This is a genomic window from Luoshenia tenuis, assembly GCF_014384745.1.
Classification (GTDB): Bacteria; Bacillota; Clostridia; order Christensenellales.
This window is the reverse complement of the sequence record NZ_JACRSO010000001.1, coordinates 287,316-402,658: the sequence shown is the minus strand read 5'-3', so window position 1 is coordinate 402,658 and position 115,343 is coordinate 287,316. Positions and strand designations below refer to the sequence as shown.

The following is a 115,343-nucleotide window of genomic DNA, read 5'->3' as shown; positions in this document are numbered from 1 at the left end:
GCAAAAGGTACGCGCCCAGGTGGAGCAGGCGCTTGGACAGGTGGGCTGCCCCCAGGCGATCGACCGGCGGATGGGGGAACTGTCCGGCGGTGAGCTGCAGCGGGTGCTGCTGGCCATGGCGCTCAACCCCCTTCCGGATCTGCTGGCGCTGGACGAGCCCTTCTCCGGCATCGACCAGAGAGGGTTAAAGGATTTTTATGCCCTGGTGGCACATCTGCGGGACAGCTACCACATGTCCATCGTGCTGGTATCCCACGATCTGCAATGGGTGCGGGAGCAGGCGGATCAGGTGGTATTGCTGGAGGGCGGCCGGGTAGCGGCGGCGGGCGCGCCGGAGGCGGTATTTGGCACGCCGGCCTTCCGCCAGGCCTTTGGAGAGGGGGAGTAGGGATGGAATGGATCGCGCAGCTCTTCCCGGCGCTTCGGTATGACTTTATGCAAAACGCCCTGCTGGCGGTGGTGATGATCGCTCCGGTAATGGGGCTGCTGGGGACCATGGCGGTCAACAGCCGCATGGCCTTTTTCTCGGATGCGCTGGGCCACAGCGCGCTGACCGGCATCGCCCTGGGCGTGGCGCTGGGCATCGATCAGCCGGTGATCTGCATGCTGGCCTTTGGGCTGTTTTTAGCGCTGGTGATCACGCGCATCAAAAACGCCAATACCCAAAGCGCCGATACCATTATCGCCGTGTGCTCAGCCGGGGCCATGGCGCTGGGGTTAGCTATCCTCTCTCGGGGCGGGGGCTTTGCCAAATACTCGCAGATCCTGGTAGGAGATATCCTCAGCGTTTCCCCCAGCGATTTGCTTTCGCTGCTGGTGGTGCTGGTGGCGGTGGTGGGGCTGTGGTTCTATCTCTCCAATGCGCTGATGCTGATCTCGGTAAACCGGCCGCTGGCCGCCAGCCGGGGGATCCCTGCGGCGGTGTACGAATACGTGTTTGTAGGCGTGGTGGCGGTGGCGGTGATGCTGGCCATCCAGTGGATCGGCATTTTGCTGATCAACGCGTTGCTTATTTTGCCCGCGGCGGCGGCGCGCAATATCGCCCGCAATATGCGCCAGTACCACCTGCTCTCGGTAGGTATTGCGCTGGTGTGCTGCGTTGGCGGGTTGTTTTTAGCTTTCGAAATGGATATCGCGGCGGGCGCCGCCATCGTGATGCTCTGCGCCCTGGCTTTTGCGGCCACCTACCTTGTGCGCGGCCGGTTGGGCGGCCGGTAAGGAGGGGTATATGGCAAACTGTAACCTTTGCCCGCGCAACTGCAATGCGCCGCGTGGAGAGAAAGAAGGAACGGGCTTTTGCGGCATGGGCACATTACCGGTGCTGGCCCGCGCTGCCCTGCATTTTTGGGAGGAGCCCTTTATCTCCGGCGCCCGAGGGTCGGGCACGGTGTTTTTCTCCGGGTGCGCGCTGGGCTGTGTCTTTTGCCAAAACGATGTGATCAGCCGCCAGCGCTTTGGGCAGGTGTTGACGGTGGAGCAGCTGGCCGGCGTTTTCCAGTCGTTGGAGCGGCAGGGCGCGCACAACATCAACCTGGTCAACCCCACCCACTTTGTGCCGGCCATCGTCCAGGCGCTAAAATGCTACCGGCCGCGTATCCCCATCGTGTACAACAGCGGGGGATACGAAAAACCCTCTACCCTGCGGGCACTGCGGGGCTTGGTGGATATCTACCTGCCGGATTTTAAGTATATCTCGCCCGAAACCGCCGCTCGCTACGCCGGCGCGCCGGATTATTTTGCAGTAGCCGCAGAGGCGATAGAGGAGATGGCCCTGCAGACCGGGCCGCTGCAGCTGGACGAGGACGGGCTGCTGCAAAGGGGCCTGGTGGTGCGCCACCTGGTGCTGCCCGGCCATGTGAAGGAGAGCCGCGCGATCCTGCGCTATTTAAAGGAAGCCCTGCCGCCCGGGTGCGCCGTATCCCTGATGGGGCAGTACGTGCCCTGCGGCCGGGCCAGCCAGTTCCCGGAGATCGACCGGCCCCTGACCGCGCGGGAGTACGACCGGGCGGTGCAGACCTTTATGGAGCTGGATTTTGACCATGGCTTTGTACAGGAAAGGGGCGCGGCCAGCAAGGCCTTTATTCCGGACTTTTCCTTGCAGGGCCTGCCGGAGCAAGGATAAAACAACCGCCTGCCGGTCTAACCGGCAGGCGGTTTTGCTTATGCAATCCATATACTAAAGAGGTAAGAGATACTGGCAAAACGGTATTTCATCCGCGTTTGGGGCAACCCGCTACCATTGCGGATGGGGGAACTCTCTTGGCAACTGTCGGGCTGTGCCTGCGCAGGATAGAACCGGGCAAAGTGGCCGCCATGAGATTCCTCGCTGACGCTTCGGAATGACCGCATCGGAAATTCTAACCCGCGCGTTTAAGTATAGGTTTTCGTTCAGTAGAGAGCCAAAGCTTAATGCGAAACAGGGAGAAAAGTTAAGGAACGCATTTTATTCGTTAAGGGGGAAGGGGGATTCCGATTTCCCCCTTTACCCCCTTAACAATCCCTAATCCCCCCAAACGGCCACTCCGTGGTGGGGACGGAGGTTTTTCAAACTCTCCGATGCTAATGAACCAATTAATTCTCCGGCCGTTTCGCTTGTGCTCCGCTGCTTGTTTTCCATTTCTCTTGCCTCCCTCTGACGAGGGAGGTGGCGCACCTTTAGGTGCGCCGGAGGGAGAGAATCCGCTGAATAAAAACTCATGCTTTATTGAGCGCCCCATTGCTCCTGTCATTCAGAGCGCAGGCGAAGCCGGCGCGAAGAATCCGGTGGTGTTGCACGCTTGCCCTACCTGCCCCAGGCTGCATTGAGATCGGCTAAGCCCGGCGGTCAAAAAAAGCCCGCTCTTGTTGGGCGCGCAATGGCAGGCGCTGCGAAAGGATGCGCATAAAAATAGGCCTTCTTGCATAAACCCTCTCCGCCCATCAGCCCCGGGGCCGCCATGTTGCGCACGCTTATTCACCTTCAAACAGATCCCGCTGCAGGCTGGCCATAAAATCCGCCACCAGCGCGTTTTTCTCCTGCCAAAAACGCTGGCCACTCCGGGTGCGCATGGGGTTTTGGCTGTGCAAAGGCAGGGTGTATTTTTGCAGATGGCGCCAGGTGGCCTCAAAGCTCTGCGCCTCCCGGGGCCGGGCGCCTTCGGCCATACAATCCCATAGGATGGACAGCGCCCCGGTCTCATCCAGCGCGTCCGCATCCATCAGCACCTGCTGGTCCAGGGTAAGGGCATTTGGCGGCAGCTTTTTATCGGAATGCCGTGCGATTAAAAAACAGACCTTGGCGGTAAAGCCTGGGTCAAACCCCGCCGCATCCAGATATGCCCGGCAGATGCGGGCGCTGTGGATGGGATGGGTATGGACCGGATCGGGAAAGGCATAGCCCGCATCGTGGAAAATGACGGCGCAGCGCACCGCCTCCCCGTCGGCCTTTTCCTCCCGCAGCAGCCGCTGCGCCCAGTGAAAGACCCGCTGGGTGTGCGCATACCGGTCGCGAAAGGCGAAATCTACCCGGCCGCCGCCTAAGGGGATGGCCTTGTGTCCTTCCAGAATGCGGCGCACGTGCTCCCACATGCGCGCCATCTCCGCCTCGCTCAGCGCCATGGCACCGCCTCCTTATCCTCCGGGCGCGCAGGGAACGGGCCCGGCTTTGCCCTGATTTTACGGCGAAAGCGGGAGGATTGCAAGCCCTATTGCCGGTACCCCTGCAAAAAGTCTCCGATTTTTTCAACCCCTTGGCGCAGCACATCGCACTCGGGCAGGTAGACGATGCGGAAGTGATCGGCATCCGGCCAGTTAAAGCCGCTACCCGCCACGATCAGCACCTGTTTTTCCCGCAGCAGGTCCAGGGCAAAGCGCTCGTCATCCTGAATATTAAAGCGGCCGTCCAGCCGGGGGAAAATGTAAAAGGCCGCCTGGGGCTGCACCACGCTTACCCCGGGGATGGCGCGCAGCGCCTGGACCACGCAGGCCCGCTGCTCATAAATACGGCCGCCGGGCAGCAGGTCGGGGTCGGGCTGGTCGGGGTTGGAGAGGGCCTTTTCCACCATGTATTGGGCGGGTACTCCCGCGCACAGCCGCATGGAGGAGAGCAGGTTCAGCCCATCGATATAGCCGCCCATCCCCGAACGGTCCCCGCTCAAGCACATCCATCCACAGCGGAAGCCCGCCACCCGGTGGGATTTGCTAAGCCCGCCAAAGGTGACGCAAAAAACTTCCGGCGCCAGCGCCGCGATGGAGGTGTGCTTAAGGCCGTCCATCACCAAACGGTCGTATATCTCGTCGCTAAAGAGGATCAGCCCCTTCTCCCGGGCGATGGCGGCGATATCCTGCAGCAACCCGGAAGGGTAGAGCGCGCCGGTAGGGTTGTTGGGGTTGATCAGCACGATGCCCTTGGTGCGCGGGGTGATCTTGCGGCGGATATCCTGGGTATCCGGCAGCCAACCGGAAGCCTCATCGCAAAGATAGTGCACCGCGCGGCCCCCGGCCAGGGTAGCCGCGGCCGTCCACAGGGGGTAGTCCGGCGCGGGGATGAGGATCTCGTCCCCGCTGTCCAGAAGCGCCTGCATACTCATCAGGATCAACTCGCTGACGCCATTGCCGATATACACGTCCTCCATCGTCACGCCTGCGATGCCCTTGTGCTTGCAGTAACCGGCCACGGCCGCGCGGGCGGCGGGCAGGCCCTTAGAATCGGTATAGCCCTGGCCCAGGCGCAGCCCCTCCTGCATAGCCTGCAGGATATCGGGCGGACAGCTAAAGCCAAAGGGGGCGGGGTTGCCGATGTTGAGCTTGAGCACCTGCTGGCCCGCCTGCTCCATACGGGCGGCCTCCTGGGTCACGGGCCCCCTTATCTCATAACACACGTTGTTCAGTTTTTGGGATTTATCGTAGGTTCGCATGTGGCATAGCCTCCTTTTTCCATTAAAAAAGCCCTAAACCGGAAAACTCCGGCTTAGGGCGAATGCGCTTATAGCGCCATCCGTGTTACCACCTAAATTCGGGGGGAAGGGTACCTCTCCCCGCGCTCTGCTGCGGTACCAACATACCGCACCCCTTGTAACGGCGGGGCCCCGGCAGGGCTTTAGGGCTTTTGAACCCGTTGGGCCTTGCAGCTCCGGAATGGCTTCCATGCGCCGCGGGGAAGATTTTCACCAAGTCTCTTCTCTCTTTTACCTGCGCGGGGAACATGTACTTTTTTCCTTCATCGCTTTATTTCGTCCATTCTAGCATTTGGAATGCCGTTTGTCAAACCCGGCGGCGCAAAAGGCAGGCTTATAGCCCCAACCGCTGGAATTGCTCAGCCGGCGCGTCGTGCTCGCGCAGCTGGGCCCGCAGCGCGCGGATGAACTTTTCTTCCAGCGCGTCATCCCGCAGGGGGTGGCGCTGGCCCGGGTCGTCATGGATGCTGAAAAGCAGGCTGCGAAACAGGGAATCCTCCCGGCGCACGTTCTCTCGCAGGGGCTCTCCGCATTGGTTCATGTCCACGCAATATACCGGCATATCCGTCCAAGAGAGGTAACGGCCTACGTCCAGCGCGCCCTCGGGGATATCCCGCCACCAATACTTGTAGTAGGAGGTCATCATAGACATGTAGGCGTACAGCGGCGCGTTTTCCTTACTTTTAGGCGCGCGGAAATAGGTATAGTATCCATCGGTCAGGTTCACCGGCATCCCAAACCAGCCGTAAAGCGCATAATCTCGTACCCGCTTTTGTGCCCCGTGCAGCAGCGGCCAAAGCGTGCGGCCGTGGATGGGCCCCTGCGCCGTACAGCTGAAATGCTCCAGAATAGTGGGCATCAGGTCTATGGTCTGGGTCAGCGCGGCGCAGCGCTGGCCCGCCCGCTCATCCCCAGGCAGGTGGATGAAAAGGGGGATGCGGCACATCTCGTTCCAGGCGTGGAAACAGTTTTTGCCCGTAACCCCGTGCTCGCCCAGCATGTGCCCGTGATCCGAGGTAAAGATCACCAGCGTATCCTCCCAAAGGTTTTGCCGGTCCATCTCATTGAGCAGCTTGCCCAGCCATTTATCCGCCATGGAGAGGGTGGCGCAGTATAGGTTGCGCAGGTGGTCTACCGCCTCGGGCCCCTCATCGGCGTTTAACGCGTCGTACCGGGGCCACTCGTAGAGCGGGCCCTGATAATGATCGGGATACAGGGCCTTGAACGCCTCCGTACAGTCGAAGGGCTCGTGGGGGTCGAACACCTCCACCTGTAAAAAGTAGTTATCCGCGCCCTCGTTATCCCGCAGCCATTGGGTGGCGGCCGCAAAGGTACGGGGGGTAGGATGGTCTGCATCGGTTTTAAAATGCTGGCGGTTGCACTGGTACTGCCGCTGAGCCTGGCCCAGGTAGGCGCGGGGCATCTGCGGGTCCCGCACTTGGGAGGCCCATACATCGGTCTCCTGCCCGCGGATCAGGTCCCAGGTATCGTACTGCTGCATATAGCCCTCGCCGCCCAATTCAGCGTAATGGCAATGGTCGGTGGCGATGTGGGTAAACACGCCCTTTTCCCGCAAAAGGGTAGGAAAGGTGACGTCAAAAGGCTCGATAGGGCCCCAGCCCCGCTCTAAAAAGTTGATGCGCCCAGTCATCAGGTCCCGCCGGGCGGGCATGCAGGGGGCCGAGCCGATAAAGTGGCTGTCAAACACCAGGCTGCGCCGGGCCAGCCGGTCGATATTCGGGGTGATGGCGCGCCCGGCCGCATCGTAGACCTTTAGCATATGGCGGTTGAGCGTATCCATCATGATCATGATCGCTTTCAAAATCCAATCCCTCCTTGTCCACTCGTTTTATAACCTACCCTTATCATACCACAAAACGGCGCGCAAAAATGGATAAGGTCAATTCTGCCGGTGCCGATGGGAACGAATTCATATGGGTAGCAAAAGCCGGTACAGCTACAAGCTGTACCGGCTTTTAAGATCGGCTTAAGCAGCGTTTACCCTAAAAGGAACCGGGCGATCAATTCATGCCCGATGGAGGGGTCAGGGCACAGGGCGGCGGCCTGCGCCTCGGTATAGCGCCGGTCCGCGTGCCGCTGGGGATGGCTGCTGTCGTAGAGCAGGTAGGGGATGGGGTCGTGCACATGGGTGCGCAGCGTCAGCGGGGTGGCATGGTCGGGCAGCAAGAGCAGCCGGTAATCCTCGCCTATATCCGCCAATCCGCCCAGCAGAGGCTTTAATACCCGCTGATCCAGCCGGTGGATGGCCTCTACCTTATCGGCGGCAATGCCGCTGTGCCCGCACTCATCCGGCGCTTCCAGGTGCAAGAACACAAAGTCGTCCCCTTCCTTTAGACAATGAAGGGCGGCCTGTACCTTGCCTTCGTAGTTGGTCTCCAGCTCTCCGGTGGCCCCCTCTACATGGATGGGGCGCAGCCCCGCGCAGATGCCGATGCCGTGCAGCAGCGGCACGGCGGATACCACGCTGCCCTTTAAGTGGAATTTTTCATAAAAGGGCGTCAGGCTGGGCTTGCGCCCCTCGCCCCACAGCCAGATGCTATTGGCGGTCTCAAGCCCTTTGGCCTTGCGCGCCAGGTTGACCGGGTGGTTCTCCAAAAACGCCGCGCTCTTTTTCATAAAATGCAGCAACTGTTCGCTCAGCGGCCCCTGGGGCAGGTGCGCGGCGATCTTTTCGCCCAAAATGTCATGGGGCGGGGTGGTCTTTAGCCCTTCGATCTTATAGGGCATCTCGCCTGTATCCATCACCAGCACGTGGCGGTAAGTGGCGCCCACCGCCATGCGCACGGGCTCGTCGGCAAAATGGGCCATCAGATCCTTCATGATCGCTTCGGCTTCTTGCTGGGAGATCATCCCCGCGCTGTGGGAGACCATGGTGCGCGCCTCATACGCCGGCTCATCGGTAACATGCACCAGGTTGCAGCGGAATACCAGGTCCTTATCGCCCATCTCAACGCCCATGCTGACCGCTTCAAGGGGCGAGCGGCCGGTGTAATGGGCCGCCGGGTCATAGCCCATCAGCGAAAGGTTGGCCGTATCGCTGCCGGCGGGCAGGGAGCCTGGGATAGTGCGGGTCTGCCCCATCTCCGCGCGCAGGCACAGCGCGTCCATCTCGGGCTTTTCGGCCACCTCCAGCGGAGTTTTTCCGTCCAGGTCGGGGCAGGGGCGGTCGCTCATCCCATCGCCCACCAAGATAATATATTTCATCAAGGCGTCCTCCTTTGTTTTGACTCATCTTCCCCTATTTTAGCCCCGGCAGGGGCCGTTGGCAAGGGTAAACCGCGCACGGATTGGCAAGGGACTTTCCTGCGTGGTATGATGAGGGGGCGAAAGGGTGAATGTGAGATATGGAAAAGACCTGGCAGCTGGCGCTGCTCAAATGGTACCGGGAAAATAAGCGGGACTTGCCCTGGCGCAGGAGCCGGGACCCCTACGCTATCTGGGTCTCGGAGATCATGCTCCAGCAGACGCGGGTGGATACGGTCATCCCGTATTACCAGCGGTTTTTGGCCCTGTTTCCCGACATGAAGGCGTTGGCCGGCGCGCCGATTGAGAAAGTGTATAAGGCCTGGGAAGGGCTGGGCTATTATTCCCGCGCGCGCAACCTGCAAAGGGGCGCGCAAACCGTGCTGGAGCGGTTTGACGGCGCTATGCCCAGGGAGGCCGCGCTTTTGCAAAAGATCCCTGGCATTGGCGAATACACCGCCGGGGCCATCAGCTCCATCGCCTTTGACCAGCCCGCCTGCGCGGTGGATGGCAACGTGATGCGGGTGGGGGCGCGGCTGTATGGCGATGGGCAGGATATCGCCCTGCCCGCCACTAAGAAATACTGGCAGAAAGAAGCGCTTGGCTGGATACCGCAAGGGCAGGCGGGGGACTTTAACCAGGCCCTGATGGAGCTGGGCGCGCTGATCTGCCTGCCCCGGGGGGCCAAGTGCGCCGCCTGCCCGGTAAAGGAGTGGTGCCGGGCCTTTGAGAATGGTCAGGTTGAGGCGCTGCCGGTGAAATCCGCCAAGGCCAAGCCCAAGGTGGAACGCTACCGAGTGCTGGCGCTGGTGGATGAAAAGGAACGGGTGCTGTTTTGCCGCCGCCCTGAGGGCGGGCTGCTGGGCGGGCTTTGGCTGCTGCCCATGCTGGCGCAGGGGGAGGATGTGGAAAGCTACATCGCAAAATTGGGCCTTACAGCGGTAGAGCGGCTGCCCCTGGGCAAGGCGCGGCACGTATTTACCCACCTGGTTTGGGAGATGGAAGGGGAACTGATCCGCGTGTGCGGAGGCGGCAGCCTGCCCCAGGGCGGGGCCTGGGTGGAAAAGGGAGGCTGGCAGGCGCTGGCCCTGCCCGGCGCCCAGGCCAAGCTGGTGCGCGCGCTGGAGGAGGAGCTATGCTGAAGGAGAAAAAACTGGTTTTGGTGGCGCTCAATGCCAAGTACGTGCATACCAGCTTGGCGGTGCGCGCTCTGCGCGCCGCCTGCAAGGATACCCGCTGGCAGGTGGAGATCATAGAGCGCAGCATAGGCGATCCCTTAGACGCGGTAGCCGAGCAGATCGTGCGCGCCGGCGCGCAGATCGTTGGCTTTTCCTGTACGATTTGGAACGTCACGCTCGTCGCCCGGCTGTGTGCCCTGCTGCGGGCCGCGGGCTGTTCGGCCTTTTTCCTGCTGGGCGGGCCGGAGGTCTCCTTTGAGGGGGATGCGGTCTTTACGCGCATCCCGGAGGCGGACGCGGTGATCTGCGGGGAGGGGGAGGCGGCGCTGCGCGCCCTGCTGCAAAGCTACCCGGCCCTGCCGCGGGAGATACCGGGGCTGTGCCTGCCGGGCTGGAGCAATGTGAGGCCCACGCAGGTGGATGAGCTGGACCAGCTGCCCTTCCCCTACGAGGGCGGGGAGGGGATAGAGCCGGGGCGGATCTTATACTATGAGGCCTCCCGGGGCTGCCCCTTCCACTGCGGCTATTGCCTTTCGGGGGAAACGCAGCTGCGCCAGCTGCCGCTGCCCCGGGTCAAGGCAGAGCTGCGCACGTTGATGGCGGCGGGGGTACGGCAGGTAAAGTTTGTGGACCGCACCTTTAACGCGGACCCGGCGCGGGCGCGGGAATTGTTCGGTTATTTGATGGCGCTGGACCGCGAACTTGAGGGCAGCACTAACTTCCACTTTGAGATCGGCGGCCAGCTGCTGGATGAGGAAACGCTGGACCTGCTGGAGGAGGCGCGCAAAGGGCTTTTCCAGTTCGAGATCGGCGTGCAGTCCACCGACCGTGCGGCGCTGGATGCGGTGGGCCGTAAGGACGATTTTCAAAAGATCACCCGGGCGGTGCAAAGGCTGCGCCGCGCAGGGCGCATCCACCTGCACCTGGACCTGATCGCTGGGCTGCCGGGGGAAGGATACGCGCGCTTTGCGGCCTCCTTTAACGACGTATACGCCCTGACGCCGGACATGCTCCAGCTGGGCTTTTTAAAGCTGCTGCGGGGCAGCCGCCTGCGCCGGGAAGAAAAACTGCATGGCTATGCTTACGACCCGTACCCGCCTTACGAGATCACCGCCAGCCGGGATATTACTTATCTTGAACTGCGGCGCCTGAAAGCCGCGGAGGAGGCGCTGGAGCGCTATTATAACGCCCACCTGTGCGACAGGACGCTGCGCTACCTGATCTCGGTGCTGGAGGGGGACGCCTTTCGCCTGTTTCAGGGTTTGGGAGAGTATGCCGGGGAGATCGGCCTGCCCTGGCAGGGGCGCACGCCCCTGCAGCGCATGGAGATTTTATATGCCTATGCAAAGGCGCATATTCCCGGGGTAGATCTTGCTGCCCTTTCAGAGCTGCTGCGCTTTGACCTGCTGGAAAAGGAAAAGCGGCGCGGCCTGCCCTTGGCCCTGGCGCCGCTGGATACCCCGGAAACACGCAAAAAAATCCGCGCCCTGTATGGGGGCGCGGTACATTCCATCTATCCAGCAGCGGGGGAGATGGAGCCCTATGCTTTGCGGCGCGCTACCCATATCGAGCCCTTTCGGCTGGATATAGCGGCCTTTGAGGCCGTAGGGGCGCTGCAATGGCGGGCATGTTACTGGCTGTTTCGTTACGATGGGGCGGCACCGGTGGAATTGCCGGGTTGATGGATCACTCGTTTTCCGGGTCCTCATCCCGGCAGCGGGTGCAGCGCCAGTTACACTTGGGGTTTTTGCATACGCAGGTCTGATCCACGTTGTACAGGTCGGCCCCGCAGAGCGGGCAAAACGCCGGACAGTCTTGATTGTTTGGTTTGCTCATGTCCTTTCCCTCCTTAAAAATGGCCGGATGGGGTTGCCCCCTCTGGCCTTAAATTATATCTTTTTCGGGCGCAACGGCGCTTATTTGGCGCCGATAAAGCGCAGGATCTCGCGCTGCATCCGTTCCCGCTCGCTGGCGACATAGTAAGCGTGCCAGGAATCGTTCAGGGTTACGCGCCGTGTATGCGACTGGGAAAGCCGCCGGTCGATAATCGCGCCGCTTTTAAAGCGCACCGCCTCGTCGTTTTTAGAGTGGATCACCAGCGTGGGGATCGTGATGGCCGGCAGGATTTTTTTACTTTTGGCGATCAACCGCTCGATATCCATTACCCGGGGCAGATAGGCAAGATAACCCGGCAGGCTGGGCGGGGTCACGCTGTTGGAGCGGTGGTAAGCCATGGCTATGGCATTTTGCGCCGCATCCTTTTGTGAGGCGGATTTAAGGCCGTTGACCGCGCCGCGCGGGCTGAGTTTGATGCGCATGGGCGGGGCGATGGCCACTACCCCGGCGACCTGTTCCTGCCGGGTGGCGGCGGCTTCCAAGGCCAACAGGCCGCCGATGGAGTGGCCTACCAGATAAACGTTTTTATAGCACCGGCATATCTTTTCTACCTGCGCATCCGTATAGGCTTCCCAGGCGTCCAGCCGCGTGCGGGCAAACTGGGCGCTGCTCCCGCCATGCCCAGGCAGCAGCAGCGCGTAGGCGGCATAACCCCTTTGATATACGGCCTGGCATAAATCCTCAAACTGCAATGGGCTCCCCAGAAATCCGTGGATAAACAATACCGCCGCCTCGGCATCCCGCCGGGGCAGAAGGATCTCCCGGTGCTGGAAAGCCCCGATTTTTTCTGTTTCCATATTGGGTCCCTCTGTTATTTCCATTTAAGCCTATTTTACCACAGACGGGCCGCGCTATCCAGCCGCCGGGGAAAAGGAAGGGAGGTAAAGCAAGAAAGTAAGGCGAAGCTGAAGAAGGCGAACGTAATTTTTGAAGAATACAAAACGGGTTTTGCCATTTGGAAGTGGCGGCGCTGCCACAACTGCTTGCCTTTGACAATAGAGATGCTTCTTACGGGAATAAAAAAACATCGCAATCCACAAACGCGGGTTGCGATAGCCGACGCAGCCGTTGCTACGGCTTGCACCTAACGAATATGAACTGACATAATGGTTCAACCGCAAAAGTTGGTCGCGAAAGCGAACCGTTGCGAAGGCGTTTACAACCGAGCAGGTGAGATGAGCGTGACTTTTTGTGGAAAAAGAGCGATGACGGGGCAGCAAAAATCCCACCCGATTGATCGAGTGGGATTTTTGCCGCGAAGTCCATCGCGACGTGGTAGCGGCAGTTGGACTTGAACCAACGACCTATCGGGTATGAACCGATTGCTCTAGCCAGCTGAGCCATGCCGCCATATGGGAAACGCGAATCCATCGATCCGCGTTTCAAATTGGTTGCGGGGGTGGGATTTGAACCTCACGACCTCCGGGTTATGAGCCCGACGAGCTACCAGACTGCTCCACCCCGCGACGTCAACGCCGGCTCTCACCGGTGCAGAAATTAGTATATCCAATCTTGTCCTAAAAGTCAACTACTTTTTACGATTTTTAGTTTCAACCTGCCGGAACCGGGCAAAATGTTTGGAAAATTTGACGAAAGCGCCCGCCCGCGCAGGAGAAAGGGCGAACGGTATGGAAATGCATAGTGCAGATATATGTGGCTTAAAGGGGGATAAGACGATGGAAGTTTCCTTGCGCGAGGATTATTTGGACGAGGTGCAGGGCCGGGGACGGCGCTATTTCCGCGGATGGGTGCCGGAGGGCGCGCCTCGCGCCGTTTTGCAGATCGCCCACGGCATGGCGGAGCATAGCGGGCGCTATGACGATTTTATGCGCTTTCTGGCAGGGCGCGGCATTGCGGCCTTTTGTATGGACCATGCGGGGCACGGCCGCTCGGCTCGGACGCAAGCGGAGTATGGCTTTTTTGGCGATGAGGGCGGCATGGCGGCCGCCATTGGCGATATGCGCCGCTTCACGCAATGGCTGTCCGGCGCTTATCCTCATATCCCGCTGATTTTGATGGGGCATTCCATGGGCTCGTTTATGGTGCGCCAGTACCTGGCACAGGATGCCTCGGCGCTGAACGGAGCGATCCTTATGGGAACGGGGGGCGTAAACAAGCAGGTGGGCATGGGGATCATGCTGGCTAAGCTGGAGCGGCTGCGCATCGGCCGGATGGGGAGGAGCAAGCTGATCGACAAGCTGGCTTTTGGCGGCTTTAACAAGCCCTTTGCCCCGGCGCGCACGCCTTACGACTGGCTGAGCCGGGACGAGGCGATGGTAGACGCCTATATTGCCGACCCGGCCTGCGGCTTTGCCTTTACCGCCCAGGGGTATTTGGACTTATTCGAGCTGAACCGCGCCGTCAATTCTATCGAATGGGCGCGCAAGCTGCCGCCCAGGCTGCCGCTGCTGCTGGTCAGCGGAGATCAGGACCCGGTAGGCGGCATGGGGGAAGGCGTGCGACAGGTGGCGGATTGGCTAAAAGCTACCGGCCATGGCCGGGTCGCGCTGAAGCTATTCCCGGGCGCCCGGCATGAGGTGTTAAACGAGACCAACCGCCAGGAAGTTTACGAGGCCATCGCCTGCTGGTTAGAACGGGTGCTGGAGCGGTAAAAACAGGGAAAAGCGCTGCAATAGATTGCTGTAGCAGCCGCTGCAAAACGGCGGGCTACGATGCACGCGGGTCAAATGGCAGGTTTTATCCCCTCTCTGGCGTTAATTTTTTGGGCCGCGCGCGATAACAGGGTAGATTGTGGTTGGCCTCTACGCGGCTTGCCTGAAATGCAGAAAAGGATCGTGACCGTGAAAAAGAAAAAGATACAAAGCCCTACGCTTCCGATCGTGATCATGTTCGGCCTGTTTATCCTCATCGGGGCCGTCATGATCTTTTTCGGCCTGCGGGGCACCTGGCAGCTGGAGCAGACTACCCGGAGTTATGCTAAGACCACGGGCTATTTGACCGGGTACATCCTGCAAGCGGAGGAACAATACGATGCGGTGAAAAAGGAACACACCGCGGCGACCTATTATCTGGTCTACAGCTATGCGGCCGGCCAAGGGGAGTACCAAGTGGTCACGGATTACGCCACCAGCATCCTCCCTGCGATGGGGACCAGCGCACAGATCCGTTACGCGCCCGATGACCCGGAGCGGGCGGTGATCGTCGGCCCCAATAAAAACGCCGGGCTGCTGTTTATCGGCGGGATGTTCGCGGTCATCCCCTCGGTTTTGCTATGGATCATTTTAAAACCAGCCCCCAAAAAAGGGCGGCTGGATACGACGGGCCTGGCATTTGGCCTGATCTTTGTCGTGTTTGGCTATGGGGCGCTTTATATGACCACGGGAGAATATTCGCTAAGCGGCATCATACGGTTTTATCAAACCTCGTTTATCCTTCCGCTGGTGATCCCGCCGCTGCTGATCTGCGCGGGCCTTTTTGCCAGCGTCAGGAGCCTGCTGGGCTTTGCCGCCTTGAAAAAGCGCGGCAAGGCCAGGCGCGGGCAGAAAGCGCAAACGCCCCATCGGTAAAGATGGGGCGTTTTATAATGGATATAAGGCTGCTTACAGCTCCACCAGCGTGGCTTCGTGCCCGGTATGGGGCAAAAACTTTTCCAGAATATCGGTTGTGCGTATTTTAAGGCTGGCGGTATTTACGCATGGGTGGCAGCCGATATACGCGTGGGAGACCACCTCCCGGTCGATCAGCAGGCGCACGCGGCGCTGGGTATCGTTCATCAACCCCAGGATGCTGACCGCGCCGGGGGTGATGTTGAGAAACTGCTGCATATACTCCGGCGCGGCAAAGGAAAGACGGGACGAGCCGATTTGCTTGGACAGATCCTTGGTCTTAAAGGGCTTGCTGCCCGGCATCATCAAAAGATAAAACTGGGTCTTTTGCGCGTTGCACAAAAAGAGATTTTTACAGATCTCGATGCCCAGCAGCGTGTCGATCTCCCGGCAGGCCTCGATGGAGGGCGTAGGGCCGTGATCCAGCCGGACGAAGGGAATGTTCAGCGCCTCCAGCAGGGCGTAAACGGCCATCTCCTTTGGCAGACGGCCCTCCGGCGCGGGGGCGGTGTTATAAAGCGTAGGGTCGCTCACATACGGGTTCATAGCGGGGTCACTCCATTTCTAGAATAAGTTAAACGACTTGGCCGCAAATACGAAAAGGAATACCGTAACGGTGGATAGCGCAGAGGAGAATACCACCTGCTGGCCGGCCAGCTCCTCATCCCCGCCCATCTGCTGGGCCATGGTAAAGGAGTTGACCGCCGTAGGCGCGCCAAATACCACCATCAGGCTGGCCAGTTCCGGCCCGCGGAAGCCCAGCCAAACCGCCAGGGATAAAAAGATGAGCGGGCTTATTACCAGCTTACCGATTACGCAGATGGTCAGCTGCCGGGCATTGCGCCCCACCTTGGAAAACTCGAAAAACGCGCCCAGCATAAAAAGCGCAAGAGGAGAGGCGATCTGCGCCAGGTTGCCGATGGAGGTGGTGATAAAGGGGGCCAGCGGCAGCTTGGTCTTTAAAAGGATGATGCCGATGATAGAGCCGATGATCAGCGGATTGGTGATGATGTTTTTAAGGATCTTGCCCACATCGGTCTTTCCGCCCCGGTAAACCTCCAGCGCGATGACCGAGAGCACATTGTAAAGCGGAATGGTGATAGCCACCAGCAGCGAGGCGATACTGGTATCCGCCCCCGGAAAGATGGACTGCACCAGCGGGATGCCAAACAGCGCATAGTTGCTCCGGCCGATGGCCTGTATCATCACCCCGCGCTTGGTATTGTCCTTCTCAATCAGCGGGATGATCAAAAACAGCAGCAGGTAAAGCGCCACCACGCCCACCCCGGCAAAGATGAAAACGCCGCCGCTGATGTTGCCCTCTGTGCTATCCATGATGTTTTTGCACAGCAGCACCGGCAAAAACAGGCGAAAGACCAGGTTGTTCATCACCCGGATGGTCTTGTCGTCCAGCATTTTCAGCCGCCGCGCGAGATACCCCACGGCCATCAGCACGAACAGGGGCAGGATGATGTTGAGGGATAAGATCAGGTTATCCATAAATAGCGCCTCTCCAATACGGTCGATTTTTGATTATGAGGGCCGGCCCGTTGCGCCACAAGGCGCGCAGACCCATACCAAATCCCATTTTACGCCATTTCACCCCGCTGTGCAAGAAACAAAAGCAAAAATTGCAAAATGCTGGCGATTGACGGGGAAGCCGGGATGCCGTACAATGTCTTTAAATAAGGTAATGCGCCGGTTTTGGCGCAGGGAGGGCAACCATGGCAACGCGTATCGCGCTGATCGGCATCATCGTGGAGGATATGGACGCTACCGAGCAGCTCAACGGCATTTTGCACGCCTATAGTCCGTATATCATCGGACGGATGGGCATCCCCTACCGGCAAAAGGGCGTCAGCATCATTTCTGTAGCGGTGGACGCGGAAAATGACGTGATCAGCTCCCTTTCCGGCAAGCTGGGGCAGGTCAAAGGCCTGAGCGTGAAGACCATCTATTCCAAAGCCCAGGGCGCACAGCGGGAGGATGAAAGATGAAAGCTTATTTATTTGACCTGGATGGGACCGTTGGCGAGACGCTGCCGCTGTGTATCGCTGCCTTTCAGGCGGCGATCGAGCCGCTGGTGGGGCGCAAGGTCAGCGCCGGGGAGATTGCAGGGACCTTTGGCCCCTCCGAGGAGGGGACGATCATGGCGCTGGTTCCCCAGCATTTTGACGAGGGGTTGAGCGCCTACGTAGCGCATTACACCCGCCTGCACCCGGAGATGTGCCCGCGCCCCTTTGCGGGGATCCCCCAGCTGATCGGCCAGCTGCGCGGGGCGGGCAAGATCGTCGCCATGGTGACGGGCAAAGGACCGCTATCGGGCGCAGTCACCTTCCGGCAATTCGGTCTGGAAAGCGCCTTTGATGAGGTTGTGTACGGCATCCCGGAGGGGCCCAGCAAGCCCCAGGGCATTGCGCGGGTGCTGGAACGCTTTGCCCTGGCGCCGCAGGACGCCGTCTATATCGGCGATATGCCAGGGGACGTGACCATCGCCCATGCGCAGGGGCTTAAAGCCTACGCAGCGGCCTGGGCCGACTCGGCAGACCTGCAGGCACTAAAAGCCGCAGGGCCGGAGGCGCTGTTTACCAGCGTGGCGGACTGCGCCCGCTATATCGCGCAGCAGGAAGGCCTTTAAGGCCCTGAGCAATAGGAGGACGCGCATCGCGTCCTTTTTTACAGCCGGAGCTTGACTTTTCAAAGATTTGCCAGCGCCGGGGCGGCAGGAGAGCCTGTATAAACGCAGAAAAAAGTAAAGAACAGGCGTGAAGGGGAGGGGAGCAAAGATGGAGGCGGCAGCCCGTATCTTTTTATATTTGATCCTCTACAGCGTGGTGGGCTGGGTGTACGAATCCACCCTGTGCTCCATTACCCAGCGCCGCCTGGTCAACCGCGGCTTTTTAAACGGCCCGCTCTGCCCTATTTACGGCTTCGGGGCGATGGCGGTCATTCTGCTGCTGCCCGGTGGGCAGGATGAGAGCCTGGTCAAGTTGTTCTTATCCAGCAGCGTGCTGTGCTGTATACTGGAATACTTTACCTCTTACTTATTGGAGAAGCTGTTCCACGCCCGCTGGTGGGATTATTCAAAGCGGCACTTCAACCTCAACGGTCGCGTGTGCCTGGAGGGCGCGGTGGTTTTTGGGGCGATGGCGGTGCTGCTGGTGCGGTATCTGCATCCCTTTGTGGCCGCGCAGGTGGCCAAACTGCCGCGCGCCTGGCTGTATGGGCTGGATGCAGGCATCTTCGTTATTTTGATGGTGGATTTGACCCTGACCGTGCGCCACCTGTTGGGGCTAAAGGGCCGCCTGGCGGAGATACAAAAGCTGCTGCAGGCCCAGAAAGAGGCTGGGCAGCGCAGGCTGGAGGCTTTGGGAGAGGGGCTGCGGGACAGCCTTGCCGCCCGGGAGGAGAGCGTCCGCGCCCATGCCGAGCGGCTTAGCGCATTGCTGGACAGCCGGCGTTTTCAGGACCGGCGCCTGATGCGGGCCTTTCCCGGGTTAAAGTTTCGGGACAGTGAGGCGTGGGAGCAGCTGAAAGAGCGCCTGCGCCGCAAAAAGCAGCCATAAGGGGAAAATAATTTTTAGCAAGCTAATGACTTTGCATTTAATCGGAATTTGTCCTATAATGTAGAAGATATTTTGTTAGCTGATGCGCAGGTTCAGGGGCCTGGCCCCCTAACGTATGCAATAAGGGGAATCGATAGATTTTGATGGAATACAAATTGGGGATCGACATCGGCTCCACCACCCTTAAGCTGGTGGTGCTGGATGAACGCAACAAGATCGTTTATAAAAGTTATGAGCGCCACTTTTCCCAGGTGCGCACGCTTTTGGCCAAAAGGATGGGCGAACTTAAAAAACTGCTGGAGGGTAAGCCCCTGCAGGTAGCGCTGGCCGGCTCTGCGGCCCTTGGGGTATCCGAGGAGACCGGGCTGCCTTTTGTGCAGGAGGTATTTGCCGCCACCCAGGCGGTACGCGCGCTTTACCCGCAGGTCAATACCGTTATCGAACTGGGCGGCGAGGATGCCAAGATCATCTTTCTAAAAGGCGCGCCCGAGGAGCGGATGAACTCCACCTGCGCCGGCGGCACGGGCTCTTTTATCGACCAGATGGCGGCGCTTTTGGGCGTGGAGCTGGATGAGCTGGACGCGCTTAGCCTAAAGGCGGAGAGCATCTATCCCATCGCTTCCCGGTGCGGGGTATTTGCCAAGACGGATATCCAACCCTTGATCAACGACGGCGCGCGCAAAGAGGACCTGGCGGCCAGCATTTTCCAGGCCGTGGTCAACCAAACCATATCCGGCCTGGCGCAGGGCCGCCCCATCGAGCCGCCGGTGCTGTTCTTAGGCGGCCCGCTCAGCTTTTTAAAGGGGCTGGGGGCGCTGTTTTGCAAAACGTTAAAACTTAAAACGAATGAGGCCATCTTCCCGGAAACGGCCCGGTATTTCGTGGCGCTGGGCGCGGCAATCTACGCAGGCGGCGCCGGGCAGCAGATGGATTACGCGCAATTGATGCGCCACCTAGATACCGCCAGCCGCCCGGCAAGGCGCCTGGAGGGGCTGGAGCCGCTTTTTGCCAGCGAGCGGGAATATGCGGCGTTTGCCGCCCGGCATGAGCGCGCGGACGCCCCGCATGGAAGGCTGGAGGGCTTCTCCGGCGTGGGCTACCTGGGGATCGATGCCGGCAGCACCACCACTAAGCTGGCGCTGATCGACGGGGAGGGCCGCATCCTCTACAGCCACTACTGCCGCAACGAGGGCGACCCGCTGGGCGTAGTGATCGAGCAGATGAAAAAGATTTACGCCACGGCCGGTAAAGAGATGCGCCTGGCGGGCGCGGCCGTCACCGGTTATGGCGAGCAGTTTATCGGCGGCGCGCTGCGGTGCGATGCGGGCGTGGTCGAAACGGTGGCCCATTATACGGCGGCCCGGTACTTCAACCCCAAGGTCAGCTTTGTTATCGATATCGGCGGGCAGGACATGAAGTGCTTCCGCATCCGCGACGGGGCGGTGGACGACGTGCTGCTCAACGAGGCGTGCTCGTCGGGCTGCGGCTCGTTTTTAGAGACCTTTGCAGGCTCTATGGGCTACGCCATCGGCGATTTTGCAAAAGAGGGGCTGTTTGCCACCCAACCGGTGAACCTGGGCACCCGCTGCACGGTGTTTATGAACTCATCCGTCAAGCAGGCGCAAAAAGAGGGCGCCTCGGTTGCGGATATTTCGGCGGGGCTGTCCATCAGCATCGTCAAAAACGCGCTGTATAAGGTCATTAAGGTACACGATGCAGCGGAGCTTGGGGAGGCCATCGTGGTACAGGGCGGCACCTTTTTAAACGACTCGGTGCTGCGCGCCTTTGAAAAGGAGCTGGGCAAAGAGGTGGTGCGCCCCCGCATCGCGGAGCTGATGGGGGCCTTTGGCGCGGCGCTGTACGCCCGAGCGCTGGGCCGGGAGCAAAGCGACATCCTCACGGCGCAAGAGCTGGAAAGCTTTACCCATACGGCACGGCCGCTGACCTGCCAGGGTTGCGCCAACCATTGCAGGCTGACGGTCAATACCTTCCCGGGCGGGCGCAAGTATATCGCCGGTAACCGGTGCGAGCGGCCCGTAACGGGGGAAAAAGGCGGAGGGCTGCCCAACCTTTTCCGCTATAAGTACGAAAAAGTGCTGGAACTGGCGCAGACGCCTTCGCCCGCAGCATCCGGGCTCAAGGTGGGCTTGCCGCTGGGGCTGAACTTTTACGAGACCCTCTATTTCTGGAAACCGTTTTTTGAGAGCCTGGGCTGCCAGGTGCTGGTCTCGGGGCCGTCGGCGCGGAATATCTATTACAAGGGCTACCAGACCATTCCATCGGATACGGTATGTTATCCGGCCAAGCTGATGCACGGCCATGTGCAGGACCTGATGGACCGGGGCGCGCAGGTCATCTTTTACCCCTGTATGACCTACAATTTTGAAGAGGGGATGGGGGATAACTGCTACAACTGCCCGGTGGTGGCCTATTATCCCGAGGTGATCGCCGGCAATATGAACCTGGCGGGGCGGCAGCTGATGATGCCCTATATCAGCTTGAACGACCGGGACTTTTTCATCCGTCGGATGGAAGAGGAGCTTGCGGCGTTCGGCTTTGGCCAAAAGGCCATCGCCGTGGCGGCCGACGCGGGGTACGCTTCCCAGCGGGCCTATCGGGAGGCGCTGTTTGCCAGGGGCGATGCTGCGCTGCAAAAGGCCCGGGAGACCGGGAGCAAGGTGCTGATCCTGGCCGGGCGGCCCTATCATATCGACCCGCTGATCAACCACGGCATCGAATTGCTGATGAGTTCGCTGGGCTTTACCGTGGTTTCGGAGGACAGTATCCGTCCGCTGGGGGACAAGGCGCGTCTGGACGTGCTCAACCAGTGGACCTACCACGCCCGGATGTACAACGCGGCCAGGGCCTGCTGCCAGATGGAGGATACGGCGCTGGTACAGCTGGTCTCCTTCGGCTGTGGGATCGATGCGATCACCACCGATGAGGTCAAGGCCATTTTGAGCCGGGGGAACCGCCTTTACACCCAACTGAAGATCGATGAGATCAATAACCTTGGCGCCGTGAAGATCAGGCTGCGCAGCCTGCTTGCGGCGATGGAAGAAAGAGAGAAACAAAAACGATGAACCATGAACCGGTCGCCCGGGTGGAATTTACCCGGGAGATGAAAAAAGATTATACGATCCTGGTACCCAATATGCTGCCCATCCACTTTGAGATGATCTGCGAGATTTTGCGCCAGGAAGGATACAAGATCGAGCTGCTCACCACCAGCCACAGCGCTATCGTGGAGGAAGGGCTTAAATACGTACATAACGATACCTGCTATCCGGCCCTGCTGGTCATCGGCCAGATGATCGACGCGCTCAAGAGCGGCAGGTACGACGTGGACCATACGGCGCTGCTCATCAGCCAGACGGGGGGAGGGTGCCGGGCCAGCAATTATCTGAGCCTGCTGCGCAAGGCCCTGCAAAACGCGGGTTTTCCCCAGGTGCCGGCTATCTCCATCAACTTTAAAAGCGAGCTGGAGAGCAACAGCGGCTTTAAACTCAGCCTGCTTGCGCTGGTCAAGGCCAGCTTTGCCATGATGTATGGGGATATGCTGATGTGGATCGCCAACCAGTGCCGCCCCTATGAAGTGCAAAAGGGCCAGACCCAGGCGCTGGTGGAAAAATGGACCCGAAAGCTGACCGCGCAGTTCCGCTCCCCCCGGTGTTTGATGGTGCGGCGCAACTATAAGCGCATCTTGCACGATTTTGGCCAGATCGCACTGCAAAAGCGGGAGCGGGTACCGGTAGGCATCGTGGGCGAGATCTACATGAAGTACGCCTCCCTGGGCAATAACGCCCTGGAGGACTTTCTGGTTTCCCAGGGGGCCGAGCCGGTGCTAAGCGGCCTGATGGATTTTTGCCTGTACTGCACCGCCAATGCGGCCAACGACCATAGGCTGTACGGCAATGCGGGCTTTGTGCGCCGCGCTTCCAGCGCCATCGCACGCTTTTACCTGGTGAAAAGGCAGGATCAAATGATCCGCGCCATTCAAAAGGACGGAAGGTTCTTAGCCCCCAGCCGGTTTGACGATGTGGAAAAACTGGCCGATGGCATGATCGGCCGGGGCGCCAAGATGGGGGAGGGATGGCTGCTGACCGCCGAGATGATGGAGCTGATCCACAGCGGGGTCAAAAACATCGTCTGCACCCAGCCCTTTGGCTGCCTGCCCAACCATATCGTAGCCAAGGGGATGATCCGCAAGATCAAGGAGCGCTATCCGGAGGCGAACATCGTAGCGGTGGATTACGACCCCGGCGCCAGCCGTATCAATCAGGAGAACCGCCTGAAGCTGATGCTGGCCAACGCCCGGGAGAGTTATATCGCACCTGCCGCACAGATGGGGCTGGACTTGTCGCCGGATGCGAATCTCGAGAGCGGGCAGGAAAGACGCGCCAGCGGCGATGTATCCTGAAATAGCATATTGGTAGTACTTCTGCCCGCGTCCTATGGGACGCGGGTTTTTTGATATTCCAAAAAATGAAATATATCTACCCGCCAATGCGCTTTTCGGTGAACAAAGAGTCATGTCCATATGTTTGCATGAGTGATGCGAAATTAAATAGGCTGGTTTTCCAAAAATAATGAAAGAGAAGCAAAAAAATTGGGAGGGGAGCCTTGCGCATAGAAGCGAATTTTGTAGTTGTATATACTACTCAAATTTATTTTACTTATTCTATTTTTAAATCGACTGTATGAAGTTTAATATACTCTATTGTGCATATCGGATATATTGGGGGCGAATTTATGCAGGGCAGGTTGTCCAAACGGGAGCGTTTGGTTGGGGACAGGAGGATGCAAAAGGCTTTTGCGGTACTGATGGGCCTGCTTTTTATTTATCCCTTTGCCGAAACTGCCGCACAGGGATTGCTGGCACAGGGGCACTGGCCCAAAATCACGGCCGAAGTGCTGCTGGCGCTAGGCTGCGGCGCGGCCTGTGGGCGGATCATGCGGGGCGAGCGGGTAAGGTGCAGAACGGCGGCGTTGGTAGGCGCTATCTTTGCGGGGCTGATGGTAGGGACACTGACTTATCAGTACATTTTTATAAGCGGCAAATTTACAGTATGGCAGACCTGGTTCGCCGCTGCCTGGGTGCTGGGAATGACGGCCCTGCCCGCCTGCGGCTTTTTATTGACCGAGCGGCCGCTGCCAAGCCCCTTGCGGCCGGCGATACTGGGGACAGGGCTGGGCGCTTATTTTGCCTGTGCGCTGCTTTTTGGCCTATTATGCCCGGTGAAGGAGGTGCAGGCGCGGTTAGGCATCCTGGGCGGCGCTTATATCGTTTTGGCCATTTTGGCGCTGAACCGCCTGGCCATCGGCCATGCGGCGGGAGAGAACGCTGCCATCCCCCGGTATATATTGCGCGCGGGGCGGCTGATGCTCATCCCATTGCTGATCCTGGGGCTGGCAGTGATGACCCTGCCGCTGTGGCAGGAGGGACTTTGGCGCCTGACGGAGCTGATCGGCCAGGGGATCGGAGCGGTCATCGGCTTTATACGCTATCTCATCGGGCTTACGTTGCCCGCGGTTGAGGACGAACCGGGAGAGGGGCTGGAGGTGGAGTTTGAGCCGGGCATGGCGCCGGAGTGGCTGATTCGCCTATTGCAGATCATCAGCGGGGTTTTGTTTGTGGCAGTAGCCTGCCTGGCGGTGTATGGGCTTTACCGGCTGGTCTACAGGTGGATCCTGGGCCGGAAAGAGAAAAAGGACCGGAGCCAGTGGGTGGAGGAAACCGGATTTACCGATGAGGAGGAGATTCTGGAGCGGGAAACGCGCCGCCGGCGGCGCCGCAGGCGATATACAGCCGCATCCCAAAAGATGTGGGAGGACTGCCAGGATGATGCGCAGCGGCTGCGCCTGGCCTATGAGCGCGTCAAAAGGCGGCTGGCAAAGGACCCGGCCCAGGGATATCTGGCAGCCGCCACGCCCAGCGAAGTGGCGCGCAAGGCCTGGATAGAACAGGTAACAAAGGAGGAGCTTGACCTACTGGCACAGGGCTACAACCTGGTGCGCTACAGCCCGCATGCAGCCGGGCGGGCTCATGTAGAAGCAGCACGGCGGATTTATACGCGTCTATAGGCCGGCTTAGAGGGCGTAAATATCAAAAATATGGGGATTAACCTAAAATATGAGGGGTTGATTAGCGGGCGAAATAAATTAAGCTTATGATATACAGCTCGTAAACCCGGCCCGCCGCAAGGCAGGGCCTTTTACAAAAAAAGGCGCGCAGGCGCGAAGATAAGGGGGAACTGATGATGGAATTGCAGCAATTAATGGCGTTACCGGGAAAATTGATCGAGAATATCAGCAAGGTCATCGTGGGGAAGGACGATGTGATCGAAAAGGTCGTGGTGGCGGTGCTGGCCGGTGGACACGTACTGCTGGAGGATGTGCCGGGCACGGGTAAGACGCTGCTGGCCCGCAGCCTGGCCAAGAGCCTGGCGGCCGGCTTTTCACGGGTGCAGTTTACGCCCGACCTTTTGCCTGCGGATATTACCGGGGCCAGCATTTTTAACCAAAAGGAGAACGTATTTGAGTTTAAGCGCGGGCCGGTCTTTACCCATATTCTGCTGGCCGATGAGATCAACCGCGCCACGCCGCGCAGCCAATCGGCCCTGCTGGAGGCCATGGAGGAGCATCAGGTCACCTCCGATGGGGAGACCTATAAACTTGAGGAGCCCTTTTTCGTCATCGCCACGCAAAACCCGGTGGAGACCCAGGGCACCTTCCCGCTGCCCGAAGCCCAGCTGGACCGCTTTTTGGTGCGCCTGTCCATGGGCTATCCTTCCGATGAGGACAGCCTGGAAATATTAAACCGCTTTAAGGGAGCCGATCCCCTGGGCGCGCTGCAAAGCGTGGCTACCGCCCAGGAGCTTTATGATGCCCAGTGCAGCTTCCACCAGGTCTATGTATCCAAGCCCGTTGCGCAGTATATGATCGAGATCGTCACCCGCACCCGCTCTTTTGAGGGGGTATCCCTGGGGGTCAGCCCCCGCGGGTTACAGGCGCTGATGCGTACCTGCCAGGTTCTGGCGCTTTCCCGGGGGCGGGATTATGTGCTGCCTGACGACGTTAAGGCGATGGCTCTGCCTGTGCTGGGCCACCGCATCATGATGCGCCGGGGCATTTTAGGGCAAAAAGAGGGCGCTGCCGGCGTGATCGCCAAAATACTGGAAGCGGTGCCCGCCCCCACGGAGGATCTGGAGCAGGAGGCCTGAAATGAGCGTAGTTTGGCTATTGGTAGCCATCGGCGTGCTGTGCCTGGCGCAGGCCTGGCTGTTTGCGCTGGCCGGCCCGCTCAAGATCGGCTATAAAAGGACATTTTCAACCTCGGAGGCGTACGAGGGCGAGGAGATCGAGCTGGTGGAGGTGATCTCCAACGCCAAGCTACTGCCCCTGCCCTGGCTGCGGGTTGAATCCTACATTTCTCAAAATCTGCAGTTCCACGGCCAGAGCGACCTGACGGTCAGCGGCGGGCGGTATCACCGCAGTTTGTTTTTCCTGCCGGGTTACCGGCGCATCACCCGCCGGCACAAGGTCAAATGCCTGAAGCGGGGCTATTATAAGCTGGAATCGGTCAACCTGTCGGTGGGCGACCTGGTGGGCATTAAGCACGCCAGCGGCAGCCGGGCGGTGCAGGCGGAGGTAACGGTCTATCCCCGGCTGTTCGATATCGGGGAGATGCCCACCGAATCCCTGCGCTGGCAAGGGGACGTGGTGGTGCGCCGCTATATCCAGAGCGACCCTTATCTGGTCAACGGAATCCGGGATTACGCGGCGGGAGACCGGCAAAAGGATATCCATTGGGCCGCCACGGCCCGGCGGGGGCATTTGCAGGTCAAGACCCATGACTTTACCGCCTCGCCGCGGGTGATGATGGTGGTCAACGTCCAGCGGGACGCCGGCCAGTGGGGAGAACTGGGCGAACAGGAGGCCGAGGTGATCGAGCGGGGCATCTCCTACGCGGCCAGTTTGGCAGCTTGGGCCGTATCCCTGGGGCTAGAGGCGGGGATGACCACCAACGGCGATATCGACGGCCTGCAGGAGCCTTTGTATATCGAACCGGCCGGCGGCAACGACCAGCTGCGCAGCATATTGGGCGCGCTGGCCCATTTGCGGATACACCGCAAGCTGACCCTGCCCACGCTGCTAGAGCAGGTGGAGGCCATGCTGCCGGGCGGGATGGACTTTGCGGTGGTCTCCAATTATTGGGACGAGACGCTGGAAATGCATGCCGGCCGCCTGCGGGCACTGGGCAATACGGTAACGTATCTGCCCATTCCACAGGCCGAAGGGGATAGGGCGGCGTCTTAAACAGAAATAGTGATGCAGCTTGGGGGCGGAAAGATGAAGATAGACATAAAGGCTTTATGCGCGCGCAGGGGTGTTATGCGGGCCATGCAGATTGGTATGGGGTTTTTGATGCTTTACCCGGTGTGCGAGGCGGCTTTGCAGGGCTTCCTTGCAGGCGGCAGCTGTATCCCGGGTACGGCGCTGCTGTTGGGCATATTGCTGTTGGGCGCGCTGGCCGGTCTGGAGACGCGCAAGGCCAAGGTAGGCGTGGCGGTATTGGTGCTGCTGGCGCTGTTGGCGGGCAGTTTTCTTGCGGCCTTTTTCCCCTGGATGGGCGTGCAGCTGCAAACCGTTTGGATGGTGGCCGCGCCCGCCGTGGCGGCCGTAGGTTTTTTTGTGGCACGCATGGATATCCCCTCGACACTGGACGTGCGGCTGCTGCCGGTGGGGTTTGGGCTTTACCTGGTTGTGGCGCTGGTATTCGGGTGGTTTTTCCCTATGCCGGGCGCGGGGGAGCGGCTGGGGGCCTTTGGCTCGGTTTATGTGGTGATCGCCGTTTTGATGATCAACGCCACCTCCGTGCGGGAGGCGGGGGCCGGCAGCGCGCCCCGTTCGGTACGGCGGGGCGGGCGGATGATGGTTATCCCCGTCATTGTTTTGGCGCTGTTGATGATGAACGGTCCGCTGGTGGGCCGCGCATTGCAAGGCTTTTTGTGGGTGATCGCCCAGGGGATCGGGGCCTTTGTGGCCGGATTGGGATGGATCATGAGCCTGTTTGCCCAGAATACGCCCGAGGGGCTGGCCCCCGCCGCGCCGGAGAGCCTGGAATTGGAGCCCACGGTGGAAACGCCCCAATGGTTGCAGATCGTGATGTGGGTGGTGGCCGCGCTGATCGTGGCGTTTATCCTTTTTATGGCGGTACGCTGGCTGATCCGGGCGCTGAAACGGTTGATGGAGCGCACCGCGCCCAGCGGCCGTTACGCCCAGGGCGATGGATATGTGGACGAGGAAGAAGATATCGTCCAAGCCAAAAGGCGGGGCTGGTTTTCGCGCCTGCTGCACCGGATGCGCCGCAAGGGCTGGAAGGACTGCGCGGACGATACCGAGCGGGTGCGCCTGGCCTACCGTAGGGTGCTGGATCATCTGGAGGAGCAGGAGGCGCAAAATCCGCTTACGCTGCTAACCCCCAATGAACTGGCCGGGCAGGCGCAGCTGCGGCGCGTGCCTAAAGGAACGTTGCAGGCGCTGGCACAGGGCTACAACCTGGCCCGCTACAGCCGCCGCGCGCCGGATAAAGAGCAGGTGGAGGCGGCGCGCAAGGTCTATGGGCAGCTGTAAGGGTAACAGGCGCGCTTACGGCCCGGGGACGAGAACGGGAAATGCCTTGGCCCTGCGCGAAACAAAAATATGGTATAATAGGGCATGGCAAAAGCCGTGCCCTATCGTGATTTTAAAACACCGATCGTAAAAGGAGTGCCCCGTTTATGGCGCAATGGCCCAAAGAAGTTGAAGAAACGCTGAAAAATATACCCGACCATCCCGGTGTCTACCTGATGCGGGATGCGCAGGATACCATTATTTACGTGGGCAAGGCCATCTCGCTCAAGCGCCGGGTGCGCCAGTACTTCCAATCCACCCAGAAACACGGGGCCAAGGTGCGGGCCATGGTGGCCAAGATCGCCCGCATCGAGTACATCCTGGCCGATGGGGAGCTGGAAGCGCTGATTTTGGAATGCAACCTCATCAAGCGCTACCGGCCCCACTACAACATTCTGCTCAAGGATGATAAGCAGTACCCCTATGTGCGTATCAATTTAAAGGAGCCTTATCCCCGGGTGGAGATCGCCCGGCGGATCGCGGACGACGGGGCGCGCTACTTTGGCCCCTATATCGGCGCGCATTCGCTGCGGGATGTGCTCAATACGCTAAAAAAGACCTTTCCCATCCGCACCTGCAAAAAGGCTATCGCCCCTGGCATGCGCCCGGAGCGGCCCTGCCTGAATTACCAGATCGGCGCCTGCATGGCGCCCTGCGCGGGGTTGGTCACCCCGGAGGAATACCGGGAGGTGATCGATCAGGTGATCCTGTTCCTCTCGGGCAAGTATGAGGATATCGTCTCCGGCCTGCAGGAAAAGATGGCGGACGCCGCCCAGAAAATGGAGTACGAGCGGGCGGCTATCTACCGGGATCGGATCGCCATGATCGAGCGGGTGATGCAGCGGCAAAAGGCCATCTCCACCGGCCTTGAGGACCGGGACGTGCTGGCCCTGGCTGAAGAGGGGCCGCTGGGGGTGGTGCAGGTCACCAACATCCGCGCGGGTAAGATGATCGGCAGCCAGCACTACCCCGTAAACCCGCCGCTGGAGGCCGGACCGGGGGAGATACTGGCGGACTTTATCACCCAGACTTACGGGGAGGATACCTTTATCCCCCGGGAGATCCTGGTGGCCTCGCCCCTGCCCTCGCCCGAGGTGTACGAGCAGTGGCTCTCCGAAAAGCGGGGCAGCCGGGTCTATGTCCTTTGCCCACAGCGAGGGGAGAAAAAAAGGCTGGTGGAGCTGACGCAGGATAACGCGCAGGAGCGGCTGCGCCGCATACTGCAAAAAGAGCAGGTGGAGCACCAGCGCACCATCGGTGCGATGGAGGACCTGCAAAAGATCCTGCACCTGCCCAAAGTGCCCTGGCGGATCGAGGGGTACGACAACTCCAACATTCAGGGCACCAATCCCGTATCGGTCATGGTGGTGGCCGAAGGGGGAAAGGCCAACCCCAAGGCCTACCGGCGCTTTAAGGTCAAGACGGTGGAAGGCCCCAACGATTATGAGACCATGCGCGAGGTGCTGACCCGGCGCTTTACCCACGGCTTTGCCGAGCTGCAAAAGCGCAGGGAAGAGGGTATCCCGGATGATGCGCCGGGGGGCAAGTTTTTGCCATTGCCCGACCTGGTATTGATCGACGGCGGCAAGGGCCAGCTGGGCATAGCCCTTGAAGTATGGGAGGCGCTGGGGCTTAATATCCCCGTGCTGGGCCTGGCCGAACGGTATGAAGAGGTGTTTTTGCCCGGCAGAAGCGACCCGGTGGTGCTGCCCCGCAACTCGCTGGCGCTGCAACTGCTCCAGCGCGTGCGGGATGAGGCCCATCGCTTTGGCATCACCTTCCACCGCAGCCTGCGCAGCAAAACCATGGTGCAATCCGCCTTGGAGCAGTTGCCCCAGGTGGGCCCGGCCCGGCGCAGGGCGTTATTCGCCCATTTTGGCACGGTTTCGGCCATGGAAAAGGCTACTTTGGAAGAAATCTGCGCCGTGCCGGGCATGAACCGCCCGGCAGCCCAGGCACTATACGCCCACTTCCACGGGGAGCAGACGGAAACGGCGAACGAAACAGAGCAGTGATGGCTAAGCGGATGGCGCGCACCCCTTGGCGCGGAGCTTTCCATAGGGTATAATAAATAAGGCTTACGTAAAGCTACGCATACAACCAAGAGGAGGACGAAAAACCAATGGCCATCAAACTCGTCGCCATCGATATTGACGATACGCTTTTAAATTCCAAGCATGAGATCACCGACCGCACGCGTGACGCGCTGTACGCCGCTCAGGACAAGGGATGCACTGTCATCCTGGTCACGGGGAGGATGTACGCGGCCGCCAAGCGCTATGCCAAGGCGCTGGGACTTGCCACGCCGCTTATGACCTGCCAGGGCGCGCAGATCACCGATATTAAGACCGATGAGGTGCTCTACAGCCGCACGGTGCCCCTGGAACTGGCCCGGGAGGTGGCCGACCTGTGCGAGGCGCGGGGGCTGCATATCCAGTACTATATCGGAGACAACTATTATTATGCCAAAGAGGGCGAGCCGGCGGACTACTATGCGGCGCTGGCGGGCTTTCGGGGCATCCCGGTGGGCAGCCCGGTATCCGAAAAGATCACGCAGGAGCCGGTCAAGATGCTTTGCCTGGATCAGCCGGAGGTGATCTTAAACCTCCAACAGGAGATGATCGATCACTTTGGGGACAAATTGGCCATCGCCATCTCCAAACCCCGCTTTCTGGAGTTCACCCACCCCGAGGCCATTAAGGGCCGCACGGTGGCCAACTTTGCAAACCAGCTGGGCATTGCTCAGGAGGAAGTCATGGCCATCGGCGATAGCTTTAACGATATCACCATGATCCAGTACGCGGGCAAGGGCGTGGCCATGGGCAATGCGGATGCGCGCATCAAGGCCGTGGCGGACGAGATCGCCCCCAGCAACGACGAGGACGGCGTGGCCGTGATGATCGAAAAATACGTGCTGGCTTAGGATGCGCGGATAAAGAAAGGCGTGAGGGAAATGCATACCATCACCGTAGAGGAGTTTTGCAAGGGAATGGGGCTGAGCGTGGTCAGCGCGGACGAAGGGGCCGAGATGCAGATCACTTCCAGCGACATCAACCGCCCAGGACTTGAGATGGCGGGGTACTTTGAGTATTTTGCCCCGGGCCGGGTGCAGGTGGTGGGCCGCTCGGAGATCGCCTACCTGACCAGCCGCTCCACCGCCCACCAGATCAAGTATATGGAGACCTATTTTAATAAGGAGTTCCCCTGCCTGATCGTCTGCCGGGGGCTGGACCTGCCCGAGGACGTGCTTGCGTTGGCCGTGGCGGCCAAAAAGCCGGTGCTCTCTTCCCAGCAGTCCACCACGCAGCTGGTGCACCGGCTGATCGGCTATATCGATAATCTGATCGCCCCCCGGGGCACCATCCACGGGGTGCTGATGGATATCTACGGGGTGGGTATCCTCTTTACCGGGGAGAGCGGCATCGGCAAGAGCGAAACGGCGCTGGAGCTGATCAAGCGCGGCCACCGCCTGGTCTCCGACGATGCGGTGGAGCTGTGCCGGGTGGCGGATAACCGGCTGACCGGGGAATCTCCCAAGCTGATCCGGTACTTAATGGAGATGCGGGGCATCGGCATTATTGACGTGCGTTCCATGTACGGCGTAGGTTCGGTGATCCGGCAAAAGAGCATCGACCTGGTGATCAAGATGGAGCGCTGGGACGACGATAAGGTGTACGACCGGCTGGGGATCAGCGAAGAGTACGAGGAGATGCTGGGCATCAAGATCCCGCGCATCACCGTGCCGGTGGCCCCGGGGCGCAACCTGGCCATCATCGCCGAGGTGGCGGCCCGCAACTTCCGCTTAAAGGCCCAGGGCTATAATGCGGCCAAGGAGCTGGACCGGCGTATGGAGATGATGATGAGCGGCCGGGCCGAGGAGCTGGACCCGGACGACGTGAGCGGCATGCACTTTTAGGATGGATAAACTTTAGGCCTCAAGGCCTTTTCAATAAGAAACGGAGGAATGAAGATGAAATACGTAGGGATCGATCTGGGCGGAACCAATATCGTGGCCGGCATTGTGGACGACGAGGGGAAGATCCTCTGCCAGGTGGAGCGGCCCACCGGCAATACCCGCCCCTTTGCCGAGGTAGCTAAAGATATGGCCCTGGCGGCGGTAGAAGCCATTGAAAAGGCGGGGCTGACCCCGGCGGACGTGGAGGGCATCGGCATCGGCGTGCCCGGCGCTATCGACCATGTAAACGGGCGGGCGACGGCGGTCAACCTGGGCTGGCATATGGAACCCGTGCGCGATGAGATGCAAAAGGTGATCAACCTGCCCATCCATATGGATAACGACGGCAATGCCGCGGCCCTGGGCGAGATCATGGTCGGCTCCATGAAGGGCGCCAAGGATGCGGTGTTTATCACCTTGGGCACCGGCGTTGGCGGCGGGCTGATGGTAAACGGTAAAATGCTGCGGGGCGCCCACTCGGTAGCCGGAGAGATCGGCCACATGAGCAGCATGCTCTACGGCGGGGTGGATTGCAACTGCGGCCAGCAGGGCTGCTGGGAGAAGTATACCTCCGCCACGGCGCTGATCGCCTTTGCCCGCGAGGCCATGGAGCAGCATCCCGATTGCCTGATCGCCCAAAAGACCGGCGGGGACAAGGCCAAGGTCAACGCCAAGGTCGTGATCGATGCGGCCAAGGAAGGGGACGCGGTGGCCTTAAAGCTGTTTAACGATTATGCCTATGCCCTGGGCCGGGGCATCGCCTCGCTGATCCATATCCTGGATCCGGAGGTGGTGGCGCTGGGCGGCGGGGTTTCCCGCGCGGGGGATTTCCTGCTGGACGCGGTGCGCGAGCAGGTCAAAAAGTGCGTCATGCACCCGGATATGCCTTATGCGCGCGTGGAGCTGGCGACCCTGGGCAACGAGGCCGGCCTGATCGGTGCGGCCATGCTGTGCGCCGAGGCGGCGGGCAAATAAGAACGGATACCGATGGACAGCCGGGCGGGAGCGCCCGGCTGTTTTTTTATAAGGGCGCCGGGTCTTGACTATGCCCCTGGGGCACGGATTATGATGGAGCTAACGAGGTGACATATGGGAGGGCTGGACGAACGATGTTGCTCAAAGAGGCTTGCGCCCGCAGCGGGCTGACCAAAAAAGCGGTGCATTACTACGAGAGCCGGGGGCTGCTCGCACCCGGAGTGCGGGATAACGGCTACCGGGATTATTCCGAGGAGGATGTAGCGCACCTGCGGGAGATCGCCACCCTGCGGCGCCTGGGGATAGGGGTGGAGCAGATCGGCTCCATCCTCAAAAGCGCGGATAAGGGGGCGGCGCTGGAAAAGTACCGCTATCTTTCGCAGCTGAAGATGGAACGGCTGCAAACCGTGCAGGATTGTCTATCTACCTTGGCGCGGGATTACGATGTGGAACGGATATTTGACCGCCTGCAGTGCATGGAGATGGATGAGTATACCCTGCGCGAGCGGATGGCGCTGGCCTTTCCGGGGAATTACGGGCTGTTTTTATCCCTGCACTTTGGCCGCTTTTTAAATGAACCGGTGGATACGCCCGAAAAGCGCGCAGCCTTCCGCGCGGTGATCGGCTACCTGGACGAGGTGGAACTATACCTGCCGCCAGAGCTGGAGGAGGGGTTGCGTCAGGCGCTGGCGGCGCAGGACGCTGCCGCGCTGCAAGCGCGTAACCAGGCGGCAATGGAGGATGTGCTGAAGGATCCCCAGCGATACCTTGAGGCGCAGGAGGAGCAGATACGCCAGTACCTGGAATTCAAGAGGTCGGAAGCTTACCGCAATTCGCCAGCGGGCATGCTGGAGCAAATGCTGCTGGATTTCCAAAGGCGCAGCGGATACAGGGAGGTGCTGCTGGAAAATCTAAAGGTGCTCAGCTGTGCGTACCGGGATTATACGGAGCGCCTGCAAAGGGCCAATGCGGCCTTTTATAAGCGGTTTCCAGAGGCACAAAGCCTGTATCAAAAATGATGTTCACCCCAAAGGGCCGCGGAAATGGATGACGCCGCGGCCCTTTTGCTGCCCGTCCGGCCCGGAAGAACGGGTGCTAAACGCCGGTGGGCACGCATAAAAATAGTCCTGAAGTCAGGCGCTGTCTGGCCGTAAAGGGCGCGTAAACGGGGGTGTGTGGGTGAGAAAGCCGGTCTCGAATCTAAAAAAGCGGTGGTTTAGCATTACCGTATGTATTTTAACCGCGGCGCTGCTGCTGCAGCTGCCTGGCCTGTTCCGGCGGGCTGCCCAGCCGGCGCCGGTGCCCGAATCCCTGCAGAACAGCCAGAGCGGCTGGGGTGGGGTACTGCGGCTGTGGGAGATCCCCAGCGTGCGTACCGGCAAGGGGGATTCCGCCGCGTTTTTGCGCAACCGCATCGCCGCCTTTGAAAAGGCCAACCCCGGGGTGTTTATCGATATCCGGGTACTTTCGGCTACAGAGGCGCATACGCTGCTGCAAAAGGCCCAGGCGGGGGAGGGGTATCTGCCGGATATGATCTCTTATGGCGCAGGCTTTTTTGACGACCCGTCCGCCTGGCTGCAGGAGGCGGCAGACCCCCTGCCGGATAACCTGCACCCTTCGCTGCTTACCGCCGCCCGGTACGAGGGCAGCGTATACGGCCTCCCCTATCTGTTCAGTGCCTATGCCTTGATCGCCCGCAGCGATATGCTTTCTGCTGCCGGCGTCACGCTGGAGCCCTGGGATGCCGCCGGTTGGGCGCAGGCGCTAATAGCGCTCTCGGGTGAGAAACCGAATCCCGACCGGCCGCGGGATAAGATCCCCATACGGGGGCTTGAGGCCGGCTCTAAGGGCGGCAGCGCCAATTTCGCGCTGGCGGTGGCCGCGCGCGAGGGAGAGGGCGTGGCCTGCCCGACGGAGGGCCTGCACGAGGAGGGCCTTGGGGGCGGACAGGATAAAGCCATGGAACGCCTGCTTTCCGGACAGACGGCCATGATGGCCGGTGGACTTGGGGAGATGCAGACCCTGATCAAAAAGGCGGAGGAGGCGGAGAGCCCCATCGCCCTGAGCAGCCAGCTGCTGCGCGCGCCGGATGGCAGCATCTTTACCGACCAGATGCAGCTGCTGGCCCTCATGAAGGGCGGGCAGGATGAGGGGAGAACCGAAACGGCTGGCCGGTTCGTCGAATTCGTTCTGAACCGGGATAGCCAGGTCATCTGCACCAAAGTGGGCGGGTTTGCCGCCGTGGTGCCGCCCTCGGCGGGCTTTTACGAGCAGGAGGACCCGCTTTACGCCTTTGAACAGGCCGTGCGGGAGGGGAAGCTTTTGACCGTGCCGGCGTACGATTACGACACCCAGCGCAAGGCGGACTTTGACGGGGCGGGCATCACCGCACTGACGGGAGAGGATGCGGATAAGGTGGCGTTTGGCGAATTGTACGAGGGGCTCATCGGCTTGCAAACCCCCCATTGAGTTTGGTATGATAGGGAGGATCTATAAGCCGATGTGCCCATAGAAGGGGGAACGGCTTACTTTGCCCCGATATGGGCAATACTGGTAAACAACGGGGGCGGCCGCGCCCCTTAGATAGAGGACGGTAACGAGGAGGCAAAATGCAATCTGATCGAACCGGCGCGCTGCGGCGCCTGGTAGAGGATATCGTGCCGGGGGAGCGGGTACACCCCGACTGGCCCATGGCACGGGAGACCACCTTCCGCTGCGGGGGCCCGGCGGATATCTTCGTGCGCGTGGCGGATGAAAAAGAACTCGTGGCCCTGCTGCGCGCCCTGAAGGCGGCGGGCGCACCCTGGTTTTTAATGGGCAACGGCTCAAACCTCCTGGTGCGGGACGGGGGGCTGCGCGGCGTGGTGTTGCAGATCGGCCCTGCGTTTGGCGGCACGCAGGTGCAGGGCGATATCCTGCGCGCCCGCGCGGGCACCTTGCTCAGCCAGGCGGCGCGCGCGGCGGCGGATAAGGCGCTTACCGGGCTGGAATTTGCCGCGGGCATCCCCGGCACCGTGGGCGGCGGCGTGTTTATGAACGCAGGGGCCTACGGCGGGGAGCTTAAGGATGTGTTACATTCCGTGCGCGTGTTGAACCCCGAAAGCGGGGAGATCTATACGCTTGCAGCGGAGCAGATGCAAATGGGCTACCGGCACAGTCGCTTGGGCGAGACCGGGGAGATCGCCCTGGAGGCGGCGTTTAAGCTGGCGCCGGGCCAGCAGGCGGCTATTTTGGCCCGCATGGAGGATTTAAATGCCCGTCGCAGGGAAAAACAGCCCCTGGAAAAGGGCAGCGCGGGCAGCACCTTTAAGCGCCCGGAGGGATATTTTGCGGGCGCCCTGATCGAGCAGGCGGGGCTCAAGGGCTTTTCGGTAGGCCCGGCACAGGTTTCGCCCAAGCACGCGGGCTTTGTGGTCAATAACGGCGGGGCCAGCGCGGCCCAGGTGCTTTCTGTGATCGAGCAGGTACGCCGCAGGGTGTTAGAGAACGCCGGGGTGGCCCTGCAATGCGAGGTGCGCATCGTGGGGGAGGATGGGTAAGATGCAGATCATGGCGGATGTGCATACCCACACGGTATTTTCCCACGGCAAGGGTACCATCGAGCAAAATGTGATCGCGGCCATGGAAAAGGGCCTGAAGGTCATCGGCATTGCGGACCATGGGCCGGGGCATCCGGCTTACGGCGTGCGCAGGCCCAAGGTGCCGGCCATGCGCCGGGAGGTGGACAGGCTTAACCGCCTGTACCACCGGGAGATACGGGTGATTTTGGGCATCGAGGCCAACCTGATCTCCCGCAGCGGCAAACTGGATGTGCCCGAGAGTATTTTGCCGGCCTTTGATTTTGTGTTATGCGGCTTCCACCGCGGGGCGCTGCCCTACGGGGTCAGGGATGCGGGCCAGCTGTGGCTGCGCAACGCCTTCCATCCGGATGAGGATACCGTGCAGGATAATACCCAGGCGTATTTGAATGCGCTGGAGCAGTACCGCATCGCCGCGCTTTGCCACCTGGGGGAATATATCCCGGTGGATATGGCGCTTATCGCCCCCGCGGCGCAGGCCAAGGGCACGCTGATCGAGATCAATAACCGGCATGCCAAGCCTGAAACGGCGCAGCTTAAAGAGGCATTGAGCGCCGGGGCGCAGTTCATCCTCTCCTCGGATGCGCACGAAGCGGATGCGGTAGGCGGATTTGAGCGGGCAATGGCGCTTTGCCGCCAGGCCGGCGTGCCGGAGGGGCGCGTCGTCAATGCCGCGGGCTTTGCCGGGCACAGGCCCGCCTGGCTAGAATAAGGATTACAGGATGCGAAAGAAAAACGCCGGCCCCATTTCGGGGCGCGGGCGCTAAGCGGAGGTGTTAAGATGCATTTGGTGATAGTAACCGGGCTGTCCGGCGCGGGAAAGACGCAGGCGCTGCGCTACCTGGAGGACATGGATTATTTCTGCGTGGATAACCTGCCCACCCAGCTGCTGCCTAAGTTTGCGGAGGTAGGCCAGGCCGCGGGCTTGGACCGGGTCGCCGTGGTGATGGACGTGCGCAGCGGTAACCTGATGGGAGACCTGTATGAGGTACTTTACTCCCTCAAGGATTACGGTTGTACCTATGAGATCGTTTTCTTCGAGGCGGATGAGGATGTGCTGATCAAGCGCTATAAGGAGACCCGGCGCGCCCACCCGCTGCAAAAGCAGGGCGAGCTGGTCAATCAGGCCATCGAGCAAGAGCGCAGGATGCTAAGCCCGCTGCGGGATAACGCCAACCGCATCGTGGACACCTCCGATTATACTTTAAAGGAGCTGCGCAGCTCTTTGGAGCGGATCTTTGGGCAAAAGGCGGGCGCGGGGCAGCTGGCCGTAACGGTCATGAGCTTCGGGTTTAAGTACGGCGTGCCCCAGGAGGCGGATCTGATCTTTGACGTGCGCTTTTTAAGCAATCCTTTTTACATCGATGCGCTGCGCGCCCATACGGGCCGGGAAAAGGCCGTGCGGGAGTATGTGATGGACTTGCCCATGACCAAGCCTTTTTTGGATAAATATATCGAGATTTTGCGCATGGTCATGCCGGGTTACGTCAATGAGGGTAAAAACCAGCTGGTCATCGCCATCGGCTGCACGGGCGGGCAGCACCGCTCCGTCGTTATTGCAGAGGCGATCTATGCGGCGCTCAAGGAGGATGGAGCGTTGGTCAGCATCACCCACCGGGATATGGGCAACGATATGAAGCGGTAAAGGGCCGCGTGAACAGGAGGGGTCGGGATGTCCTTTTCATCCGAAACGCGGGAGGAGCTTTGCCGCCTGCCCTTTGGGGAGGACTGCTGCGTGCGCGCGGAGCTGGCTGCGCTGATCCACGTGGCGGGCACCATTACCCTTTCCGGCGGAGAGATGGCGCTGCGCATCGCGACCGAGAGCGCCTCCTGCGCGCGGCGGGTGTTCCGGCTTTTTAAGCGGGTGTACGGCATCGCCCCCCAGGTGGCCAGCGGCCAGAAGCGGCGCTTAAAAAAGAACCACGCCTATTACCTGACGGTGACCAAGGGCGCGCGCGAGGCGCTGGAGGATGCGGGGCTGATCTCCAAAAAGGGCGGTGGGCTGGTCTTTAACCGGGGGATCGACCGGGAACTGGTGCGCAGGGATTGCTGCCGCCGGGCCTATATCCGGGGCGCGTTTTTGGGCGCGGGGTCGCTGACCACGCCGGAAAAGGGCTATCATCTGGAATTTGTGCTCTCTACCGAAGAGTTCGCCCGGGACCTGATGGCGCTGATAAATTCTTTCTCGCTGGGGGCAAAAAACTTAGCTAGAAAGGGCAGCTATGTGGTATACTTGAAAGAAGGAGAGAGCATCTCCTCTTTGCTGGTGGTCATCGGCGCGATGAACTCCGTACTGGCCCTTGAAAACGTGCGGGTGCTAAAGGAGATGCGCAACCAGGTCAACCGCAGTGTAAACTGTGAAACGGCCAATCTGGCTAAAACGGCGTTTGCCGCCGCCCGGCAGATCGAGGCCATCACGGCGCTGGAAAGCAGCGGAAAGCTGGCAAAGCTCTCGGCTCCGCTTAGAGAGATGGCGGCCGTGCGGTTGGATAATCCCGAGGCCAGCCTGATCGAGCTGGGAGAAATGTTAGACCCCCCGGTGGGGAAATCAGCAGTCAATCACCGCTTGCGGCGTTTAGAAGAGATGGCGCAGCAGTTGCGGCAGGAAAAGGGGGACTATTAAATGTTGGAAAGAGAAATTACCATCAATAACAAAGAGGGGCTGAATTCGCGTCCGGCGGCGGTGTTCGTACAGGCGGCCAATCAGTTTTCCTCGCAGATCCTGATCAAACAGGGCAACCAGATGATTAACGCCAAGTCCATCATGGGCGTGCTGTCCCTGGGCGTGGCCCGCAGCAATGCGGTGACCCTGATCGTCAAGGGTGAAGATGAAAAAGAGGCCATGGACGCCATGGTCAAGCTGATCGAAAATGACTTTGTGCTGGAGTAGCGGGCTGCTTACGGCATAGTTTTGATAGGTTTTTAGCGCGCTAGGCGCTAGATAGGGCAAAAGCAAAGGCTTCCTCGTTTGAGGAAGCCTTTTGATATTTGCCGATCAATATTGGAGGTTGAAATCCACCTGGTTTTCCATGGGTTCGCCCGCCAGATAGTGCTTGAGATTCCGCTCAAAAATGGCGAAAGAGCGCACCGGGTTGTGGGGGGAACCGCCCGAACTGTGGGAGGAGATGATCACATTTTGCATCTTCCAAAGCGGGCTGTCCGCCGGCAGAGGCTCAGGGGTGACTACGTCCAGCCCGGCGCCTGCCAGAGGGCCGTTTTGCAGGGCGCCGATCAGAGCCTCCTGATCCACAATGGAGCCCCGGCCGATATTGATGAGGAAGCTGCCTTCTTTCATGGAGCCAAGGCGCTTGGCATCCAGCAGATGATAGGTATCCTTGGTGCCAGGCAGGCAGATGATGAGGATATCGCTGGAGGCGACTACCTCGTCCAGCGCATCCATACCGTATAGGGCGTCCAGCTCCGGCGGGCAGGCGCCCGGATGCCGGCGCACGCCCACGATTTTTTTACACATAAAGCCCTGCAAGCGCCCCGCCACCTGTGCGCCGATATCCCCGTAACCCAGAATGCCCACCGTGCTGCCGCAAATATCCCGCAGGGGCTGGCAGTTTTTCCAGAGGGGCTGTTGGCCCTGTCGCACAAATTCGTCCACCCGGCGGGTCAGCCCCAGCAGCAGCGCCATGACGTGCTCGGCAATGGGGATGCCAAAGACCCCGCTGGAGTTGGTCAGCAGGCAATCGGGGTTTTGATAAAGCGCCGGGTCGCAATACTCGGCTGCGCCGGCGGAGGCCAGGTGCAGCCATTTGAGCTTTTTACAACGGGGCAGAAAGGCTACCGGCACGCAACCGTAAAAGATATCCGCCTGGGCGGCCATCTCATCTGTCAGGTTCGTCTTGGGTACGATGTGAAATTTCAGGTTGGGGGCGATATTGCGCAGTCGCTCAAACTCCGGCACGGTGAAGTCTACTCCGGGATAGATGCTATCCAATACAAAAATATTGATATCTTCCATACGCGCTTTCCTCCTTGAACATTGTGTGGTAAAAATCCCCTTCCTAGGCATCATAGCACGGATGGCGGGCCAGGGCAATTCGTTTTGCGCAATCCCCGACGGGGGATTGGCTTTTCTGTTGTAAAAAGGTATAATAATAGCGTTCATAAACAGATAGAAACGGGGGGGGAGCAGGATGAAAACAATCCGCTTTGGTTTTTTGGGGATCGGAGATATCGCAGGGCGCGTGATCCCTTGCTTTGCATACGCTACCGGCGTGCGGGTGGACGCGGCCGCCGCGCGGGAACTGGAACGCGCGCAGGCCTTTGCCCAAAAGTGGGGTATTCCGAAGGCTTATGGCTCTTATGACGAGCTGTTTGCCGATGCGGATATCGACGCGGTCTATATCGGCACGCCCCATCCGCTGCACGAGGAGCTGGTGGTGCGGGCGCTGCGCGCGGGCAAGCACGTGGTGTGTGAAAAGCCCATGGGCGCCAATGCCGCCCAGGTGGCGCGGATGATCGACGAGGCGCGCAGGCAAAAGCGCTTTTTAATGGAGGCCAACTGGCGGCGCTTTTTCCCGGCGATGACGCGGCTGCGTCAGATGGTGCGCGAGGGCGCGCTGGGGGAGATTCGTCTGATCGAGAGCAGCTGCGGCTTTTACGCCCCCTGGCAGGGGCACGAGCAGGCGCGGCTGTTCAACCCGGCGCTGGGCGGCGGCGCTATGCTGGACATGGGCATCTACTGCCTATCGTTCACCTGGGATATGATGGATGGCAAGCTGCCCCAAAGCATTTTGGCTACGGCCCAGCTGGCCCCTACCGGGGTGGATCTGCAAACGGCCATGCTGATGCAATATGATAATGGAACCATCGCGGTGGGCACCACGGCCATCGGCACGGCGCTGCCGCCGCTACTGCGGGTGATAGGCAGCAAGGGCCGGGCAGAGCTGGATGAAAGCGACTTGAGCGTGCTGCGCTATACCGATGCGCAGGGAAAAGAGCAGCTTTTGGCCTGTCCCTTTGAGGGCAAGGGCTATCAGTTTGAGTTTATGGCCGCGGCGGACTGCATCCGCGCCGGCCAGCTGGAGAGCGATATCTCGCCCTTGCAGCAGAGCCTGGACATGGCCCGGGCCAGCGACGAGGTACGCCGCCAGGTCGGCGTAAAGTATCCTTTTGACGAACAGGAGGGATAAAACGATGAGCCGTTTTATACTCTCGGCCTTTGCCGATGAGATCAGCGCACAGCTGGACCGCCAGATGGATGTGCTGGAAGAACTGGATATCCACCACATCGAGCTTCGGGGGATCGACGGGAAGAACGTGGCCGATTATACGCTTGACGAGATCGACGGCGTGTTTGCCCGCATGCAGGCGCGGGGCTTTCAAACCTCGGCGGTGGGTTCGCCCATCGGCAAGGTGGATATCCGCGAGCCCTTTGAGGAACATTTAGAGAAATTTAAACACGTGTTGGCGCTGGCCCAGCGCCTGCACGCGCCGTATATCCGGCTATTTAGCTTTTTTATCCCGGAGGGCGAGCAACCGCAAGCCTACCGGGAGGAGGTGCTGTGCCGGATGCAGCTTTTGGCCGATGCGGCAAAGGGCAGCGGCGTGACCCTGCTGCATGAGAACGAGCGGTATATCTATGGCGATGTGCCGGAGCGCTGTGTGGAGATCCTGAAATCTGTACAGGGCGGTAACCTGTTTGCCACCTATGACCCGGCCAATTTTGTACACTGCCACGTGCGCAATTACCCCCATGCCTATGAGATGATGCGCCCGTATGTGCGCTATCTGCACATGAAGGACGCCGTATATGAGGAGAATGCCGCGCGTACGCTGGATATGGGCTTCCAGAATATCGGCGACGTGCACCGGGCCCCCGGCGAGGGGGAGGGGCAGATCGCCCAGGTGCTGCGGGCCTTCTGGGAATCGGGGTACGAAGGGTTTTTGACGTTGGAACCCCACCTGTCGGCAGACCCGGCGGTGGATGGACCAGAGCAGTTCAGGCGGGCCTATGGCGCGCTGATGAAGGTGCTCGATCAGATCGGAGCCAAAGCCGGTTAAGCAATCGGCTGATGCAATAGAAGGAGGGAAAGACATGGAAAAGATGATTCGCTGCGCGATCGTGGGCTGCGGCGTGATCGGCCCGCTGCACGCGGGGGCCATTGCCGGGGTGGACCGGGCGCAGTTGGTAGCGGTGTGCGATATCGACCCGCAAAAGGCGGATGCGCTGGCTAAGGCGTACGGCGCCACGGCCTATACGGATTATGCCCAAATGCTCAAGGATGAGCGCATCGATCTGGTGCACGTGTGCGTACCCAGCGGCATGCACGCGGATTTCGGCGTGATGGCGGCCAAAGCGGGGAAAAATGTGTTGGTGGAAAAGCCCATCGATATTACCCTGGAGGCGGCCGACCGGTTGATCGCCGCCTGCAAGGAGGCCGGGGTGATGCTCAGCTGCATCTCCCAGCACCGGTTTGACGACGCCATCGAGGCGGTGATCGCCGGGCGGGATGCGGGCAAGTTTGGCCAGCTGAACTTCGGCGGCAGCCATACCAAGTGGTTCCGCTCGCAGGAATACTATGATAGCGCCGGATGGCGGGGCACTTGGGAGATGGATGGCGGCGGGGCGCTGATGAACCAGAGCGTGCACTATGTGGATATGCTGCAGTACATCATGGGGGATGTGGAGGAGATCTATGCCTACTGCGCCACCCGCAGCCATGTGCGCATCGAGGTGGAGGACTTGGCTGTGGCCTCGGTGAAGTTCAAAAGCGGCGCGCTGGGGATGATCGAGGGCAATACCACGGCTAACCCCGGTTTTTATACGCGGCTGGATATTTATGGCGACCAGGGCGGCGCGGTGATCCAGGACGACGCGCTGATCGACTGGCGTATGGCCGATGGCTCTCCCTGCCCGGATGTGGTAGAGGGCGACGATGGGCAGCCCGGCGGAGCGGCGAGCGCGACCATCTACGGCGAGGGACACCGCCGCCAGATCGAGGATGTGGTGGACGCGCTGCTAAGCGGCAGGCCGCCGCGCATCACCGGCGAAGAGGGGCGCAAGCCTTTGGCCATTATTTTGGCCATCTACGAATCGGCACGCACGGGTAAACCCGTTCGGCTATAGATAAGGGGAACGACAGGCATCGCAAAAGGACAAGGAGGAACGAAAGAGAATGGTTAATTTTGATTTCCATGCCCCTACGCACGTGATCTTTGGCAAGGATACGGAAAAGCTGGTGGGCAAAGAGACTGCCAAATACGGCAAAAAAGCGCTGGTACACTTTGGCGGCGGCTCGGTCAAGCGCAGCGGCCTTCTGGACCGAGTGATCGCCTCGCTGCAGGAGGCGGGCGTAGAGGTGGTAACCCTGGGCGGCGTACAGCCTAACCCCCGCTTGTCGCTGGTGCGCGAGGGCATCGCCCTGTGCAAAAAAGAGGGCGTAGAGGTGGTTTTGGCCGTAGGCGGCGGCTCGACGATCGACTCGTCCAAGGCGATCGCCGTGGGCGTAAAATATGACGGCGACGTGTGGGATTTCCACGGCGGGGATAAAAACGGCAATAAACCGACGGTAACCGACCGCCTGCCCCTGGGCGTGGTGCTGACCATCCCGGCCGCCGGCAGCGAGATGAGCAACTCCTGCGTAATCACAAACGAGGACGGGATGCTCAAGCGCGGCTCTTCCGGAAACGGCAACCGCCCGGATTTTGCCATCATGAATCCGGTGCTCACCTATACGCTGCCCGCCTATCAGACGGCCTGCGGCGCCACCGATATCCTGGCCCATATGATGGAGCGTTATTTCACGCCTGAAAAACATGTGGACCTGACGGATCGGCTACTGGAAGCCGGCATGCAGACGCTGATCAAAAACGCGCCCATCGCCCTGGCTCACCCGGAGGATTACGGTTCCCGCGCGGAGATCATGTGGGTCAGCTCTCTGGCGCATAACGACATGCTTTCCTGCGGGCGCGTCAGCGATTTTTCCAGCCATCAGATCGAGCACGAGCTTTCCGCCCGGTACGATGTGGCCCATGGCGCTGGCCTGGCCGTGATCTTCCCGGCATGGATGAAGTATGTGTATAAGAAGGACGTGATGCGCTTTGCCCAGTTTGCGGTGCGCGTGTGGGGCTGCTCGATGGACTTTGAGAACCCTGAATTCACGGCGCTGGAGGGCATCGGCCGCATGGAGAAGTTCTTCCAGAGCATCGGCATGCCCATCCGCCTGCCGGAGCTGGGGATCGACGATAAGTACCTGCGCGAGATGGCCGATAAGTGCAAAAAGTCCAACGGGGATGGCACCCAGGGCAAGTTCACCGCGCTGAATAGCGACGATATTTACGAGATCTACAAATTGGCCCTGTAAGGCAAGAACAACAAGCAGCGCCCGCGCATAAAGATGCGCGGGCGCTTTTTGATTTTAACCGAAATCGTGCCGGTTGCCGCAGCCGCTGCCTAACCCTTCATAGATGCTAACGATTTTTTCGATCTTCATAAAACATTCCCGGTCGTTCAGGCTGTCGTCCTCCAGGACGGCCTTGATCTGAACCAGAGCCTGATAGCAATTATCAGAGAGCAGAGGCGAAAGACATTTAGCGAACGCAGACGGATCGCCCGGCGCGTTTTCAAATAAACGGATAACCATATCACATAACAGCTCCATAAAATCGTCCACCTCGCTCTTATACGTTTATGTAACGTATTTTAAGACAAAACTAGTGATAAAGTCAAGAAAAATACGTGGTATTAGAGTGAAACGGTGAAAAAGATTACTTTTGGAGAAAACAAAAATATTATTTCTGGTCGGCTCAAGTGCTACCGCATCAAAGCCGGGCTTTCGCAAGCCCAGCTGGCTGCGCGCATGCAAACGCTGGGCGCGAACATGGATCAGCAGATGATCAGCAAGATCGAGCACAATGCCCGCATCGTCACCGATTATGAGCTGGCCTGCCTTTGCAGGATATTGGAGGTGCGCGCGGAAGACCTGTTTGATGACTTTCGCGTCTGAAAGAGATGCATTTTAAACGGCTGAGAGATTTGCGGGAAGACCGAGACCTCTTACAAAAGGACATAGCGGAGTTGCTGAATATCACGCAAACGGTCTATTCAAGATATGAGCGTGGTTTTCAGACGATTCCCGTTATCCATCTGCTGAAGCTGGCCGACTTTTATGGTACTTCTACAGATTACATCCTTGGCAGAACAGATAACGGTAAGCCGTATGAAAGAAAAAGCATAAAATGATCTACTTGATCCCAGAAACAGTTCCTTCCCATCTCCCCAAGGCTTAATCCCGCACCGGGGCCATTGGCTCCGGCGCGTGTTTTTGTTATAATACTATTATTCGGATAAACGAATATTATGTAGAATCGCGGGGATTTTAGAAAATGAGTTTTGTACACCTGCATAACCACTCGGAATACAGTCTGCTGGATGGGGCCAGCCGCATCGGCGATATGCTGGACCGCTGCAAGGAGCTGGGGATGGATTCCATCGCCATCACCGATCATGGGGTGATGTACGGCGTGGTGGAGTTTTACCAGCAGGCTTTAAAGCGCGGCATCAAGCCCGTGATCGGCTGCGAAGTATACGTGGCCCCGGGCAGCATGGAGGATAAGAATACCGCCGCGCGGGAATACGCGCACCTGGTGCTGCTGTGCGAAAACAATGTGGGGTATCAAAACCTGATCAAGCTGGTATCCCTGGGCTTTCTCAAGGGGTTTTACTATAAACCGCGGGTGGACATGGCGGCGCTGCGCCAATACTCCGAGGGGCTGATCTGCCTTTCCGCCTGCCTGGCGGGGGATATCCCTCGGCTGCTGCGAGAAGGGCAGCCCGATAAGGCCGAGGCGCTGGCCCGGGAGTTTATCGACATCTACGGCAAGGACAATTATTTTATCGAGCTGCAGGATCACGGTATCGCCCTGCAGCGCCAGCTTAACCCGCAGCTGATCGCCCTGGCGCGCAAGCTGGACCTGGGGCTGGTGGTGACCAATGACAGCCACTACGTCCGCAAGGAGGATGCCGAGGCGCACGACGTGCTATTGTGCATCCAGACCGGCAAGACCGTGGAGGACGAGGCGCGCATGCGCTTTGAGACCCAGGAGTTCTATATCAAAAGCGAGGAGGAGATGGCCAGTCTCTTCCCCCAGTGCCCGGAGTGCATCACCAATACGGCCAAGATCGCCGCGCGCTGCCAGGTGGATTTTGACTTTAACACCATCCACCTGCCCGCCTTCGCGCCGCCGGAGGGCTTAAGCGCCCGGGATTATCTGCGCAAGCTGTGTGAAGAGGGCATAGCGCGCCGGTACGGCCAGCCTACTAAGGAGCAGCGGGAGCGGCTTGCTTACGAGCTGGGCGTGATCGAGCAGATGGGGTATGTGGATTACTTCCTCATCGTGCAGGATTTTATCCGCTACGCCAAGGATCACGGCATCATGGTGGGGCCGGGCCGGGGCAGCGCTGCGGGCAGCATCGTGGCCTACTGCCTGGATATCACCACCATAGACCCGATGAAGTATCAGCTGCTCTTTGAGCGGTTTTTAAACCCGGAGCGCATCTCCATGCCGGATATCGACATCGACTTTTGCTACGAGCGCCGGGGCGAGGTGATCGACTACGTCGTGGAAAAATACGGGGCCGACCGGGTGGCGCAGATCATCACCTTCGGCACCATGGCCGCCCGCGCGGTGATTCGGGATGTGGGACGTGCGCTGAACATGCCCTACGCCGAGGTGGACGTGGTGGCCAAGATGATCCCCTTTGAGCTGAAAATGACCATCGACAAGGCGCTTAAGGCCAACCCGCAGCTGCAGGCGGAATACGAGAACAATCCCCGGGTGACCCGGCTGATCGATATGTCTAAAATACTGGAGGGGCTGCCCCGGCACGCCTCCACCCACGCGGCGGGGGTGGTGATCGCCAGCCGTCCGGTAACCGATTTTGTACCCCTGGCCAAGAACGATCAGGGCGTCGTCACCCAGTATACCATGGGGATATTAGAGCAGTTGGGCCTTTTAAAGATGGATTTTTTGGGCCTGCGCACGCTTACGGTGATCCGGGATACGCTGGACATTCTGCGCTTGACCGGCGCTACGCCGCCGGATATGGATCAGATCCCCTATGACGACCCGAAAGTATATGAGATGCTCAGCCGCGGGGATACCGACGGGGTGTTCCAGCTGGAGTCCGCCGGGATGCGCGCCTTTTTGCGGGAGCTTAAACCCTCCAACTTTGAGGATGTCATCGCTGGCATCTCGCTCTACCGTCCGGGCCCTATGGATTCCATCCCGCGCTACGTGCAGGGTAAGTACCACCCGGAAACGGTACACTATGCCCACCCCAAATTGAAAAACGTGCTGGACGTGACCTACGGCTGCATGGTCTATCAGGAGCAGGTCATGCAGATCGTCCGGGATCTGGCGGGTTACTCCCTGGGCCGCAGCGACCTGGTGCGCCGTTCCATGGCCAAAAAGAAGATGGACGTGATGCAAAAAGAGCGGGAAATCTTCATCCACGGGCTGGTAGAGGACGGGCAGGTCGTTGTGCCCGGCGCGGTGCGCAATGGCGTGGACGAGCAGGTGGCAAACGATATCTTCGACGAGATGATCGCCTTTGCTCAGTACGCGTTTAACAAGTCCCACGCCGCGGCCTACGGCGTAGTGGCGTACCAGACGGCGTATCTCAAGGCCCATTACCCGGTAGCCTTTATGGCGGCGCTGATGAACAGCATGCTTGAGCGCACGGATAAGATCGCCTTTTACATCCAATACTGCCGTAAAAACGGCATCGGCGTACTGCCGCCGGACATCAACCGGTCGATGGAGCGCTTCTCGGTGGAGGGTGGTAACATTCGCTTTGGCCTGGGCGCGGTCAAGCGCGTGGGCATATCCGCCGTACAGGAAGTGGTGAAGGTGCGGGAGGAGAAGGGCACCTTTACCTCTCTAAGCGACTTTTTGCAGAAGATGGAGGGCGAGGCGGTCAACAAGCGCATGCTCGAAAGCCTGATTATGGCCGGCGCTTTTGACCATATGGGCCCTAACCGCGCCCAGCTGATGGCCAGCTATGAGACCATTGCCGACGCCGCCGCGCAGGACCGCAAGAATAACCTGGCCGGCCAGCTCTCCTTATTTGGCGAGCCGGGCAGCCCCGCCAATACCGCGGGGGAATTTGTCTATCCTCAAATGGCGGACTACCCCATGCACACGCGGCTTTCCATGGAAAAAGAGGTCACAGGCATCTACATCTCCGGCCATCCGCTGGACGATTACCGCCAGGCTTTGGAAGGCCTGCCCTTTACTACCCAGCACTTCCATCAGGACGAGGAGGAGACGGTGTTGGGAACGCAGGGCGAGGGCGCGCTGCGGGACGGGCAGAGCGTGACCTTGGGCGGCATGGTCACCTCAGTCAAGACCAAGACCACCCGCAACGGCAACCAGCTGATGGCCTTTTTAACCCTGGAAGACCTGTACGGCGCGGTGGAGGTCATCGTTTTCCCAGCCGCGTACCAGACCTATGCGCCCCTGCTTGTGGAGGATACGCCGCTGCTTATCGAGGGGCGGGCCAGCCTGCGCGAGGATGAGGAGGGCAAGCTGATCTTAAATACGGCCCGGCCGCTGGGCGGCTCGCAGATGAAAAAGCTGTATCTGCGGTTGGAACAAGAGCAGCTGGAAGGGGCCAAGAACCTGCTGCGCCGCCACCCGGGGGCGATTCCGGTGATCTTCTACTTTGCCTCCCAAAAGCAGACCTTTGCGGCGGATACCGCCCTTTGGTGCGATGGCTCGCAGCCGCTCACCGGGGAGCTGGGGGCGCTGCTGGGCAAGGAAAACGTGCGCCCCACCTTTGAGGAGGCGGCCAAAACGGCAACATGATGAATTTCGGCAAAGAACGTTAAATTATTCACGATATCCCTAGACGGAGATGGGGCTGCTTGGTATAATAAAGAGGATTTGTTGTTTACATGGGGTTAGGAGGATCTTAGGCTGGTGGATAAGTATCAGGGGGAAGATTATCTGTGCATCAAGGCGCTGGAGGACGGGGTCAACATTATCGGGATGACCCGGGGCCAGAGCACCAAGTTGCTGCATACCGAAAAGCTGGATAAAGGCGAGGTGATGATCGCCCAGTTCACTGAGAATACCTCCGCTATCAAGATCCGCGGCCGGGCCGAGATTTTGACCCGGTATGGTAAGCTCACTTCCGGCACGGAGGATTAATCAAATGTGGATGGTCATTCATATGGTGCAGGGGAAGGCCGCCGCCCAGCGCCTCATGCAGGCGCTGACCCAGGAGGGGTTTATGGTGCGGCTGCACGCGGTCTACCGCAACCGGGAGGATGCGCAGAATTATTTTGAGCTGCAGGTCCCCAAGGCGGAGGCGCAGGAGGCGCGCGCCGCCTTGCAGGATAAATTGTTTTAGTATTTTCTGCTTGCCGGTTACCCTGGCAGGGTAGAATATAGAGGAAGGGCTCCCACGGATGGGAAAAGTGATGTGGAAAGAGGGATACGTATGAAGAGGATCGCAGTTTTGACCAGCGGCGGCGACGCGCCGGGCATGAATGCGGCGCTTGGCAGCGTGGTGCGCAGCGCTACGCAAAAGGGAATGGAAGTATTCGGCGTTGAGCAGGGATATTTAGGATTGATAGAGGACCGCATGCAGCTGATGGAGCCCATGCGGGCCACCGGAATGGTGACCAGCGGCGGCACGCTGCTGGGGACCATGCGCTGCGGCGAGATGAAAACGGAGGAAGGCCGCCTTAAGGCGGTGGAGACCATCCGTAAACACGGCATTGAGGGCCTGGTGACCATCGGCGGGGACGGTACCTTCCGCGGGGCCGAAGTGCTGTGCGGGTACGGCGTGCCCACCATCGGCATCCCTGGTACTATCGATAACGACCTGGCCTATACTCAGTACACCCTGGGTTTTGATACGACGCTGAACACCATCGTGCGCATGGCTACCCAAATTCGGGATACCATGGCTTCTCACGAGCGTGTGTGTGTGATGGAGGTCATGGGCCGTCACTGCGGCGATCTGGCCCTGTATTCCGCCGCCGCCCTGCACGCCGAGGCATTGATCCTGCCGGAGATGCCCTGGGATGTGGATTCGCTTTGCCAGCGGTTAGAGCGCCAGCGGGCCAACGGCCGCCGCTCGGCTCTGGTCGTGATGGCCGAAGGCGCGGGCAAGGCTACGGAGCTGGCTCCTGTCATCATGGAAAAGACCGGGTTTGATACCCGCGCAAGCGTGCTGGGCTATGTACAGCGCGGCGGGCAGCCCTCGCCCCGGGATCTGCTGATGGCCACCCGCATGGGCGTGCGCGCGGTGGAACTGCTGCATCAGGGCATCGGCAACCGGGTGCTGGGCCAGTGCCAGGAAGAGATCGTGGACTTTGACATCAATGAGGCGCTGGATATGCCGGCGGTATTTAATAAAGAACTGTACGAGTTGGTGCAGGGCTTGTGGGCCTAACCCTTTCTGGGAGCGAAATTGACCGATGGAACCGGGCGAAGGATATGACTTTCGCCCGGTTTTTCAAATGCCTTTGATACGGCTGAGGATATGTGACAGCGTTTGGGTGCACATGGCCGTGCGTTGTGATACTAGAGCGCGCATGATCGTGTGTGTGCCGGCGAAATGAGAAAATGCCCCGGTATGAGGCAAGGCTGCCCATATTATCAACGAAAAGGAAAAGGCTTTGGTACAAGAGAAGGACAAACAATGCGCCAAGCGATAAACCAATACAAGCAGGGGAGAGAATATGGCAAAAAAGAAATTTCAGGCGTTTCCCTTTCAGGTCGGGCAGCGGATCGACCTGCCCATCCATGCCTTGGGCGAGGGCGGGGTAGGCATCGGCCGTTTTGAAGGCGCGGCGGTATTTGTACCCGGCGCGCTTCCGGGGGAAACCGTGCGCGTGCGCATCCGTTATCTGGCCTCGCGCTATGCGCAGGCAGAACTCGAAAAGATCTTACAGCCCTCTCCCCAGCGGATAGAGCCCCCCTGCCCATATGATGCGCGCTGCGGCGGGTGTCAGCTGCAACATCTTTCTTACGAGGGGCAGCTGGAAGTCAAACGCAGACAGGTCGCCGATTGTCTGGAACGCATCGGCGGGTTTGAAAACATCGCCGTTCCGCCCGTGATGGGCATGGAAGAGCCCTGGCAATATCGCAATAAAGCGGCCTTCCCGGCGGCGACGCGGGGGGGAGAGGCCGCGCTGGGCTTTTATGCAACCGGCAGCCATGATCTCGTGCCGGTTGACGCCTGCATGATCCAGCAGCCGCCCTGTAATGCGGTACTATCCGCCGTTAAGGCCTGGATGCGGGAGAGAAACATCACGCCTTACGATGAAAAGACGCGTCAGGGCAGGCTACGCCATGTGCTGATCCGCACCAACCGGCGAGGGGAATTTATGGTCACTTTGGTGATCAACTGCCAACGCTTGCCGGAGGCGGCCGCATTGGGCGAGCAGCTGCGCGGACTGGAAGGATTCGTAGGCCTGGCGCTGAACGTCAACCGCGAGGCGACAAACGCCATCCTGGGGCGGGAAATCATCAGCGTATGCGGCGCGCCGACCCTGGCCGAGCAGTTGGACGAGCTGACATTCTCCCTTTCGCCAGCCTCGTTTTTTCAGGTCAACCCGCTGCAAACCGAGCAGTTATATCAAACCGCGCTGTCCTTTGCCGGCCTGAAGGGGGACGAGCTGGTGTTTGACGCTTACTGCGGCATCGGCAGCATCTCGCTGTTCCTGGCGCGCAGGGCAAGGGAAGTGATCGGCGTGGAGATCGTCAGGGCGGCGGTAGAGGACGCGCGTGACAACGCGCGAAGCAATGGCATAAGAAACGCCAGCTTTATCTGTGCGAAGGCGGAAGAGGAGATTCCACGGTTGCTTCAAGACAACCGAAGGCCAGATGTGGTAGTTGTCGATCCGCCGCGCAAGGGATGCGATGCAGCGCTGCTGCAAGCCATCTCTCAAGCGCGGATCCCCAGGCTGGTATATGTTTCCTGCAACCCGTCGACGTTGGCACGAGACCTGAAGCTGCTGTGCGGGCAGGGTTACACCCTGCAAAAAGTACAGCCAGTCGACCTGTTTCCGCAGACGATGCATGTGGAGACGGTGGCTAGCCTGCAGCTTGAACTTTAGAGAAGCCGCGCCGGTGTACTTGTGAGGCAACTTCCGCTTGTTGCATATTTGATAGCTATTCTTGCGGTCTCCTGTCAGGTGAGTTATGATGACTGTAAATAGAAACGTTGTCAAACTTCATAAAGGGGAGGATGCAAGATGGAAAAATGCAATACTAAGAATGAAAAGTTGTACAAATTGCGCGTTGAAAATGGTTATACGCAGCGCGAAATGGCTGAGCTCTTGGCAGTTTCGCCTGCCACCTATAGCCGTTACGAGAATGGTCATATTGACATGTCGCTGGCTGTATGTAAAAAGTTGGGCGAACTTTTCGACGTTCAGATGGAAAAGCTGTTATAATGGAGGGCATATGAATACCATCGATATCGTAAAAAAGATCTTTATCCAGATCTTACAGGATGGCAGGCCCCATAAGGTAGAGGAGATCAGGGCAAAGGTCTTGCAGGAATATCCCACCCTTTTTCCCAGCCGTACTGCTTTTTACGCAACCGTATCGCGCATACAAAGCCGGGAAAAGAGCATCCGGCGCATCGATAGAGGCGTGTATATACTGCAGGGAAAAGCACAAGCCCAGGAATTAAAGGCCTTGCCTGCGAACTGGGATCTGGAAACGTATTTTCATTGGCTTAAGGATATCTTGGATCAGATGCAGGAGAAATCCGCTTTTGTGGACTATGAGCGGATAGAACCAGCTGAGATTATCTCTTTGCGGGAGATAAAAAAGCTGAATGTGGAGCTGCTAAACTTTCTCCAGGAACGGCAGGACGCCGCTGCTAAATTGATGGAGCAGATCAAGCTGCTGCGGCAGATGGAAGAGGGGGAGAAGCCCTGCGGCGATGCGCAGGCAACTGCCAGGCCTATAGAAGCAGCTGATGATAGCGTAGATGGTAACTGATCTATATATATGCCAACACTTTGAATAATGCGTGAAGGATACAAAAACGCTAAAAACAAGATTATGTGGGATAAAGAACATTTTAGGTCATAATAAACGGGAGGCCCCAATGAAGATATCCAAAAAAGACGCACGGATGTGGTTTGAATTTTTCGCGGCGCTGCCGGAGGAAGAACTGCTGGGACCAAAACAGCAGGAGATCGCCTACGCCGCCTTTGCGCAGATCGAGGTTGCGGTGGATGCGCGCAATGAAGCGCTGATGGCGCAGATCGGACAGCTGCAAAGCTTGGAGGGGCGTACGCTGTTTGTGGGCAACGCGGAGAAATTCCCAAAGGGCTGCCGCTCCTGTCTGCTGGGGACGGGGCTTAGCGCCATCCGCAAGACCAATAAGTGCAACATTGCCTGTAAGTTCTGCTATAATTACGGCGAGCTGGAGGATATTCCGCCGGTGGGCGAGGGAATGTGGGAGATCGGCGGCACGAAATTTTACGAAAAGGATATCGACCTGCTGCTTTCCGTACAGAATAAACCCACTGGGGTTTCATATGTTTATCTGGAACCCTTTATGGAGATCGAAAAGTATTATGGCGTGGTGCGCAAGTTCAGCAACGCCGGTGTGCATCAGCATCTGTACACCAACGGGCTGCTGGCAACAGAACAAACGCTTCAGGCGCTGGGGGAGGCGGGGCTTGACGAGCTGCGCTTTAACTTGGGCGCATCCAACTGTGCCGATAAGGTGATCGAAAACATCGGCCTGGCCAAGCGCTACATCCCGCAGGTGGGCATCGAGACCCCTATGACGCCTGAGTTTTATGAGGGGTTCCTGGCTAAAAAGCAACAGATATTGGCAACAGGGCTGGACTTTATCAACTGTGCGGAACTGCACTTGAATCCCAACAACATCGGCAATTATGCAGGGGAGAGCCTGTATCTGGCCCGCCATGGGTACATCTCGCCGATCTGGAGCCGGGAGCTGACCCTGAAATTCATGAAGATGGCAGTCCTGGAGGACTGGGACCTGGCGGTGCACGATTGCTGCAACTATACCAAATTCGTTCGGGGGCTGAACCTGCGCGGCAAGGAGGGCGCATGGTTTGGCGCAAGCGATTATGCCTGTGAGTTTGGACGGCTGCCCTACGCCGCTTTTTTGCCTGTGCTCAAGGATGATAGCTTGCCGTTTTTAAGCGAAGAGCCGCTGCCAGCGGGCTATGGCCCAGGCGATATTGTATTTTAGAGATAAAAAGAGATTTAGCCCCGCCCGTATCGTTCGGACGGGGCTTTTATTACCCTTCATAGGGGCTGACCTTCTGTCTGCTGGGGCAGGCGCTGGCTGATCCGCAGCAGCACACCCTTAGATAGCAGCGCGATGACCACACTGGCCAGGCCGGCAAAGAGCACTACGATAAAGGCGTATTGTTTCGCCCAATCGAACAGGGCGCCGTACAACGCCTGCCCCAGCGGGAAGGCGCACATGCAGATGACCGTGACCACAGAAGATATTTTACCCAAAAGCGAGGCGGGCGTCAGCTGCTGCAGGGTCGTTTGTGCATAGACCGAAAACAGCGTTGCGCAGCACATCATCCCGGCAACGCTCAAAAGGATCAGGGCAAATGAACCCATCGGCCAACCGTTATGCAATACTGCTGCCCCTAGCGGAAGAGCCGCGATACCGGCGAGCAGTAATAGCAGGTGAGAGGCGGAGAATTTAAGCTTTTTGGCGACCGCACCGGCCAACACGCCGCCCAGGATCGAGCCGATGCCCATAGCCCCCTCTGCCAGACCATACATTTGGCTGGAAAGTCCCAGGAAGATCTTGACCAGATAGGGCAGGCCGACCACTACCATGGCCGAGAGAAACAGGTTGATGCCCGCCACCAAAAACAGTAGGGACATTAATCCCTCGCCCTGGCGTACCATATAGCGCAGCGCATCGGTAAAATCGCCCTTGATGGTTTGCAGCACACCGCCGCGATTTTGTTGGCGGATAAAGGGGATATGCAAAAAACACTCCATTACAGCCGATAAGAAAAAGCAAATGATCCCCACATACAAAACGGGATAAAGGCCAAATACGCCATAAAGCAGCCCGCCCAGGATTGGACCTAGCAAATTGGCCAGCGCGTTTACCTGTGCTACGATGCCGTTGGCACTCATCAAACCACGTTCATCTACAAGGGAGGGGATGCTGGCCTGAACGGAGGGCTGATAAAAGGACTGGATCACCGAAAGTAGAACCATGACGCCGCCGATGGCCGCGGTGGTAGGAGTTTGACGAAAGATCAGCGCAAAGGACGCCAATACCGCGGCTGTAATGAAATCCAGCGCCGCCATAATGCCCTTGCGGCTGACGCGATCGGCCAGCACGCCGCCCAGCGGAGATAAAAGGATGGTAGGCAGCATGCTTAGCGCAGCGATGCTGGCAAAGGCTGCGGCCGAACCGGTCATATCCAATACCGCTACCGAGAGGGCGAACCGTAGGATGGCATTGCCGAAAAGGGAGATGATCTGTCCGGCTACCATGAGGGTAAAATCCCGGCCGAACATCCATTTTGGGCCTGTGTGTTTATCTTTTTTCATATCACGTACCTCCAAATCAAATTTATAATACCAACCGTCGGTATGTAAATGGGCAATAAAAAAGGGAATCGTTTCCCTGAATAAAACGCTTAATCATCGGCTATTTTTCCTCTTTTGGCTTCCCTCGCCCAGAAAATAGTACGGTCGTAATAATCCTGCATCTGTGCGACCAGCGCATCGTCAAACAGGGGGAGGCCCAGGCCCTCCAGCACTGTGCGGCACAGGCTGATCTGATGGATAAATTTCTCCCGGCTGTCGGCGAAAAGGCCGATCCAAACGTTGGCCATCAGAAGGGCCAGCTCGGCGGTTTCCAGCGGCTGGGCAACGGACAGGGAGCCATCCTGATTGCCCTGTTCAATGATCTTCGCCACTTGCGGCGCGCTTTCGGTGATATTTAACCGCATATGTTCCATGAATACGCGGGGGTCCGCGATCTGGGTAAAATACAGCTGATCCACCGATAGCTTTTCTTCATCCGACATTTCGTGGCGAAACAGGGCCTGCAGCTTTTGCAGCCCGTTCATCGCAGGGTCATGGGCGATGGCGCTGAACCAATCCTCACGGGAATAGAAATGCAGCACCACTTTCTCAAACAGCTCCTCTTTGGATTTAAAGTGATGATAGATTGCCCCTTTTGACATGCCCAGTGCGCGCACGATATCCTGCATAGAAGTGTTTTCGTATCCCTTGGCCAGAAAAAGCTGCGTTGCCACTTCCAGTATCCGCTGCACGGTTTGCTCAGGGTACTTGTTGCGCGCCATGGCGAGGCCTCCTTTTCTGATACATACCGATGGTATGTTTGGAGAATACCGCTTTTTTTGCCGTTTGTCAACCCCTTTTGTGCTTTGGCAGGCCTTATGGGTTGTAGCCGGGCGGGTATAGGGGTATGATAAACATAGGGGCATTGCCCGGACAAAAGAAAAGTTTTAAAGGAGGATTTTGTATGGCAAACCGTATCATGCTCAACGAAACATCTTACCACGGCGCAGGGGCGATTGGGGAGATCGCTTCCGAGGCAAAGGCACGGGGTTTTAAAAAGGCGCTGGTCTGCTCGGATCCGGACCTGATCCAGTTTGGCGTTACCAAAAAGGTGACCGATGTGTTAGACGCGGCGGGGCTTCAATATGAAATCTATTCCGATATCAAGGCTAACCCCACCATCGACAACGTGCGCCACGGCGTAGAGGCCTTTAAGGCGGCGGGGGCCGATTATATTGTGGCCATTGGCGGCGGCTCCTCCATGGATACCGCAAAAGCGATCGGCATTATCGCCACCAATCCTGAGTTTGCGGATGTGCGCAGCCTGGAGGGCGTAGCGCCTACGAAAAAGCCCTGCGCCCCCATCATCGCGGTACCCACCACGGCGGGCACCGCGGCCGAGGTCACCATTAATTACGTCATAACCGATGTGGAACGCAAGCGCAAGTTCGTCTGTGTGGACCCCCATGATATGCCGGTGGTCGCCATCGTCGATCCGGACATGATGGCGTCCATGCCCAAAGGGCTGACCGCTTCCACCGGGATGGATGCGCTGACCCACGCCATCGAGGGCTATATCACCAAAGCCGCCTGGGAGATGACCGACATGTTCCACATCAAGGCCATCGAGCTGATCGCCAAATCCCTGCGCGGCGCGGTGGACAATACCCAGCAGGGGCGCGATGGGATGGCGCTGGCCCAGTATATCGCCGGCATGGGCTTTTCTAACGTGGGGCTGGGCATCGCCCACTCCATGGCGCATACCCTGGGCGCGGTGTACGATACGCCCCACGGCGTGGCCTGTGCGATGATGCTGCCCATCGTAATGGAATACAATGCGCCCTGCACGGGAGAGAAGTACCGCCAGATCGCCCAGGCCATGGGCGTGCAGGGCGTAGAGGGCATGAGCCAGGAGGAATACCGTAAGGCCGCGGTAGAGGCTGTGGCCAAACTCTCGGCCGATGTAGGCATCCCCGCCAAGCTGCCCGCACTTAAAGAGGAGGATCTGCAATTCCTGGCCGAATCCGCCTTTGCGGATGCCTGCTGCCCCGGTAACCCCAGGGATACCAGCGTTGAGGAATTAAAAGACCTCTTCCGCAAGCTGATGTAAATGCTAAACAGCAAGCTTTAAACACAAAAGACATGGCCCATTTAGGGCCATGTCTTTTTTTATGTGCACATCTACTTTTAATCTTTGCGCCAACGCTTGAGCTTGGGAAAATAGGCTCGCATAGCCTCCCGCGCCGCGTCCTCGTTCATACCCGGGTTGGAGGCCACCATGGGCGATACGCAAAACTCGATCATCTCATCCATGGTGCAATCCGCCGTAAAGCTGCCATCCACATAACAATACTTGCAGTAATCCTGGTTTTTGCGCCCATCGGCCTCGTTGCCCAACATCTCTTCGCCCTGCCCCAGGGGCATGCCGCAGCACTGGCAATATCTCTCTTGCATACTCAGTTCTCCTTTCGCGCTGGCTTGTCCCAGCTACAACCTTAGCATACGCCTCAAAAGATGACAGCTGCCTGTCATCTTATTGCGGCGGATAGAGATTTTTTATGCCCTCCGCAGCCTGGCACAGCATGCGCGCTACGCAGCGGGGCTGCAACACCCGTACCCCGGCACCGAAGGAGAGCAGATACCCATACAGCCAGTTATCCTGCGGCAGATCGACCGTGACGGTGAGATCGCCGTTTGGCTCTACCGCGATATTTTCAACATCAAACTCATCATACACCCGGTAGGCCATGGCCTGGGTAAAACGCAGGCTAAGGTGCGCTACCACGGGCGGTGGTGCGCTTTCGTTCTCAATGGAGGGCGGTGTCAGCCCCGTTCGATCAAAGGTTTCGCTTTCGGCGGCCAGTCCGCCTATCCGGTTGAGTTTAAAGGTGCGGTAATCCCGCTTTTCCAGGCAATAGGCCTGCAAATACCAGGCCTTGGACTTAAAGACCAGGCGCAGCGGATAGACCCGGCGCTGGGTGATGGCGCCATAGGAGCTGGCGTAGGTGAAAGATAGCACATGTTGGTAAAGGACCGCGTTTTTGAGCAGATCGAACTTGGCTGCGTCCGCAGCGGCATTGCCCCAGCGGCTTAGGTCCACCGCGATCCAGTCGGTTTCATCCTTGGCGAAGATGGCCCGCAGCTTGCCCAACACGCCGGCGGAATCCAGCGGGCCGGCCGCACCTAGGCTTTGCAATGCCAAAAGAATTTGATCCTGCTCCTCATCGGAGATCACGGCCCGGTCCAGCACGTAATGCTCCATGATGGCGATGCCGCCGCCCCGGCCAGGCTCGGTGTAGATGGGCACGCCGGCCTGGGACAGGGCGTCAATATCCCGCAGGATGGTGCGCCGGGATACTTCCAGCCGCTGGGCAAGCTCCCCGGCGGTCGCCCGCCCTTGGCGCAGCAGGATATAGATGATCTCAAACAGCCGGTTTTGTTGCATAGGGCGCCTCCTTATCTCCTATCCTTAAGTATACCACGAAAAGGAGACAGATTCTGTCATCTTTTTATGCGGCGTAAAATCGCACGATTGGAAGGCGATGGCCGGGGCACAAAGTAAAGAGCACGTTATCCACATCGTATTTTGTATTTTGAAAAATTGACATAAACGATCATCTTTCCTCCCCTTCTTTGCCAAATCGTGATAAAATGAAGGCATCACTGCTATAAGGAGAAAAGGCGATGGATGAGCAGATCGCAGAGAAGGTTGCCAGGGCGGTCAGCTTTATGCAGATAATCGAGCCGCTTAAATCTGCCACCCGCACGGCATGGACGCAGACTGGCCGGCGAGAAAGCGTAGCCGAGCACTCTTGGCGCCTGGCGATGCTGGGATTGCTGGTATCCCTGCAAAACCAGCATCTTGACGGGGGACGGCTGGTTGCGCTTTGTTTGGTACATGATCTGGCGGAGTGCTTGACGGGGGATGTTTCCGCGGCTGCAAGACCGGACGCTGCGCAAAAGCGCGCACAGGAATATAGGGCGATGAAGGAACTGTGCGCACCGCTGTCTGCTCTGGAGAGAGAAGCGCTTTTCTCCCTGTGGCAGGAATATGAGGAGGGGACGACCTGCGAAGCGCGCATGGCCAAGGCGTTAGATAAGGCGGAGACGATTTTGCAACACCAGGCCGGAAAGAATCCCCCGGGATTTGACTATGCCTTTAACCTACACTATGGCAAAGATTATTTTAAGGACGATAGCTACTTGGTCGCGTTAAGGGCGGCGCTGGATGCCGGCACGCGTCAGCGGGCGCGCCGGGAAAGCAGCCCCTGTGGTGGTAGAGATGGCCCGCACAAGAAAGGCTGAAGAAATGATGGACAAGCACCGCAAAAAAATCGGGCGGATTTCACTGGGAGCCGGTATTTTATTGGTAGCGCTATTGGTCACCTTTTTTGGGGTGACGGTGTGGAATACCAATCGATTAATGGATCAAGTCGATACGCTGACCAACCATCCCTTTAAGGTCGTGATCGCCATAGGCGACTTTAACACCCAAGTGGCTAAAATGCGCGCGCAGGTCGAGCGGCTGCTCATCGATAATTCGCAGGATATCGTGCGGGATGCTTGGGACAATCTGGATGAGAACTACCGTAAGGCACAGGAACTGCTGGATGTCATAGAAGCGCGCTACTTGGGCCCAAAGGAGAATGTGGATCAGCTCAATCAGGCCTATGCGCGCTTGAAACAGGCCAACGAGGGGCTGTTGGAGTACGGCTATATCGGCGCGCGCAGCCGGGAGGAGATCAGCCAGTATTGCAATGAAAATGTGATTCACGTTTACGATGAGGCACAGGAGGCCTCAAACACTGTTTTTATGGAAGCGCAGCATCGCTTCTTTATGATCTATGACGCAGCCGAAGCTGTCCGTTCTTTATCTATGGTGATGAGCGGAATTATTGTACTGGCGGTCATTGGCGCGTTGGTGCTGTATCAGCAGCTGCTGCGGCGGCAGAATTTTGAGATCATGGCGCGCAATCTGCAATTCGAGCTGATCTCCAATACCATAAGCAATGTGTTTATGATTTATACCCCTGGTGAGCAGGGGGAGGATTTTGTGTCCGAAAATGCCGAGCGCCTGCTGGGGTTCAGCGCAGCCGAGCTATTGGAGGACCAAAGAAAACTGCGCAGCCAGTTCAGCGCGCAGGATCTTGAGCTTTTGGATAATATGCTTGAGGGCGGCGAACAGAAATTTGGCGCCGCTACCGTACGCTACCGCCATCCACGCTCTGGTCAAGAGATGACGCTGTTTATACAAAGCTATGAGGTGCGCTCAGCCAAAGGGCACTGCCAGTATATCACCGTGTTCAGCGATGAAACGGAGATGACGCGGGTACAGATCGCCCTGCAAGACGCACTGGACCGGGCGGAACGAGCCAGCCTGGCCAAAAGCGAGTTTTTATCCCGTATGTCCCATGAGATCCGCACGCCTTTGAACGGGGTCATCGGTATGTCGATCATCGCGCTGCAAAACGTGGGGCAGGAGGAAAAGCTCATCGACTGCCTGCGCAAGATCAACCTGTCCTCCAAGCATCTGTTGGTCTTGATCAACGATGTGTTGGATATGTCTAAGATCGAGAGCGGAATGATCGAGATCAAAAACGAGCGGTTCGATTTCAGGGTCTTTCTCGAATCCCTGGTCACGGTCATCTACGGGCAGGCGAGAGATCGGGAAATCAGCTTTGAAACGGTATTGAGCGGCGAGATCCCAGAGAGACTGGTAGGAGATAGCCTGCGCCTTAACCAAATTTTGATGAATCTGCTCTCTAACGCCATCAAGTTTACGCCTCAAAATGGAAGCGTGACGCTGCGCATCCAGTCCATCTGCGGGGAAGCGGAGGGCCTTTGGCTACGCTTCCAGGTCAAGGATACCGGATGCGGGATCGCCCCGGAGAATTATGAAAAGATATTTATGGCCTTTGAGCAGGAAAACGCCAGCGTGGCGCACCTTTACGGCGGTACCGGACTGGGACTTTCGATATCCCGGCGTTTTGCAGAGCTTATGGGCGGGCGTATCGGCGTGGAAAGCCAGCTGGGGCTGGGCAGCACGTTTACCGTGGAGATTCCATTTGGGATCGAGCCGGAGCGGGCGCAGCCCAAAGCGGATTTTGGCGGCCTGCGCGCCCTGGTGGTAGATGATGACCGGGAGACCTGCGAACACGCGGCTTTTCTGCTGGAGAAGATCGGCGTAGAAGCATCCTGGGTGGATAACGGTTTTGAGGCCGTGGCCCAGGTTGGGCGCGCCCACGACCTGGGACGGGATTATGATATCTGCCTGATCGATTGGCGCATGCCTTTTATAGACGGGCTGGAAACCACCCGGCGCATCCGCAGGGCTGTAGGGGACGCGCTGTCGGTGGTGCTGATCACCGCATATGACCCATCCGAAATACGCGAGGAGGCTAAGCGCGCGGGAGCCGATGGAATTATCCAAAAGCCGCTCTTTGAGTCCACCCTGATCGAAACGCTGGAGCATGTAGAGCAGCGCAGCCAGGCCTTTGATGGGAACGGGCTGCTCCAGCAAAATCTGGAGGGAAAGCGCGTCCTGGTGGTGGAGGATAACGAACTGAACCGGGAGATCGCCATTGAACTGCTGGCCATGGCCCATGCGAATGTGGAAAGCGTGGCAGACGGGCAGGAGGCGGTAGAGCGATTTGCCGCTTCGGCGGTGGGCTATTTTGATATTGTCTTAATGGATATCCAAATGCCCGTAATGGATGGGTACGAGGCGACGCGCAGGATACGCGCGCTGGCGCGGGAGGATGCGGCTCGGGTGCCGATATTGGCTATGACGGCCAACGCTTTTTCGGAGGATGTGCAAAAGAGCCTGAATTGTGGGATGAACGATCATATCACCAAACCCATCGACGTGGATCAGCTGTTTGATAAGCTCAACCGCGCCTTGCAGCGGGCAGAACAATAATCGGTTTCTTCAGCGTTATATAAAGCAAAAAGCGTCCGCACCGTGTAGCGGACGCTTTTATTATTGGTAAGGAAACCGGCTGGTGAAAAGCGGCGCCTATTTTTTGCCGCTGCCCTGAAGCAAAAGCAGCTCTTTATTCGGGCGGCTGTCATCCAGCAAAAAGGAGGCCCATTTCAGCGGGGGATCGTCTATATGCTCCTGCCAATAGCGCAGACGGCGCAAATACCAGGCGATCTTTTTCTCAATAGGCTCTGTACAGTTGGCTATGCCAAAGTGGTGGACGATTGCCGTCAGCTCATAAAAGGGCAGCCCCAGCGCGTGAGTTTCCACGTGCACGGTGGCACAGGCCTGCCCCACGGCGTGAAAGAGGGCGATGGCTACCGGATCCTCTACCTCTTTGGCGGCGGCATGCGCTTGCAGCAGCGCCCTTTTTGCGGCGGGCATCTTAATCTCCCCCCGGGCCCACTGGCGGCAAAGGGCTACAGCCTGTCCGGGCCGCTGCTCGTTGGGGTAGGCCTGGGCCAGCCATTGGAGCGGGATAGAAACACAATCGAACGCCCAAAGCACCAGCGTACGGTGCTTTTGCTGGCAGATCGTCCCGCGCAGTTCTTGCAGGCAGGCGCTATCCCGGGTAAATAAAAGTTTGTTGCCGCGCTTTAATCTTTTTGCGGCGTCGGCTAATGCAATTTCTTCCATAACAAAGACGGTTCTCCTTTTTTATATGTGCGCGGCAGCGGCATGCACGCCATAGGCCCAAAAGCCATAAGATAGGGAGGGCGCGCCCTTTTTAAAAGCGGTAATGCTTCCCCCACTGGCCGGCCCAGCGGTCGATCCCCACGCAGCGGATCGTGCGCAGGTTATGCAGGATATCCGGGTGCAGCTGCTGCATATCGGCTATCTGCGCGCAGCGCTCAAAATCGGGGCAGGCCCAGCAGCCGTACAAGCTTCACCCTGCAAAAGCCTGATCTCAAAAGCCATAGCGCATCCCCCTTTTTACTTTGTATTATAGTGACTGCGCCGCGATATGGGAAGGAGGCTTTTTGTGGAGAAATTGCAAAACTGGTACTAAAGCAGAACAAATGTAGCGCTATGTCACAATTCCTTGAAATTTGCACCGGCGGGCGTATAATGGGGAAGGATTGAATTCAAACGTAATAAGAATGATGAGGCGATGGGAATGGAAAGTTATAAATTTCTGTTTGATCTGGCGCTGATCCTGCTGAGCACCAAGGTGCTGGGACTGTTGACCAAGCGTTTTTCCATGCCGCAGGTAGTAGGCGCCCTGCTGGCCGGGTTGATCTTGGGGCCGGCGGTGCTGGGGGTGATCACCCAGACGGACTTCATCCACGCCACAGCGGAACTGGGCGTCGTGGTGCTGATGTTCTGCGCGGGGATGGAAACGGATATTAAAGAGCTGAAAAAGAGCGGCGCCGCTTCGTTCGTTATTGCATTGATCGGCGTGATCGTCCCGCTGGCAGGCGGCTTTGCGGTGGCCTATTTCTTCAACCAGCCCGGCGTGATCGATTCAGACGCCAGCTGTTCGCTGTTTTTACAGAATATTTTCATCGGTATCATTTTAACGGCGACTTCGGTCAGTATCACGGTTGAAACCTTAAAAGAGCTGGGCAAGCTCAAGACCCGCTCGGGCAACGCGATCTTAGGCGCGGCAATCATCGACGATATTCTGGGCATCATCGCCCTGACCATTATCACCAGCCTGGCCGATACTTCGATCAACGTGGCGTTTGTGCTGCTCAAGATCCTGGGCTTCTTCGTTTTCTCTGGCGTGGTGGGCTTTTTGTTCTACAAGTTTTACACCAAATGGGTGGTCTCTACCGAGAGCGGCCTGCACCGGCACGTGATCGTAGCCTTCGTATTCTGTCTGCTGATGAGCTATGTGGCTGAGGCGGTCTTCGGCGTGGCCGATATTACCGGCGCCTTTGTGGCGGGCTTGGTGATCTCTTGTACCCAGCGCACGCGCTACCTGGCCTCCAAGTTCGATGTGCTCAGTTACGCTTATCTGTCACCGGTATTTTTTGCCAGCGTAGGCCTGCAGGTCAAGCTGCCGGAGATGACCGGGAGCGTTATCGCCTTTTCGGCGATCCTGGTAGTGGTCGCTATCCTGACCAAGGTGGTGGGCTGCGGCCTGGGCGCAAAGCTGTGCCGCTATAAGAATTACCAGAGCGCACGCATCGGCGTGGGTATGATCTCGCGCGGCGAGGTCGCCCTGATCGTGGCCAGTAAGGGTTCCGCGCTGGGGCTGCTGGGGTCGGCCTTCCTGGGGCCGGTGGTGCTGACCGTTATCATCACTACCATCATTACGCCTATTCTGCTCAAGATCGTGTTCAAGTGGGGGCCGACCCAGACACCGGAGGTGGAGAAGGGTTTTTCGGCGCCGTATGAAGAGCTTAACGCCCTGCGCAGCATCTCTGAGAATTACCCCAATGAGCCGGAAAGCTACCGCAGGGAGCTAGAGCAGTACCGTGAGCAGTTTCAAGAAGCGCACAAAGAGCGGATGGATAAAGAAAAGAAACGGTGACCCGAGATAAAAAGGGCGCGGAAAGTTTGGCTTTCCGCGCCCTTTGTTATTCTACCGTACGATTCTTTAAAGATGCGCGCCGCTAAATTCATCCCGCATCTCCGGGCTTTACAGCCCGATGCCGGCTGGTAGACGCATTATGCGCTGCATGCCGCACCGGAGGCGCTGGAGCGGGAAAAGCGGAGGTGCTTGCAGAAAGCCAAGGGCGTTCACCCGCAAAATTTCAAAGGCGAGAGCCTTCGAGAAAATGGCCGCTAAGGGCTTGACTTGGAGTGCGCTCCATTTGATAGGATGAGTCCGAGAAGAAAAGGAGGGATGAGCTAATGCGCAAAAAAGCGATTTTGCCCCTGCTTCTTGGGAGTTTACTGCTCCTTGTGGCCTGCGGCGCACCAAAGGACGATGCTGCCGGAGCTGCCGGGACGCCGCCTGCGCCTGGCCCTACAGTGCAGACGCAGGAGGGTGAGGGGGAACGAATAGTCCGCATGCAGCTGGAGGAAGGGACCGTGCTGATATCTTTGGAGGACAATGCTACAGCGGACGCCTTGCTGGCACAGCTGCCTTGCACCATGACCTTTGAAGATTATGCGCATGCAGAAAAGATCAGCGACCCGCCATCGCCGCTGGATCTTACGGGGGCGCCAGATGGATATGACCCAGAATTGGGGGATGTGGCCTGCTATGGCCCCTGGGGGAACATCGCCATATTTTACCAGGACCGCGGCTACGCATCGGGGCTGGTACCGGTAGGACGCGTAATATCAGGGATGGAGCTGATACAGTCTGCGCAGACGGCGTTCACCGCTACACTGGAACAGGCGAGCGATCCAGAACGGTAAACGAAGATTACGATTGCTACGGAATAAAAAAGCCCCGCCTGAGCGCGGGGCTTTTGAACAGGATAACCGGATCAAGCTTCTTCCTCGTCCAGCGCGTCGCCTCCCTGCGCCTCGGTGTTGAGCCATTCGCTGTTGGGCCGGCAAAGCAGCCGGGCATCCAGGTAAGCCTGCTGCAGGGTAAGGATGGTCTGTCCCTGATAGTTGCCCGAACGGGTCAGCTCCACCACCAAAGCGGCATCGGCCCGCCCGTCATACTGCAAAGAGAGGGGCAGCATCAGGCTCATAACGTTTCGGGTGGGGAAATAGCAGGGAATGGCGGTCTTAAAGTTCCAGCGCACCTGCTTTTTGGCCAGTTCAATGGCGTCTTCCACCCGATTGCGCAGCCGGTTATACAATCGCGGCGTATCGGCAATGACGCCGCTTAGCTCGCTATACAGCGTACGTTTGGCTGCGGCTTCATCTGTACTTTGAATCTGTTCGAGTACCGCCTGCGCCGCGGGAATGCCCCGGCTTTCCTCCTGCAAAAAGGGAAGGGGCAGGCGGGAGACGTTATCCAGCAGAATATGGTCAAAGTCCGTATGCAGCTCCTTTTCCAGGTCAAAGAGCAGGTCCTCTTTGCGCTCAAAATACGAGGCGGGCTGGGGCAGGGGGTTAAAGGCGTCCACCAGGCGCTTGCCTACGCCCCGGCCGGCTGCGGTACAAAAATCGACAAAGTGCCAGGCCGTAGCCGCGCCTTCGTCGTTGGGTTCAAAACAGGCGTACAGATCGTCATAGTGCGGGGTGACAAGCCCCGTATTAAAGGCGGCAAAGCTCTTATCCTCGGCAATGCATACCTTATCTTCCAGCTGCAGGCGGTAAAAGGTATATTGGATGTACTTTTGCAGAATGTGGTAGCGCTTATGGCTGCCTTCCCCGAAATCCCAGGGCTCGGGCAGGGCTTTTTGCGCCAAGCCTTCCAAAAAGGAGGGCCAGGCCCCTAGAAAAGCGAATTGTTCCAGTATTTTTCCCGGGGCACGGCCGAACCGGTCCGGCCCTGCAAAATTGAGATACCAGGGAGAAGCGCCGGCATAGTCGCTATTCGAGCGCTTAATGGCGGCAAACAGCGCCCCGCCTTCCAGTCCCTTAAAGGGCAGGGGGAAGCGGTAGGCGTCGTTCCGGTATTCCAGGTTGCCTTCAAGACGCGCCTTTTCGTAAGCCGCGCGCAGCTGGTCGATCACGGCGGGGGCTGGCGGCGCTTCCTGGCCAGTCAGGTAGGCGTTTAGGATAGCCAATGTCTTAGGCGCCAGAAAGACCGCCTCGTCCATGCGCTGTGGCGGCTCCTCTGATCCCCCAACGTGTGCGGCGGGCTGGGATGCGGGCGGCTGCTCCCAATGCGCCTGCGGATGGATGGTGACCAGGCTTTGCGGCACGCCGCCCATAACCTGATCTTCCAGCGTCAGCATGTCGCCCAGGGCCAGCAAAAAGGCCTTCATTTTGGCAAATCCATACCGCTCTTTAGGGTATCCGTTATCCGCCAGCTGCTTGCTGACGGCGGCCATATGCAGCTTTTCGCCGGTGGGCAGCTGTCCGGTCAGTACGTGGTAGATCTCCTGGCGTTCCGCTTCGGTAAAACGGTGCTCGTCTGCCTTTGCCGTATGCTGGCGCTGAATGGGCGTCTGCGCCGTATCCGTTATCGCCGGGCGGGCCGGGACGTCCTGCATATGGAAAGAGAAATGCCAAGGCTGCGAGCTTTCAGCATACCAGCTTTTTTGCAGCACAATATGTGCGGGCCCCACGTCATAAGCCAGATTATCGCCCTCGCTTTGCAGAGAACCCTCGCTTTTGGCGCGCTTGTACCCCTGCTCCAATGCGGCACGGGCCTCCGGTTCGGTCAGCCCCATCAGGTTGCAGAATACGGCCAGCGACTTGGCCGGCACATTGACCAGACGGAAAAAGTTTTCCTCCGGAGAGGACCGTTCATTCGGGGCGTCGTCTGTCCAGGTGTGGAGGGTGATCATTTGCTGGGGGTTTTGCCCCAGCATGATCGGCGTGACCGTAAGAAATTCCGGCAGATCCTCCAACAGCGCGCGCATTTTGGGGTAGCCGTAGGCTGCGCTTCGGATGTCCGCGTCCGTTAAAAATTTGGCGATACGGCTGAGGGGATACGCTTCCCCCAGGCTAAAGGCCCCAGTCAGCAGTTCATAGATCCGGTGTTTGGTCTGTATATCCATTGATGTGATCGTCTCCTTACCTGCACGGTTCAATCCAATAAGTACGCCTTCTGTATGAATATTATACTATATAAGCGGCGTGCGGAACAATCCGCCGCCGGATTTTCATCTTTTCCATTCTGCCGCGCATGAACGCACGGGCGAGGCAATATATTGGCTTTAGAGAGGCATGCGGGGCGCCGGAACATCACCTAAAACATGGGCACGTGCACGGTTTAGAGCCTGCCGTCAGGCGGAAAAGCGCTAAAAGGTTACAGCATGTAAATATGTCCTCGCAGGGCGGTTTTTTGTCGAGAATCTATTGACCATTGGAGGGGTTAGCGGTACTATATAAATGGTTCGTTTCTATATATCATCCTTGTATAAAAACTACGAGCTAAATTAAGGAGGAAACAAAAATGTCTCTGAGAATGGGGATCATCGGCTTCGGGGGAATGGGTAACCTGCACAATCGCGTATATAGCGCGATCGATGGGGTGGAATTTGTAGCGGCTTATGATATTGATCCAAAGCGTTTGGACCAGGCAAAAGAGGCCGGACTGACCGCTTATGAGACACTGGACGCGTTCCTGGCGGATGACCGGATCAATTTCGTACTGGTCGCCACGCCTAACCATGTGCATAAAGAGCTGGCGATCGCGGCGATGCGCGCCGGCAAGAACGTAATGGTGGAAAAACCCGCGACCATCACCTCGGCCGATTTTGAGGAGCTGATCGAAGTTTCCAAAGAGTGCGGCGTGGTGCTGACCTGCCACCATAACCGCCGTTTTGACCGGGATTATCTCACGGTCCGCAAGATCATTGAGGATGGCCTGATCGGCAAACCCTTCGCCATCATGAGTTCGGTTCACGCCAAACGCGGCGAGATGCACGGCTGGCGCTGCGAGAAGCAGTATGGCGGCGGCATGGTGCTGGATTGGGGCGTGCATCTGTTCGACCAGATCCTGACGGCCTTCCCCGAGAAGAAGATCACCAGCGTCTTTGCCCAGACGGCTTCCATTAAGAACCCCGGCGTAGAGGATTTCTTCAAGGTCCAGATGACCATGGACAACGATCTGTTCGTCGAGGTCGAGGCCGGTACCTACTGCCTCAAACCGCATGACCGCTGGGTGGTATTCGGCGATCAGGGCGCTTTCAACATTAAGGATTTTGCCTGCACCGATGGCGGCATCACCACTACCGATTATGAGCTGGCCAGCCAGTCTCAGGGCGATATCGTAGTGCTCACCCCCGCTGGCCCGACGCGGACCATGAGCCCGCTGCCCGCCGGCGCCGAGTACAATACCGAGCTGCCCCTCATCGATGTGAGCGAGGAAGGCCTGGTAGCGTATGAGGATAACGGCGCGGTGCTGTACTCCCGCCTGTATAAGAACCTGATCGACGTGGTGGACAATGGCGCCGAACTGCTGGTGAAGCCCAAGGACATTCTGCGCAACATCAAGTTCATGGAGGCGGTGTTCGAGTCCGCCGAGAAGGGCCAGTCCCTGACCATCAACCTGTAAATAGCGCTTGTTGTAACGCCAAAGCGGCGGCAGATAAATTCTGCCGTCGCTTTCTTTATATTCCTCGGTCGGGTATGGCGGGGTGAGGTGATATGGAGAAAGCATGGGGTGTGCGGTTATGGCAATGCGCCTATGCCAAGGAAAAGGGTTAACATGGAGTTTGTCGGTATTTGACAGGGCATGCACAAGGCTCTATAATATTTGGAGGTATGCATAAACTAGCCTTTGGACGGGTGAAAGCCAGGGCGGTGCGAATGAATACGGTATTAAGAGGTTATGAGCTTAGATGAGCGATATCAAGATTTTTATTTCCTGTAATCGGGAGAGTTATGTGCCCCAGCATCCGCTGCTGTACCCCATACAGACAGGCGCGGCCAATGCCGACTGCCGTTTTGAGGGCATGTTGCACGATGATGAGGGAGAGGATCAGATATCGCAGCGCAATACCACGTATTGTGAGCTTACAGCCCAGTATTGGGTGTGGAAGCACATGGATGCCGATTATTATGGCTTCATGCATAATCGCCGTTATATCTCGTTTTCAAAGGAACACTTGAAAGAAGATATGTATGGCAATGTCGTCATGGGGATGATCGACGCAGCCGCACTGGACAAGTTGGGCTACCAGCCCGACAATATGCGCCGAATGATCGAAGGGAACGATATTGTGGCGCTGGCGCCGCTGGATATCAGCAAGTGTACCTGGCTGCCCAAGGATCAACGCACAGTGCGCGGACAATACGCATCGGGCCAGCAGCACGATACGGGTGACCTGGACCTGCTGATTTCAATCCTGCGCGAAAAATACCCCGATTATGCGCAGGATGCAGTCAATTACCTTAATGGCGATAAGGGCTATTACCTCAATATGTATATCATGCGCAAGGAACATTTTAATGCCTACAGCGCATGGCTTTTTGATGTGCTGGATGCGTTTAGCGCTAAACAGGATTATACAAACTTTTCTAATTATGAGATGCGCAAATGCGGCTTTATTGCAGAGCGGCTATTTGGTATTTACTTTACGCATTTGCTGCGCACCCGGCCAGATTTAAAGGTGCGCTATCTGCAAAACAGTTTTTTTTCCAGTTTGGACAAGCCTTATCTTGAACCCGCGTTTGACGAGCATAACGTGCCGGTCGTCATGGCGTCGAGCAACGAGTATGTCCCCTTTTTGGGCGTGTTGCTCAGCTCGATCATTGCCAATGCCAGCGGGGAAAATAACTATGATATTATCATATTGAGCAACGGCATCAGCCCCACGAACCGTCAAATATTAGAAATGGTGCTGGAAAAACGGCTGAATTTTGCGCTGCGCTTTATCGAGGTCAGCCAGATTTTAACCAGTAGCGACCTGCCTTCCAAGCATCATATCTCGGTCACGACACACGCGCGTTATATGTTGACGGAGTTTTTACCGAACTATCATAAAGTGCTGTATCTAGATTCGGATATCGTTGCAGATGTAGATATTGCCGAGTTGTACCATACGGATATAGAGGATTATATGGTGGGCGCTGTACGGGATACAGTGGTGGCTGGCTGGTATAAAATGCCTGGGCACCCACAAAAGCAGTACATGGATACGGTGCTCAAGATGCGCGATCCCTTTAACTACTTTAATGCGGGCGTGCTGCTGATGAATTTAGACGCCATGCGCGCCAGATTTTCTGCTAAAGACCTGCTGGATCTGGCATGTGATGACAAGTGGATGTGGCTGGATCAGGATGTGCTCAACAGCATATGTGATGGACGGGTAAAATGGCTTAGTCAGGAATGGAATGTGATGGCCCATGCGGACCTTAACCCTTATGCTAAGCCGGAGGGCTTTGCGCCTAAGTGGTTGCAGGACGCATATAACAAAGCAAAGGAGAAGCCCAAACTGATTCATTATGCTGGACGCGCTATACCCTGTTATGCACCGGATGCAGATCTTTACTGGATATTTTGGAGATATGCCCGGCAAACGCAGTTTTATGAACAGTTACTCTTTTTTTTGGCGCAGGAAGCGGGCGAACTTCAAAAGCGTAAAGAGCAGCAACAGGCATTGCTAAGTAGACAAAATAAATTACTATACCGGTTTTTGCGCAGCGTTAAGCGAGGGATCATGCCGGCAATCAACTGGGTGCTGCCGCAGCATTCTGCGCGGCGTGATAAAGTGGTAAAGGCCTATCGGCGGATGCGCGGCATCCCGGAGAATGGATATCAGATTTAGCTGATTTGAGGTTCAGGACAAGCTTCGGCTTGAAAAAATAAGTATTGATCGTATGAAGAAAGGAAAAAACTATGAAAGTCGTTATTTTAGCCGGCGGGTTCGGTACGCGTATCTCGGAAGAAAGCCATTTGAAGCCCAAGCCGATGATCGAGATCGGTGGACAGCCGATTTTGTGGCATATCATGAAAAGCTATTCCCACTACGGGTTTAACGAGTTTGTGATCTGCTGCGGGTACAAGGCGCAGGTAATTAAAGAGTATTTCGCCAACTATTACCTGCACCGCTCGGATATCACTTACGATTTTGCCGATAATAACAAGATCATTATCCACAACAACGTAGCCGAGCCCTGGAAGGTATCGGTGATCGACACTGGCCTGAACACCATGACGGGCGGCCGCGTTAAGCGCGTGCGGGATTATATCGGCGATGAGACCTTTATGCTGACCTATGGCGACGGGGTGTGCGATATTGATATCGCCGCGCTGTACGATTTCCATAAACAGCATGGCAAGCTGGCTACGATGACGGCTATCCAGCCCGGCGGCCGCTTTGGCACGCTGGAAATCAACGGCCAGGGCATGGTAGAGCGATTTGCCGAAAAGCGGAAAGAGGACGGCGGCTGGATCAACGGCGGCTACATGGTGCTCGAGCCGCAGGTGATCGACTATATCGACGGGGATGCGACCATGTTTGAGCGCGAGCCGCTGGAGCGTTTAGGTGCGGACGGTCAGTTGATGGCCTATCAGCATGACGGGTTCTGGCAGTGCATGGATACCCTGCGCGAAAAACTATACTTGGAAGAATTGCTGGAAAAGGGCACCGCGCCCTGGAAAGTGTGGGATAAGTAGATGCTGGATCTGGAATTTTACCGGGGCAAAAAGGTATTTATCACCGGGCATACGGGCTTTAAGGGCAGCTGGATGTGCCAGGTATTGTATTTGGCCGGCGCGCAGGTAACCGGCTATTCGCTGGAAGCGCCCACGCAGCCCAGCCTGTTTGAGGCGGCGGGCATTGCGCAAAAGATCGATTCTGTCATCGGGGATGTGCGGGATCTTGCCCACTTAAAAGAGGCGATGGACAAGGCTCAGCCCGAGATCGTGATCCATATGGCGGCCCAGCCCATCGTGCGGGAGAGCTATGTCAACCCCGTATATACTTATGAGACCAATGTGATGGGTACCGTCAACCTGCTGGAGGCCGTGCGGCAGTGCCCCTCGGTCAAAAGCGTGGTCAACGTGACCACGGATAAGGTCTATCTGAACAATGAATGGGTTTGGGGCTACCGGGAGAACGATGTGCTGGACGGCTATGACCCCTATTCCAATTCCAAAAGCTGTTCGGAACTTGTGACCAGCTCCTATAAAAAGGCGTTCTTTAGCGGGATGGATGTGGCGGTCTCCACCTGCCGGGCGGGTAACGTGATTGGCGGGGGCGATTTTGCTAAGGATCGCATCATTCCCGATTGCATCCGCGCCATGGAAAAGGGCGAGGACATCGTCGTGCGCAATCCCTACTCTACCCGGCCTTACCAGCATGTGTTAGAGCCGGTGTGTGCGTACCTGATGGTAGCCCAGCGGCAGTATGAGGAGCGCGCAGCGTACGAGGGGAGCTATAATGTTGGCCCGGATGACTGCGACTGCGTGACCACCGGTGAATTGGCGGATCTGTTCTGCAGCGCTTGGGGCGATGGCGCCAAATGGATCAACCTTTCCGAGAGCAACGCGCCGCACGAGGCGGGGCTGCTCAAGCTGGACTGTGCGAAGATCAAACGGACCTTTGGCTGGCAGCCGCGCTGGCACATCGCCGATGCCATCGAGATGACGGTGGCCTTTAGCAAGGTGTACCTGGCCGGCGGCGACGTGGCCCAGGAAATGAAGCGCCAGATTGAGGCATATCTGGCTTAGTAGCCGGGAGGTACTATAAACGTGAAGACAGTCCTTGTGACGGGCGCCAACGGTTTTTTAGGCAGCCACCTGGTGCGCGCTCTGGTAGAGCATGGCGTAGCGGTGACCGCGCTGGACCGGGAAGGGTGCTGCGGCAACCTGCCGCAGGATCCGCTGGTGACGTTTCTGCCCTGCGAGCTGAGCGGCATTGCGGCCCTGGATACGACGAATATACCCCGGCCGGATGTGTTTTATCATCTGGCCTGGCAGGGCGTTGCGCCAGATGCGCGGGAAGACTTCGAGCTGCAAAAGGCCAATATCGACTATAGCCTGAACTGCGTCCGGTTGGCGGCGCAGCTAAATGCGGGGCGGATCATCCTGCCCGGGTCGACGATGGAGTACCTCTATAACGAGGCGCCCATCGGCCCGCACAGCCTGCCTACGCCGCAGAACGCCTATGGCGCGGCAAAAGTGGCGGCGCGCTATCTGTGCGGCGAACTGGCCTCGAGCCTGGGCCTGCCGATGGTCTACATGGTCTTTACCGGAATCTACGGCGTAGGGCGGGAGGATAAAAACGTCCTTTTCTATACCATCGATTCCCTGCTGCGCGGGCAGCGTCCCTCTGTAACCAAGCTGGAGCAGCGCTGGGATTTTGTACAGATCGACGATGCGGTATCGGCGCTGATCGCGGGCGGAGAAAAGGGGAAAGCCGGCGCTTTTTATGCGGTGGGCAATGGCGATAACCGCCCGTTGGCGGAGTTTCTCTATATCGTGCGGGATCTGATCGATCCTGCGCTGCCGCTGGGCGTGGGGGATGTGCCTTATAAAGACAGCCGGCTGCCCAATTCGGCCATCGATACGGCGGCGCTGCAAGCGGATACGGGATTTACCTGCCAGGTTCCTTTTCGCGAGGGGATCGCGGCGGTCATCGCGCATTACCGCGCGAAATTAAATGGCGAAGGTGGAACGAAAAATGGTTGATGCCATTGTGGTAGGCGCGGGGCTATGTGGAGCGGTGACGGCGCGCTTTATCGCGGAGGAATTGGATAAAAAAGTGCTGGTTCTCGAGCGGCGGGAGCATATCGCAGGCAATATTTACGATTATGTGGACGATAGCGGCATCCTGGTGCAGCGCTACGGGCCGCACATCTTCCATACCCGCAAAAAAGAGGTGTTTGATTACCTGCAGCGCTTTGCCGAATGGAAACCTTTCCATTTGCGGTGCATGGTGCAGATGGATGGACGCTATACGCCTTCCCCCTTTAATTTTAAGACGATCGACGACTTTTTCCCCGGGGAGGAGGGGGAGCGCATCAAGCAGCATCTGGCCATGGAATATCCGGGACGGGACCGGGCCACCATCGTGGAGATGCTCGAGAGCCAAGACCCGGTGGTCAAGGCCTATGCGGATTTCCTCTTTGCCAAGGATTACAGCCTTTATACAGCCAAACAGTGGGGGATCGATCCTTCGCAGATCGATATCAGCGTGCTCAAACGCGTGCCGGTGCTTTTCTCCTATGAGGACGGATATTTCTCCGATCCCTATCAGGCCATGCCGGAGGGGGGATTTACCGGTGTGGTAGCACGCATGCTGGACCATCCCAATATTACGGTACAGCTTCATACGGATGCGGCGGAAAAACTGACCTTTACTGCGGACGGCTGCGAATTGCTCTATGAGGGCGCCGCTCCGGGGCTTGTGGTCTATACCGGCCCGCTGGATGAACTATACGGCCAGCGCTTTGGCGCGCTGCCCTATCGCTCACTGCGCTTTGAGTGGCAGACCCATGCTGTGGACAGCTACCAGGCGGCGCCGGTAGTGGCCTATCCGCAGGCGCCGGGCTATACCCGTATTACGGAGTATAAGAAGCTGCCCGAGCAGGATGTTCAGGGGGCCAGCACCATCGCGGTGGAATATCCGCTGACCTATACGAAGGATAACGGCGCAGAGCCCTATTACCCGATTCCAACCGAAGAATCGGCCAAAAGCTACGCTGCGTACAGAGCTAAGGCTGATAGCGTCAAGAATATGGTGTTGTGCGGCCGGCTGGCGGAATACCGCTATTACAATATGGACGATGCGTTGGCGCGTGCGCTGGAAGTTTGCAAACAGATTCGTGCGCACTTTGGCGCATAGTTTTTGGATGAAAGGACCGAACGCTGCATGCGGCGCTCGGTCCATTGTTTATTTGACATAAATGGAAAGGAAAACAGCAGATGAAGCGGGTCTTGCTTGCAGGAGAAAATAAATGTACTTTTTGCGGCGCGTGCCGCAATGCCTGTCCGACTGATGCGATCCTGCCGGTCCATGTGGAAGGTCAGGGCCCGGCTGCCGGGATCGATGAGGAGCGGTGCATCAACTGCGGGCGCTGCCGGGCGGTCTGCCCGCAGCTCAAGGCGCGCCTGCCCCAGCGGGCGGCGGAACCGCCCTGCTATGCGGCGATGGCGCAGGACGATGTGCGGATGCAAAGCTCCTCGGGCGGCATCTTTGCACTGGCCGCGCAGGAGATATGGCGTCTCGGCGGGGGCGTATGCGGCGCAGTATATGGGGAGGACTTTTTAGCCGAGCATATCCTCAGTACTGATCCAGCCGATCTGCCGCGTTTACAGCGCAGCAAATACATGCGCAGCGAGATGGGGCTGACCTTTCGCGACGTACGCGAATGCCTGGAGCGCGGTAAGCCCGTGCTCTTTGTGGGCTGCCCCTGCCAGGTCGCCGGCCTGTACGCCTTCTTGGGCGGTGACCGTCAGGGGTTGACCACTATCGATCTGCTTTGCCATTACGCGCCGGATCCCCAGGTGTTCAAGCGCTATTTAAAGGATACTTTCGGGGAGAGCGCGATTTTATCCTACCAATTCCGCGATAAAAAGAATACAGGATGGAATTGCGTGACCGCTGTAGCCATGCTGAAAGATGGAGGGGAGATCAAGCGCGATCTGTCTAACGATGCGTACCAGCAGGGCTACCATGCAAGGCTCTTCATGCCGCAGGTGTGCGAGGAATGTCTTTATTCCGCGCTGCCGCGCACCGGCGATATGACGATTGGCGATTTCTGGTATGTGGACCGGGTCGATCCCGAGCTGGACGACCAGAAAGGGACCAGTATGGTGCTGGTCAACTCAGAAAAGGGCGCACAATTATTTGAAACCATTGCGCCCAAGCTCAAGACCCTGCGCCAGCTGCCCACAAAGCTGCTGGAGACCAACCGTCCCTTTCACTCCCAGGCGCATCCTGCGCGGGAGCGGTTTTTCAATTTGCTGGAAACCGAGAAATTCGATACTGCTGTACAAAAGGCCCTGCAGGGGCGGTTTGATATCGGCCTTGTAGGCATTTGGAGCGAGCGGAATTACGGCTCAGAATTGACCTATTGGGCGCTGTATCACGTGCTGCAGGACATGGGGAAGGATGTATTGATGATTGAGCGGCCAAAAACAGCCGCCTGGGGCGGTGAGGATGCTCCGCCTTTATTTGCGCACAATCCCTACCCCTCCTACGCTACTGTGCGGCCGGAGAACAAGCTGCAGATGCGTAAACTAAACGGGCAGTGTGATACGGTGATGGTGGGCTCTGACCAGATCTGGCATCCGGAGCTGGACGCCCCCTTTGGCGAGATATTCTATCTGGACGCGATCCATACCGATAAGCGCAAGATCGCCTACGCGGCCTCCTTTGGGCGGGAATACTGGCAGGGCAGCCCGGAGCAGCGGCGCAAGGTAGCCTATCTGCTCTCCCGGTTTAGCGCGGTTTCCGTCCGGGAAAAGAGCGGCCAATCGCTATGCGCCGACTTGTTCGGCGTGCAGGCGGAGTGGGTGCTCGACCCCCTGTTTCTGTGTGACAGTAAGCACATTAGCGCGCTGGCCCATCAGGGGAAACTGGATGTGGACGAGGGGACGCTGGGCGCCTACTTGCTGGATCTGGATGAGAAAAAAGTGCGGGCGCTCTCCTTTGCGGCCGAAAAAATGGCGCTCAAGCCCAGCATTGTGACCGATGCGTTTAAAGGCGAGGGGGCTGCCCGGCAGCATCCCGGCGTGCATGTGGGCGCCAGGATGGAGGACTGGGTGCAGAATTTTGCTCAGAGCCGTTTTGTGATAACGGATTCCTTCCACGGGACTTGTATGGCGATCCTTTTCCATAAACCCTTTATCGCCATCGTCAACCAAGGGCGCGGGGCGACGCGCTTTTACTCCCTACTGGAGCAACTAGGCTTAGGCGCGCGCCTGATCGAAACCCCGGAGGAGCTTTATAGCAGAGGCGATCTGCTGCATGACATTGATTTTACTAAAGCCGATCAGGTGCTGGAAGAGTGGCGTGAGCGTTCGCTGCAGTGGCTTAAAGCAGCGTTGGAAGCGCCGGAAGAGCGGCTCCCACAGGGCGTGGATCTGTTAGGAGATGAGGTTGCCGGGCTGGATGCGCGCTTAAGCGAGCTTTGGGGGCATGTCCAGCGGCACGAGGAGGCGGTAGTCTACCACGGGAAAGCCATACAGCATTTTGAAGGACAGATACAGGGGCAAGAGGAACGATTAGCTAAGTTGAAGCAGGACCATGATGCTATGCAAGAGCGCGTGACTCAGGATTTAGCGCTGAGATTAGAGCGTCTTGAAGGCGATATCAGCGGCCGCTTTGAGGCTTTAGAGCAATATGCCCGGGCACTTCAAGAACAGCTAAATGCGATTCGCTCATCGGCGCCCTACCGCGTGGCCAGAGCCGTTTGCGCGCTGCCAAATAAGATAAAGCGGAAGCTGAAGCGTAAATAGGGCGTATGGTTTTGTTACAGGTTTGTAACTTTACTTCATTTGCAGCGCGTGATAAACTAGGCCTTGGTGAAAATAGGATTTTAAGGAGAAGCTATCAATGAACGAAGAAACCATAGAGCAGCGTATAGCCCGGTTGCAAAAAGAATTGGAAGAGCAAGGCAATGCTCCCCAAAAAAGAAAACATAAGCTATTAACCTTGGCGTTAGCTTGTTTACTGCTGTCCTTTACGCTGTGCGTATACGGCCCGATGGATTTGGTACTTGGCAATATTGAAGAGCTGTGGTTTTCAGTTTCCCAAATATGGTGGATCGTTGTACTGGCAGGACTAGTCGCATTTGGCCTTTCTTTTGGCCTGGGGTGCCTGCTGCGCGGTAAAGTAAGGGGCGTTTATACAAGCCTTGTTTTTGGAGCGGGGCTAGGCTTTTGGCTGCAAGGAAATTTTCTCAATTTGGATCTCGGGATTTTTAACGGACAGAGCATCCAGTGGGATCTGTTTCTTAAACAGGAAATAATTAATTTAGGTATCTGGTTTTTGTGCTTGGCAATACCGGTGTTTTTGTTTTTTTTGCGTAAAAAGTTTTGGAAGAATGCTTTGCGCATCCTGGCTAGCGGTTTAGTAGCGGTTCAGGTGGTGACGTTGGGGATTTTACTTCTCACCACGGACGGAGCGTTTGAAAACCGCGGCGCCGACCTGTTCTTAACCGACAAAGCTTTGTATGAAGTCGGCCAGCAGGACAATGTTATCGTCTTCGTTTTGGACATGTTCGATGAGGATTATTACCAAATGATTTCAAAAGAACATCCTGAAGCGCTGGAGAGTTTTGATGGATTCACACATTTTTCTAATACAGTAGGTAAATTCTCCACCACGAACTACTCAATTCCATATCTGTTGACAAACAAAGCCAATATACCCCAGCAGGATTATGGAGAGTATCTAAATCAGGCGTATGCGGAAAATAGCTTTTTAACCGATTTGAAGGAGGCCGGCTACCAGATCGATCTCTATACTTCTGAAGACTATGTGCCTGAGACGATGTTAGGCACGGTAAACAACTATGCACAAGAAAAATTGGTACCCACCTCTAATTGGGCGATGTTTAAAAAGCTATATCGCTTTACAGCATCTAAATATTTTCCGCAGACGCTAAAGAAATACGTTTGGTTCTGGGAGGATGAATTCCAAAAGATTCGCAGCGTCGAGAGCGGAGATTCTGCTTATTCTACGGATAATAACAATGCTGATTTTTATCAGGGAATGATGGAAGACGGGATACAGATAGGTGAAAGCGCGAAAGAGATGAAGTTTATTCACCTCCATGGCGCGCACTACCCTAATACGATCGATGAAAATGTACAACCCGTAGAAGGTGCAGATGTTATTGATACCAGCCGTGGCGTATTGAAAATCGTATCTGATTATATGTCACAGCTCAAGGATCTGGGTCTATATGATGATGCGACGATTATCCTTCTGGCGGATCATGGCTATTTTAATGGCGTAGTCACCAATCCCTTGCTGATGGTGAAGCGCCCGGGCGATACCGGCCCGCTGGCCGAGGCGGACAACCCTGTATCGCACGACAATTTTCAGGCCACGCTAATGGATGCGATAGGCATGAATGAAGATGGTAAATATGGCGTTTCTGCGTTCGATACGACGGTTGGCGGGCAGGAACAGCGCGTGTTTTACCGCTATACCCTGGTGGATGCAAGCGCGAAGGACGAGGCGTACACCGGAAGAGAACCGTATGACTGCATAGAATTGTTGTTCCCAGATGATAGCAATAATGCTGGTTATGTTGTACCTACAGGCAAATTATACCCTGTAGAAGGAGGCGAACGGGCCCTGCCGGCGTATAATCCATATACGTTGGGAGAACAATTGCGCTATTCTGGAGATGACTTAGATGACCGGTATATCTTTGACTATGGCGCATTAAAACTTGACTTTGACCAGGTCCATTTAGGCTCGAAGCAAGCCTTGATATCCATGACGCTAGAAGGAGAATTGCCGCAGAGCGGCGAGCTGACAGGTGAGATACAGTATGGAGAAGTAACCCATGGTTCTCAGCGCATCATGATTTATGCCGGAGAAGGGGCAGGGGAAAAAGTATTTTCAGAAACCGTGACCCAGAACAATGGAACACTGACCTTTAAGATTCCCACAGAACTGGTGAGTGAGGACAGAAAACTATTGATACGCATTGAGATGCCGGATTCTTATCCAAAGGGCTGGTTTGAACACCACTATCAAGGCTATCATTCAGCGCTGGAGCTTAAGGGGTTCAAACTGTCCTAACTGGCAAACTATGGTGTATGTTTTCATGCTTCTTGCATTTGCGGGGCGGCTGTACTATACTAAATGTGTTTTGTCGCAAAGTGTCGGTTTGGCGCTTGCGTAAGCAGATTATTGTTTGAGAAGGGATAGTGGGCGATGGATATTATCAACACGGTAGTAGGTATCCCGCTTGGATACTTGATGTGGCTGTGTTACGTGCTCATCCGCAATTATGGAATTGCAATTTTGGCCTTTACGCTGCTGACGAAAGTGATTTTATTTCCGCTCAACATCTGGGTGCAGAAAAACTCGATCAAGATGGTACGCATCCAGCCGGAGCTCAATGAGATCGGCGCGCGCTTTGTAGGGGATAAGGATAAGATTGCCGAAGAGCAGCTGGCGCTTTACAAGCGTGAAAATTACCATCCCCTGGCTGGCATGATCCCCATGCTGATCCAGGTGCCGATCATCCTCGGGCTGATCATGGTGGTATATAATCCGCTGCAGCATCTGCTGCACCTGGATACGGAGCTGATCAACGCCTTTGTCAACCAGGCGGCGGCCCTGCTGCCGGGGGTGGACCTGGGCTCTACTGCGCAGCTAAAAGTGATTGAGCTGATCAACGATCCAAGCTTTGTAGGCTTCTTCTCCGGCCTTCAGGTGCCGGGGGTGGATGTCGCCGGCGCCATCAGTCAGATCCAGGGCATGCGCCTGGAGTTCCTGGGCCTGAACCTGTCGCTGCTGCCGAATATCACGCGGCTGGACGGCTATTTTCTCATCCCGGTACTCAGCGGCGTCAGCGCGTTTTTGCTGTGCTTTTTCCAAAACAAGGAAAACGTGCTCCAGCGCGAGCAGGGCTTCTTGGGCCGGTGGGGCATGGCTGTGTTCCTTACGGCGTTTTCCACCTACTTCGCCTTTATCGTGCCGGTAGGCGTAGGGCTTTACTGGATCGCGGGCAACGTATTTGCGATCTTTACCCTGTACCTGCTCAACTGGATGTATGATCCCAAAAAGTTCATCGATTATGACGCGCTGGAGGAGAGCAAAGTCCACCTGGCGGAAAGCAAGAAGATTGAGGCGCAGCTCAAACCCTCCAAGGAGCAAAAGGCCAAGGCTAAGACGGATTATGCCCGCTTTTTCGAAGGCAAAAAAGTAAAGCAGCTGCTGATCTACTCGGAAAAGAGCGGTTTTTATAAGTACTTTGAAAATATGATCGACGTGCTGCTGGCCCAGAGCGATATTACCATCCATTACCTGACCAGCGACCCGAACGATGCGATCTTTAAGATGGACAACCCACGGCTCGTGCCTTATTATGTAGATGATAACCGGCTGATCCCGCTGTTCATGAAGATCGACGCGGATGTGGTGGTGATGACCACGCCGAACCTGCAGACCTATCACCTCAAGCGCTCGTATGTGCGCAAGGATATAGAGTATATCTATATCCCTCACGATCCGCTCAGCACCCACATGGGCGTACCCAAGGGCGCGTTTGACTATTTTGATACGGTACTGTGCGTTGGTCCCCAGCAGATGGCGGAGATACGGGAAACCGAAAAAGTTTACGGGCTGCCGGAGAAAAAACTGGTGCCCTGCGGATACGGATTGTTGGACAACCTGTGCGCCGCTTATGAGGCCATGGAGAAGACCGAGAATCCGGTGAAGAAGATCCTGATCGCCCCTTCCTGGCAGGATGGCAATATCCTGGACAGCTGCATTGACGAGATGCTGGCCGCGTTGCTGGATAAGGGATATGATATCACCGTGCGCCCGCACCCGGAATATGTAAAGCGCTTTGCGGTAAAGATGCAGCAGTTGATTAACCGTTATGAGGATCGCTTTGGCGAAGATTTCCGCATTGAAACGGATTTTTCCTCCAATGTGACTATTTTTACGGCGGATCTGGTGATTACCGACTGGTCGGGCATCGCCCATGAGTTCAGTTATGCCACTAAGCGCCCCAGTCTGTTCGTCAATACGCCGATGAAGGTGCTCAATCCCGAACACGATAAGATCAAAATCGTGCCGTTGGAGCTGGCGCTGCGCACCGAGCTGGGGACCACGATCGATCCGGACAAGATGGATGGAGTAGCCGCGGTGGTTGCCGAGCTGCTGGACAAGCGTGAGGATTACGCCCAGCATATCGCTGAGGTGCTGGATCAAAATGTGTTCAACCTGGGGCACAGCGGCGAGGCTACGGCGCATTATGTCATGGATGCGGTGGCCGCTAAGGCGGACTCGTCCTATCGAAAAATGATGGAAATGCAATAAATTAGAGAATATTTGGAGGTCTATGATGAAAAAGAGGATTGCCAAACAGCTGTTTTGTTTCACCTATTTCTTTGGATTTACCACGTTGCTGCTCTCCCGTACGGCCTTTGCCTACCTCGACCCGGCAACGACCAGCTACCTGATCCAGGTGGTGGCGGGCGTGTTCATCGCCGGCGGTGTAGCGGTAGGTATCTTTTGGAAGAAGATTTCCTTCTTCTTTAAAAAGCGCAAGATGCAGGCGCTGGAGAAAAAGCTGACCCGTGAAGCGGCTAAACGCGAGCAGGGAAAATAGGGCAAAGCGTATCAGAGCGCCGGCATTTAGCCGGCGCTTTTTTATAGAGACTAGACCTTTAGATACCTTGCGTATAAGTCGATACGTGGGGATAGGGTTCTATGGTAGAATAATAAAGTATTGGTTCTAGATAAGGGCGGAAAGGATACAGGGCTATGATTGAAGTGGCGGCTGGCATCATCCGCAGGGCGGATAAACTGCTGATCTGCCAGCGCGGGGCGGATGGCGATTGCGCGAATCTATGGGAGTTCCCTGGTGGAAAAAGGGAGGCGGGCGAATCCTTTGCCCAGTGCCTGGAGAGGGAGTGCCGGGAAGAGCTGGGCATACGGGTGCGCGCGGTGCGGCCGGTAGCGGAAACGGTTTATACCTACCCGGAGCGAACCGTCCATCTTTCCTTTTGGGAGGCGCAGTGGCTGGAAGGAACCTTGGAAAAACGCGTCCATGCGCAGATGGTATGGGTTGCGCCTGGCGAGCTAGGCAACTATGCTTTTTGCCCGGCCGACCGAGATATCGTTTTACAGTTGCAAAAGGGATAATGTTGCAATTATTTTGTAATACGTTTGTCATATTAAACTCATATAACTGTAGGCTATAAGAAGCAAAGAGTTTGGGATATAATGGCATTAAAGGAAGTTTACAGTAAAAGAGTGGAAGTGTTTACCAGTGAAAGAAGATATTAAGAAATTTAAGATTCCGATTTCGCCGGAAACGACGACCAAGAGCATTCGATTCCCCAATGATCTGCTTGGTCAGGTGGAAACGCTGCTTAGCGGAAAAAACTGTTCCTTTACGGCTTTTGTGGTAGAGGCCGTGCGCGTGGCGATGACGATGCTGGATGAAGATGAAGTGGCATCAGCCTCAGGTGATGCGAAAAAGCAGGAGGAGGCCCAGCACAAAAAGCGGGGCCGGCCGGCTAAAAAAGCTGCGGAGAGAATCTAGCATTTCCACAAGCCTGTGAGAATTGACAGGCCAGTATTCTTTTTGTATACTAGGCATATCAGGGCGTTTCCCCGTATGAGGGCAGGCGAACATAAGGGTATTAGGCGGCCGTGGCGGCCGCTTTTTTATTCAGACAGCGTGCGGACAGGAGCCGGCGCTGATGCCAGAAGGCTGCGTGTTTCGTGTGCCTTTTTTTATTGCACGCGAAAGAGAATGCTAAGGCCGGGTGAGCCGCTTAAATAACGCCAGTCAAGTTGGTATTGCTGTTTTTTGTGTATTACGAATATGGCAGTACCGCTTAATCAGTGGAAGGATGGCTGAACCCCACAAATGCAAAGGAGAGAGATACGATGAAGACATTGTACTTGGAATGCAATATGGGCGCCTCGGGCGATATGCTGATGGGAGCCCTATATGAGTTGTTGCCGGATGGTAATGCTTTTCTGGAGCAGCTGAATGCGCTGGGCCTTCCCGGCGTAAGGGTGGCCCGGGAGGAGAGCGTCAAGTGCGGTATCCATGGTACGCACATGGCAGTTACGATTGGGGGACAGGAGGAATTGAGCCTGGATACACACGAACATGCCCACGAAGTGCATCATCCTGCAGAGCAAGCGGCGCAGGGGCAGGAAAACCATATTCATGCCCATGAGCACGAACATGAGCATGGGCACAGCCATGAACATGCCCACGAGCACGAACATGCTCACGAGCATAATCATGGACATGAGCATGGAAACAGCCATGAGCACACCCACAGCAGCGTGGCGGACATCGCGCATCAGATCGGCCATTTGCCGGTATCTCAGCGCGTCAAACAGGATGCGCTGGCGGTCTATGGGTTGATCGCTCAGGCGGAGGCGCACGCGCACGGCGCGCCGGTGGAGCAGATTCACTTCCACGAGGTGGGCACGGTGGATGCGCTGGCGGATATCGTGGGCGTTTGCCTGGCGATGGAGATGCTCTCGCCCGATAAAATTGTGGCCTCGCCCATCAATCTGGGCAGTGGGCAGGTCCATTGCGCCCATGGGATCCTCCCGGTTCCCGCGCCGGCGACAGCGCATATCCTGATGGGGCTGCCGGTTTACGGCAGCGCGATCCGCGGCGAGCTTTGCACCCCTACGGGCGCGGCGCTGCTGCGCTATTTTGCCACTGAGTTTGGGCCTATGCCGGGCATGCGGATGATGGCTGTAGGTTATGGCATGGGAAATAAGGATTTCCCCGCTGCCAACTGCGTGCGCGCCGTATGGGGCGAATAAAGGGACGCTGCCTGCAGGTAAGGAGTAGGAGCATATGTTTTCCGGGGCTGTTCTGAAAGATCGGGAGATGCTGCGGCGGATCGGCAACCTGGCCGGTCCTGCTGTATTGGAACAGGCGCTGCAAACTGCCGTGCAGTATGCCGATACCGCCATGGTGGGGCAGATCGGCGCGGCGGCTTCGGCCGCGGTGGGGCTGACGATGAGCTGCACCTGGCTGGTCAACGGCCCGCTGTTTGCCATGGGGATAGGCGTACTGGCCTGTATTGCCCAGGCGTTGGGCGCAGGCGATGCAACGCGCGCCCGAAAGGCCGGCGCGCAAGGCGTCTTTCTGGTACTGTTCCTAGGCATATTGATGGGGGTGCTGACGGTTGCGTTGGCACCCTTTATTCCATATTGGCTGGGGGCGGAGGCAGCGCTTGCCAAGGATGCGGGCGATTATTTTGCCATTACCTGCCTGCCGATGGTATTTCGCGCCGGCAATATCGTATTTGCATCCGCTTTGCGGGGCGCGGGGGATTCCAGGCGCCCGATGCTGATCAATTTGGCGATGAATGTTTGCAATGTGCTGCTCAATTATCTGCTGATTAACCCGGCGCATTTGCTGGATGTTGGATTTGTTGCGCTTCCCCTTTGGGGCGCGGGGATGGGCGTGCGAGGCGCGGCCGTTGCCACGGCTCTGTCCCACGTGCTGGGCGGGACGCTGATGGCCCGGGCCTATTGGCGGCATCCCACCCTCTCGCCCAGGCAGTGCGGGGTGCGCGTGGACAGAGCGCTGATGCGCAGGATTATTTCTATCGGCCTGCCGGTAACTGGGGAGCGCGTGGCCGCTTGCCTTGGGCAGGTGGTCTTTACCGGACTGGTCAGCCGCTTGGGTACCCTGGCACTGGCCGCCCACTCCATAGCCCTCACCGCCGAGCAGGCTTTTTATATCCCGGGCTACGGTATGCAGGCGGCCGCCTCCACGCTGGCGGGCAACGCGCTGGGCGAGGGCAATGAAAAGAAGCTGCGGGACACTTCTTTGACCATCACCTTTATCGCTGCTGCCTTGATGGCCTTGATGGGTGCGGCGCTCTTCTCTTTTCCAGAAGCTTTAATGGGGATCTTTACCGGGGACCGGGAGGTGATGGCCTTGGGCGCCTCGGTACTGCGCATCGTTGCCGTGTCCGAGCCTCTGTTCGCCGTAGCGATCATTATGGAGGGCGTATGCAACGGCATCGGCGATACACGGGCGAGCTTTATGATTTCGGCCGGTACGATGTGGGGCGTGCGCATCGCAGGGACGCTGATGTGCGTTTGCGTCTTTCATGGAGGGTTGCAGGCGGTTTGGTGCTGTATGGTGGCGGATAATACCTGCAGGTGCTGCCTTTTGCTGCTGCGCTTTGTGCGGGGCAGGTGGAAAAGACGGTTGAATATTTTGGCTCAACAAAGATGAATGTACATTTCAAAGACAATGATTCGAAAAATGAAATATAATATTAATATATCTGCTGTAAAAATAGGATAATTTGTTCATTATATGTGCTATAATTTGAAAATAGAACTTTTTAGGAGGGCACATAAGTGAAAAAGCGTTGGTTTGCAGCAGTACTATGTTTAATAATGCTATGGCCGATGGCGGGTTGTACAAGTGGAGCGGATAATAAAGTGGTGATCTACTCCAGCGCGGAAGAGTACCGTAATGAGTATTTTCAACAGGAATTGAATAAGCAATTTCCAGACTATCAAATCACCATTGAGTATATGACCAGTGGTAACCAGGCAGCTAAGCTGCTTGCAGAAGGAACGGGTACGGCTTGCGATATCTCTTACGATCTAGAGTATGGTTATATCGATAAACTTCGGGGCGTTTTGGCGGACCTTTCGAGCTATGATGATTCGATTTTTGTTGACGAAATGGTCGACGCACAGCATCAGGTTTTACCGGATTACCGCAATGGCGGCTGTATTGCGATCAACCGTAAGCTGTTAGAGGAGAAGGGACTGGCGGCGCCGACCTGTTATCAGGATCTATTAAAGCCGGAGTACAAGGGATTGATCTCGATGCCCAACCCCAAATCCTCAGGAACGGGATATATGTTCCTCAAAAGCTTGGTCAATGCCTGGGGTGAAGAAGAGGCTTATGCATATTTTGATCAGTTAACGCCGAATGTTTTGCAATATACTTCTTCTGGTTCTGGACCGGTCAACGCCCTGGTACAGGGTGAAGTCGCTATCGGCCTGGCAATGACAGGGCAGGTGGTTACTGAAATCAATAACGGAGTTGATTTAGAAATCCTTTTCTTTGAAGAGGGATCGCCATACTCTCTGTATGCTATGGCGATGGTGAAGGGGAAGGATGAACGGCCCTGTGTGAAAGAAGTGTTCGACTATTTCTATAACACACTGGTGGCAAAAGACAAGGAACTGTTTTTCCCGGAGAAGATTTATAAAGATCGCGATTTTGTCATCGATAATTACCCACAGGACATCCCCTATGCCGATATGTCCAACAATACGGCGGCAGAAAAAGAGCGGCTGCTAACGAAATGGAAGTACTAAAATAACGTATGTTCTAATACCGGATGTAAACAGAAGTGACTGATTTATAAGTAACTCTTGTAAACATTCTGTAAAATGTAGGACTTCCGTGGGTACATCCCCTTGTTGACGTTCATTTCACATGCTAAAATGCGAAAACAGAACGTTAGCGAAAGGGGTATAGCAGATGAAGAAGCGATTGACCGCATGCCTGTTGGCGCTTGCGATGGCGCTTTCCATGGCGGGTTGCGCCGGAGGCGGTGCGGATAATAAGGTAGTCATCTATTCCAGCGCGGAGGAATACCGCAACGAATTTTTGCAGCAGGAGTTGAACAAGCAGTTTCCGGATTATCAGATCACCATCGAATACATGACCAGCGGAAACCAGGCCGCCAAGCTGTTGGCGGAGGGTACGGGTTCTGCGTGCGATATCTCCTATGACCTGGAATATGGTTATGTGGACAAGCTGCGCGGCGTTTTGGCCGACCTTTCGAGCTATGATACCACGCAGTTTTTAGACGAGCTGGTAGATCCGGGCATGAACGTGCTGCCTGAGCTGCGCAACGGCGGCTGCATTGCCATCAACCGCAAATTGCTTGCGGATAAGGGTGTGGCGGTGCCGGCCTCTTATCAGGATCTGCTCAAGCCCGAGTACAAGGGATTGATTTCTATGCCCAATCCGAAATCTTCGGGCACGGGGTATATGTTCCTTAAGAGCTTGGTCAACGCATGGGGTGAGGAAGAAGCCTTTGAGTACTTCAAAGAGCTGACCCCCAACGTGCTGGCGTATACTTCCTCCGGCTCCGGACCGGTCAATGCCCTGGTACAAGGAGAGGCGGCCATCGGCCTGGCGATGACGGCGCAGACCGTGACCGAGATCAACAACGGCGCGGATCTTGAGATCCTGTATTTTGAAGAGGGCTCGCCTTATTCCAGTTATGGAATGGCTATGGTCAAGGGCAAAGAACAGCGCGAGAGCGTAAAGGCGGTATTTGATTATCTGCTCAATACGTTGGTGCCCATGGAAAAGGAGAAATTCTTCCCGGAGAAGATTTATAAGGATAAGGATTTTACCATCACGAACTATCCTACGGATATCCAGTATGCCGATATGTCGAACGATACGGCGGCGGAGAAAGAGCGGCTGCTGGCCAAGTGGCAGTATTAGAGAAAGCCGCTTGATGGCAGTGAAACATTTGAAACGGGGCGAAGAAGGTTCGCCCCGTTTTGTTATGCGTTTAATACCCTGCCAATGAATGTGAACATGGTAAAATGGCGAAACCTGTAAAAATAATGTTAAAACGCGGGTAAATGGAAGGAAACGCCGCTTGTATATGTTCATTTTATGTGCTATAATCCTGCATTGTAACAGTATGGGTCAATGGGAAAAACAGCAGGCAATAGGGCTTGCATGCTCATCATATCTTGCAGAAAAAAGCTGCCCGCGGATACTGGGTCATTAACGGGCGGCGCTATAGGAGTAATGCAAATGGCGAAGGACAAACTGATTATCGAAGGGCTGGAAAAGGCCTTTGGGACAAACGAGGTGCTAAAAGGCATCAATTTTAACGTGGTCGACGGCGAGTTTCTGTCGATCCTCGGCCCATCCGGCTGCGGGAAGACCACGATTCTGCGCATCCTGATCGGCCTTGAAAAGGCGAGCAAAGGACGCATATTAAAAGACGGACAGGATATTACGAACCTCAGCCCGGCCAAGCGGGGGATGGGCATCGTCTTCCAAAACTATGCGCTTTTCGAGAATATGACGGTGCTGGGCAATGTGGAATACGCCCTGCGCATTAACCCGGAGCGCAAGGCTACCGCGCGGGAAACGGCGCTGCGCCTGATCGAGCAGGTAGGCCTGAGCGAGCATATGGATAAGCGCCCGGGCAAGCTCTCGGGCGGGCAGCAGCAGCGCGTGGCCATCGCCCGCACGCTGGCGCTCAATCCCGATATCATTTTGTTTGACGAGCCCATGAGCGCGCTGGATGTGGATACCCGCCTTTCGCTGCGCCAGGAGCTTAAGAGCATCCAGAAGCAATTTGGTTCTACCATGATCTACATTACCCATGACCAGGAAGAGGCCTTTGCCATGAGCGACCGCATCATGGTCATGCGCGAGGGCACGATCCAGCAGCTGGATACCCCCGCGGGCATCGTCGATCATCCGGCCAACGAGTATGTAGAGCGCTTTGTGCTGCATAACATCCAGCTCAAAATTGATTCGCTCATCCAATATGCGAGGGTGCAAAATGAAAAGTAAAAGCAAGGCGATGTCCGGCGTTAAGCTGCTGCTGATCGTCTTTTTTGCGGTGGCTGTGCTCTTTCCGCTGATCCGCATGTTCTTTTCCATGGCGGGCACGGATATCGGCGCGATTCTGACATCGGACAATTTTAATACGGCGCTGCTCAATTCCCTGAGCGTAACGCTGACCTCCACGGTGATCTCGGTGGGGCTGGCCACAGCGCTGGCCTGGTGCATTGCCCGTACCGGGGTGCGCCTCAAGGGCGTATGGAGCTTTTTGTTCGTGCTGCCGATGCTCATCCCCTCCATCTCGCACGGAATGGGGCTGATCGTGCTGTTCGGCGCCAACGGGGTGCTGACCAACCTGCTGGGCCTGGGCGGATCGATCTATGGGTTCTGGGGCGTGGTCGTAGGGTCGGTCATGTATTCCTTCCCGGTGGCGTTTTTGATGGTGGCGGATATCTTCCGCTATGAGGACAGCACGCCCTACGAGGCAGCCAATGTATTGGGCATCTCTAAAGTGCGCCAGTTTACGGCCATTACCCTGCCGTATCTGCGTCGGCCCATGATCTCGGTGATCTTTGCGGTCTTCACGCTGATCATTACCGACTATGGCGTGCCGCTGATGGTGGGCGGCCAGTTTACTACCTTACCGGTGATGATGTATCAGGACGTGATCGGCCTGCTAGACTTTGGCAAGGGCAGCGTGATCGGCCTGGTATTGCTGGTGCCGGCTTTCATCGCCTTTGTGCTGGACCTGATCAATCAAGATAAGGGGAACAGCGGTTTTGTGGTACGGCCCTTTACCATTGCCAAAAACCGGCTGCGCGATGGCGTGGCTTACCTGCTTTGCGCGGTGGTATCGGTTTGCGTGGTGCTGCCCATCGTATCGTTTGCGCTGCTCACCTTTGTGAAGAAGTATCCCATCGATATGTCGGTGACAATGAATAACATCGCCCGGGCCATGGATATGAACGCGGGCCAGTTTTTGATCAACTCGATCCTGATCGCCATCGGCGTATCGGTCGTCGGCGTTGTAGTGGCCTATGCCACAAGCTATCTTACAGCGCGCACCCACTCTCCCCAGAGCCGGGTGCTGCACCTGATGAGCGTGATCACCCTGGCCATTCCGGGCCTGGTGCTGGGCCTTTCCTATGTGTTGTTCTTTAAGGGAACGATGATCTATGGTACGCTGGCCATTTTGATCCTGGTCAACCTGATGCACTTTTTCGCCTCGCCGTACCTGATGATGTACAATACCTTCGGCAAGCTCAACGGCAACCTGGAGGCGGTGGGGCAGACCCTGGGGATCAGCCGGATGCGCATCATTCTCAACGTATTGGTGCCCCAGTCCAAATCCACCATAGCGGAGATGTTCTCCTATTTCTTTGTCAACTCCATGATGACCATTTCGGCGGTATCCTTCCTCTCGGTACAGGCTACTCAGCCGGTATCGCTGATGATCACCATGTTTGAGGCACAGATGATGCTGGAGTGCGCCGCGTTTGTTTCGATTTTGATCCTGACGATCAACGTGCTGCTCAAGGGCGGTATCGCCCTTTATAAGCGTAAAATCAGTAAAGAGGTTGTGGCATAAATGAGCTTAACAAAAAATCAGTTTGATATTTTAGCCTGCCTGGAGCAGGAAAAAGGCGCGAGCTTGACCCAGCGCGAGTTGGTGAGCCGGGTAAATAAGTCCCTGGGTACGGTAAATAAGACCGTGACGGAACTGGGGAAGATGGGCTATGTGGAAAAGCGGGGCATTACCGAGGCGGGCATCAAGGCGCTGGAACCCTACCGCGTCAAGCGGGCGGTATTTATCGCGGCGGGCTTTGGCTCGCGGCTGGTGCCCATCACCCTGAATACCCCCAAGCCCTTGGTGCGGGTCAACGGCGTGCGGATCATCGACACGTTATTGGACGCTGCCGTAGCGGCGGAGATTGAGGAGATCTATGTGGTGCGCGGATACTTGGCCGAGCAGTTCGACCAGCTATTGTACAAGTACCCCAATATCAAGTTTATCGAAAATCCGGCTTATAACGAGGCCAATAATATTTCCTCGGCCATGTGCGCGCGCTACCATATCGGCGGCGCATATGTCTGCGAGGCGGACCTGCTGCTTTATAACCCCAAGCTGATCTGCAAATACCAGTATAGCTCTAACTACCTGGCCGTGCCGGTGGAAAAAACCGATGACTGGTGCTTTACGACCTCTGGCGGGGTGATTAAGGAGCTGAGCATCGGCGGGGTGAATTGCCACCATATGTTTGGCATCTCCTACTGGACGGAGTACGACGGAGCGCGGTTGGCTGAACACATTAAAAAGGTATATGAAATGCCCGGCGGAAAAGAGCGCTATTGGGATCAGGTGGCTCTCGAGTATTACGCGAAAGAGTATAATATCAGCGTAAGGGAGTGCACTTTTGAGGATCTGTGCGAGATCGATACCTATCGGGAACTGAAGCGGCTGGATCCTACCTATGGCGAGGCATAATCCCCTGGGCAGGCCGTAAAGTCGATATTTAGCCTCCAATCTTTTATGAATTGGAGGCTTTTTGTTTACATGTCCGCTTTATAATAAAAGAAAATTAGCCCTTTTCGGACAAAACCCGCGGATGAATGGCCTTTTGTACACATATAATGGTGCGGAGGAACCTGAGATTGACAGCGGTTTGTATAAAGGGCTATAATAAAATGGTTATTAGGACAAAATCCGACAAAATAGATTCGGCCCAAGACAGAACGCCGGGCGCGAGGGGCGGACGCCGCCCTAGTGGTAAACAGTGTTAGAGGTGAAGAGATGAATCCGTATAATCAGCATTACCGCACGAGAAAAAAGCGCAGAGTCAATAAAAAGCGCTTTTTACCCTTTTTGATCGCCGTGATCGTTTTAGGATCGGCAGCGACGGTCAGCCTGGCGGCCGCTATCCGCAATATCAGCGGAGCCGTAGCCGCCAATGGCGACGCGGTGCAAAGCGCTGCAGCTGTGCTGGACCAGCAGCCGGAAGAGACGCCGGTACCCTCGAAGGCGGCCCCTACGCCTGAGGCCACGCCCGCGCCTACCCCTGCGCCCACGAACCTGGTGGATTATACGGGCCCCATCGAGCACGTGTTCGTCCACCCGCTGGTGGTCTACCCCGAGCTGGCCTTTGATGGGGACGCCCAATCCAAGGGCATGGACGATTATATGACGACGGTGGATGAGTTCCGAACCATGCTGGAAGAGCTGTATGCCAACGACTATGTGCTGATGAACGTGGATAAGATGTATGGCGAAAAGACCGATGAAAATGGGAATATGACCTACGGACGGCTGAAGTTCCAGCTGCCGGAGGGTAAAAAGCCGGTCATTATCTCCACAGACGATATGAACTATTACCAGTATATGCGCGAAAACGGCTGCAACTGGAAAATGGTGGTGGGGGAGGACGGCCACATCGCCGAGATGAGCGTGGACCCCAAGACCGGCCAGGAAGTGGTGACCCAGGGCAACGAGGTATTCTCTATCATTAATCAGTTTTTAGAGGAGCATCCGGACTTTTCCTTTGATGGTTCCAAAGCCATCGTAGGTCTGACCGGGTACGACGGGATATTGGGCTACCGCACCAACCGCGAATCCGAAAACCGGGAGAGCGAGATTGAGGCGGTCAAACCGGTGATCGAGTGCCTGAAGAACGACGGGTTCCAGTTTGCCTCCCACAGCTACGCCCACGCGCATATGTCTAAATGGGATGCAGCTAAGGTGCGGGAAGATTGCCAGAAGTGGAAGGATGAGGTGGAATCCCTCATTGGGAAAACCCATATCTACCTGTTCCCCTATGGCGAGTATCCCAAACAGGGCAGCGATGCGTATAATGCTTTTTTGGAGTTCGGGTTCGATTATTTTTCAGGCGTAGGCTTGAACACCTATCAAAAGGTGTATGAGAAGGGCTATACCTTTGACGACCGGAAGAATATCGATGGGATGACCATGCGCAGCTGCCTGAAAGAGGGCCCCAACGGTAAAAAGGATAACGGCCAGCCTACGACCCGCGCACAGGTTTGGGCGATGATGGACGTCAATAAAGTGTTTAATCAATCCGCACGCGGCTCTGAGCCGGGTAAGGGCATCGGCGTAAAGTAACAAATAGGTTATGACATGAAAAAGGCCTTCCGAAGCTTCGGAAGGCCTTTTATATTGCGCTTTTCAGGGTGCGAGCTGCGCCGCCTCCCACAGCGAGGCAACCGGGCGTCCGCGAGAAGGGGTGAAGCCGATGCCGTAAAAGTCCAACGAAAAGGCGGCGGCCAGTCCCTCGTCCCCGGTGGAGTCTCCCACGACGATGGAGGCGGAAAGCGCGATCTGCGGGTACATCTGCAGGGCCTGGTGGATCAGGCCGGGCGCCGGTTTGCAGCAGGCACAGCCCGCGCCGCGCGCGTGGGGGCAGTAGAAGATGTCCGGTACCGCAAGCCCCTGCAGGCGCAGCGCCTGCTCAAAACGCCGGGAAAATGCGCTGTACTGTTCGAAAGAAAGCAGCCCTTCGCCGATGAGATACTGATTGGTCACCACGATTATATGATAACCTTTGCGCCGCAACAGTTTCAGCGCATCGATCGCACCGGGCAGAAACTCAGGATAGGAGACGGAGGCCCAAAGAGCATCCGGATAATCCCGGATAATGGTTCCGTCACGATCCAGAAAGGCGGCCTTCATCGAGAACCTCCTGCTGCCAGGCCCGTGAGAAAACGCGCACGCGCCAGGTCTTTTCGGCGCACATAAACCCGGTACTGGTAGTAATGCGCCAAATCCTGTCCGCAGGCGCTGCGCTGCCCGCCGGGACCGGGCCCTTCCGGCATAAAGGCGGCGGCGTCGCGGCTGCGGCAGATCACCTGGTACTCGATCCCGTTTTGGGCCAGGATACCGGTGATGCGCGCCTGTTCGGGCATAGAGCGGGTAAAATATAGTTCGGCACGATTAAAAGCGTTCACTTTTGAGCGCTCCTTTTCCTATAACTGGGGCAAAATGGTCTGCCAGACGGCATCCAGCACGGGTTGGTTTTCATTATGCGCGTTGATGGCGATAACGGCGTCCTTTTCGGGCAACACGATGCTGTATTGGGCAAAGGCGCCGTCCGCCCGGTAGCCGCCTACGGTATTCATCCAAAACTGGTAGCCGTAGCCCACGTGGTTATCCGCGCCCCCACTAAAGGATGCCGTATCGATCTGGCGGGAGGTGGCTTGTGCGATCCAGTCCTCGGGAATCAGGCGCTGGCCCTCCCAAACGCCCTTTTGCAGCAGAAGCTGGCCAAAGCGCAGTACCTCATCCGTGCGCAGCCATAGTCCCCAGCCGCCGGCGGTTATCCCCAAGGGGCACTCGTCCCAGCGCGGGGCGCCCATGCCCATGGGCTCAAACAGGCGGGGGATGAGATAATCCCGGGTTTTCTGCCCGGTAACATTTTGGATGATGGCGGAGAGAATATAGGTGCAGCCGCTATCGTATACAAAGCGCTCGCCCGGTTCCAGATCCTGTGCGACGGAGAAATAATACCGCACCCAATCGCTGGTGGTAAGCGCCCTGCGCTGGGGTGAGAGCATCAGCGAGGTGCTGTGGCCGGGCGCCATGGTCAACAGGTGGCGTACCGTCAAAGCCTGCAGGCGGGGCGAAATCACCTCCGGCAGCTTCTCCCGCGGGAAAAAAGAGATGGCCGCGTCATCCAGGCGCAGCTTGCCCGCTTCCACCAATAAACCGATGGCCATGGCGGTAAAGCTCTTGCTCAGCGAGTGCAGCTCATAGGGCACGTCTGGCGCCCAGCGGTATTCTTCCAGCTTTTCTCCGTGCTGCATCACGGCGGCGCCGTGCAGGGTCAGCCCCTGCGCGGCTACCTGCGCGACAAATTCTTCCAACATATCGGTATTTCCCCCTTTGCAGATCGTTTTTTTACACCACTATTATAACACAAAGGCGGCGGGCCATTGGGCCCACCGCCTTAAAACACAAAAGAATCTCTGGCGTTATTCTACGTAACCGGTCTCCTTCATGATGGCGTAAGCGGTGCGCACGCTCTCCTCCGTGGACAGGTGGTAGAGCATATCCTGCTCGATCACCGCGTATTTAACCCCGGCATCCACGCCCGCGTGGAAGCAGGCTTCCAAGTCCACCAGCCCGGTGCCCGGGGTGGTGTAACGGGGGACGATGACCTTGCCGGTGGGCTTGTTCTCGCAATTTTCGCCGCGGGTATAGTCCTTAACGTGCAGGATGACCACCCGGTCGCCCAGCTGGCGGATCAGCTGGGCCGGATCCCAACCGGCATAGTGCACCCAGCCCAGGTCTACCTCAAATTTCACATGCTCAGCCTTGGCGGCGATCATCCAGAACAGCGGCACGCCATTGTAGGTGGTGCGGAATTCCTGATCGTGATTATGGAAGAAGAAATCGATCCCTTCTTTGCCCAGCTCCACGGCCAGCTTCTCCATATTTTCGATCTCCAGCATGGCCTCGTCGTATTCCGGCAGGTCGGGCCGGTCGGCAAAGCGCCAGAAGGTCGCGCCGCTGTGGTACATGCCGACCATATGCACATCGGCAATGCGGGCCTGGCGAACCAGCTCTTTAACATCCGGATAGGCGCCCTTATGCACCGTGGTACCCAGGGCCAGATACTTCAGCCCCATATCGTGCACCCGGTCGATCACCGCTTTGGGATCGGGCTGGGTAAACGCATAGCGCGCATTCTCGTAATAGGAGTACCCCAATTTGGCATACTTCTGGAGCTGCTCCAGATAGTCCACGTCCTTGGGCATGAAACCGGTAACGCCAGCTTTCATTTTTTCCATGATATTCCCTCCAGTTGTTTGGGTTGATTAGTTTGAAAGATATGTTAACAAACAAATTATAGCAGCTATTGGCGGTTCTGTAAAGGCGGTGGGAATGTGCCAGGTTTAGAAGGTTTTCTGCTCTTCATATAAAATAGACCGGCCAGCGCGAACAGCGCCTCGGCGCAGGGTACGGTCAACCACACCCCGGGCATGCCCCAAAGGACGGAGAGCAGCAGGGACAGGGCGGCGACCAGTATAAAGCTGCGCCCTAGGGAGAACCAAAAGGCCCGCGTTCCCCTGCCCGTAGAGGCCCAATAGGCCGCCAGGATCACGTTAAAGCCCATAAAGGGATAGGCGGTAAAATAAAGGCGCATCCCCTGCGTGGCCAGGTTGCCCAACGCGGCATCCTGCCCGGCGTTGAACAGGCCGGTAAGCTGGGCGGGGAAGACCTGTGCCAGCGCCGTAAACAGCGCGCCAAAGATCAGCGCGGTAACCATGGCGATGCGGCGCGCCTGCAAGATAGCGGCGCAGTCCCTCGCGCCGTAGGCGCGCGAGATCAGCGGCTGGATGCCCTGTGCCACGCCGGTAAGCATAGCGGTAGCGACTAAGGCCAGGTTGGCGACGATACCGTAGGCCGCCACGCCGAGATTGCCCGCCAGCCCCAGAAGGATGCTGTTAAAGAGCGCCATCACCAGTGCTACGGACGCCTCGTTGACCAGGGAGGGAAGCCCGGGGGAGAGCAGGTGCTTGATCTTTCGCGCCGTCAGATGCGGCCGGCAAAGGCGCAGGGGGCTTTTTTGGCCCAAGCAGACCGGCGCCAGGGTCAGGATCCCCAGGCAGGGTGCAAGCCCCGTAGCGGCAGCGGCGCCGGCCATCCCCCAACCCAGAGGAAAGAGAAACAGATAGTCCAGCAGGATATTGCTCAGGCTGCCCACTAACATCGCCGCCATGGCCAGGCGGGGGTGCCCGGCATTGCGCATAAAGCAGACCAGCACGTTGTTGAGCATAAAGGCGCAGGAAAAGGGGAAGAGCGCGCCCAGATAGGCTATCCCCAGCGGTGCGATACCCGCATCTGCCCCCAATAGCGGGAGGATGACGCCCGATAATGGGGCGACCAGCGTGGCCAGCCCGCCCACGATCAGGGCAAGGATCAGCGTATGGGTAAAGGCGGCCCGGGCATGATCGGGCTGCGCGCGCCCTTGGGCGATGGCAAAGCGCGTGGCGCCGCCCATCCCCAACATCAGGGCCAGACCGTTGAGCAGGCCATAGAGCGGCAGCACCAGGTTCAGCGCAGTAAGGCCTGGCGCCCCCAGTGCGGCGGAGATGAAATAGGTATCCGCCAGGATATAGCAGGATAACCCCAGCATCCCCATCACGTTCAGCGAGATATAGCGGGCCGCGGTGGACAAAAGTGTGTTGTGTTGTGTGTGCATCGTCGCCCTCCTTAAAAAACAGCGTAAACAAAAATAACCGGCCGCCCATGCCCGATGACCTAACGGCATGAACGAACCGGCGTTATCAGCCCTGGCCACCCGGCGGCGGTCCAAGGCTACGCTGTTATATAGTTGTGCCCCTCGCCCTTAAGGGGAGGACGGGTTTATTTTATCAATCGTCCCCAGACCTGTCAAGCCCCAGCTTCTTAGCTTTGGCGCAGAAGATCCCGTAAGCCAGCGCCACGGCGGCGATGGGCAGCGCAAAGCAGCACGCGGATACCACAACGCCCGTATACCAGGGAAAGCTGGTGGAAGGATCGTTCAGGGTGGAGCATACAAGGTAGAGGGCAAGGCCCGCCATGGCCAATAACAATAGCGCCAGTACCGCAAGGCAGATGCGCCTGCCCCTTAAAATGGTTTTAGGTTGCATACCGGTTTGCTCCTTTCCATAAAACTTTTAAATTAAGCTGATGCCAAAAGGATTTAAGCGGGCGCGAGCTGCGCCAAAGCGGATCAGGACTAAATCTAAGTATATCAGAATCGGGGGCCATTTGCATAATGCTTTCAAGCGCGGCGCGCATCTGATATAATAAGGGGGACTAAAGGGGAAAGACGGAGGTTCTTGTAATATGATTGTGATTGACGAACAAAAATGTGTGGGGTGTGGCCAGTGCGTGGCCGATTGTGTATTTCATAACCTGACCGTGGCGCAGGGCAAGGCCCGCGTGGTGCAGGGCTGCATGCAGTGCGGGCACTGCGTGGCCATCTGCCCGGAGCAGGCGGTCTCCATACCCGAGTATGAGATGGCGGATATAGAAAGCTATGACCCGGAGAGCTTCCATCTGGAGGCGGATAAGGTGCTGCACGCCATCAAATTCCGCCGCAGCGTGCGCCGCTTTCAGGATAAGCCCATCGAGCGGGAAAAGCTGGAGCGCCTGATCCAGGCCGGCCGCTATACCGAGACGGCGGTCAACCACCAGGCGGTGCGCTTTATCGTGGTGCAGGAGAAGCTGGAGCAGTTTAAGCCTCTGGCCTGGGAGGGCTGGCACAACCATGTTTGCGCCCTCAAGGCGGAGGACCCGGAGCGCGCTAAGGGCTTTGAAGGATATGAGGAAATTTACCGCAAAGACCCCACGCGGGACCGGCTGTTTTTTAACGCTCCCTGCGTGATCGCCGTAGCTTCGGATGCGCCGCTGGACGGAGGGCTGGCCAGCGCCAATATCGAGATGATGGCGGTAGCCCAAGGGCTGGGCGTATTGTTTGATGGATTCGTGCTGCGGGCGATCAACCACAATCCCGCGGCGCAGGAATGGCTGGGCCTGGGCGATAAGCAGTTGGCCGCCGTCATGCTGGTGGGCTACCCGGCGGTATCCTACAAGCGTACCGCGCCCCGGCGCGCGGCGGATGTGCTTTGGAAATAGCGAGCGGATGAGGGGGAAACCGGTTGAAAAAGACGGATAAAGGCTTTAGGGCTATTCCCGGCGTAGGGATAAAGACGCAGGAGGATCTGCAGGCGCTGGGGTATACCACGGTGGAATCCCTGCGCGGGCAGGATCCGGAGATGATTTATCTGCAGGATTGCGCGCGCAGGGGCTTTATGATCGACCGCTGCCAGCTCTATGTATACCGTGCGGCGGTTTATTACGCGGATACCGAGCGGCCCGAGCCGGAAAAGCTGAAGTGGTGGTACTGGAAGGATAAGCCCTACCCGCCGGTGGAGAGCGGGCAGCCGGTGCGGGTGCGCACGCTGGATAAGGGGCTGCCTTATAAGGAACTGATCATGCGGGCGGATGCGCCCTTGTGCGGGGCAGACCTGCCGCCCGAGGGGTTCCGCTTTAAGACCTACGCCCCTGGGGACGAAGTGCACTGGGCGCAGATCGAATCCTCCGTAGGGGAATTTGATACCGCCAAGGCAGCAGAAGCATATTTTATGGAGCACTATGCGCCGAGAAGCGAGAAACTGGCCCAGCGACTGTTTTTTGCCCTGGATGCGCAGGGCCGCTATGCGGGCACCTGCAACGCCTGGGACGATGGGGAAAACACCCGCGCGACGCTGCACTGGGTGGCCGTGCGGCCGGAGTACCAGGGCAAGGGGATCGCCCGGGCGCTGGTAGCGCGCGCGCTTTACGCCTTTGCCCAGGCGGGGGAAGCGCCGGTTTACCTGCATACGCAGACCTGGAGCCACGGGGCGATACGCCTTTACCGCAAGCTGGGCTTTGAGGTGGTACGCCAACCGGATTTTTCGCCCAAAGCCTGCCGGGATTTTGAGGCCGCCCTGGAAGTGCTGCAAACCGTGCTGCCCCCGGCGGAATACGCGGATCTGGCGGCACATGTGATCTAAACAAAAATATGAAATAAGTAACAGGGGGAGAAAAGGATGAAAGTATTGCTGATCAACGGCAGCCCGCGAAAGAACGGCTGCACCTTTACCGCGCTTAGCGAGGTTGCCGGGGAGATCGAAAAGGCCGGCATTGAGACGGAGATCTTTCACATCGGTGCCAAGGCCATCTGGGGCTGTACGGATTGCGGCGGCTGCGAGCAGACCGACCGATGCGTACACCGTGACGATGGGGTCAACGCCATACTGGACCGCCAGGGCGAGATCGACGGGTTGATCGTAGGGGCGCCGGTGCACTACGCCTCCGCCGCGGGCGCGATCACCGCGTTTATGGACCGGCTGTTTTACGCCGGTGGGGCGGGTTTTGCCCATAAGCCCGGGGCAGCGGTGGCTACCTGCCGGCGGGCGGGCTCTACCGCGACGCTGGATCAGCTCAACAAGTATTTTACCATTTCGCAGATGCCGCTGGTGTCCTCCCAGTACTGGAACATGGTGCACGGCAATACGCCAGACGAGGTGCGCCAGGATCTGGAAGGCATGCAGATCATGCGCACGCTGGGCCGCAATATGGCCTGGTTGCTGCGTTGTATCGAGGTCGGGAAGGCCGCGGGTATCCCCTACCCGGAGGGAGAACCCCGCGCGTGGACGAATTTTATCCGCTGAGAACAAAAAAACGGCGCGGACAGTTATATCTGTCCGCGCCGTTTTTTATATATCTTTAATTCATTAACAACATTCGAAACTGTCATTCCGAAGCGCGAGCGAGGAATCTCTTTGTAACCGCTGGGCTTAGCCCGCGCCACATCACCCTGCAGCAGCCGCTCTGGTACATCCAACGGCATATGCAGAGATTCTTCGCGCAGCTTTAGCTGCGCTCTGAATGACAGAGCGAGTATTAAAGTATTGGTTTTTGTTCAAGGTATTCTCTCCCTCCGGCGCACCCTTTGGGTGCGCCACCTCCCTCATCAGAGGGAGGCAAGTGGGGGTTGATCCGAATGGCAGAGCACAAGCGAAACGGTTGGAGAATTAATTGGTTCATTAGCATCGGAGGGCTTGTAAAACCTCCGTCCCCACCACGGAGTGGCCGTTTCAAGGGGTTAAGGGATTGTTAAGGGGGATAAGGGGGAAATCGGAATCCCCCTTCCTCCTTAACGAATAAAATTCGTTCTTTAACTTTTCTCCCTGTTTCGCATTAAGCCTTGGTTCTCTACTGAACAAAAACCAATACTTTCCCACGCAGGCTATCATTTCCAATTCTGCCATTCCGAGGCCGCAGGCGAGGAATCTCTTTACACCCTGCCGGCCGTATCTGCACCGCACAGTCGCAGGTCACACGCCGCTTTCCTGCTCATACACGAGATTCTACGTTCCGGGGGACTTCGTCCCACCTAACCGCTCTTTACTACATGCGTCCCTTGCGTCTTCTCCCGCCAGGCGCATAGCCCCTGTTCCAAGCTGCCCTCCCGCCCCAATGACAATGAATCGAACGGTAAAGTACCCCCTTAATAGCGTACCTCCACCGGCATGCGCGTCTTAGCCGATTCCATAATGGCCAGCAGCGCCAGGGTCGTATGGGCCGCATCCTGCAGAGAGACGTGGAACGGCTCGCCCGAGAGCATGCAATCTACAAAGCTGCGGATGCTCTCAAAGGCAAAGCCCTTAGGCTGGTCAAATACGGTATGCTGTACCAGGATATCCGGCACGCTGACCTTTTCATCCGTATATTGCTGGATGAGGTTATGGTGGCTGGCGTCTAGGCTAATCATGCCCTTGGTGCCCAAAACGTTAAACTTGATATCGTTGACGCAGGGGTTGGCGTTCGGGGTGATCCAGCCGTTTTCCATCTGTGCGATGCCGCCGCCGGCAAACTCGATGGTGGTGAGGTATTCGTCCACCGTATCCACGCCCATGCCTTTTAGCACGCCCTCCCGGCTGACCGAATATACCCGAGAGACCTCATCACCCATGATCCAGCGCAGCGTATCTAAGCTATGGCTGCCCAAAAACCAGAGGATGGAGGAGCGCGCCGCCCAGGGCAAAAGGTCGGTGGCGACCCATTTGGTATCGTTTAAGCGCATGTAGGCGCTGTACACCTCGCCCAGCTCGCCGCGGGCGATGGCTGCATGCGCCGCGTTAAAGGGCGGGCTGAAGCGGTTGTGGAAATCCACCATCACCCGCACATGGTGCTTTTGGAAGGCGTCCAGCATCCGAAAGACGTCCTCCCGGGTGGTGGCCAGCGGCTTTTCGATAAGCAGGTGCTTGCCCTGCCGGGCCGCGCTGATGGCTACATCCGCGTGGGCAAAGTCCGGCGTGACCACGGCGACCGCGTCGCAGCCCGATTGGCGGAACATTTCCTCGTAATCCCGGTAGACCCGGGGGATGCCCGCCCTTTGCGCCACGGCCTGCGCTTTGGCCTCGTCCCGGTCGCAGATGGCGACGACCTGACAAAAGGGGTGCGCCTTGTAGATCGCAGCGTGGTTCTCGCCCCAGGTGCCTGCGCCGACGATGGCGATCTTCAGTTGGGTGTTCATTTGTTTGGTCCTCCCTTCGGTTTTGGCTTTAGCCAAAATTTCTATCTTTTATCCACAACGTACCATAAACCCGCCTGCAATACAACGTATGCGCCCCAAAATGGCGCCGATGCGGGCCTTTAAACCTTTGCCGGAGAGATTATGGCGGATTGTGGCATATTGGGGCGATTTTGCCTTGCGGATTGTACTGCAGGCCACTATAATAAGAGCGTATGCCCCCCATCGATGGGGGACGCTGTGAAAAAAGTTCTTGACAAACCCCGCTCTAGCGTCGTATCATCTTACCTAAGAAAAAGCCGTTTTGGTTTTTGGAAAGGGAGAGCCTGATGCGCGTGAATACGGATCGCAAGATGATGCACACCGCGGGGACTATGGCTATGCGAATGCTAATGCCTTATTTCCGCCTGTCATCCTCCTTGTGTAAAGGTTCAACGCTGCGCCGGGGTTAAGCGATCTCCGTTTTAGCGTGTCTTGAAACAGCAGGGCAGATGATGGCCCTGCTGTTTTTATATTTACAGGCAGGAGGCGGGGGTAAGGCGTCTACAAATTCTTTAGAAAAGGGACGAGGGAGTATGAGTGATTTAAAACCGATCATCACCATCGAGCACCTGCAAAAGGTGTTTGAGGGCAAGAGCGGTACCGTCCGGGCGCTGGATGACATCAGCTTAGAGATCGGCGCGGGCGAGATCTTTGGGATCATCGGCCTGTCCGGCGCTGGCAAGTCCACCCTGGTGCGCTGCATCAACTTTTTGGAGGTGCCTACCGGCGGCAGGGTGATCTTTGACGGGATGGACTTGGGCACGCTGGACCCTAAGGCCCTGCGGCAGGCCCGCCGCTCCATGGGGATGATCTTTCAGCAGTTCAACCTGCTGATGCAGCGCACGGCGCTGGGCAACGTATGCTTTCCGCTGGAGATCGCGGGCGTAGATAAGGCCAAAGCGCGGCAGCGGGGCATGGAGCTGCTCAAGATCGTCGGGCTGGAAGAGCGGGCGGGCGCCTATCCTTCTCAGCTTTCCGGCGGGCAAAAGCAGCGCGTAGCCATTGCGCGGGCGCTGGCCACCAACCCGAAAGTGCTGCTGTGCGACGAGGCTACCAGCGCCCTGGATCCTACCACTACCCGGTCCATCCTGGCGCTGCTCAAAGAAATCAACCAGACCCTGGGCATCACCATCATCGTCATCACCCATGAGATGAAGGTGATCGAGGAAATATGCCAGCGGGTGGCGATCATCGACCAGAGCAATATCGCCGAGGTGGGCCACGTATCCGAGGTGTTCGCAAACCCCAAAAGCGGCATTGCCAAACAGCTGGTGTTCTCCCAGCCCTCGGCGCAGGTGCCCTTTAGCAAGCGGCAGGTCTACCGCATCGTGTTTGACGGGCGCTCATCCTTTGAGCCGGTCATCGCCAACCTGGTGCTGGAGTGCCGGGCCCCGGTCAACATTCTGTACGCCGACACCCGGGATATCGAGGGGCAGGCTGTGGGGCAGATGGTGATCCAGCTGCCTGAGGACGAGCTGGCGGCCCAGCGAGTCCTAGGGTATCTTAAGACGCACCAGATTCCGTACGAGGAGGTCGAAGCCCATGTTTGAACCGCAAGTGATGCAAATGATCGGCTGGGGCATCGTAGAAACGCTGTATATGACGCTGTTTTCTTCCCTTCTGGCCTACATTATCGGCCTTCCCCTGGGGCTTATCCTGGTGGTGACGGATAAGGGCGGCATTAAACCCAAGCCGGTAGTCAACAGCGTGCTGGGCGTGGTGGTCAACCTGTTGCGCTCGGTTCCCTTTATCATCCTGCTGATTGCGGTGATGCCGGTCACCCGCTTTATCCTGGGTACTACGCTGGGCCCCACGGCCACGGTGGTGCCGCTGGTCATTGCCTCGGCCCCGTATATCGCGCGTCTGGTGGAATCCTCCATTAAAGAGGTGGATGCGGGCGTGATCGAGGCGGCACAGTCCATGGGCGCCTCGCCCTTCCAGATCGTATGGAAGGTGATGCTGCCCGAGGCCAAGCCCTCGCTGCTGGTAGGCAGCGCCATCGCGGTCACCACCATCCTGGGCTATACGGCCATGAGCGGGTTCGTGGGCGGCGGCGGCCTGGGCGATATCGCCATCCGCTACGGCTATCACCGCTACGAGGTGGATATCATGCTGGTGACGGTGGCGATCATGGTCATCATCGTGCAGATATTCCAGGAGGTCGGCACGCGGCTCAGCCGCCGGCACGATAAGCGCCTGAACTGACGGAATAAACAAGATTGTATAAAATATTTTTGACATAACAAAAGGAGAGAGGACCCATGAAAAAGAAAGTACTTGCTGCGCTTTTAGCGCTGCCCCTGATCTTCGCCTTTGCCGGCTGCGCCGCGCCGGAGGCCGCCGCACCCTCTGGTGGGGATGCAGCCACCTCTACCAGCAGTACCGGCGGCGCCGAGCAGCAGGGAGATACCACGCAGCTGCAGGTCATCAATGTGGGCGCCAGCCCGGCCCCCCATGCCGAGATCTTAGAGGTTGCCAAAGAGGTGCTGAAAGAGGAAGGGTACGACCTGAAGATCACCGAGTTTGTGGACTATGTGCAGCCCAACCTGGCGCTGGATAGCGGAGAATTGGACGCCAACTACTTCCAGCACAAGCCCTATCTGGATAACTTTAATGAGGAGCGCGGTACCAAGCTGGTCTCCGCCGCTGCCATCCATTACGAGCCTTACGGCATTTATGCGGGCAAGACCAAATCCCTGGATGAGCTGAAAGACGGCGCGCAGGTAGCCGTGCCGGCGGACGCCAGCAACGAGGCGCGCGCGCTGTTGCTGCTGGAGGCCCAGGGCCTGATCAAGCTCAAGGACAGCACCAACATCAACGCCACCAAAAACGACATTGTGGAGAACCCCAAGAACCTGAACATCATCGAGATCGAGGCCGCCCAGCTGCCCCGCTCCCTGCAGGATGTGGATATCGCGGTCATCAACGGCAACTACGCCATTGAGGCGGGCTTAAGCGTCAATAAGGACGCCCTGGCGAAGGAGGACGCCGAGAGCGTGGCGGCCACCACTTATGGCAACATCGTAGCCGTGAAAGAGGGCAAGGAGAACGATCCGGCCATCCAGGCGCTGGTCAAGGCCTTACAGAGCGATAAGGTCAAGACCTATATCGAGGAGACCTATGACGGCGGCGTGCTGCCCCTGTTCTAAAACCATAACGGTAAAAAGCCCATCCCGAACAACGGGATGGGCTTTCGTTTTACATTGCAGGGGGGCATCAGTCTTCGCCGTCTAAAATACCCTTAGCCTTTAGAAAGAGGCGATCCCGCTCCTTTACGGCGGCCTGGGCCTTACCATCGGGATAATTGTAAAAGCCACGGCCGGTTTTGACCCCGTACGCCCCGGACTGATAGAGGTCCGCCAGCAGCGGGGTAGGCTGGCTCGCATTGCTCAGATCCCCAAAGAGGTACTGGGCGATGTGGTAAAAGGTATCCAGCCCGCCCAGGTCGCACACCTCAAAGGGCCCCAGGCAGGCGTAGCGCAGCCCAAGGCCGTACTTCATGCATCGGTCCACATCCTCGATACTGCCGATGCCGCTCTCGGCGATATGTAGCGCCTCCCGGAGAATGGCCAGCTGGAGGCGGTTGGCGATAAAGCCGGGCGCGTCCTTTTGCACGCGGATCGGCTTTTTACCGATGCTTTCCGCCAGGGCATAAATGAATTCCGCAGTTTCCGGCGCGGTCTCCTGGCCGCTGATCACCTCTACCAGGGGGATCAAATGCGCCGGGTTGAACCAGTGCATCCCCGCAAAGCGCCCGGGGTTTTGCACGGCGGTGGCGATAGCGGTGATGGAAAGGCCGCTGGTATTGGTGGCAAGCACGCAGTCCGGCGGCGTGAGGGCGGAGACCTCCCGCCAGAACGCCTGCTTGACGTCCATATCTTCGACGATGGATTCCACCACCAACTGGCAGCGGCCAAAGCATGCTTTATCTGTAGTGCAGGCGATGCGGCCCTGCAGCGCCTCGGCCTGGGCGGGGGTGGAGGCCCCGCTCTCTACGGCCTGGCTCTGGTTTAGGGCAATGAGCCGGCGGCCCTTTTCCAGAGCCTGCTGGGAGATGTCGTACAGCGTGACAGGATAACCAGCCCCGGCGAATTGCTGGGCCATGGAGGCCCCCATCAGTCCCGCACCGGCGATGACAAGGGTACGCAGTTTTTGCAGCTCCATCGTTACACCTCCATCTCCAAAAGCGCGCTGCCCAGGGTCTTGCCGTGCATATCCACGGCCAACGAGCGGGTGACCCCGCCGCCCAGCGCGTCCTCCATCACAAAGTTGAAGGCGTGCAAATTCGGCAGCGCGTAGCGGGTGACCCTGCCGTGGACGATCTGGGAAAAGTAAGCCGCCACCCGTTCCGGCGTCACCTTTTCCTCCAGCAGGGGGTAATCCTCCGGACGGTAGGCGATCAGGCTGATCACCGAGATATTGCCCTTGTCGCCGGTGCGGGAATGGGCCAGTTCTCTAAGCTTCATCTTCATCAAACCTCCCAATAATGTACAAAATGCGGCGCATCCTCCCTCGGTACCAGGATGGAAGCCACCGAGACGATCTTGCGCAGGCTCTTGACCGCGCCGCCGCCGCCGGCAGGGCCGTTGGTGTAAAGGGTCTCCACCTCGTTGCCCACCAGGGCGGCATCCTGTTGGCTGCGGCAGCGTGCGGCAACGCGCAGGCGCACCTCGCAGGGCATACCGGCCATCAGGGGCGTAGCGACCTGCTCGCGATAGAGGGAATCCACCCCCATCAGGTCGATGCGCAATTCGTCGTACCGGCATCCGATGGCGCTCAGGCGTTTTTTGACCACTTCTCCAGCCAACCGGGCGCGCGCCAGCGCGGTAGAGCCGCCGTAGCTGATCTGCCCCTCGCCGATAAAGCAGTCCTGATAGCCCACGCTGACCTTGTATTTGCCATTAGGAGCCTGTCCGGTAGCGCCGGAGACGGCCACGCGGTCCTTGCCCTGCTGGGCTACGCTGACATATTGGAAATCCGCCGTGCAATCGGGCGTAAAATACTGGGCGGGGTCCTGTAATTCGTAGATGATCTGTTCTTTGACCGTCTGTTCGCTGACCAGGCCGCCGGATTGCGGCAGCTTGGTGATGATCAGATGCCCCTCTTCATCCACCTGGGCGATGGGGAAGCCCAGGTTCCATAGCTCCGGCACATCCTTTACGCCGGGGTCGCAAAAATAGCCGCCGGTGACCTGCCCGGCACATTCCAGCAGGTGCCCGGCGATGGTGCCTTTGCCCAGCCGGTCATAATCCTGCATCGACCAGCCAAATTCATATACCAAGGGGCCCAATACCAGCGCGGGGTCTGCCACACGGCCGGTGATGACGATGTCCGCGCCACCCTGCAGCGCCTCGACGATGCCGGCGCAGCCCAGGTAGGCGTTGGCGGAAACGATATCCTCTTGCAGCTGGCGCAGCGGCCGCCCGGTCTCTATCACCGGCTCGTCCAGATAGCGCTCCAGCTGGGGCAGCAGATCGTCCCCGGTAACGGCGGCGATCTTCAGGTGCGCAAGGCCTTGCGCGCGGGCCATTTCCACCGCTTTTTCCGCAGCGGCCAGGGGGTTGGCCGCGCCCATATTGGTGATCACCTTGGTGCGCCGGTGCTGCAATGCCGCTAAAATGCGCGCCATGCGCGCTTCAAACAGGGGATTATAACCTTTCTCGGGGGCGGAGAGCTTTTCCAGCTGTGCCAGGGCGATGGTGCGCTCGGCCAGGCATTCAAAAATGATGTAGTCAAGCGCCCCGTGGTTCATCAGGTCGATGGCCGGCTCAATACGGTCTCCGCCGTAACCGGCGCCCGAGCCGATGCGGATCGTCTTCATACTTCCTTCCACCTTTCAGTATAACGTTTTACCTAACATAAGTATAACGTTGTACTTACGGTCTGTCAAGGGGGTAAAGCCGATTCGGATGGGACGCTTGACAAAACCCCCGGGCGGCGTGTATCGTGGGCTTAGCAGTTGAGGGAGGGCATGACTTTTGGCGACGATGAAGGACGTGGCGGCCCGCGCGAAGGTATCCGTCAGCACGGTGTCGATCATTTTAAATGGCAAAAGCCAGCAGCGCAAGATCCCGCAGGCGACCCAGCAAAGGGTGTGGGAGGCGGTACGCGCGCTGGGCTACCAGCCCAACGTATCCGCGCGCAAGCTGCGCGGCGGCGGGGAGGATGCGCCCGGCGTGACGATCGCACTGTATTGGGCCAGCGATTTTCGCGCCCCGATGATGGCGCGTTTTTTGGAAGGGGTGCGCCAGCAGCTCGCCGCCTGCGGCAGAACGATGGAATGGGTGATCTATCCCTATGAGAATGGCCGCCTGAGCCAGGATCAGGCGCTAAAGAGTTTCCGCCGTTTCCATGCGGCGGTGGTCGCCAACGCAGCGCAGGAGGACCTGCGCTATCTTGAAGAAAACCCGCCGCCCGGGCCGGTGATCCTGTATAACCGTAAAAGCGCGCGGTTTCCCTCGGCCTATGTAGAGGATGAGCAGATCGGTCAACTCGCCGCCGCGCATCTGGCGGCGTGCGGCTACCGTACGGCCGGGGTCTTGGGCGCGCCCGCCGCCTTCCAGGGCATGGCGCTGCGGGAGGATGCGTTTATTGCCGCCTGCCGCCAGGCGGGGATCGCGGTGGAGCAGCGGTGGCTGGTCCGCGCAGGGCACGCCATTGCCGATGGCGTTAAGGCCGCCCAGGCCTTTACAGGGCAGGAGGGGCCGCAGGCCGTCTTCTGCGCTTCTGACGCGCTGGCGCTGGGGGCGCTGCACGCCTTTCGTCAGGCAGGGGTAGCCGTGCCGCGGCAGCGGGCGCTTATCGCCGTGGGCAATGGGGAAGAGGGCTATGCGGCGACCAGCGCGCCGCCGCTGACGGTGGTGCAGGTGCCTATCGAGGAGATGGCGCGGGCCTGTGTAGTCCTTTGCTGCCGGCTGCTGGACCGGGAGGAGGATGTGGGCGGCGTTGCGCTGGAGGCGCGGTTGATCCCCCGCCAGAGCACGGCGCAGGTACCGGCAACCGCGCGCTGATGAAGCTGGAATATTTATAATAAAATTCGAAGTGTGAAATCAGGAGGAATGGGGATGCGTAAGTTTTTAGCCATCGGATGGTGCGCGCTGCTGGCAGCGCTGCTGTTTTGTGTGGGCTGTGGTACTTTGCCGCCCATGCCGGCGGGTTTTGAAGAGGCTGCGGTGCAATCGGCCTGCAAGGAGGTCATCACCCAGATCAATACAGGAGACTATCAGGGTGTGATCGACCGCTGGCGGGATGCCGAGGCACAGGGGCTGACGGCCGAATCCCTGCAGGAGGCGGTAGGCCCGCGCCTGGCGGAATTGGGGGCTTTTACCCAGTTTGGGCAGGGATTGACGGCCGGCGACCGGGTGGAGCAGACCGGCGAAGAATTCGCTTATTGTGTGATGATCGCTGAATACGCAGGCGGCAAGGCCCGCTTTACGGTCAGCTTTGATCGGGATATGCAGCTGATCGGCCTGTACATGGCCTGATGCGGCCTAAACGAACATCTCCAGAATGCCTAAGGCGGCCATGCCCAAGCCGGAAAGACGGTTCAGACGGTCCTCCCGCAGGCGAAGGCCGGTATGTAACCCCAGGTAATTGCCCGCGCCCACGGAGAGGAAGCTAAAGATGGCAACGCACAGGCCGGTGGGCAGCGCGGCGATGCCGGTAAGCCCGGCGCCCAGCGCCACCGGCAGGCAATTGACGGCCAGCGCCGCGCCCAGCATGAGGGCTTGGCCCGGGGCAATGCGCTGGGAGGGAGGCGTGCAAGTGCAGCTTTCGGGTTCCTCCTGCTTTTGGGGCCCGGGCCGCATGGACCATAGCCCCAGCAGGATCAAAAGGGCGCCGCCCAGGTAGTTGGGCCAGCGCCCCAGCTGTGCCAGCAGGAAGGAGAGATGCCCGAATACCCAGGTGACCAGCCCGGAGAGCAGGGCGATAATGGCGTTGGCGCCTATTGGGATATGCCGGCGCTTGAGCCCGAAGGCCGCGCCCAGCACCAGATTATCCAGATTCGTCACGATCCCAACCAGTAAGATGGAGAAGATATGCACTTTTTGGCCCCCTTTCGTCCTCATTAGGGTATGAAAGGAGGCATTTAATTGTTACCCGCGCAAAGGGTACCGACGGCGCGCCGCATCGCGCAGGCAAAGCAATGGGGTTACGGTGAGTAATAGAAAAAACCTCCGCCAAAAGGGCGGAGGTTTTGCTTCATAGCCTATTTTTTGACTACCGGCAGCCAGACCTCGCAGCGGTAATCCGGCGCGGACATATCGCCATCTGTATAGCATTCGATATCCGGCGCATCGGCATATGTATAGCCGGAGGTGGGCAGCCATTCGGAAGCGATGCGCTTTTGCAGGCGCTGTATCGCCCCGGGCATAGGGCCCACACAGGGGAAAATCGCCCAGGTGCAGGCGGGTATTTCGTATTGGGCCATACCCTCGGGCGCCTCCTTAGTGGTAGCGGTGGCGATATAATAGTCAAAGTCGCTGCCATCCATACAGGTGCATACGCCAAGGATGCCCTCGGGCGAGCGATCCATCAACTCGCACAGCTTGGGGATAACCCCGCCCGCCTCGCTCCAGAAAGCCGGGATGCCTGTATCGGCCTCCTGCGCAACGGCCAGGTTATAATGCCGCTTTACGCCCACGATCCTGAACGCTTCTTTTTCCACGATCCTGTACTCCATTTGAACCTCTCCTTTAATCGTCACGTGAAAGGCGATGCGCGGATAGGCGGAAAGCCGCACGCCCTTTTCCCGCGCCCGGGAGGGTGAAACGCCGTGTACGGCCTTAAACGCCCGTGAAAAGGCGGTGGGCGAATCGTACCCGTAACGCAGCGCGATGTCGATCACCTTTTCGCCCCGCTCCTGCTGCAGGGCAAAGGCGGCCAGCGTCATGCGCCTGCGACGGATATATTCGCCTAAAGGAATGTCCGCGATGTAGGAGAACATTCTTTGATAGTGGAAAACGGAGCAGCAGGCAATCTGCGCCGCCTGCTGGTAATCCACCCTGCCTTCCAAATGACGCTCGATATAATCGATCGATGCGTTGAGCCGCTTTATCCACTCCATCTGCCATCACCTCCCGTCACTTTAGTGCGGCATGGCCGCCTGATTTAAGGATAACGCTGCCGGGACCGGGAAGCCTTGCTTTCCCTGCCGGGATATGCGCGTTTTGCGCCGCAAGCTCAGGCTTTAGCCATGGCGGGACATGACCTTGCCCTCAAATGCCGCCCGGGCGGCCACCTGCCCCATCAGGGCGTCAAAGCTCTCCGGCGTGAGGGACTGGGCGCCGTCGCATTTCGCCTCTTTTGGGTTATTGTGTACCTCGATCATCAATCCGTCCGCCCCGGCGGCGATGGCGGCGCGGCTTAAGGGTTCGACCATCCAGGCGATGCCGGCGGCGTGGCTGGGGTCGATCACCACCGGCAGGTGGCTCTGGCGCTTGAGCAGCGGCACGGCGGAGATGTCCAGGGTATTGCGCACCATGGTCTCAAAGGTGCGGATGCCCCGTTCGCACAGGATCACGTTGGGGTTGCCGCCGGCCATGATGTATTCCGCGCTCATTAAAAATTCCTCAATGGTGCTGGAGAGGCCGCGCTTGAGCAGGATGGGTTTGCGGGTCTTGCCCAGCTCTTTGAGCAGGCGGAAGTTTTGCATATTGCGCGCGCCCACCTGCAAGACGTCCACATCCTCAAAATCTTCGATCTGGGTCTCGCTCATGATCTCGGTGACGATGGGCAGCCCGGTCATCTTTTTGGCGGCCAGCAGCAGCTTTAGCCCATCGTTCTCCATGCCCTGAAAGGAGTAGGGGGAGGTGCGGGGCTTAAATGCGCCGCCGCGCAGGAAAGCCGCGCCGCTTTGTTTGACGCTTTTGGCGATGGTGGTCAGCTGCGCCTCGCTCTCAATAGAGCAGGGCCCGGCGATAACGCTGAAAAAGCCCTGACCGATCTTGACGCCACCCACATCGACCACCGTATCCTCAGGATGGAAGCGGCGGTTGGCGGCCTTGTAGGGCTCGGAGATGCGGCGCACGTCGGAAACGATCTCGTTGGCCAAAAGAGAATCGGTATCCACCTTGGAGGTATCGCCGATCAGGCCGATGATGGTGGTTTCATCGCCTTTGGAGTAATTAGCCTTCAGGCCCCAGGCGTCGATGGTATGCAAAAGAGAATCGATCTTGGCTTTTTGTGCATCCTTTTTCAGTATGACGATCATGTTCATCCGCTCCTTTAGGTAAAATAAGAATTAAAAAAGCAGCCTTTGTTATCAAAGGCTGCGCTTTATCGAAATATCCTTATGCCTGCGCTACACTTTAGACAACAAAAACGGACCTGCCCCAATCGGTAAACAGGTAATAATAATATCCGTATTTCGTTGCCCAAACGGCATTGTTCATCAATACAAACCTCTTTTTCAAATGGAATGGCACATCTGTTTAGTGGCATTGTAGACCTGCAGCGCGCGGTTTGTCAAGTAAAATTTCCCGCCCGGCACGGGCCGAATGGGCGTAAAGTGGCGTTCACGGTTTGTTTACACAGATATTCTTGCATTTTGTCCTAATTTGAGTATATTTAGAATAGGATGATTTATTGACCGGGACAACCCCGGGCATCAAATATAAGGGAGTGCGGAATATGGCTTTTTTTGACAAGTTGGGCGAGACGATCTCCAGCAAGAGTAAAGAAGTGGCGCAAAAGGCGAAGGACTTAACGGATGTGACCAAGCTGAGCGCGCAGATCAGCGCGGAGGAAAAGACGATCAACGAGCTGTATTTTAAGATCGGCAAGGCTTATTATGAAAGCCATTGCGATGGCCCGGTGGAACCGGCGTTTGAAGAGCTGTTTGGCCAGGTGGAAAGCGCCCGGCAGCGCATCACCCAGACGCGTGAGCAGATCAGGGAGATAAAAGGCGTGCGCCTTTGCCCGGGGTGCGGTAAGGAGATCGGCGACGACGTGGCTTTTTGCCCCAACTGCGGGCATAAAAACGAGGTGCCCCAGCCCGAGGATGCACAGGCGCAGGCCGAGGCGGCGGACGTATGCCCCAACTGCGGCGCACAGCTGATGGAAGACTCCGCCTTTTGCGTACAGTGCGGCACCCGCGTGCGGCCCGAATAAGGAGGAAACAGGCGATGACGCTCTACAGCAAATGGTCACTGGGTAAAAATATCATGTTTATCGCAGGCATTGTACTGCTGATCTGCACATTCATACCATGGTACACGATAAACCTTTCCGATATGTCCAGCGGGCTTTCCCGCTATGGCAGCTATAGCTACAGCGGCGCGGATCTGGAGGATATTCTGGGCGCCTTTGGAAAAGGGGCCAATCATTACAGCGGCGCGGCGATGGCCAGCGTGTGCAACATGTTCCGCTTTCTGGTGCTGGTCTTTCTGGCATACCCGGTCGTGTGCCTGTTTACGCGCA

The 115,343-nt window shown here is 57.6% G+C and carries 106 protein-coding genes, 2 tRNA genes and 1 pseudogene (2 of these 109 cut by a window edge); 77 read left to right on the top strand and 32 right to left on the bottom strand.

All coding sequences use genetic code 11. The features are described from left to right. The 3 genes in view from H8699_RS01910 to H8699_RS01900 are tightly spaced (at most 10 nt apart) and all read left to right on the top strand, a layout consistent with a single transcriptional unit that may run on beyond the window. Positions 1-388: the 3' portion of a metal ABC transporter ATP-binding protein gene (locus H8699_RS01910; RefSeq protein ID WP_249284232.1), read on the top strand. Its footprint begins 347 nt before the window's first position; only the last 388 of its 735 coding nucleotides appear in the window; the start codon falls outside the window, past its left edge; its stop codon occupies positions 386-388. 2 nt (positions 389-390) lie between these two features. Further along, positions 391-1,218: a metal ABC transporter permease gene (locus H8699_RS01905; RefSeq protein ID WP_249284231.1), complete on the top strand. Its 828-nt coding sequence runs from the start codon at positions 391-393 to the stop codon at positions 1,216-1,218. A 10-nt stretch (positions 1,219-1,228) separates the two neighbouring features. Continuing rightward, positions 1,229-2,122 (top strand): radical SAM protein, encoded by an 894-nt coding sequence (locus H8699_RS01900; RefSeq protein ID WP_249284230.1) that lies wholly within the window; start codon positions 1,229-1,231, stop codon positions 2,120-2,122. Between the two features lie 827 nt (positions 2,123-2,949). Here H8699_RS01900 and H8699_RS01895 read toward each other — a convergent pair. From H8699_RS01895 to H8699_RS01880, 4 genes are all read right to left on the bottom strand, one after another. Further along, entirely contained in the window at positions 2,950-3,597 is a 648-nt protein-coding gene (locus H8699_RS01895) for an HD domain-containing protein (protein WP_249284229.1), read from the bottom strand. A gap of 86 nt (positions 3,598-3,683) precedes the next feature. After that, a complete protein-coding gene (locus H8699_RS01890) occupies positions 3,684-4,895 on the bottom strand; it encodes a pyridoxal phosphate-dependent aminotransferase (RefSeq protein WP_249284228.1) in 1,212 nt (403 codons plus the stop codon). A gap of 373 nt (positions 4,896-5,268) precedes the next feature. Continuing rightward, complete coding sequence (locus H8699_RS01885) at positions 5,269-6,756, bottom strand: sulfatase (protein ID WP_249284227.1); 1,488 nt, start codon at positions 6,754-6,756, stop codon at positions 5,269-5,271. 176 nt (positions 6,757-6,932) lie between these two features. Further along, positions 6,933-8,159 (bottom strand): cofactor-independent phosphoglycerate mutase, encoded by a 1,227-nt coding sequence (locus H8699_RS01880; protein WP_249284226.1) that lies wholly within the window; start codon positions 8,157-8,159, stop codon positions 6,933-6,935. 140 nt (positions 8,160-8,299) lie between these two features. Here H8699_RS01880 and mutY point away from each other — a divergent pair, with 140 nt between their 5' ends. Together mutY and H8699_RS01870 are read left to right on the top strand one after the other, a co-directional pair. After that, positions 8,300-9,340 (top strand): A/G-specific adenine glycosylase, encoded by a 1,041-nt coding sequence (gene mutY / locus H8699_RS01875; RefSeq protein WP_249284225.1) that lies wholly within the window; start codon positions 8,300-8,302, stop codon positions 9,338-9,340. After that, positions 9,334-11,058 (top strand): B12-binding domain-containing radical SAM protein, encoded by a 1,725-nt coding sequence (locus H8699_RS01870; RefSeq protein ID WP_249284224.1) that lies wholly within the window; start codon positions 9,334-9,336, stop codon positions 11,056-11,058. Before mutY ends, H8699_RS01870 begins: the two co-directional genes overlap by 7 nt. A 4-nt stretch (positions 11,059-11,062) precedes the next feature. On the opposite strand, the gene H8699_RS01865 is transcribed toward H8699_RS01870, so the two are convergent. From H8699_RS01865 to H8699_RS01850, 4 genes are all read right to left on the bottom strand, one after another. After that, positions 11,063-11,212: a hypothetical protein gene (locus tag H8699_RS01865; RefSeq protein ID WP_249284223.1), complete on the bottom strand. Its 150-nt coding sequence runs from the start codon at positions 11,210-11,212 to the stop codon at positions 11,063-11,065. Positions 11,213-11,292: 80 nt separating this feature from the next. Next, on the bottom strand, positions 11,293-12,069 hold the full coding sequence (locus H8699_RS01860) for an alpha/beta hydrolase (protein ID WP_249284222.1): 777 nt from the start codon (positions 12,067-12,069) through the stop codon (positions 11,293-11,295). A 476-nt stretch (positions 12,070-12,545) separates the two neighbouring features. Continuing rightward, positions 12,546-12,622 (bottom strand) — tRNA-Met (locus H8699_RS01855). Positions 12,623-12,660: 38 nt separating this feature from the next. Then, positions 12,661-12,738: transfer RNA gene (locus H8699_RS01850), tRNA-Met, on the bottom strand. 210 nt (positions 12,739-12,948) lie between these two features. Between H8699_RS01850 and H8699_RS01845 the strand changes: the two genes are divergently transcribed. Then, a complete protein-coding gene (locus tag H8699_RS01845) occupies positions 12,949-13,884 on the top strand; it encodes an alpha/beta fold hydrolase (protein ID WP_249284221.1) in 936 nt (311 codons plus the stop codon). A 168-nt stretch (positions 13,885-14,052) separates the two neighbouring features. Continuing rightward, on the top strand, positions 14,053-14,799 hold the full coding sequence (locus H8699_RS01840) for a DUF3592 domain-containing protein (protein ID WP_249284220.1): 747 nt from the start codon (positions 14,053-14,055) through the stop codon (positions 14,797-14,799). A 33-nt stretch (positions 14,800-14,832) separates the two neighbouring features. On the opposite strand, the gene H8699_RS01835 is transcribed toward H8699_RS01840, so the two are convergent. Next, the gene (locus H8699_RS01835; protein WP_249284219.1) at positions 14,833-15,384 is read right to left on the bottom strand and encodes a prolyl-tRNA synthetase associated domain-containing protein; all 552 of its coding nucleotides are present in this window, start codon (positions 15,382-15,384) and stop codon (positions 14,833-14,835) included. 18 nt (positions 15,385-15,402) lie between these two features. Next, a complete protein-coding gene (locus H8699_RS01830) occupies positions 15,403-16,338 on the bottom strand; it encodes an AEC family transporter (protein ID WP_249284218.1) in 936 nt (311 codons plus the stop codon). A 224-nt stretch (positions 16,339-16,562) separates the two neighbouring features. On the opposite strand from H8699_RS01830, the gene H8699_RS01825 reads away from it, so the two are divergent. The 20 genes from H8699_RS01825 (at position 16,563) to H8699_RS01730 (ending at position 39,477) form a co-directional block, all read left to right on the top strand. Beyond that, positions 16,563-16,835 (top strand): TM1266 family iron-only hydrogenase system putative regulator, encoded by a 273-nt coding sequence (locus H8699_RS01825; RefSeq protein ID WP_147518376.1) that lies wholly within the window; start codon positions 16,563-16,565, stop codon positions 16,833-16,835. Then, the gene (locus H8699_RS01820) at positions 16,832-17,476 is read left to right on the top strand and encodes an HAD family hydrolase (protein ID WP_249284217.1); all 645 of its coding nucleotides are present in this window, start codon (positions 16,832-16,834) and stop codon (positions 17,474-17,476) included. Before H8699_RS01825 ends, H8699_RS01820 begins: the two co-directional genes overlap by 4 nt. 148 nt (positions 17,477-17,624) lie before the next feature. After that, positions 17,625-18,404, top strand: coding sequence for a putative ABC transporter permease (locus H8699_RS01815; protein ID WP_249284216.1), 780 nt, complete (start codon positions 17,625-17,627; stop codon positions 18,402-18,404). A gap of 143 nt (positions 18,405-18,547) precedes the next feature. After that, the gene (locus tag H8699_RS01810; protein ID WP_249284215.1) at positions 18,548-21,487 is read left to right on the top strand and encodes an acyl-CoA dehydratase activase; all 2,940 of its coding nucleotides are present in this window, start codon (positions 18,548-18,550) and stop codon (positions 21,485-21,487) included. Further along, positions 21,484-22,824 (top strand): 2-hydroxyacyl-CoA dehydratase, encoded by a 1,341-nt coding sequence (locus tag H8699_RS01805; protein ID WP_249284214.1) that lies wholly within the window; start codon positions 21,484-21,486, stop codon positions 22,822-22,824. Before H8699_RS01810 ends, H8699_RS01805 begins: the two co-directional genes overlap by 4 nt. Before the next feature lie 332 nt (positions 22,825-23,156). Then, positions 23,157-24,488, top strand: coding sequence for a DUF4129 domain-containing protein (locus H8699_RS01800; RefSeq protein ID WP_249284213.1), 1,332 nt, complete (start codon positions 23,157-23,159; stop codon positions 24,486-24,488). Positions 24,489-24,661: 173 nt separating this feature from the next. Continuing rightward, positions 24,662-25,627 carry an AAA family ATPase gene (locus H8699_RS01795; RefSeq protein WP_330605093.1) on the top strand — a complete coding sequence of 322 codons (966 nt, stop codon included), beginning with the start codon at positions 24,662-24,664 and terminating at the stop codon, positions 25,625-25,627. Position 25,628: 1 nt separating this feature from the next. Next, positions 25,629-26,723, top strand: coding sequence for a DUF58 domain-containing protein (locus tag H8699_RS01790; protein WP_249284212.1), 1,095 nt, complete (start codon positions 25,629-25,631; stop codon positions 26,721-26,723). Between the two features lie 84 nt (positions 26,724-26,807). Beyond that, on the top strand, positions 26,808-28,040 hold the full coding sequence (locus tag H8699_RS01785; protein ID WP_249284211.1) for a DUF4129 domain-containing protein: 1,233 nt from the start codon (positions 26,808-26,810) through the stop codon (positions 28,038-28,040). Between the two features lie 146 nt (positions 28,041-28,186). After that, the gene (gene uvrC / locus H8699_RS01780) at positions 28,187-30,094 is read left to right on the top strand and encodes an excinuclease ABC subunit UvrC (RefSeq protein ID WP_249284210.1); all 1,908 of its coding nucleotides are present in this window, start codon (positions 28,187-28,189) and stop codon (positions 30,092-30,094) included. A 107-nt stretch (positions 30,095-30,201) separates the two neighbouring features. Beyond that, positions 30,202-31,002 carry a Cof-type HAD-IIB family hydrolase gene (locus tag H8699_RS01775; protein ID WP_249284209.1) on the top strand — a complete coding sequence of 267 codons (801 nt, stop codon included), beginning with the start codon at positions 30,202-30,204 and terminating at the stop codon, positions 31,000-31,002. Between the two features lie 30 nt (positions 31,003-31,032). Then, positions 31,033-31,995, top strand: a complete 963-nt coding sequence (hprK, locus tag H8699_RS01770) for an HPr(Ser) kinase/phosphatase (RefSeq protein WP_138295307.1) — start codon at positions 31,033-31,035, stop codon at positions 31,993-31,995. Positions 31,996-32,049: 54 nt separating this feature from the next. After that, positions 32,050-33,009 (top strand): ROK family protein, encoded by a 960-nt coding sequence (locus H8699_RS01765; protein WP_249284208.1) that lies wholly within the window; start codon positions 32,050-32,052, stop codon positions 33,007-33,009. A 134-nt stretch (positions 33,010-33,143) separates the two neighbouring features. Continuing rightward, positions 33,144-34,028, top strand: a complete 885-nt coding sequence (locus H8699_RS01760) for a MerR family transcriptional regulator (protein WP_249284207.1) — start codon at positions 33,144-33,146, stop codon at positions 34,026-34,028. A gap of 160 nt (positions 34,029-34,188) precedes the next feature. Continuing rightward, positions 34,189-35,478 (top strand): extracellular solute-binding protein, encoded by a 1,290-nt coding sequence (locus tag H8699_RS01755; protein WP_249284206.1) that lies wholly within the window; start codon positions 34,189-34,191, stop codon positions 35,476-35,478. A 140-nt stretch (positions 35,479-35,618) separates the two neighbouring features. Beyond that, the gene (gene murB, locus H8699_RS01750) at positions 35,619-36,548 is read left to right on the top strand and encodes a UDP-N-acetylmuramate dehydrogenase (RefSeq protein ID WP_249284205.1); all 930 of its coding nucleotides are present in this window, start codon (positions 35,619-35,621) and stop codon (positions 36,546-36,548) included. Position 36,549: 1 nt separating this feature from the next. Further along, positions 36,550-37,299 (top strand): PHP domain-containing protein, encoded by a 750-nt coding sequence (locus H8699_RS01745; RefSeq protein WP_249284204.1) that lies wholly within the window; start codon positions 36,550-36,552, stop codon positions 37,297-37,299. Between the two features lie 69 nt (positions 37,300-37,368). Continuing rightward, entirely contained in the window at positions 37,369-38,232 is an 864-nt protein-coding gene (gene rapZ / locus H8699_RS01740) for an RNase adapter RapZ (RefSeq protein ID WP_249284203.1), read from the top strand. Positions 38,233-38,259: 27 nt separating this feature from the next. Beyond that, a complete protein-coding gene (gene whiA / locus H8699_RS01735) occupies positions 38,260-39,210 on the top strand; it encodes a DNA-binding protein WhiA (RefSeq protein WP_249284202.1) in 951 nt (316 codons plus the stop codon). Then, on the top strand, positions 39,211-39,477 hold the full coding sequence (locus tag H8699_RS01730) for an HPr family phosphocarrier protein (RefSeq protein WP_249284201.1): 267 nt from the start codon (positions 39,211-39,213) through the stop codon (positions 39,475-39,477). A 105-nt stretch (positions 39,478-39,582) separates the two neighbouring features. On the opposite strand, the gene H8699_RS01725 is transcribed toward H8699_RS01730, so the two are convergent. After that, entirely contained in the window at positions 39,583-40,557 is a 975-nt protein-coding gene (locus H8699_RS01725; RefSeq protein ID WP_249284200.1) for a D-2-hydroxyacid dehydrogenase, read from the bottom strand. Between the two features lie 175 nt (positions 40,558-40,732). On the opposite strand from H8699_RS01725, the gene H8699_RS01720 reads away from it, so the two are divergent. The 4 genes from H8699_RS01720 to H8699_RS01705 are packed head-to-tail and all read left to right on the top strand — an operon-like array spanning position 40,733 to position 44,905. Further along, positions 40,733-41,731, top strand: a complete 999-nt coding sequence (locus tag H8699_RS01720; RefSeq protein WP_249284199.1) for a Gfo/Idh/MocA family protein — start codon at positions 40,733-40,735, stop codon at positions 41,729-41,731. 4 nt (positions 41,732-41,735) lie between these two features. Then, positions 41,736-42,602 (top strand): sugar phosphate isomerase/epimerase family protein, encoded by an 867-nt coding sequence (locus tag H8699_RS01715; RefSeq protein WP_249284198.1) that lies wholly within the window; start codon positions 41,736-41,738, stop codon positions 42,600-42,602. A gap of 34 nt (positions 42,603-42,636) precedes the next feature. Continuing rightward, positions 42,637-43,668, top strand: a complete 1,032-nt coding sequence (locus H8699_RS01710; protein WP_249284197.1) for a Gfo/Idh/MocA family protein — start codon at positions 42,637-42,639, stop codon at positions 43,666-43,668. 49 nt (positions 43,669-43,717) lie between these two features. Then, positions 43,718-44,905, top strand: coding sequence for an iron-containing alcohol dehydrogenase (locus H8699_RS01705; protein WP_249284196.1), 1,188 nt, complete (start codon positions 43,718-43,720; stop codon positions 44,903-44,905). Between the two features lie 54 nt (positions 44,906-44,959). Here H8699_RS01705 and H8699_RS01700 read toward each other — a convergent pair whose 3' ends face one another. Beyond that, positions 44,960-45,202: a hypothetical protein gene (locus H8699_RS01700; RefSeq protein WP_249284195.1), complete on the bottom strand. Its 243-nt coding sequence runs from the start codon at positions 45,200-45,202 to the stop codon at positions 44,960-44,962. Between the two features lie 96 nt (positions 45,203-45,298). Here H8699_RS01700 and H8699_RS01695 point away from each other — a divergent pair, with 96 nt between their 5' ends. The 10 genes from H8699_RS01695 to H8699_RS01650 all read left to right on the top strand — a co-directional run bounded on the left by H8699_RS01695 (position 45,299) and on the right by H8699_RS01650 (position 54,804). Then, the gene (locus H8699_RS01695) at positions 45,299-45,547 is read left to right on the top strand and encodes a helix-turn-helix domain-containing protein (RefSeq protein ID WP_249284194.1); all 249 of its coding nucleotides are present in this window, start codon (positions 45,299-45,301) and stop codon (positions 45,545-45,547) included. A gap of 5 nt (positions 45,548-45,552) precedes the next feature. After that, positions 45,553-45,783, top strand: coding sequence for a helix-turn-helix domain-containing protein (locus H8699_RS01690; protein WP_249284193.1), 231 nt, complete (start codon positions 45,553-45,555; stop codon positions 45,781-45,783). Between the two features lie 143 nt (positions 45,784-45,926). Then, the gene (locus H8699_RS01685; protein WP_249284192.1) at positions 45,927-49,409 is read left to right on the top strand and encodes a DNA polymerase III subunit alpha; all 3,483 of its coding nucleotides are present in this window, start codon (positions 45,927-45,929) and stop codon (positions 49,407-49,409) included. A 114-nt stretch (positions 49,410-49,523) separates the two neighbouring features. After that, positions 49,524-49,754 (top strand): trp RNA-binding attenuation protein MtrB, encoded by a 231-nt coding sequence (gene mtrB / locus H8699_RS01680; protein WP_138295324.1) that lies wholly within the window; start codon positions 49,524-49,526, stop codon positions 49,752-49,754. Positions 49,755-49,758: 4 nt separating this feature from the next. Then, a complete protein-coding gene (locus H8699_RS01675; protein WP_138295325.1) occupies positions 49,759-49,956 on the top strand; it encodes a hypothetical protein in 198 nt (65 codons plus the stop codon). A 90-nt stretch (positions 49,957-50,046) separates the two neighbouring features. Next, a complete protein-coding gene (locus tag H8699_RS01670) occupies positions 50,047-51,006 on the top strand; it encodes an ATP-dependent 6-phosphofructokinase (protein ID WP_249284191.1) in 960 nt (319 codons plus the stop codon). Positions 51,007-51,295: 289 nt separating this feature from the next. Continuing rightward, positions 51,296-52,675, top strand: coding sequence for a 23S rRNA (uracil(1939)-C(5))-methyltransferase RlmD (gene rlmD, locus H8699_RS01665; RefSeq protein WP_249284190.1), 1,380 nt, complete (start codon positions 51,296-51,298; stop codon positions 52,673-52,675). Between the two features lie 138 nt (positions 52,676-52,813). After that, entirely contained in the window at positions 52,814-53,014 is a 201-nt protein-coding gene (locus H8699_RS01660) for a helix-turn-helix transcriptional regulator (protein WP_249284189.1), read from the top strand. 10 nt (positions 53,015-53,024) lie between these two features. Continuing rightward, a complete protein-coding gene (locus H8699_RS01655) occupies positions 53,025-53,570 on the top strand; it encodes a hypothetical protein (RefSeq protein WP_249284188.1) in 546 nt (181 codons plus the stop codon). A gap of 109 nt (positions 53,571-53,679) precedes the next feature. After that, the gene (locus H8699_RS01650; RefSeq protein ID WP_249284187.1) at positions 53,680-54,804 is read left to right on the top strand and encodes a radical SAM protein; all 1,125 of its coding nucleotides are present in this window, start codon (positions 53,680-53,682) and stop codon (positions 54,802-54,804) included. A gap of 56 nt (positions 54,805-54,860) precedes the next feature. On the opposite strand, the gene H8699_RS01645 is transcribed toward H8699_RS01650, so the two are convergent. Both H8699_RS01645 and H8699_RS01640 read right to left on the bottom strand, forming a co-directional pair. Further along, entirely contained in the window at positions 54,861-56,147 is a 1,287-nt protein-coding gene (locus tag H8699_RS01645; RefSeq protein ID WP_249284186.1) for an MFS transporter, read from the bottom strand. Between the two features lie 89 nt (positions 56,148-56,236). Beyond that, the gene (locus tag H8699_RS01640) at positions 56,237-56,908 is read right to left on the bottom strand and encodes a TetR/AcrR family transcriptional regulator (RefSeq protein ID WP_249284185.1); all 672 of its coding nucleotides are present in this window, start codon (positions 56,906-56,908) and stop codon (positions 56,237-56,239) included. A gap of 182 nt (positions 56,909-57,090) precedes the next feature. Here H8699_RS01640 and fucO point away from each other — a divergent pair, with 182 nt between their 5' ends. Further along, positions 57,091-58,236, top strand: coding sequence for a lactaldehyde reductase (gene fucO / locus H8699_RS01635; RefSeq protein ID WP_147518334.1), 1,146 nt, complete (start codon positions 57,091-57,093; stop codon positions 58,234-58,236). A gap of 77 nt (positions 58,237-58,313) precedes the next feature. Here the strand turns inward: fucO and H8699_RS01630 are convergent, their stop codons facing one another. Continuing rightward, positions 58,314-58,580 (bottom strand): zinc ribbon domain-containing protein, encoded by a 267-nt coding sequence (locus H8699_RS01630; protein WP_249284184.1) that lies wholly within the window; start codon positions 58,578-58,580, stop codon positions 58,314-58,316. Between the two features lie 79 nt (positions 58,581-58,659). Beyond that, the gene (locus tag H8699_RS01625; RefSeq protein ID WP_249284183.1) at positions 58,660-59,571 is read right to left on the bottom strand and encodes a helix-turn-helix transcriptional regulator; all 912 of its coding nucleotides are present in this window, start codon (positions 59,569-59,571) and stop codon (positions 58,660-58,662) included. A 239-nt stretch (positions 59,572-59,810) separates the two neighbouring features. On the opposite strand from H8699_RS01625, the gene H8699_RS01620 reads away from it, so the two are divergent. Together H8699_RS01620 and H8699_RS01615 are read left to right on the top strand one after the other, a co-directional pair. Beyond that, positions 59,811-60,431: an HD domain-containing protein gene (locus H8699_RS01620; RefSeq protein WP_249284182.1), complete on the top strand. Its 621-nt coding sequence runs from the start codon at positions 59,811-59,813 to the stop codon at positions 60,429-60,431. Then, the gene (locus H8699_RS01615; protein WP_249284181.1) at positions 60,409-63,045 is read left to right on the top strand and encodes a response regulator; all 2,637 of its coding nucleotides are present in this window, start codon (positions 60,409-60,411) and stop codon (positions 63,043-63,045) included. The genes H8699_RS01620 and H8699_RS01615 overlap by 23 nt, the downstream gene beginning before the upstream one ends. A gap of 96 nt (positions 63,046-63,141) precedes the next feature. Here H8699_RS01615 and H8699_RS01610 read toward each other — a convergent pair whose 3' ends face one another. Together H8699_RS01610 and H8699_RS01605 are read right to left on the bottom strand one after the other, a co-directional pair. Next, positions 63,142-63,741: a putative immunity protein gene (locus H8699_RS01610; protein WP_249284180.1), complete on the bottom strand. Its 600-nt coding sequence runs from the start codon at positions 63,739-63,741 to the stop codon at positions 63,142-63,144. A gap of 91 nt (positions 63,742-63,832) precedes the next feature. Then, a complete protein-coding gene (locus H8699_RS01605; protein ID WP_249284179.1) occupies positions 63,833-63,988 on the bottom strand; it encodes a hypothetical protein in 156 nt (51 codons plus the stop codon). Between the two features lie 234 nt (positions 63,989-64,222). Here H8699_RS01605 and H8699_RS01600 point away from each other — a divergent pair, with 234 nt between their 5' ends. Together H8699_RS01600 and H8699_RS01595 are read left to right on the top strand one after the other, a co-directional pair. Next, entirely contained in the window at positions 64,223-65,584 is a 1,362-nt protein-coding gene (locus H8699_RS01600; protein WP_249284178.1) for a cation:proton antiporter, read from the top strand. A gap of 323 nt (positions 65,585-65,907) precedes the next feature. Continuing rightward, positions 65,908-66,420 carry a cyclophilin-like fold protein gene (locus H8699_RS01595; protein WP_249284177.1) on the top strand — a complete coding sequence of 171 codons (513 nt, stop codon included), beginning with the start codon at positions 65,908-65,910 and terminating at the stop codon, positions 66,418-66,420. Positions 66,421-66,491: 71 nt separating this feature from the next. Here H8699_RS01595 and H8699_RS01590 read toward each other — a convergent pair whose 3' ends face one another. After that, entirely contained in the window at positions 66,492-68,630 is a 2,139-nt protein-coding gene (locus H8699_RS01590) for a DUF3825 domain-containing protein (RefSeq protein ID WP_249284176.1), read from the bottom strand. 398 nt (positions 68,631-69,028) lie between these two features. On the opposite strand from H8699_RS01590, the gene H8699_RS01585 reads away from it, so the two are divergent. From H8699_RS01585 to H8699_RS01490, 20 genes are all read left to right on the top strand, one after another. Then, positions 69,029-70,132: a Gfo/Idh/MocA family oxidoreductase gene (locus H8699_RS01585; RefSeq protein WP_249284175.1), complete on the top strand. Its 1,104-nt coding sequence runs from the start codon at positions 69,029-69,031 to the stop codon at positions 70,130-70,132. 286 nt (positions 70,133-70,418) lie between these two features. Then, the gene (locus H8699_RS01580; RefSeq protein WP_249284174.1) at positions 70,419-72,347 is read left to right on the top strand and encodes a DUF4422 domain-containing protein; all 1,929 of its coding nucleotides are present in this window, start codon (positions 70,419-70,421) and stop codon (positions 72,345-72,347) included. 71 nt (positions 72,348-72,418) lie between these two features. Next, positions 72,419-73,198, top strand: a complete 780-nt coding sequence (gene rfbF, locus H8699_RS01575; RefSeq protein WP_249284173.1) for a glucose-1-phosphate cytidylyltransferase — start codon at positions 72,419-72,421, stop codon at positions 73,196-73,198. Then, a complete protein-coding gene (gene rfbG / locus H8699_RS01570; RefSeq protein ID WP_249284172.1) occupies positions 73,199-74,254 on the top strand; it encodes a CDP-glucose 4,6-dehydratase in 1,056 nt (351 codons plus the stop codon). A 21-nt stretch (positions 74,255-74,275) separates the two neighbouring features. After that, positions 74,276-75,214, top strand: coding sequence for an NAD-dependent epimerase/dehydratase family protein (locus H8699_RS01565; RefSeq protein WP_249284171.1), 939 nt, complete (start codon positions 74,276-74,278; stop codon positions 75,212-75,214). Beyond that, entirely contained in the window at positions 75,207-76,370 is a 1,164-nt protein-coding gene (gene glf / locus H8699_RS01560; protein WP_249284170.1) for a UDP-galactopyranose mutase, read from the top strand. Before H8699_RS01565 ends, glf begins: the two co-directional genes overlap by 8 nt. Positions 76,371-76,450: 80 nt before the next feature. Further along, entirely contained in the window at positions 76,451-78,988 is a 2,538-nt protein-coding gene (locus H8699_RS01555; RefSeq protein ID WP_249284169.1) for a polysaccharide pyruvyl transferase family protein, read from the top strand. Positions 78,989-79,085: 97 nt separating this feature from the next. Beyond that, positions 79,086-81,290 carry an LTA synthase family protein gene (locus H8699_RS01550; protein WP_249284168.1) on the top strand — a complete coding sequence of 735 codons (2,205 nt, stop codon included), beginning with the start codon at positions 79,086-79,088 and terminating at the stop codon, positions 81,288-81,290. Positions 81,291-81,425: 135 nt separating this feature from the next. Further along, positions 81,426-83,543, top strand: coding sequence for a membrane protein insertase YidC (gene yidC, locus H8699_RS01545; RefSeq protein WP_249284167.1), 2,118 nt, complete (start codon positions 81,426-81,428; stop codon positions 83,541-83,543). Between the two features lie 25 nt (positions 83,544-83,568). Next, positions 83,569-83,835, top strand: coding sequence for a hypothetical protein (locus H8699_RS01540; RefSeq protein WP_138295351.1), 267 nt, complete (start codon positions 83,569-83,571; stop codon positions 83,833-83,835). A 155-nt stretch (positions 83,836-83,990) separates the two neighbouring features. Further along, on the top strand, positions 83,991-84,371 hold the full coding sequence (locus tag H8699_RS01535; protein ID WP_249284166.1) for a (deoxy)nucleoside triphosphate pyrophosphohydrolase: 381 nt from the start codon (positions 83,991-83,993) through the stop codon (positions 84,369-84,371). A gap of 127 nt (positions 84,372-84,498) precedes the next feature. Beyond that, positions 84,499-84,774 (top strand): YlcI/YnfO family protein, encoded by a 276-nt coding sequence (locus H8699_RS01530; protein WP_147518312.1) that lies wholly within the window; start codon positions 84,499-84,501, stop codon positions 84,772-84,774. Positions 84,775-85,124: 350 nt separating this feature from the next. Further along, entirely contained in the window at positions 85,125-86,030 is a 906-nt protein-coding gene (gene larC / locus H8699_RS01525; protein WP_249284165.1) for a nickel pincer cofactor biosynthesis protein LarC, read from the top strand. A 34-nt stretch (positions 86,031-86,064) separates the two neighbouring features. Further along, positions 86,065-87,462 carry an MATE family efflux transporter gene (locus H8699_RS01520; protein WP_249284164.1) on the top strand — a complete coding sequence of 466 codons (1,398 nt, stop codon included), beginning with the start codon at positions 86,065-86,067 and terminating at the stop codon, positions 87,460-87,462. Positions 87,463-87,590: 128 nt separating this feature from the next. Further along, complete coding sequence (locus H8699_RS01515) at positions 87,591-88,568, top strand: extracellular solute-binding protein (RefSeq protein ID WP_249284163.1); 978 nt, start codon at positions 87,591-87,593, stop codon at positions 88,566-88,568. Positions 88,569-88,734: 166 nt separating this feature from the next. Beyond that, the gene (locus H8699_RS01510) at positions 88,735-89,715 is read left to right on the top strand and encodes an extracellular solute-binding protein (RefSeq protein ID WP_249284162.1); all 981 of its coding nucleotides are present in this window, start codon (positions 88,735-88,737) and stop codon (positions 89,713-89,715) included. 315 nt (positions 89,716-90,030) lie between these two features. After that, the gene (locus H8699_RS01505; protein ID WP_138295358.1) at positions 90,031-90,810 is read left to right on the top strand and encodes an ABC transporter ATP-binding protein; all 780 of its coding nucleotides are present in this window, start codon (positions 90,031-90,033) and stop codon (positions 90,808-90,810) included. Beyond that, complete coding sequence (locus H8699_RS01500) at positions 90,800-92,389, top strand: ABC transporter permease subunit (RefSeq protein WP_138295359.1); 1,590 nt, start codon at positions 90,800-90,802, stop codon at positions 92,387-92,389. The genes H8699_RS01505 and H8699_RS01500 overlap by 11 nt, the downstream gene beginning before the upstream one ends. Next, a complete protein-coding gene (locus H8699_RS01495) occupies positions 92,390-93,286 on the top strand; it encodes a sugar phosphate nucleotidyltransferase (protein WP_249284161.1) in 897 nt (298 codons plus the stop codon). A gap of 306 nt (positions 93,287-93,592) precedes the next feature. Beyond that, positions 93,593-94,915, top strand: a complete 1,323-nt coding sequence (locus H8699_RS01490) for a polysaccharide deacetylase family protein (RefSeq protein WP_249284160.1) — start codon at positions 93,593-93,595, stop codon at positions 94,913-94,915. Positions 94,916-94,978: 63 nt separating this feature from the next. On the opposite strand, the gene H8699_RS01485 is transcribed toward H8699_RS01490, so the two are convergent. From H8699_RS01485 to H8699_RS01460, 6 genes are all read right to left on the bottom strand, one after another. After that, positions 94,979-95,482, bottom strand: coding sequence for a D-glycero-alpha-D-manno-heptose-1,7-bisphosphate 7-phosphatase (locus H8699_RS01485; protein ID WP_249284159.1), 504 nt, complete (start codon positions 95,480-95,482; stop codon positions 94,979-94,981). Continuing rightward, positions 95,479-95,757, bottom strand: coding sequence for a DUF2007 domain-containing protein (locus H8699_RS01480; RefSeq protein ID WP_249284158.1), 279 nt, complete (start codon positions 95,755-95,757; stop codon positions 95,479-95,481). Before H8699_RS01480 ends, H8699_RS01485 begins: the two co-directional genes overlap by 4 nt. 18 nt (positions 95,758-95,775) lie before the next feature. Further along, on the bottom strand, positions 95,776-96,675 hold the full coding sequence (locus H8699_RS01475; RefSeq protein ID WP_249284157.1) for a serine hydrolase domain-containing protein: 900 nt from the start codon (positions 96,673-96,675) through the stop codon (positions 95,776-95,778). A 105-nt stretch (positions 96,676-96,780) separates the two neighbouring features. Further along, positions 96,781-97,599, bottom strand: coding sequence for a sugar phosphate isomerase/epimerase family protein (locus tag H8699_RS01470; RefSeq protein ID WP_147518302.1), 819 nt, complete (start codon positions 97,597-97,599; stop codon positions 96,781-96,783). Between the two features lie 65 nt (positions 97,600-97,664). Continuing rightward, positions 97,665-99,014, bottom strand: a complete 1,350-nt coding sequence (locus H8699_RS01465) for an MATE family efflux transporter (protein WP_249284156.1) — start codon at positions 99,012-99,014, stop codon at positions 97,665-97,667. Positions 99,015-99,186: 172 nt separating this feature from the next. Then, positions 99,187-99,444 (bottom strand): hypothetical protein, encoded by a 258-nt coding sequence (locus H8699_RS01460; RefSeq protein ID WP_249284155.1) that lies wholly within the window; start codon positions 99,442-99,444, stop codon positions 99,187-99,189. A gap of 199 nt (positions 99,445-99,643) precedes the next feature. Here H8699_RS01460 and H8699_RS01455 point away from each other — a divergent pair, with 199 nt between their 5' ends. The 4 genes and pseudogenes from H8699_RS01455 to H8699_RS01440 all read left to right on the top strand — a co-directional run bounded on the left by H8699_RS01455 (position 99,644) and on the right by H8699_RS01440 (position 102,015). Further along, positions 99,644-100,435, top strand: a complete 792-nt coding sequence (locus H8699_RS01455) for a nitroreductase family protein (RefSeq protein WP_249284154.1) — start codon at positions 99,644-99,646, stop codon at positions 100,433-100,435. 23 nt (positions 100,436-100,458) lie between these two features. Beyond that, positions 100,459-100,713: pseudogene (locus H8699_RS12570) on the top strand (helix-hairpin-helix domain-containing protein); the annotation flags it as partial. Between the two features lie 81 nt (positions 100,714-100,794). Next, positions 100,795-101,355 carry a GNAT family N-acetyltransferase gene (locus tag H8699_RS12565; RefSeq protein WP_283244129.1) on the top strand — a complete coding sequence of 187 codons (561 nt, stop codon included), beginning with the start codon at positions 100,795-100,797 and terminating at the stop codon, positions 101,353-101,355. Between the two features lie 36 nt (positions 101,356-101,391). Continuing rightward, complete coding sequence (locus H8699_RS01440; RefSeq protein WP_249284153.1) at positions 101,392-102,015, top strand: flavodoxin family protein; 624 nt, start codon at positions 101,392-101,394, stop codon at positions 102,013-102,015. An 839-nt stretch (positions 102,016-102,854) separates the two neighbouring features. Here the strand turns inward: H8699_RS01440 and H8699_RS01435 are convergent. Next, complete coding sequence (locus tag H8699_RS01435; RefSeq protein ID WP_249284152.1) at positions 102,855-103,883, bottom strand: Gfo/Idh/MocA family protein; 1,029 nt, start codon at positions 103,881-103,883, stop codon at positions 102,855-102,857. A gap of 572 nt (positions 103,884-104,455) precedes the next feature. Between H8699_RS01435 and H8699_RS01430 the strand changes: the two genes are divergently transcribed. The 3 genes from H8699_RS01430 to H8699_RS01420 are packed head-to-tail and all read left to right on the top strand — an operon-like array spanning position 104,456 to position 107,071. Beyond that, complete coding sequence (locus tag H8699_RS01430) at positions 104,456-105,472, top strand: methionine ABC transporter ATP-binding protein (RefSeq protein WP_138295372.1); 1,017 nt, start codon at positions 104,456-104,458, stop codon at positions 105,470-105,472. Further along, a complete protein-coding gene (locus H8699_RS01425; protein WP_147518295.1) occupies positions 105,465-106,127 on the top strand; it encodes a methionine ABC transporter permease in 663 nt (220 codons plus the stop codon). Before H8699_RS01430 ends, H8699_RS01425 begins: the two co-directional genes overlap by 8 nt. Positions 106,128-106,183: 56 nt before the next feature. Next, a complete protein-coding gene (locus H8699_RS01420; protein ID WP_249284151.1) occupies positions 106,184-107,071 on the top strand; it encodes a MetQ/NlpA family ABC transporter substrate-binding protein in 888 nt (295 codons plus the stop codon). 67 nt (positions 107,072-107,138) lie between these two features. Here H8699_RS01420 and H8699_RS01415 read toward each other — a convergent pair whose 3' ends face one another. The 3 genes from H8699_RS01415 to H8699_RS01405 are packed head-to-tail and all read right to left on the bottom strand — an operon-like array spanning position 107,139 to position 109,743. Beyond that, positions 107,139-108,086, bottom strand: a complete 948-nt coding sequence (locus tag H8699_RS01415; RefSeq protein ID WP_249284150.1) for a 3-hydroxyacyl-CoA dehydrogenase family protein — start codon at positions 108,084-108,086, stop codon at positions 107,139-107,141. A 2-nt stretch (positions 108,087-108,088) separates the two neighbouring features. After that, entirely contained in the window at positions 108,089-108,388 is a 300-nt protein-coding gene (locus H8699_RS01410) for an AtuA-related protein (protein WP_249284149.1), read from the bottom strand. Positions 108,389-108,393: 5 nt separating this feature from the next. Further along, positions 108,394-109,743 (bottom strand): acyclic terpene utilization AtuA family protein, encoded by a 1,350-nt coding sequence (locus H8699_RS01405; RefSeq protein WP_249284148.1) that lies wholly within the window; start codon positions 109,741-109,743, stop codon positions 108,394-108,396. A gap of 166 nt (positions 109,744-109,909) precedes the next feature. On the opposite strand from H8699_RS01405, the gene H8699_RS01400 reads away from it, so the two are divergent. Then, on the top strand, positions 109,910-110,932 hold the full coding sequence (locus tag H8699_RS01400) for a LacI family DNA-binding transcriptional regulator (protein ID WP_249284714.1): 1,023 nt from the start codon (positions 109,910-109,912) through the stop codon (positions 110,930-110,932). Positions 110,933-110,986: 54 nt separating this feature from the next. Next, a complete protein-coding gene (locus H8699_RS01395; RefSeq protein ID WP_249284147.1) occupies positions 110,987-111,406 on the top strand; it encodes a DUF3887 domain-containing protein in 420 nt (139 codons plus the stop codon). Positions 111,407-111,412: 6 nt separating this feature from the next. On the opposite strand, the gene H8699_RS01390 is transcribed toward H8699_RS01395, so the two are convergent. The 3 genes from H8699_RS01390 to aroF all read right to left on the bottom strand — a co-directional run bounded on the left by H8699_RS01390 (position 111,413) and on the right by aroF (position 114,135). Then, positions 111,413-111,967 carry a manganese efflux pump MntP gene (locus H8699_RS01390; protein ID WP_249284146.1) on the bottom strand — a complete coding sequence of 185 codons (555 nt, stop codon included), beginning with the start codon at positions 111,965-111,967 and terminating at the stop codon, positions 111,413-111,415. A 164-nt stretch (positions 111,968-112,131) separates the two neighbouring features. Then, positions 112,132-112,989, bottom strand: a complete 858-nt coding sequence (locus H8699_RS01385) for an AraC family transcriptional regulator (RefSeq protein WP_249284145.1) — start codon at positions 112,987-112,989, stop codon at positions 112,132-112,134. A gap of 123 nt (positions 112,990-113,112) precedes the next feature. Continuing rightward, entirely contained in the window at positions 113,113-114,135 is a 1,023-nt protein-coding gene (gene aroF / locus H8699_RS01380) for a 3-deoxy-7-phosphoheptulonate synthase (RefSeq protein ID WP_249284144.1), read from the bottom strand. 419 nt (positions 114,136-114,554) lie between these two features. Here aroF and H8699_RS01375 point away from each other — a divergent pair, with 419 nt between their 5' ends. Then, positions 114,555-115,034: a zinc ribbon domain-containing protein gene (locus H8699_RS01375; RefSeq protein ID WP_249284143.1), complete on the top strand. Its 480-nt coding sequence runs from the start codon at positions 114,555-114,557 to the stop codon at positions 115,032-115,034. Positions 115,035-115,048: 14 nt separating this feature from the next. Then, positions 115,049-115,343 carry the 5' end (the start) of a zinc ribbon domain-containing protein gene (locus H8699_RS01370; protein WP_249284142.1) on the top strand. It continues 581 nt past the right edge of the window, so 295 of the gene's 876 nt are visible here — the first part of the coding sequence; its start codon is at positions 115,049-115,051; its stop codon lies beyond the right edge, outside the window.

Excerpts from the sequence above, each read along its gene's own strand:
- H8699_RS01485 (WP_249284159.1), bottom strand. The coding sequence starts at position 95,482 with ATGAAGGCCGCCTTTCTGGATCGTGACGGAACCATTATCCGGGATTAT.
- H8699_RS01400 (WP_249284714.1), top strand. The coding sequence starts at position 109,910 with ATGAAGGACGTGGCGGCCCGCGCGAAGGTATCCGTCAGCACGGTGTCG.
- H8699_RS01675 (WP_138295325.1), top strand. The coding sequence starts at position 49,759 with ATGTGGATGGTCATTCATATGGTGCAGGGGAAGGCCGCCGCCCAGCGC.
- H8699_RS01715 (WP_249284198.1), top strand. The coding sequence starts at position 41,736 with ATGAGCCGTTTTATACTCTCGGCCTTTGCCGATGAGATCAGCGCACAG.
- H8699_RS01820 (WP_249284217.1), top strand. The coding sequence starts at position 16,832 with ATGAAAGCTTATTTATTTGACCTGGATGGGACCGTTGGCGAGACGCTG.
- H8699_RS01870 (WP_249284224.1), top strand. The coding sequence starts at position 9,334 with ATGCTGAAGGAGAAAAAACTGGTTTTGGTGGCGCTCAATGCCAAGTAC.
- aroF (WP_249284144.1), bottom strand. The coding sequence starts at position 114,135 with ATGATCGTCATACTGAAAAAGGATGCACAAAAAGCCAAGATCGATTCT.
- H8699_RS01405 (WP_249284148.1), bottom strand. The coding sequence starts at position 109,743 with ATGAAGACGATCCGCATCGGCTCGGGCGCCGGTTACGGCGGAGACCGT.
- H8699_RS01460 (WP_249284155.1), bottom strand. The coding sequence starts at position 99,444 with ATGCAACCTAAAACCATTTTAAGGGGCAGGCGCATCTGCCTTGCGGTA.
- H8699_RS01440 (WP_249284153.1), top strand. The coding sequence starts at position 101,392 with ATGAAAGTATTGCTGATCAACGGCAGCCCGCGAAAGAACGGCTGCACC.
- H8699_RS01475 (WP_249284157.1), bottom strand. The coding sequence starts at position 96,675 with ATGTTGGAAGAATTTGTCGCGCAGGTAGCCGCGCAGGGGCTGACCCTG.
- rapZ (WP_249284203.1), top strand. The coding sequence starts at position 37,369 with ATGCATTTGGTGATAGTAACCGGGCTGTCCGGCGCGGGAAAGACGCAG.
- H8699_RS01505 (WP_138295358.1), top strand. The coding sequence starts at position 90,031 with ATGCAAATGGCGAAGGACAAACTGATTATCGAAGGGCTGGAAAAGGCC.
- H8699_RS01470 (WP_147518302.1), bottom strand. The coding sequence starts at position 97,599 with ATGGAAAAAATGAAAGCTGGCGTTACCGGTTTCATGCCCAAGGACGTG.
- H8699_RS01465 (WP_249284156.1), bottom strand. The coding sequence starts at position 99,014 with ATGCACACACAACACAACACACTTTTGTCCACCGCGGCCCGCTATATC.
- H8699_RS01495 (WP_249284161.1), top strand. The coding sequence starts at position 92,390 with ATGAGCTTAACAAAAAATCAGTTTGATATTTTAGCCTGCCTGGAGCAG.
- H8699_RS01595 (WP_249284177.1), top strand. The coding sequence starts at position 65,908 with ATGCGCAAAAAAGCGATTTTGCCCCTGCTTCTTGGGAGTTTACTGCTC.
- H8699_RS01580 (WP_249284174.1), top strand. The coding sequence starts at position 70,419 with ATGAGCGATATCAAGATTTTTATTTCCTGTAATCGGGAGAGTTATGTG.
- H8699_RS01700 (WP_249284195.1), bottom strand. The coding sequence starts at position 45,202 with ATGGAGCTGTTATGTGATATGGTTATCCGTTTATTTGAAAACGCGCCG.
- H8699_RS01845 (WP_249284221.1), top strand. The coding sequence starts at position 12,949 with ATGGAAGTTTCCTTGCGCGAGGATTATTTGGACGAGGTGCAGGGCCGG.
- H8699_RS01725 (WP_249284200.1), bottom strand. The coding sequence starts at position 40,557 with ATGGAAGATATCAATATTTTTGTATTGGATAGCATCTATCCCGGAGTA.
- H8699_RS01795 (WP_330605093.1), top strand. The coding sequence starts at position 24,662 with ATGATGGAATTGCAGCAATTAATGGCGTTACCGGGAAAATTGATCGAG.
- H8699_RS01670 (WP_249284191.1), top strand. The coding sequence starts at position 50,047 with ATGAAGAGGATCGCAGTTTTGACCAGCGGCGGCGACGCGCCGGGCATG.
- mutY (WP_249284225.1), top strand. The coding sequence starts at position 8,300 with ATGGAAAAGACCTGGCAGCTGGCGCTGCTCAAATGGTACCGGGAAAAT.
- H8699_RS01730 (WP_249284201.1), top strand. The coding sequence starts at position 39,211 with ATGTTGGAAAGAGAAATTACCATCAATAACAAAGAGGGGCTGAATTCG.
- H8699_RS01620 (WP_249284182.1), top strand. The coding sequence starts at position 59,811 with ATGGATGAGCAGATCGCAGAGAAGGTTGCCAGGGCGGTCAGCTTTATG.
- H8699_RS01745 (WP_249284204.1), top strand. The coding sequence starts at position 36,550 with ATGCAGATCATGGCGGATGTGCATACCCACACGGTATTTTCCCACGGC.
- H8699_RS01790 (WP_249284212.1), top strand. The coding sequence starts at position 25,629 with ATGAGCGTAGTTTGGCTATTGGTAGCCATCGGCGTGCTGTGCCTGGCG.
- H8699_RS01760 (WP_249284207.1), top strand. The coding sequence starts at position 33,144 with ATGTTGCTCAAAGAGGCTTGCGCCCGCAGCGGGCTGACCAAAAAAGCG.
- H8699_RS01650 (WP_249284187.1), top strand. The coding sequence starts at position 53,680 with ATGAAGATATCCAAAAAAGACGCACGGATGTGGTTTGAATTTTTCGCG.
- H8699_RS01660 (WP_249284189.1), top strand. The coding sequence starts at position 52,814 with ATGGAAAAATGCAATACTAAGAATGAAAAGTTGTACAAATTGCGCGTT.
- H8699_RS01420 (WP_249284151.1), top strand. The coding sequence starts at position 106,184 with ATGAAAAAGAAAGTACTTGCTGCGCTTTTAGCGCTGCCCCTGATCTTC.
- H8699_RS01520 (WP_249284164.1), top strand. The coding sequence starts at position 86,065 with ATGTTTTCCGGGGCTGTTCTGAAAGATCGGGAGATGCTGCGGCGGATC.
- fucO (WP_147518334.1), top strand. The coding sequence starts at position 57,091 with ATGGCAAACCGTATCATGCTCAACGAAACATCTTACCACGGCGCAGGG.
- H8699_RS01395 (WP_249284147.1), top strand. The coding sequence starts at position 110,987 with ATGCGTAAGTTTTTAGCCATCGGATGGTGCGCGCTGCTGGCAGCGCTG.
- H8699_RS01710 (WP_249284197.1), top strand. The coding sequence starts at position 42,637 with ATGGAAAAGATGATTCGCTGCGCGATCGTGGGCTGCGGCGTGATCGGC.
- H8699_RS01810 (WP_249284215.1), top strand. The coding sequence starts at position 18,548 with ATGGAATACAAATTGGGGATCGACATCGGCTCCACCACCCTTAAGCTG.
- H8699_RS01625 (WP_249284183.1), bottom strand. The coding sequence starts at position 59,571 with ATGCAACAAAACCGGCTGTTTGAGATCATCTATATCCTGCTGCGCCAA.
- H8699_RS12565 (WP_283244129.1), top strand. The coding sequence starts at position 100,795 with ATGCGGGCGGATGCGCCCTTGTGCGGGGCAGACCTGCCGCCCGAGGGG.
- H8699_RS01805 (WP_249284214.1), top strand. The coding sequence starts at position 21,484 with ATGAACCATGAACCGGTCGCCCGGGTGGAATTTACCCGGGAGATGAAA.
- rfbG (WP_249284172.1), top strand. The coding sequence starts at position 73,199 with ATGCTGGATCTGGAATTTTACCGGGGCAAAAAGGTATTTATCACCGGG.
- H8699_RS01860 (WP_249284222.1), bottom strand. The coding sequence starts at position 12,069 with ATGGAAACAGAAAAAATCGGGGCTTTCCAGCACCGGGAGATCCTTCTG.
- H8699_RS01815 (WP_249284216.1), top strand. The coding sequence starts at position 17,625 with ATGGAGGCGGCAGCCCGTATCTTTTTATATTTGATCCTCTACAGCGTG.
- H8699_RS01590 (WP_249284176.1), bottom strand. The coding sequence starts at position 68,630 with ATGGATATACAGACCAAACACCGGATCTATGAACTGCTGACTGGGGCC.
- H8699_RS01705 (WP_249284196.1), top strand. The coding sequence starts at position 43,718 with ATGGTTAATTTTGATTTCCATGCCCCTACGCACGTGATCTTTGGCAAG.
- H8699_RS01640 (WP_249284185.1), bottom strand. The coding sequence starts at position 56,908 with ATGGCGCGCAACAAGTACCCTGAGCAAACCGTGCAGCGGATACTGGAA.
- whiA (WP_249284202.1), top strand. The coding sequence starts at position 38,260 with ATGTCCTTTTCATCCGAAACGCGGGAGGAGCTTTGCCGCCTGCCCTTT.
- H8699_RS01785 (WP_249284211.1), top strand. The coding sequence starts at position 26,808 with ATGCAGATTGGTATGGGGTTTTTGATGCTTTACCCGGTGTGCGAGGCG.
- H8699_RS01835 (WP_249284219.1), bottom strand. The coding sequence starts at position 15,384 with ATGAACCCGTATGTGAGCGACCCTACGCTTTATAACACCGCCCCCGCG.
- hprK (WP_138295307.1), top strand. The coding sequence starts at position 31,033 with ATGCATACCATCACCGTAGAGGAGTTTTGCAAGGGAATGGGGCTGAGC.
- H8699_RS01555 (WP_249284169.1), top strand. The coding sequence starts at position 76,451 with ATGAAGCGGGTCTTGCTTGCAGGAGAAAATAAATGTACTTTTTGCGGC.
- H8699_RS01385 (WP_249284145.1), bottom strand. The coding sequence starts at position 112,989 with ATGGAGTGGATAAAGCGGCTCAACGCATCGATCGATTATATCGAGCGT.
- H8699_RS01510 (WP_249284162.1), top strand. The coding sequence starts at position 88,735 with ATGAAGAAGCGATTGACCGCATGCCTGTTGGCGCTTGCGATGGCGCTT.
- H8699_RS01825 (WP_147518376.1), top strand. The coding sequence starts at position 16,563 with ATGGCAACGCGTATCGCGCTGATCGGCATCATCGTGGAGGATATGGAC.
- H8699_RS01800 (WP_249284213.1), top strand. The coding sequence starts at position 23,157 with ATGCAGGGCAGGTTGTCCAAACGGGAGCGTTTGGTTGGGGACAGGAGG.
- H8699_RS01435 (WP_249284152.1), bottom strand. The coding sequence starts at position 103,883 with ATGAACACCCAACTGAAGATCGCCATCGTCGGCGCAGGCACCTGGGGC.
- H8699_RS01905 (WP_249284231.1), top strand. The coding sequence starts at position 391 with ATGGAATGGATCGCGCAGCTCTTCCCGGCGCTTCGGTATGACTTTATG.
- H8699_RS01865 (WP_249284223.1), bottom strand. The coding sequence starts at position 11,212 with ATGAGCAAACCAAACAATCAAGACTGTCCGGCGTTTTGCCCGCTCTGC.
- H8699_RS01880 (WP_249284226.1), bottom strand. The coding sequence starts at position 8,159 with ATGAAATATATTATCTTGGTGGGCGATGGGATGAGCGACCGCCCCTGC.
- glf (WP_249284170.1), top strand. The coding sequence starts at position 75,207 with ATGGTTGATGCCATTGTGGTAGGCGCGGGGCTATGTGGAGCGGTGACG.
- H8699_RS01500 (WP_138295359.1), top strand. The coding sequence starts at position 90,800 with ATGAAAAGTAAAAGCAAGGCGATGTCCGGCGTTAAGCTGCTGCTGATC.
- H8699_RS01600 (WP_249284178.1), top strand. The coding sequence starts at position 64,223 with ATGGAAAGTTATAAATTTCTGTTTGATCTGGCGCTGATCCTGCTGAGC.
- H8699_RS01645 (WP_249284186.1), bottom strand. The coding sequence starts at position 56,147 with ATGAAAAAAGATAAACACACAGGCCCAAAATGGATGTTCGGCCGGGAT.
- H8699_RS01490 (WP_249284160.1), top strand. The coding sequence starts at position 93,593 with ATGAATCCGTATAATCAGCATTACCGCACGAGAAAAAAGCGCAGAGTC.
- H8699_RS01410 (WP_249284149.1), bottom strand. The coding sequence starts at position 108,388 with ATGAAGCTTAGAGAACTGGCCCATTCCCGCACCGGCGACAAGGGCAAT.
- larC (WP_249284165.1), top strand. The coding sequence starts at position 85,125 with ATGAAGACATTGTACTTGGAATGCAATATGGGCGCCTCGGGCGATATG.
- H8699_RS01630 (WP_249284184.1), bottom strand. The coding sequence starts at position 58,580 with ATGCAAGAGAGATATTGCCAGTGCTGCGGCATGCCCCTGGGGCAGGGC.
- H8699_RS01900 (WP_249284230.1), top strand. The coding sequence starts at position 1,229 with ATGGCAAACTGTAACCTTTGCCCGCGCAACTGCAATGCGCCGCGTGGA.
- H8699_RS01720 (WP_249284199.1), top strand. The coding sequence starts at position 40,733 with ATGAAAACAATCCGCTTTGGTTTTTTGGGGATCGGAGATATCGCAGGG.
- H8699_RS01415 (WP_249284150.1), bottom strand. The coding sequence starts at position 108,086 with ATGGAGCTGCAAAAACTGCGTACCCTTGTCATCGCCGGTGCGGGACTG.
- H8699_RS01775 (WP_249284209.1), top strand. The coding sequence starts at position 30,202 with ATGGCCATCAAACTCGTCGCCATCGATATTGACGATACGCTTTTAAAT.
- H8699_RS01585 (WP_249284175.1), top strand. The coding sequence starts at position 69,029 with ATGTCTCTGAGAATGGGGATCATCGGCTTCGGGGGAATGGGTAACCTG.
- rlmD (WP_249284190.1), top strand. The coding sequence starts at position 51,296 with ATGGCAAAAAAGAAATTTCAGGCGTTTCCCTTTCAGGTCGGGCAGCGG.
- H8699_RS01890 (WP_249284228.1), bottom strand. The coding sequence starts at position 4,895 with ATGCGAACCTACGATAAATCCCAAAAACTGAACAACGTGTGTTATGAG.
- H8699_RS01685 (WP_249284192.1), top strand. The coding sequence starts at position 45,927 with ATGAGTTTTGTACACCTGCATAACCACTCGGAATACAGTCTGCTGGAT.
- uvrC (WP_249284210.1), top strand. The coding sequence starts at position 28,187 with ATGGCGCAATGGCCCAAAGAAGTTGAAGAAACGCTGAAAAATATACCC.
- H8699_RS01430 (WP_138295372.1), top strand. The coding sequence starts at position 104,456 with ATGAGTGATTTAAAACCGATCATCACCATCGAGCACCTGCAAAAGGTG.
- murB (WP_249284205.1), top strand. The coding sequence starts at position 35,619 with ATGCAATCTGATCGAACCGGCGCGCTGCGGCGCCTGGTAGAGGATATC.
- yidC (WP_249284167.1), top strand. The coding sequence starts at position 81,426 with ATGGATATTATCAACACGGTAGTAGGTATCCCGCTTGGATACTTGATG.
- H8699_RS01610 (WP_249284180.1), bottom strand. The coding sequence starts at position 63,741 with ATGGAAGAAATTGCATTAGCCGACGCCGCAAAAAGATTAAAGCGCGGC.
- H8699_RS01540 (WP_138295351.1), top strand. The coding sequence starts at position 83,569 with ATGAAAAAGAGGATTGCCAAACAGCTGTTTTGTTTCACCTATTTCTTT.
- H8699_RS01830 (WP_249284218.1), bottom strand. The coding sequence starts at position 16,338 with ATGGATAACCTGATCTTATCCCTCAACATCATCCTGCCCCTGTTCGTG.
- H8699_RS01690 (WP_249284193.1), top strand. The coding sequence starts at position 45,553 with ATGCATTTTAAACGGCTGAGAGATTTGCGGGAAGACCGAGACCTCTTA.
- rfbF (WP_249284173.1), top strand. The coding sequence starts at position 72,419 with ATGAAAGTCGTTATTTTAGCCGGCGGGTTCGGTACGCGTATCTCGGAA.
- H8699_RS01550 (WP_249284168.1), top strand. The coding sequence starts at position 79,086 with ATGAACGAAGAAACCATAGAGCAGCGTATAGCCCGGTTGCAAAAAGAA.
- H8699_RS01615 (WP_249284181.1), top strand. The coding sequence starts at position 60,409 with ATGGCCCGCACAAGAAAGGCTGAAGAAATGATGGACAAGCACCGCAAA.
- H8699_RS01655 (WP_249284188.1), top strand. The coding sequence starts at position 53,025 with ATGAATACCATCGATATCGTAAAAAAGATCTTTATCCAGATCTTACAG.
- H8699_RS01455 (WP_249284154.1), top strand. The coding sequence starts at position 99,644 with ATGATTGTGATTGACGAACAAAAATGTGTGGGGTGTGGCCAGTGCGTG.
- H8699_RS01535 (WP_249284166.1), top strand. The coding sequence starts at position 83,991 with ATGATTGAAGTGGCGGCTGGCATCATCCGCAGGGCGGATAAACTGCTG.
- H8699_RS01425 (WP_147518295.1), top strand. The coding sequence starts at position 105,465 with ATGTTTGAACCGCAAGTGATGCAAATGATCGGCTGGGGCATCGTAGAA.
- H8699_RS01375 (WP_249284143.1), top strand. The coding sequence starts at position 114,555 with ATGGCTTTTTTTGACAAGTTGGGCGAGACGATCTCCAGCAAGAGTAAA.
- H8699_RS01840 (WP_249284220.1), top strand. The coding sequence starts at position 14,053 with ATGCAGAAAAGGATCGTGACCGTGAAAAAGAAAAAGATACAAAGCCCT.
- H8699_RS01765 (WP_249284208.1), top strand. The coding sequence starts at position 32,050 with ATGAAATACGTAGGGATCGATCTGGGCGGAACCAATATCGTGGCCGGC.
- H8699_RS01895 (WP_249284229.1), bottom strand. The coding sequence starts at position 3,597 with ATGGCGCTGAGCGAGGCGGAGATGGCGCGCATGTGGGAGCACGTGCGC.